The sequence below is a fragment of the Vibrio sp. 1F169 genome (assembly GCF_041439605.1).
GTDB lineage: Bacteria > Pseudomonadota > Gammaproteobacteria > Enterobacterales > Vibrionaceae > Vibrio > Vibrio tasmaniensis_A.
Genome location: NZ_JBGOOI010000009.1, coordinates 1 through 115,343 on the forward strand (window position 1 = coordinate 1; position 115,343 = coordinate 115,343).

General features: G+C 44.1%; 95 protein-coding genes and 1 tRNA gene (1 of these 96 running past the window's edge). 35 read left to right on the top strand and 61 right to left on the bottom strand.

Going from position 1 to position 115,343, the window contains the following annotated elements; translation table 11 throughout:
* Positions 1 to 150 precede the first annotated feature (150 nt).
* The 3 genes from hldE to ACED53_RS05715 form a co-directional block, all read right to left on the bottom strand.
* Positions 151 to 1,581, bottom strand: coding sequence for a bifunctional D-glycero-beta-D-manno-heptose-7-phosphate kinase/D-glycero-beta-D-manno-heptose 1-phosphate adenylyltransferase HldE (gene hldE, locus ACED53_RS05705; protein WP_009848977.1), 1,431 nt, complete (start codon positions 1,579 to 1,581; stop codon positions 151 to 153).
* Between the two features lie 176 nt (positions 1,582 to 1,757).
* A complete protein-coding gene (gene glnE, locus ACED53_RS05710; RefSeq protein ID WP_102579717.1) occupies positions 1,758 to 4,607 on the bottom strand; it encodes a bifunctional [glutamate--ammonia ligase]-adenylyl-L-tyrosine phosphorylase/[glutamate--ammonia-ligase] adenylyltransferase in 2,850 nt (949 codons plus the stop codon).
* 254 nt (positions 4,608 to 4,861) lie between these two features.
* Positions 4,862 to 6,118 (bottom strand): methyl-accepting chemotaxis protein, encoded by a 1,257-nt coding sequence (locus ACED53_RS05715; RefSeq protein ID WP_012603193.1) that lies wholly within the window; start codon positions 6,116 to 6,118, stop codon positions 4,862 to 4,864.
* A 97-nt stretch (positions 6,119 to 6,215) separates the two neighbouring features.
* Here ACED53_RS05715 and ACED53_RS05720 point away from each other — a divergent pair, with 97 nt between their 5' ends.
* A complete protein-coding gene (locus ACED53_RS05720; protein WP_017100419.1) occupies positions 6,216 to 6,965 on the top strand; it encodes a potassium channel family protein in 750 nt (249 codons plus the stop codon).
* Between the two features lie 39 nt (positions 6,966 to 7,004).
* On the opposite strand, the gene ACED53_RS05725 is transcribed toward ACED53_RS05720, so the two are convergent.
* Entirely contained in the window at positions 7,005 to 8,522 is a 1,518-nt protein-coding gene (locus ACED53_RS05725) for an inorganic triphosphatase (protein ID WP_017100420.1), read from the bottom strand.
* A 207-nt stretch (positions 8,523 to 8,729) separates the two neighbouring features.
* Here ACED53_RS05725 and ACED53_RS05730 point away from each other — a divergent pair, with 207 nt between their 5' ends.
* From ACED53_RS05730 to ACED53_RS05740, 3 genes are all read left to right on the top strand, one after another.
* Positions 8,730 to 9,410, top strand: coding sequence for a TIGR00153 family protein (locus ACED53_RS05730; RefSeq protein WP_029223984.1), 681 nt, complete (start codon positions 8,730 to 8,732; stop codon positions 9,408 to 9,410).
* Between the two features lie 128 nt (positions 9,411 to 9,538).
* Positions 9,539 to 10,801: an inorganic phosphate transporter gene (locus ACED53_RS05735; RefSeq protein WP_012603189.1), complete on the top strand. Its 1,263-nt coding sequence runs from the start codon at positions 9,539 to 9,541 to the stop codon at positions 10,799 to 10,801.
* 205 nt (positions 10,802 to 11,006) lie between these two features.
* Positions 11,007 to 11,618: a TIGR04211 family SH3 domain-containing protein gene (locus tag ACED53_RS05740; RefSeq protein WP_017100421.1), complete on the top strand. Its 612-nt coding sequence runs from the start codon at positions 11,007 to 11,009 to the stop codon at positions 11,616 to 11,618.
* A 132-nt stretch (positions 11,619 to 11,750) separates the two neighbouring features.
* Here ACED53_RS05740 and ACED53_RS05745 read toward each other — a convergent pair whose 3' ends face one another.
* A complete protein-coding gene (locus ACED53_RS05745) occupies positions 11,751 to 12,692 on the bottom strand; it encodes a general secretion pathway protein GspB (RefSeq protein ID WP_017100422.1) in 942 nt (313 codons plus the stop codon).
* Positions 12,692 to 14,380, bottom strand: a complete 1,689-nt coding sequence (locus ACED53_RS05750; RefSeq protein WP_017100423.1) for an ExeA family protein — start codon at positions 14,378 to 14,380, stop codon at positions 12,692 to 12,694. Before ACED53_RS05750 ends, ACED53_RS05745 begins: the two co-directional genes overlap by 1 nt.
* A 36-nt stretch (positions 14,381 to 14,416) precedes the next feature.
* Between ACED53_RS05750 and ACED53_RS05755 the strand changes: the two genes are divergently transcribed.
* Positions 14,417 to 15,733 (top strand): multifunctional CCA addition/repair protein, encoded by a 1,317-nt coding sequence (locus ACED53_RS05755; RefSeq protein WP_017100424.1) that lies wholly within the window; start codon positions 14,417 to 14,419, stop codon positions 15,731 to 15,733.
* Positions 15,734 to 15,833: 100 nt separating this feature from the next.
* On the opposite strand, the gene ACED53_RS05760 is transcribed toward ACED53_RS05755, so the two are convergent.
* Genes ACED53_RS05760 through folB form a run of 3 tightly spaced genes read right to left on the bottom strand, consistent with a single transcriptional unit; the run spans position 15,834 to position 17,492 of the window.
* Entirely contained in the window at positions 15,834 to 16,637 is an 804-nt protein-coding gene (locus ACED53_RS05760; protein ID WP_004735967.1) for an undecaprenyl-diphosphate phosphatase, read from the bottom strand.
* A gap of 16 nt (positions 16,638 to 16,653) precedes the next feature.
* Positions 16,654 to 17,136 (bottom strand): 2-amino-4-hydroxy-6-hydroxymethyldihydropteridine diphosphokinase, encoded by a 483-nt coding sequence (folK, locus tag ACED53_RS05765; RefSeq protein WP_012603184.1) that lies wholly within the window; start codon positions 17,134 to 17,136, stop codon positions 16,654 to 16,656.
* Entirely contained in the window at positions 17,133 to 17,492 is a 360-nt protein-coding gene (folB, locus tag ACED53_RS05770) for a dihydroneopterin aldolase (protein WP_017100425.1), read from the bottom strand. Before folB ends, folK begins: the two co-directional genes overlap by 4 nt.
* A 138-nt stretch (positions 17,493 to 17,630) precedes the next feature.
* On the opposite strand from folB, the gene plsY reads away from it, so the two are divergent.
* On the top strand, positions 17,631 to 18,227 hold the full coding sequence (gene plsY / locus ACED53_RS05775) for a glycerol-3-phosphate 1-O-acyltransferase PlsY (RefSeq protein WP_017100426.1): 597 nt from the start codon (positions 17,631 to 17,633) through the stop codon (positions 18,225 to 18,227).
* 91 nt (positions 18,228 to 18,318) lie between these two features.
* On the opposite strand, the gene ACED53_RS05780 is transcribed toward plsY, so the two are convergent.
* Together ACED53_RS05780 and tsaD are read right to left on the bottom strand one after the other, a co-directional pair.
* Complete coding sequence (locus ACED53_RS05780) at positions 18,319 to 19,134, bottom strand: alpha/beta fold hydrolase (RefSeq protein ID WP_017100427.1); 816 nt, start codon at positions 19,132 to 19,134, stop codon at positions 18,319 to 18,321.
* A 178-nt stretch (positions 19,135 to 19,312) separates the two neighbouring features.
* Positions 19,313 to 20,329, bottom strand: coding sequence for a tRNA (adenosine(37)-N6)-threonylcarbamoyltransferase complex transferase subunit TsaD (gene tsaD, locus ACED53_RS05785; RefSeq protein ID WP_004735972.1), 1,017 nt, complete (start codon positions 20,327 to 20,329; stop codon positions 19,313 to 19,315).
* Between the two features lie 258 nt (positions 20,330 to 20,587).
* Here tsaD and rpsU point away from each other — a divergent pair, with 258 nt between their 5' ends.
* The 6 genes from rpsU to ACED53_RS05815 all read left to right on the top strand — a co-directional run bounded on the left by rpsU (position 20,588) and on the right by ACED53_RS05815 (position 26,824).
* The gene (rpsU, locus tag ACED53_RS05790) at positions 20,588 to 20,803 is read left to right on the top strand and encodes a 30S ribosomal protein S21 (RefSeq protein WP_004396009.1); all 216 of its coding nucleotides are present in this window, start codon (positions 20,588 to 20,590) and stop codon (positions 20,801 to 20,803) included.
* 25 nt (positions 20,804 to 20,828) lie between these two features.
* Entirely contained in the window at positions 20,829 to 21,272 is a 444-nt protein-coding gene (locus ACED53_RS05795; RefSeq protein ID WP_017100428.1) for a GatB/YqeY domain-containing protein, read from the top strand.
* A 119-nt stretch (positions 21,273 to 21,391) separates the two neighbouring features.
* Complete coding sequence (gene dnaG, locus ACED53_RS05800) at positions 21,392 to 23,170, top strand: DNA primase (protein WP_017098283.1); 1,779 nt, start codon at positions 21,392 to 21,394, stop codon at positions 23,168 to 23,170.
* A 99-nt stretch (positions 23,171 to 23,269) separates the two neighbouring features.
* Positions 23,270 to 25,114, top strand: coding sequence for an RNA polymerase sigma factor RpoD (gene rpoD, locus ACED53_RS05805; protein ID WP_009847799.1), 1,845 nt, complete (start codon positions 23,270 to 23,272; stop codon positions 25,112 to 25,114).
* Between the two features lie 163 nt (positions 25,115 to 25,277).
* Positions 25,278 to 25,353, top strand: a tRNA-Ile gene (locus ACED53_RS05810).
* 202 nt (positions 25,354 to 25,555) lie between these two features.
* Positions 25,556 to 26,824, top strand: a complete 1,269-nt coding sequence (locus tag ACED53_RS05815; RefSeq protein ID WP_017100429.1) for an O-acetylhomoserine aminocarboxypropyltransferase/cysteine synthase family protein — start codon at positions 25,556 to 25,558, stop codon at positions 26,822 to 26,824.
* A 104-nt stretch (positions 26,825 to 26,928) separates the two neighbouring features.
* Here ACED53_RS05815 and glmS read toward each other — a convergent pair whose 3' ends face one another.
* Together glmS and ACED53_RS05825 are read right to left on the bottom strand one after the other, a co-directional pair.
* Positions 26,929 to 28,761, bottom strand: a complete 1,833-nt coding sequence (gene glmS / locus ACED53_RS05820) for a glutamine--fructose-6-phosphate transaminase (isomerizing) (protein WP_017098929.1) — start codon at positions 28,759 to 28,761, stop codon at positions 26,929 to 26,931.
* A 107-nt stretch (positions 28,762 to 28,868) separates the two neighbouring features.
* Positions 28,869 to 29,639, bottom strand: coding sequence for a DeoR/GlpR family DNA-binding transcription regulator (locus ACED53_RS05825; RefSeq protein ID WP_004736011.1), 771 nt, complete (start codon positions 29,637 to 29,639; stop codon positions 28,869 to 28,871).
* 429 nt (positions 29,640 to 30,068) lie between these two features.
* Between ACED53_RS05825 and pykF the strand changes: the two genes are divergently transcribed.
* Positions 30,069 to 31,481: a pyruvate kinase PykF gene (pykF, locus tag ACED53_RS05830; RefSeq protein WP_012603178.1), complete on the top strand. Its 1,413-nt coding sequence runs from the start codon at positions 30,069 to 30,071 to the stop codon at positions 31,479 to 31,481.
* A 188-nt stretch (positions 31,482 to 31,669) separates the two neighbouring features.
* Positions 31,670 to 32,329: a GntR family transcriptional regulator gene (locus tag ACED53_RS05835; protein ID WP_009847805.1), complete on the top strand. Its 660-nt coding sequence runs from the start codon at positions 31,670 to 31,672 to the stop codon at positions 32,327 to 32,329.
* A 433-nt stretch (positions 32,330 to 32,762) separates the two neighbouring features.
* On the opposite strand, the gene ilvN is transcribed toward ACED53_RS05835, so the two are convergent.
* The 6 genes from ilvN to ACED53_RS05865 all read right to left on the bottom strand — a co-directional run bounded on the left by ilvN (position 32,763) and on the right by ACED53_RS05865 (position 40,468).
* Entirely contained in the window at positions 32,763 to 33,257 is a 495-nt protein-coding gene (ilvN, locus tag ACED53_RS05840) for an acetolactate synthase small subunit (protein WP_004735875.1), read from the bottom strand.
* Position 33,258: 1 nt separating this feature from the next.
* Positions 33,259 to 35,016 carry an acetolactate synthase 3 large subunit gene (locus ACED53_RS05845; RefSeq protein ID WP_009847808.1) on the bottom strand — a complete coding sequence of 586 codons (1,758 nt, stop codon included), beginning with the start codon at positions 35,014 to 35,016 and terminating at the stop codon, positions 33,259 to 33,261.
* A gap of 460 nt (positions 35,017 to 35,476) precedes the next feature.
* Positions 35,477 to 37,285 carry a long-chain fatty acid--CoA ligase gene (locus tag ACED53_RS05850; RefSeq protein WP_017098923.1) on the bottom strand — a complete coding sequence of 603 codons (1,809 nt, stop codon included), beginning with the start codon at positions 37,283 to 37,285 and terminating at the stop codon, positions 35,477 to 35,479.
* 201 nt (positions 37,286 to 37,486) lie between these two features.
* The gene (gene leuO, locus ACED53_RS05855; RefSeq protein WP_017100430.1) at positions 37,487 to 38,446 is read right to left on the bottom strand and encodes a transcriptional regulator LeuO; all 960 of its coding nucleotides are present in this window, start codon (positions 38,444 to 38,446) and stop codon (positions 37,487 to 37,489) included.
* A 347-nt stretch (positions 38,447 to 38,793) separates the two neighbouring features.
* Positions 38,794 to 39,849 (bottom strand): MJ1255/VC2487 family glycosyltransferase, encoded by a 1,056-nt coding sequence (locus tag ACED53_RS05860; protein ID WP_017100431.1) that lies wholly within the window; start codon positions 39,847 to 39,849, stop codon positions 38,794 to 38,796.
* 94 nt (positions 39,850 to 39,943) lie between these two features.
* Positions 39,944 to 40,468 (bottom strand): phosphatase PAP2 family protein, encoded by a 525-nt coding sequence (locus ACED53_RS05865; RefSeq protein ID WP_012603172.1) that lies wholly within the window; start codon positions 40,466 to 40,468, stop codon positions 39,944 to 39,946.
* A gap of 85 nt (positions 40,469 to 40,553) precedes the next feature.
* Here ACED53_RS05865 and ACED53_RS05870 point away from each other — a divergent pair, with 85 nt between their 5' ends.
* The gene (locus tag ACED53_RS05870; RefSeq protein ID WP_017100432.1) at positions 40,554 to 40,730 is read left to right on the top strand and encodes a hypothetical protein; all 177 of its coding nucleotides are present in this window, start codon (positions 40,554 to 40,556) and stop codon (positions 40,728 to 40,730) included.
* A gap of 10 nt (positions 40,731 to 40,740) precedes the next feature.
* Here the strand turns inward: ACED53_RS05870 and ACED53_RS05875 are convergent, their stop codons facing one another.
* The 3 genes from ACED53_RS05875 to ACED53_RS05885 are packed head-to-tail and all read right to left on the bottom strand — an operon-like array spanning position 40,741 to position 45,841.
* Entirely contained in the window at positions 40,741 to 43,848 is a 3,108-nt protein-coding gene (locus tag ACED53_RS05875) for an efflux RND transporter permease subunit (protein ID WP_017100433.1), read from the bottom strand.
* Complete coding sequence (locus ACED53_RS05880; protein ID WP_102579716.1) at positions 43,845 to 45,182, bottom strand: efflux RND transporter periplasmic adaptor subunit; 1,338 nt, start codon at positions 45,180 to 45,182, stop codon at positions 43,845 to 43,847. Before ACED53_RS05880 ends, ACED53_RS05875 begins: the two co-directional genes overlap by 4 nt.
* Positions 45,182 to 45,841, bottom strand: a complete 660-nt coding sequence (locus ACED53_RS05885) for a TetR/AcrR family transcriptional regulator (protein WP_009847815.1) — start codon at positions 45,839 to 45,841, stop codon at positions 45,182 to 45,184. The genes ACED53_RS05880 and ACED53_RS05885 overlap by 1 nt, the downstream gene beginning before the upstream one ends.
* Before the next feature lie 568 nt (positions 45,842 to 46,409).
* On the opposite strand from ACED53_RS05885, the gene leuA reads away from it, so the two are divergent.
* From leuA to ACED53_RS05910, 5 genes are all read left to right on the top strand, one after another.
* Positions 46,410 to 47,957, top strand: a complete 1,548-nt coding sequence (leuA, locus tag ACED53_RS05890) for a 2-isopropylmalate synthase (protein WP_009847816.1) — start codon at positions 46,410 to 46,412, stop codon at positions 47,955 to 47,957.
* A 97-nt stretch (positions 47,958 to 48,054) separates the two neighbouring features.
* Positions 48,055 to 49,146: a 3-isopropylmalate dehydrogenase gene (gene leuB / locus ACED53_RS05895; RefSeq protein ID WP_017102937.1), complete on the top strand. Its 1,092-nt coding sequence runs from the start codon at positions 48,055 to 48,057 to the stop codon at positions 49,144 to 49,146.
* A 117-nt stretch (positions 49,147 to 49,263) separates the two neighbouring features.
* A complete protein-coding gene (leuC, locus tag ACED53_RS05900) occupies positions 49,264 to 50,676 on the top strand; it encodes a 3-isopropylmalate dehydratase large subunit (protein ID WP_371715242.1) in 1,413 nt (470 codons plus the stop codon).
* A 14-nt stretch (positions 50,677 to 50,690) separates the two neighbouring features.
* Entirely contained in the window at positions 50,691 to 51,293 is a 603-nt protein-coding gene (leuD, locus tag ACED53_RS05905) for a 3-isopropylmalate dehydratase small subunit (RefSeq protein WP_102579715.1), read from the top strand.
* Positions 51,294 to 51,468: 175 nt separating this feature from the next.
* On the top strand, positions 51,469 to 52,251 hold the full coding sequence (locus ACED53_RS05910; RefSeq protein WP_102579714.1) for a DUF547 domain-containing protein: 783 nt from the start codon (positions 51,469 to 51,471) through the stop codon (positions 52,249 to 52,251).
* 108 nt (positions 52,252 to 52,359) lie between these two features.
* On the opposite strand, the gene ACED53_RS05915 is transcribed toward ACED53_RS05910, so the two are convergent.
* On the bottom strand, positions 52,360 to 52,905 hold the full coding sequence (locus tag ACED53_RS05915) for a DUF924 family protein (RefSeq protein ID WP_102579713.1): 546 nt from the start codon (positions 52,903 to 52,905) through the stop codon (positions 52,360 to 52,362).
* A 57-nt stretch (positions 52,906 to 52,962) separates the two neighbouring features.
* The gene (gene djlA / locus ACED53_RS05920) at positions 52,963 to 53,817 is read right to left on the bottom strand and encodes a co-chaperone DjlA (RefSeq protein WP_010434455.1); all 855 of its coding nucleotides are present in this window, start codon (positions 53,815 to 53,817) and stop codon (positions 52,963 to 52,965) included.
* Positions 53,818 to 53,966: 149 nt separating this feature from the next.
* Here djlA and lptD point away from each other — a divergent pair, with 149 nt between their 5' ends.
* From lptD to apaH, 6 genes are all read left to right on the top strand, one after another.
* On the top strand, positions 53,967 to 56,315 hold the full coding sequence (gene lptD / locus ACED53_RS05925; protein WP_102579712.1) for an LPS assembly protein LptD: 2,349 nt from the start codon (positions 53,967 to 53,969) through the stop codon (positions 56,313 to 56,315).
* 43 nt (positions 56,316 to 56,358) lie between these two features.
* On the top strand, positions 56,359 to 57,654 hold the full coding sequence (gene surA, locus ACED53_RS05930) for a peptidylprolyl isomerase SurA (RefSeq protein ID WP_102579711.1): 1,296 nt from the start codon (positions 56,359 to 56,361) through the stop codon (positions 57,652 to 57,654).
* The gene (pdxA, locus tag ACED53_RS05935; protein WP_029406209.1) at positions 57,644 to 58,633 is read left to right on the top strand and encodes a 4-hydroxythreonine-4-phosphate dehydrogenase PdxA; all 990 of its coding nucleotides are present in this window, start codon (positions 57,644 to 57,646) and stop codon (positions 58,631 to 58,633) included. Before surA ends, pdxA begins: the two co-directional genes overlap by 11 nt.
* On the top strand, positions 58,630 to 59,445 hold the full coding sequence (rsmA, locus tag ACED53_RS05940) for a 16S rRNA (adenine(1518)-N(6)/adenine(1519)-N(6))-dimethyltransferase RsmA (protein WP_102495644.1): 816 nt from the start codon (positions 58,630 to 58,632) through the stop codon (positions 59,443 to 59,445). The genes pdxA and rsmA overlap by 4 nt, the downstream gene beginning before the upstream one ends.
* A gap of 82 nt (positions 59,446 to 59,527) precedes the next feature.
* Positions 59,528 to 59,908 (top strand): Co2+/Mg2+ efflux protein ApaG, encoded by a 381-nt coding sequence (gene apaG / locus ACED53_RS05945; protein WP_004735899.1) that lies wholly within the window; start codon positions 59,528 to 59,530, stop codon positions 59,906 to 59,908.
* Between the two features lie 29 nt (positions 59,909 to 59,937).
* Positions 59,938 to 60,741: a bis(5'-nucleosyl)-tetraphosphatase (symmetrical) ApaH gene (gene apaH, locus ACED53_RS05950; RefSeq protein WP_102579710.1), complete on the top strand. Its 804-nt coding sequence runs from the start codon at positions 59,938 to 59,940 to the stop codon at positions 60,739 to 60,741.
* Between the two features lie 99 nt (positions 60,742 to 60,840).
* Here the strand turns inward: apaH and folA are convergent, their stop codons facing one another.
* From folA to rplU, 6 genes are all read right to left on the bottom strand, one after another.
* Positions 60,841 to 61,320: a type 3 dihydrofolate reductase gene (folA, locus tag ACED53_RS05955; RefSeq protein WP_102579709.1), complete on the bottom strand. Its 480-nt coding sequence runs from the start codon at positions 61,318 to 61,320 to the stop codon at positions 60,841 to 60,843.
* Between the two features lie 40 nt (positions 61,321 to 61,360).
* Positions 61,361 to 61,834: a threonine/serine exporter family protein gene (locus ACED53_RS05960; protein ID WP_009847830.1), complete on the bottom strand. Its 474-nt coding sequence runs from the start codon at positions 61,832 to 61,834 to the stop codon at positions 61,361 to 61,363.
* Entirely contained in the window at positions 61,834 to 62,601 is a 768-nt protein-coding gene (locus ACED53_RS05965; RefSeq protein ID WP_004735903.1) for a threonine/serine exporter ThrE family protein, read from the bottom strand. The genes ACED53_RS05960 and ACED53_RS05965 overlap by 1 nt, the downstream gene beginning before the upstream one ends.
* Positions 62,602 to 62,770: 169 nt before the next feature.
* Complete coding sequence (gene cgtA / locus ACED53_RS05970) at positions 62,771 to 63,943, bottom strand: Obg family GTPase CgtA (RefSeq protein ID WP_009847831.1); 1,173 nt, start codon at positions 63,941 to 63,943, stop codon at positions 62,771 to 62,773.
* Positions 63,944 to 64,265: 322 nt separating this feature from the next.
* Entirely contained in the window at positions 64,266 to 64,523 is a 258-nt protein-coding gene (rpmA, locus tag ACED53_RS05975; RefSeq protein ID WP_004735905.1) for a 50S ribosomal protein L27, read from the bottom strand.
* Positions 64,524 to 64,542: 19 nt separating this feature from the next.
* Positions 64,543 to 64,854 carry a 50S ribosomal protein L21 gene (rplU, locus tag ACED53_RS05980; RefSeq protein ID WP_004740823.1) on the bottom strand — a complete coding sequence of 104 codons (312 nt, stop codon included), beginning with the start codon at positions 64,852 to 64,854 and terminating at the stop codon, positions 64,543 to 64,545.
* Between the two features lie 268 nt (positions 64,855 to 65,122).
* Between rplU and ispB the strand changes: the two genes are divergently transcribed.
* A complete protein-coding gene (gene ispB, locus ACED53_RS05985) occupies positions 65,123 to 66,094 on the top strand; it encodes an octaprenyl diphosphate synthase (RefSeq protein WP_102579708.1) in 972 nt (323 codons plus the stop codon).
* Between the two features lie 85 nt (positions 66,095 to 66,179).
* Here ispB and ACED53_RS05990 read toward each other — a convergent pair whose 3' ends face one another.
* Positions 66,180 to 66,371, bottom strand: a complete 192-nt coding sequence (locus tag ACED53_RS05990) for a hypothetical protein (RefSeq protein ID WP_009847833.1) — start codon at positions 66,369 to 66,371, stop codon at positions 66,180 to 66,182.
* Positions 66,372 to 66,500: 129 nt separating this feature from the next.
* Positions 66,501 to 67,436, bottom strand: coding sequence for a malate dehydrogenase (gene mdh / locus ACED53_RS05995; RefSeq protein WP_009847834.1), 936 nt, complete (start codon positions 67,434 to 67,436; stop codon positions 66,501 to 66,503).
* 332 nt (positions 67,437 to 67,768) lie between these two features.
* On the opposite strand from mdh, the gene argR reads away from it, so the two are divergent.
* From argR to ACED53_RS06015, 4 genes are all read left to right on the top strand, one after another.
* A complete protein-coding gene (argR, locus tag ACED53_RS06000) occupies positions 67,769 to 68,239 on the top strand; it encodes a transcriptional regulator ArgR (protein WP_004735909.1) in 471 nt (156 codons plus the stop codon).
* A gap of 343 nt (positions 68,240 to 68,582) precedes the next feature.
* On the top strand, positions 68,583 to 69,551 hold the full coding sequence (locus tag ACED53_RS06005) for a TAXI family TRAP transporter solute-binding subunit (RefSeq protein WP_009847835.1): 969 nt from the start codon (positions 68,583 to 68,585) through the stop codon (positions 69,549 to 69,551).
* 255 nt (positions 69,552 to 69,806) lie between these two features.
* Positions 69,807 to 72,386 (top strand): TRAP transporter permease, encoded by a 2,580-nt coding sequence (locus tag ACED53_RS06010; protein ID WP_009847836.1) that lies wholly within the window; start codon positions 69,807 to 69,809, stop codon positions 72,384 to 72,386.
* A gap of 107 nt (positions 72,387 to 72,493) precedes the next feature.
* Positions 72,494 to 72,931 (top strand): universal stress protein, encoded by a 438-nt coding sequence (locus ACED53_RS06015; RefSeq protein ID WP_029222921.1) that lies wholly within the window; start codon positions 72,494 to 72,496, stop codon positions 72,929 to 72,931.
* Positions 72,932 to 73,023: 92 nt separating this feature from the next.
* On the opposite strand, the gene ACED53_RS06020 is transcribed toward ACED53_RS06015, so the two are convergent.
* From ACED53_RS06020 to rapA, 3 genes are all read right to left on the bottom strand, one after another.
* Positions 73,024 to 73,986 (bottom strand): D-2-hydroxyacid dehydrogenase, encoded by a 963-nt coding sequence (locus ACED53_RS06020; protein ID WP_017100847.1) that lies wholly within the window; start codon positions 73,984 to 73,986, stop codon positions 73,024 to 73,026.
* 34 nt (positions 73,987 to 74,020) lie between these two features.
* Positions 74,021 to 74,755 carry a pseudouridine synthase gene (locus ACED53_RS06025; RefSeq protein WP_017100848.1) on the bottom strand — a complete coding sequence of 245 codons (735 nt, stop codon included), beginning with the start codon at positions 74,753 to 74,755 and terminating at the stop codon, positions 74,021 to 74,023.
* A gap of 179 nt (positions 74,756 to 74,934) precedes the next feature.
* Complete coding sequence (gene rapA, locus ACED53_RS06030; RefSeq protein ID WP_017100849.1) at positions 74,935 to 77,844, bottom strand: RNA polymerase-associated protein RapA; 2,910 nt, start codon at positions 77,842 to 77,844, stop codon at positions 74,935 to 74,937.
* 420 nt (positions 77,845 to 78,264) lie between these two features.
* Between rapA and ACED53_RS06035 the strand changes: the two genes are divergently transcribed.
* Positions 78,265 to 79,644 (top strand): PhoH family protein, encoded by a 1,380-nt coding sequence (locus tag ACED53_RS06035; RefSeq protein WP_009847842.1) that lies wholly within the window; start codon positions 78,265 to 78,267, stop codon positions 79,642 to 79,644.
* Between the two features lie 104 nt (positions 79,645 to 79,748).
* On the opposite strand, the gene tldD is transcribed toward ACED53_RS06035, so the two are convergent.
* The 26 genes from tldD to ACED53_RS06165 all read right to left on the bottom strand — a co-directional run bounded on the left by tldD (position 79,749) and on the right by ACED53_RS06165 (position 111,004).
* Positions 79,749 to 81,194, bottom strand: a complete 1,446-nt coding sequence (gene tldD / locus ACED53_RS06040) for a metalloprotease TldD (RefSeq protein ID WP_009847843.1) — start codon at positions 81,192 to 81,194, stop codon at positions 79,749 to 79,751.
* 19 nt (positions 81,195 to 81,213) lie between these two features.
* The gene (locus ACED53_RS06045) at positions 81,214 to 82,026 is read right to left on the bottom strand and encodes a carbon-nitrogen hydrolase family protein (protein WP_017098898.1); all 813 of its coding nucleotides are present in this window, start codon (positions 82,024 to 82,026) and stop codon (positions 81,214 to 81,216) included.
* Between the two features lie 75 nt (positions 82,027 to 82,101).
* On the bottom strand, positions 82,102 to 85,974 hold the full coding sequence (locus ACED53_RS06050) for a YhdP family protein (protein WP_017100578.1): 3,873 nt from the start codon (positions 85,972 to 85,974) through the stop codon (positions 82,102 to 82,104).
* Between the two features lie 10 nt (positions 85,975 to 85,984).
* Complete coding sequence (gene rng, locus ACED53_RS06055) at positions 85,985 to 87,454, bottom strand: ribonuclease G (RefSeq protein ID WP_009847846.1); 1,470 nt, start codon at positions 87,452 to 87,454, stop codon at positions 85,985 to 85,987.
* A 20-nt stretch (positions 87,455 to 87,474) separates the two neighbouring features.
* Positions 87,475 to 88,107: a nucleoside triphosphate pyrophosphatase gene (locus ACED53_RS06060; protein WP_017098896.1), complete on the bottom strand. Its 633-nt coding sequence runs from the start codon at positions 88,105 to 88,107 to the stop codon at positions 87,475 to 87,477.
* A 7-nt stretch (positions 88,108 to 88,114) separates the two neighbouring features.
* A complete protein-coding gene (gene mreD / locus ACED53_RS06065) occupies positions 88,115 to 88,603 on the bottom strand; it encodes a rod shape-determining protein MreD (protein ID WP_009847848.1) in 489 nt (162 codons plus the stop codon).
* The gene (gene mreC, locus ACED53_RS06070; RefSeq protein ID WP_012603147.1) at positions 88,593 to 89,480 is read right to left on the bottom strand and encodes a rod shape-determining protein MreC; all 888 of its coding nucleotides are present in this window, start codon (positions 89,478 to 89,480) and stop codon (positions 88,593 to 88,595) included. The genes mreD and mreC overlap by 11 nt, the downstream gene beginning before the upstream one ends.
* Positions 89,481 to 89,574: 94 nt before the next feature.
* Positions 89,575 to 90,618, bottom strand: coding sequence for a rod shape-determining protein (locus tag ACED53_RS06075; RefSeq protein WP_009847850.1), 1,044 nt, complete (start codon positions 90,616 to 90,618; stop codon positions 89,575 to 89,577).
* Positions 90,619 to 90,766: 148 nt separating this feature from the next.
* Positions 90,767 to 95,122 (bottom strand): DUF6701 domain-containing protein, encoded by a 4,356-nt coding sequence (locus tag ACED53_RS06080; protein WP_241816664.1) that lies wholly within the window; start codon positions 95,120 to 95,122, stop codon positions 90,767 to 90,769.
* Positions 95,123 to 95,560 carry a hypothetical protein gene (locus ACED53_RS06085; RefSeq protein WP_017098893.1) on the bottom strand — a complete coding sequence of 146 codons (438 nt, stop codon included), beginning with the start codon at positions 95,558 to 95,560 and terminating at the stop codon, positions 95,123 to 95,125.
* The gene (locus ACED53_RS06090; RefSeq protein WP_017100580.1) at positions 95,550 to 96,272 is read right to left on the bottom strand and encodes a PilW family protein; all 723 of its coding nucleotides are present in this window, start codon (positions 96,270 to 96,272) and stop codon (positions 95,550 to 95,552) included. Before ACED53_RS06090 ends, ACED53_RS06085 begins: the two co-directional genes overlap by 11 nt.
* Complete coding sequence (locus ACED53_RS06095) at positions 96,272 to 96,823, bottom strand: prepilin-type N-terminal cleavage/methylation domain-containing protein (protein ID WP_017100581.1); 552 nt, start codon at positions 96,821 to 96,823, stop codon at positions 96,272 to 96,274. The genes ACED53_RS06090 and ACED53_RS06095 overlap by 1 nt, the downstream gene beginning before the upstream one ends.
* Positions 96,814 to 97,365, bottom strand: coding sequence for a prepilin-type N-terminal cleavage/methylation domain-containing protein (locus ACED53_RS06100; protein ID WP_017100582.1), 552 nt, complete (start codon positions 97,363 to 97,365; stop codon positions 96,814 to 96,816). Before ACED53_RS06100 ends, ACED53_RS06095 begins: the two co-directional genes overlap by 10 nt.
* Before the next feature lie 137 nt (positions 97,366 to 97,502).
* Entirely contained in the window at positions 97,503 to 97,991 is a 489-nt protein-coding gene (locus ACED53_RS06105; RefSeq protein WP_017101376.1) for a type II secretion system protein, read from the bottom strand.
* A 34-nt stretch (positions 97,992 to 98,025) separates the two neighbouring features.
* A complete protein-coding gene (locus tag ACED53_RS06110; protein WP_009847857.1) occupies positions 98,026 to 98,601 on the bottom strand; it encodes a prepilin-type N-terminal cleavage/methylation domain-containing protein in 576 nt (191 codons plus the stop codon).
* Between the two features lie 79 nt (positions 98,602 to 98,680).
* The gene (locus tag ACED53_RS06115) at positions 98,681 to 99,136 is read right to left on the bottom strand and encodes a hypothetical protein (RefSeq protein WP_017101377.1); all 456 of its coding nucleotides are present in this window, start codon (positions 99,134 to 99,136) and stop codon (positions 98,681 to 98,683) included.
* Between the two features lie 3 nt (positions 99,137 to 99,139).
* On the bottom strand, positions 99,140 to 100,363 hold the full coding sequence (locus ACED53_RS06120; protein WP_017101378.1) for a type II secretion system F family protein: 1,224 nt from the start codon (positions 100,361 to 100,363) through the stop codon (positions 99,140 to 99,142).
* Positions 100,364 to 100,375: 12 nt separating this feature from the next.
* Complete coding sequence (locus tag ACED53_RS06125; RefSeq protein ID WP_017101379.1) at positions 100,376 to 102,100, bottom strand: GspE/PulE family protein; 1,725 nt, start codon at positions 102,098 to 102,100, stop codon at positions 100,376 to 100,378.
* Positions 102,090 to 103,283, bottom strand: coding sequence for a lipopolysaccharide assembly protein LapB (locus ACED53_RS06130; RefSeq protein WP_032499325.1), 1,194 nt, complete (start codon positions 103,281 to 103,283; stop codon positions 102,090 to 102,092). Before ACED53_RS06130 ends, ACED53_RS06125 begins: the two co-directional genes overlap by 11 nt.
* A gap of 2 nt (positions 103,284 to 103,285) precedes the next feature.
* Positions 103,286 to 104,125 carry an ExeA family protein gene (locus ACED53_RS06135; protein WP_017101381.1) on the bottom strand — a complete coding sequence of 280 codons (840 nt, stop codon included), beginning with the start codon at positions 104,123 to 104,125 and terminating at the stop codon, positions 103,286 to 103,288.
* A gap of 56 nt (positions 104,126 to 104,181) precedes the next feature.
* Positions 104,182 to 105,837, bottom strand: coding sequence for a pilus (MSHA type) biogenesis protein MshL (mshL, locus tag ACED53_RS06140; protein ID WP_017101382.1), 1,656 nt, complete (start codon positions 105,835 to 105,837; stop codon positions 104,182 to 104,184).
* A 15-nt stretch (positions 105,838 to 105,852) separates the two neighbouring features.
* Positions 105,853 to 106,185 carry a hypothetical protein gene (locus ACED53_RS06145; RefSeq protein ID WP_017101383.1) on the bottom strand — a complete coding sequence of 111 codons (333 nt, stop codon included), beginning with the start codon at positions 106,183 to 106,185 and terminating at the stop codon, positions 105,853 to 105,855.
* Positions 106,178 to 106,825 carry a type 4a pilus biogenesis protein PilO gene (gene pilO, locus ACED53_RS06150; RefSeq protein WP_009847865.1) on the bottom strand — a complete coding sequence of 216 codons (648 nt, stop codon included), beginning with the start codon at positions 106,823 to 106,825 and terminating at the stop codon, positions 106,178 to 106,180. The genes ACED53_RS06145 and pilO overlap by 8 nt, the downstream gene beginning before the upstream one ends.
* On the bottom strand, positions 106,825 to 108,267 hold the full coding sequence (locus tag ACED53_RS06155; protein ID WP_017101384.1) for an MSHA biogenesis protein MshI: 1,443 nt from the start codon (positions 108,265 to 108,267) through the stop codon (positions 106,825 to 106,827). The genes pilO and ACED53_RS06155 overlap by 1 nt, the downstream gene beginning before the upstream one ends.
* Before the next feature lie 2 nt (positions 108,268 to 108,269).
* Positions 108,270 to 110,285 (bottom strand): RNase E specificity factor CsrD, encoded by a 2,016-nt coding sequence (csrD, locus tag ACED53_RS06160; protein ID WP_017101385.1) that lies wholly within the window; start codon positions 110,283 to 110,285, stop codon positions 108,270 to 108,272.
* A 161-nt stretch (positions 110,286 to 110,446) separates the two neighbouring features.
* Positions 110,447 to 111,004, bottom strand: coding sequence for a single-stranded DNA-binding protein (locus ACED53_RS06165; RefSeq protein WP_009847868.1), 558 nt, complete (start codon positions 111,002 to 111,004; stop codon positions 110,447 to 110,449).
* Positions 111,005 to 111,281: 277 nt separating this feature from the next.
* Between ACED53_RS06165 and ACED53_RS06170 the strand changes: the two genes are divergently transcribed.
* The 3 genes from ACED53_RS06170 to uvrA form a co-directional block, all read left to right on the top strand.
* Complete coding sequence (locus tag ACED53_RS06170; RefSeq protein ID WP_029222919.1) at positions 111,282 to 111,929, top strand: LuxR C-terminal-related transcriptional regulator; 648 nt, start codon at positions 111,282 to 111,284, stop codon at positions 111,927 to 111,929.
* A 154-nt stretch (positions 111,930 to 112,083) separates the two neighbouring features.
* On the top strand, positions 112,084 to 112,956 hold the full coding sequence (gene galU / locus ACED53_RS06175; RefSeq protein ID WP_017101387.1) for a UTP--glucose-1-phosphate uridylyltransferase GalU: 873 nt from the start codon (positions 112,084 to 112,086) through the stop codon (positions 112,954 to 112,956).
* 150 nt (positions 112,957 to 113,106) lie between these two features.
* A protein-coding gene (uvrA, locus tag ACED53_RS06180; protein ID WP_017101388.1) for an excinuclease ABC subunit UvrA crosses the window boundary here: on the top strand, positions 113,107 to 115,343 show its 5' portion. 595 nt of this gene lie beyond the right edge of the window; only the first 2,237 of its 2,832 coding nucleotides appear in the window; its start codon is at positions 113,107 to 113,109; its stop codon lies off the right edge, out of view.

Consider the following 115,343-nt stretch of genomic DNA (forward strand, 5'->3'; position numbering starts at 1 on the left):
TTTTAGTAAGACTCGCTACACTGTGCGATCTAAACACCTTAAATGATAGGTGTTGGCTCAATGAGCGGCATTTTTATTATCTGTTGAAAGCTAATTCTCAGCTTAACCCAAAGGTTAAGCCTTGAGACGAGAAAGCTAGAAGACTAAGAGTTAGCCTCGACCACCTTTAATCGCTTTAATGATTTCAGTCGTAGAGCAACCATCTTCAAAGTTAAGTACTTTAACTTCACCGCCAGCCGCAATCACTTCCGCACCACCAGCAATCTCTTCAGGTTTGTAATCACCACCTTTCACAAGAATGCTTGGCAGAACTTCAGAGATCAAACGTTGCGGTGTATCTTCAGAAAACGGAACAACCCAATCAACCGCACCTAAACCAGCCAGTACCGCCATACGACGATCGGTTGGGTTCACAGGACGACCAGGGCCTTTTAAGCGTTTCACAGATTCATCCGTATTCACAGCAACGATCAAACGATCACCCAACTCAGCAGCATGGTTCATGTAAGAGACATGTCCCGCATGCAGAATATCAAAGCAGCCATTAGTCATAACGACTTTCTCGCCTTTCGCACGAGCACGTTTCACCGCTTCAACTAGGGCAGCTTCAGAGATCACACCGTAGTCAGTATCTTGGCTACCATGAATCGCTTCCGCTAACTCAATCGTAGACAACGTCGATGTACCTAGCTTGCCAACTACCACGCCAGCTGCAGCGTTTGCTAATGCACACGCTTCATCAAGTGGCTTACCTGCAGCAACTGAAGCTGCTAATACTGAAATAACCGTATCACCAGCACCAGTAACGTCATACACTTCTTTCGCTTGGGTCGGTAAGTGGAATGGTTCTACGCCTTTGCGGAGCAATGTCATGCCATGCTCACTGCGAGTCACTAGCAAGGCTTCAAAATCAAACTCTTCAATTAACGCGAGCCCTTTTTCGATCATTTCATCTTCAGACTTAACCTTACCGGCAACCAGCTCAAACTCCGCCATGTTTGGCGTAAGTAATGTCGCACCACGGTAGCGTTCAAAATCTGCACCTTTAGGGTCGATAAACACCGGAACGTTCGCGGCGCGTGCTTTTTGAATAAAGCTCTGCACATGCTCCAAAGCACCTTTCGCATAATCAGATAAGATTACCGAGCGTACATTAGGCAGTGCTTGCTCCATGCGAGATAAAACAAGCTCAGGATCCGTGTTCTCAAATTTGTCTTCAAAATCAAGGCGGATCAACTGCTGTCCACGGCTCATGACACGTAATTTTGTGATGGTTGGGTAGTCGTCCAACTCAACAAAATCACACTTCACCTTCAGTGCACCTAGGGTGTTTTTTAACACCTCAGCAGGCTCATCTTTTCCAGTCAAACCAACGATATGAGCATGACCACCAAGAGAGGCAATATTCATTGCTACGTTGGCAGCACCACCAGGACGCTCTTCGTTATTTTCTACTTTAACAACGGGCACAGGTGCTTCTGGTGAAATACGGCCAGTAGGGCCATACCAGTAACGGTCAAGCATTACATCACCGACAACAAGAACGCCTGATTGGCTGTAGTCAGGTAGAATTGGTTTCATTGTGGATCTCCAAAAATCGAATCTGGCTAGAGTCTAGCACACTGATTACAGTGGCTAAACCATAGAAAAATGAGTGAAAGCCTAACTCGATAGATACTCTAGTAGCTAATAAGCAGCTAAGAAGTCGATAAGCGATCACTAAATGATAATGACGTAACCGTTAAGAAATAGTTCCGTTACGCTTCCATCCATTGCTTCCATGCCTGAACAACATGTTCCCTTTCCATTTTAAATTTATCAATCGTCACGTCCGCATCAAGGTTGAGTAGATTGCGGTGATGGATTTCATCTCTTAATGTTGTATAGGCATTAGTTAATGCCATGCCTTGCTGTTCGTCCATAATCCCTTGTGACAACAGACTTTCAAAGATTCGTACATTGTCACACCAACGAGTCAACTTAGGTTTTTCATTACTGTATCGAAGTACTAAATATTGCGCCAAAAACTCAATATCGGTGATACCACCCGCATCTTGTTTCAGCATGAATCGATCGGCTTTTTTTCCACCGAGGTGCCCGCGCATTTTTTCACGCATATCGACAACGGATTTTTTAAGTACAGCTTCATCTCGAGTCAAACACAAAATCTCATGGCGAGTCTTGTTAAATGCCGAAGCCAATAAGTCATCACCATAAATCATACGAGCGCGAGTCAAAGCTTGGTGCTCCCAAGTCCACGCGTCATTATGCTGATACTCATCAAAGGCATCGGTTGGACTCACTAATAGACCAGAGACACCTAAAGGGCGCAAGCGAGTGTCGACCTCGTACAAAATACCAGAAGCAGTTCTGGTCGAGAAAATATGAATAATGCGCTGCGCCAATCTCAGATAAAATTGGCGTCCGTCGATCTCTTTCTTACCATCAGTATAGATGTGTACCGGGCAATCGTGCATGAATACGATATCGAGATCGGAGTTATAACCAAGCTCCCAACCGCCGACTTTGCCGTAACCAACGACGGCGAAGCCACGACCTTCACGATCTTTAACGTGGGTAGGCTCCCCAAACTTGGCTGTCACTTGTAACCAAGCTTGATTGATGCCGGCCTCAACAATCGCTTCTGCTAAATAGGTAAGGTGATCACTGACCTTCATAACAGGCAAAACGCCCGCAATATCAGCGGCTGCAATTCTCAAGATACAAGTCTGCTTAAACTGACGCAGACCCTCCATCTGTTGTTCCATGTCATCTTCAGGAATACGGGCTAGATAATCACGTAACTCGGTCTTGTAAGACTCTAAAGGCACGGGATTGTAGAGTTGTTGCGGATCAATAAGTTCATCTAACAGGATTGGGTAACGACCCAACTGCTCCGAGATCATCGGGCTCGCTGTACATAAGCGAACGAGTTGAGTGAGGGCTGCAGGGTGCTCATCCAATAGCTCAAGATACGTGGTGCGCGTAACGATTTTTTGTAACAGATGCAGCACTCGAGACAAACCAAATTCAGCATCCTTGGCGGTATAGAGCGCTTGAAACACTTTGGGCATTAATCGATTGAGTACTTCACGTCCACGAGGGCCAAGGGTTTTCTTAGCCAAATCAGCTTTGAATTGGATAATGGTTTTCGCCGCTTGCTGTGGGTTAGCAATCGCGATGTCATGCTCTAGAACCTGCTCAATCACATCTTGCTTATGAGCCATATCCCACAACTCACTAAAGTGACTCGCGATTGGGTTAGCATCATCTTCATCAACCCCAATTAGGTCTTCGAATACTGTGTGAACATTCGCCATATGAGCACGGGTCGCATCAATCAAACCATCCCAATCTGCAAACTGCATGGCGACAGCAAGTTGCAACTGTTCGAAATCGCCATCAGGTAAGGTTTGAGTTTGCTTGTCGGCCATCGCTTGTAATAGGTTCTCAAGGCGGCGTAAAAACAGGTATGCCTCACGTAAGTGACCGACCTCTTCTGCTTCTAATAAATGAAGATATTCAATCGCACTTAACGTCTCCAACAAACCTCGACCACGAAGGCTCGGTTCACGTCCACCACGAATCAGTTGAAAGACTTGAGCAATAAACTCGACTTCACGAATACCACCAGAGCCAAGCTTAATGTTGTTTGATAAGCCACGACGTCGCACTTCGCTACTGATCATCGACTTCATTCGACGCAAAGATTGAATGGCACTGAAGTCAATATAACGACGAAAAACAAACGGACGCAGCATCTGGCGGAGCTCTTGGTATTCAGGGTACATTTCGCTGCCCATCACACGCGCCTTAACCATTGCGTAGCGTTCCCAGTCACGGCCTTGTTCTTGGTAATAGTCTTCAAGAGCAGCATAGCTCATGACCAAAGGGCCGCTCTCCCCGAATGGACGCAAGCGCATGTCGACTCGATAACAGAATCCGTCAAAGGTTTGCTGATCAAGCGCCTTGATAATACGTTGCCCCAAACGCGTGAAGAACTGCGCGTTGGCGATACTTCTTCTTGCTCCTTGGGTTTCACCATTCTCAGGGTAAGTAAAAATTAGATCGATATCGGAAGAGAAATTCAGCTCACCGCCACCTAACTTGCCCATACCTATGATCAACATAGGCTGCGCTTCACCTTGCTCGTTACAAGGTGTGCCCCACTCTTTACAACAAATATCGTACTGCCATTGATAGGTCTCAAAGATCATCGCCTCTGCTAGCATCGACAAATGATTTAAGCTCTGTTCTAGATCCCATGAGCCCATAAAGTCACGCCAAGCAATGTAGGTCATCTCTCGATTGCGGAATTGACGCAGTACACGTTGGCCGCTCATTTCATCAGCACAACCAGAAAGTAACTCGGCCAAACGCTTACGATACCCTTCCGCGCGCTCTTCACATCTCAGCATCTCTGGCAAGGTGCTGGATAAAATCGAGTCACGCTGTAAACAATCACCAACAAAACAGCTCAAGCCTAATACACGCTTGAGCTCGGCAATCAATGACTCAGGCCAAGTGTTAATGGCGTCACTTTGATGCTCTAATAATTGCTCAAAAGCAGACTGGGAATGAGTGACGAGTAGAGAAGGCAATGGCATGTTTCTTCCTTGTGTAAGCTGCGCACCGAACAATTGGCTTGTCGGTTCAGTTCTTCAATAACGAGTTCTAAAAACTAATGATTAGTTATACCAAAGTTCTGCCAATAAAAAACGCCCACATTAGCAATGTGGGCGTTTTATCAGTGAACTTATCAAGCAAAGCCTTTATCTCTAATAACAAGTCTCCGTGGCCAAACCTCTAGGAATAGACCTTTAGATCTTACAAACTAGAGCTCAAGACCGAGAACTGGGGATTAAACCTTAAACTGCTTAATCTTACCGTCTAGCTCTTGTGCGTTGCTTTCCATGATCTCAGAAGTCTCGAGAAGCTCACCCACCACCACTACGGAAGCTTCAACAAGCTCACGAACATTGGTCAGGTTGACACTCATCTCTTCCGCGACACTAGTTTGTTGGCCCGCAGCAGTCGCGATCTGGAAGTTCATATCATTAATCTGGTTTACCTGACTTACGATGCCATCAAGCTCAGAACCAGCGTTAGTCACTAGGTCTACGCCTTCAGCGGCTTCAACAACACTCTTTTCCATCAGCTCTACAGCCGAGTTAGCACTGCTTTGTAGATGGCTAATCATATCTTGAATTTCTACTGTCGCTTGCTGAGTACGTTGCGCAAGGTTACGAACCTCATCGGCAACAACCGCAAAACCACGTCCCGCTTCACCGGCACGCGCGGCTTCAATCGCTGCGTTCAAAGCCAATAGGTTCGTTTGCTCTGAAATGCCTTGGATAGTACCAACCACACTGCCAATCGAGTCTACGCGCTCTTCTACTTGGTTTACCGCTGCTGCAGAGGCTGCGATGTCCGAAGAAAGCTCACTCATCTTAGAAACAGAACCTTGAACGAACTTCTGACCTGTTAGTGCTTGACCTGATGCTTGCTCAGTAAGAGAAGAAGCACTTTGCGCGTGCTCAGCCACAGTTTGCACAGTAGACGTCATCTCGCTCATTGCTGTCGCTAGTTGGTCGATTTCGTTAAATTCTTCCTGAGCTGAATCTTTGGTTTCGGACATGCTGATGGTCATCACTTCCGTCAGGGCAAACAACTCATCAGAAGAGGCCACCTGAGTTTTGATCATGTCATTCAACTGGACTCGAGTTTTTTCGAGTTCTCGTGCCACATCACCGTATTCATCTTTACAATCCATATGAATAGGCACTGATAGGTTCTTATCGGCCATCGTTTTAATGGCGTCATTGAGGTATTGAGTTTGGCGAAGCATAACGCGCGCTGCCGCCAATAGAAGAACCACAAACACAATGATCATCAAGGCTGTTTGCCAAGCCACTTGAACTAGGTAAGTCTCGTAATGCTGCTGTGCAACTTGTGCATTGTTAGTGACTGCAAGTAATGAATCGTAAAACGCACTTGCGTCCCATAGCTGCTTCGAAATAATCAAGATAGTGCTGAAAACCATCAGCATGATCATTTTTGGAACGAGACGGATGTCCGAGATAATCCTTTCCCACGGCTTGAATGACAGTTTAGTCATTGTCAGTTCTCCATTAACTCTTATATATTGATGGCTTCTATATCCGCGAGATGGCTATGTCAGTCAAAGTTCGCGATTTATTTTGAGCCTCGTATGAATGTTAAATAGTATCAAAGACACCACTAAGCCGATGAGCTTATTATCACTGATTCTCTCTTTCTTAGCGTTATTTGTGATCTCAGGCTTATTGTTTGCACCGATTGATAAAGAATCGAAACAAGTTCTTATCGGCCTGGACTTTATAATCTGTAGCGTTTTTCTTTTTCAGCTCACTATTGATCTATTCAGATCACAAAATAAGAAAGAATATCTAAAAGTACACTGGATCGATTTCTTGGCAAGCATCCCTATGGTCGAGCCACTTCGATTCGCTCGCATTTTTCAGATCTTGCGCGTGATTCTCGTTCTTCGGTCAGGAAAACGTGTTTTCAGGGAGCTGTTTAGCAATCGAAAAGAAACGACACTCGCCTCAATTATTTTGCTATTGGTTATTCTCCTGACCATAGGTGCAGGAACAATACTGCTGCTAGAGCACAAGGATCCCAATGCCAACATTACCACTGGCCAAGATGCTTTATGGTGGGCTTTCGTAACGATTAGTACCGTGGGGTACGGCGATCATTATCCAGTGACGAGCTCAGGCAAGTTAGTCGCTTCTCTGGTGATCATTTGTGGTGTGGGTGTTTTTGGTATGATTTCAGGGTTGATTACTTCTTTGATCACCTCTCCAACTCGCCATGACAATCAACGAGCTGAAAACAAAGAGAAGCACCTTGAGAAGATCATTGAGCAACAACAGAAAATTCTCGAACGACTAGAAAAGCTGGAACAACAAACAAAAAAATAGGGCCGAAGCCCTATTTTCAATTTCATGTTGTTATGAAACTCAGTCTTGCCAATACGGCTCAACTTCTACACTTATTTGGCGTGTCTGTTCCATCGCATGCAGAATAGACACCTCTTGACGAGCTAACCAACGCTCTAGCTGAACCTTCTCATCGCCTTCTAACTTCTCAGTCAAAGGCTCTAATGTTTTAAGTGCCAGCAAATCGTCAATACCTTGCACCATATCGGCCCATGGCAAGCGGAAACTGTTTCGTTCATCGTCATCATACAAACTCGCGAAACCAACACCAGAATATAGGTTTCTCATCAAACGATATTGCTGTTCAATATACGCTTGGCTAGTCATCACTCGCTCTGGCGGGAAAGCTTCCATCAAGTCGGCCCATGTGCGATCGAGTTGCTTAACCGAAAACCATTCGATACCACGTGCCATTTGTTCACGTGCTTTTTCGTCTAAGAATGGTTGCCAGCCACGAGACAAGATCCAGCGACTCAGATCTAGCAACAAACCAGTGTAACGAGCAGAGCTCAACAGGGTAAGCAGTTCTTCGCGATCGGGAAGTTGCTCTTGCATCTCTTTAAGTTCAGCGACCAAAAACTTACGCGCATCCAATTTACGCAGTACGTGGCCTTTATCTTCGAGCAAATCTTCGAAGTGGTCATAGCTTTTTAGCCAGTCGAGTTCTTGCTCAAGCCACTTAAGCTCTTGGCGTAAAATAGCACTCGCGCGTCTTGGGACAATGCCACCATAGATGGTGAAGGTTTGACGAATAAAACTCAGCGAGTGACTGATCTCATGTAACGCTTCAATGGATTGGCGCTCGGTGAAGATCTGCTCGTGATAATGCCAATGAGCGAGAGCATGCTCTAAAGATTGAATGAAACACGATTCAACAGTATCACTTTTAGCAGTATCAACTAAGGTCAAAGGAGTGACTTCATCTCCTTGATAACCTTGAGCAAGGCGGTAACCCTTAGCGGCTTTGCTTAGATTACCTAAACGCATGCCACCTTGTTCACAGAATTGACGAGACAGTGTAAACAGAGCATCTGTTTGACCGGACTTAAGTTCCAATTCGACTTCACAAATCGGTTCTTGCAGTTCGCCTGATTCAACAAAACCTTGATCGAATGCGACCTCGACTTGACTGCCATCAGGCATACCAATCAACCACTGCTCACGTGTGAAGTTGGTAGAAAATAGAGGAGTCAGCTCAGCTTGCAGCGTTTCGATGTCTTTACCCGCTGGCCAGATGTCCTCTGGATGTAGGGCTAGCTTAGGTTCATTGCTGTCATGTTCTGCATTGTATTCAGGCCTTTGATGCAGGCCTGCAACCACACGACCAGCCGTCTTTACGGTTTGTACAAATACGTCATCAAAGCGTCGAATGCGCAAGCCAGTATCGTGCTTACGTAACCAGTTATCGGGGGTGTCAAAGTAGATGTTACCTAGCTCACGACAACTGTGCTGAAGTACTTTAGTTTCAGCAATTTTATTGCGTAAAGTCTCTGAAAAATCAGGAGAAACAAAAAACTTCAGTTCTATCTCGGTTTCCATAGTTATACCTTTCTGTGAAGATAGGGACAGGATATTGCCAATTTGAAAACTCAGCAAGTCAGAAATATCGCCCTTATGATGATCTAAAACAGTTTTAATGAGACATTGATTAGGTTAACATGCGCGACTTTGTAGCCATCGCTTAACATTTCACCATGAATATGGTGTATGTTGTTTTAAGGTTATTATTTATTAGGTTGGATGACCATGCCAGTAAATACAATTATGGGGTTATTTGCAAAGTCCCCAATTAAACCTTTGCAGCGTCACGTAGTATGCGTGAACGAATGTTGTTCTCACCTAGTTAATTTCTTTGAAGTTTCTTCAAAAGGTGACTGGGAGAAAGCATCAGAAATTCGAGCTCAAATTTCTCACCTTGAGAAAGAAGCTGACGTACTAAAACGTGAAATTCGCCTTAAACTTCCTCGCGGTTTGTTTATGCCAGTTGATCGCACCGATATGTTGGAGCTATTAACTCAACAAGACAAACTAGCAAACCTAGCGAAAGACATTGCTGGCCGTGTATATGGTCGTCAACTTGTCATTCCTGCTCCTATGCAAGAAAACTTCATCGCTTACGTTAAACGTTGTCTAGATGCAGCGAACCAAGCACAAAACGTAATCAATGAACTAGACGAATTACTTGAAACGGGCTTTAAAGGCCGTGAAGTAACACTCGTTGCTGAAATGATTCATCAATTAGATGTAATTGAAGATGACACGGACGCGATGCAGATCGAACTACGCCAACAACTAATGGCGATTGAAGATGGTCTGAATCCAGTTGATATCATGTTCTTATACAAAATTCTTGAATGGGTTGGTGGTATTGCAGATCAAGCACAGCGTGTAGGCGCTCGTCTTGAAGTAATGCTTTCTCGATCTTAAATCATACGTTAACTATATAACGAAGAGCATTTTTTGAACAAACCACTTATGCGCTGAGTATTTCTCTCGCTGAGCGGTTTTTTGCGTCTAAATTTGTTCCGCTTGTTATCAAACAACTAGGTATTACGATGGATATCCTTGCTAACTACGGCACTGTCCTGATTATTGTTGCAGCAGCTTTCGGTTTCTTGATGGCTATTGGTATTGGTGCAAATGACGTTGCGAACGCAATGGGCACTTCAGTAGGCTCTAAAGCTCTAACCGTTAAACAAGCGATCATTATCGCAATGATCTTTGAATTCGCAGGTGCTTACCTTGCGGGCGGCGAAGTAACAGACACGATCCGTAAAGGTGTTATCGAAACATCTCTGTTTGCAGATCAACCTGACGTACTTGTGTACGGTATGATGTCTGCACTACTAGCTGCTGGTACATGGCTACTTCTAGCTTCATACATGGGTTGGCCAGTATCAACGACTCACTCAATCATCGGTGCAATCATCGGTTTTGCTTGTGTGTCTGTGGGTACTGAAGCTGTAGATTGGAACAGTGTCCAAGGCATTGTGGGAAGTTGGATTGTCACACCATTGATTTCCGGTATCTTCGCCTATCTCATATTTGTCAGTGCCCAGCGACTGATATTCGATACAGAAAACCCGCTATTCAATGCGAAGCGTTTTGTACCGGTATACATGTTCATTACTACAATGGTCATTGCACTTGTAACGATCAAGAAAGGTCTTAAGCACGTAGGCCTTCATCTAACCGGTACTGAAGCATGGTTATGGGCTGCAGGTGTTTCTGCTGTCGTCATGATTGGCGGTTACTTATACATTCAGAAGAAGTTTGCTAACCGCGAAGAAGACCACGGTTTTACTGGCGTAGAAGGTATCTTCAGCGTACTAATGGTTATCACAGCTTGTGCAATGGCATTCGCACACGGTTCAAACGATGTTGCCAACGCAATTGGTCCACTATCAGCGGTTGTTTCAACGGTTGAGCACATGGGCGAAATCTCAGGCAAGAGCACTATCGCATGGTGGATTCTTCCACTAGGTGGTATTGGTATCGTTGTTGGTCTTGCAACAATGGGTCATAAAGTAATGGCAACCGTTGGTACTGGTATTACAGAACTAACTCCTAGCCGTGGCTTTGCAGCTCAACTAGCGACCGCGTGTACGGTTGTACTTGCTTCTGGTACTGGCCTTCCGATTTCAACCACGCAAACATTGGTTGGTGCGGTATTAGGTGTAGGCTTTGCTCGTGGTATCGCAGCTCTAAACCTAGGCGTTGTACGTAACATCGTAGCTTCTTGGATTGTGACGTTACCTGCAGGTGCTCTACTTGCTGTTGTATTCTTCTACGCAATTCAGGCTATGTTTACTATGTAATAGCCCTGACGCTAGTCAATATTAGCGTCAGAAAACGGTGAGCTTCAGTAAAGATATGTAAATACCATGTCATTATTGACTCAAACGCACAGAAAGGGAGGCTTTGCCTCCCTTCTTTGTTGCACCATATAAAAAAACTAAATATTATTTGCTCATTGAGGCTGACTCATACGCCTACCCAATTTGAATCGTTAAAGGATTTACTGTGAAAAAACTGATTAGCTTAGTTTTGTTCGCAATGCTTGCGGCTCCAGCTGCCTTTGCTCAAGACCGTTATATTGCTGACAAACTATTTACTTATATGCACTCTGGCCCAAATAATACTTTCCGTATCATAGGTAGTATTGATGCCGGTGAGAAAATCACCTACCTGCAAACGAACAAGAGCACGGGTTACACTCAGGTTCAAGATAACCGAGGACGCAAAGGTTGGGTTGAGAGTAAGTTCGTAAGCACAAAAGAAAGTATGGCACTACGCATGCCTAAGCTAGAGAAAGAACTCTCTGAAGTAAAAGGCAAGCTGGCAAATGCTCGCCAAAGTGCTGATAGCGAAAAAGCAGGTCTCGCAAGCTCTCTAGACTCTCGTAACAAGCAGATTGCTGAACTAGAGCAGAACTACAGTGAGATTAGCCAACAGCTAACGAGCTCTCAAACAGAGAACCGTGAACTACGCGCTAAGCTAGATACTCAAAAAGATGACTTACTATTGAAGTACTTTATGTACGGTGGTGGTGTTGCTGGTATTGGTCTACTTCTTGGTCTTGTTCTGCCACACATCATGCCTCGTCGTAGAAAGTCACCAAACGGCTGGGCGTAAGCCTCGCATTTGGTGCAGTAGGTTCCGTATCGAATATCAAAAAGGAGCACCGAGGTGCTCCTTTTTATTTGTCTGGATTTATCATTCAAGTCACAGCGCTAACATCAATCACATTAAGTAATATCGATAGTACTAACCTTTCCACTCATACAAAGCTGGGATTTCTATTTTCTGCTGATTGAATTCAATGATTACCGATTGTGGTTTAATCTCAAGCAACTGAACACCTCGCTCGATCCATTCCCCTTGAGCAACTTCATGTCCATTCACTTTTACCCAACGCTTAGTTTCGCTACTCGAGTACATGTGAGTTTGTAAGTCTAACTTAGGTAATACACCAGACAATCTATTGCCATGTGTTTCTAAACCGATGACCTGAGAATCCATATTCCCCACAGGTCTAGAATCCATAGGTTCAGGTGAAACCAACTGCTCTCCCATCATTGATTCAAGCTTCAACGCTAAATCGGGTGGCAACTCGGTGAGGTCTAACCCTTTCAGTAAATCACGGTCCGATTGCAGCGTGGCATTATCATTATTTGTTCCAGGTTGAACTGACGGTTCAATAGATAATGGCTCTAAATTCGTTGCTGCTTGATTACTAGTATCTACATTTGCCAATATCGCTTTTGAGTCACTAGCGATATTGCCGATGTCGGTGCCCATCTTTGCATGTATCTCTTGACGCGGTAGTGCTTTCAAAAGCTGGCTTACCGGTGCCGAGCGAACTGAGAATAATGCTTCATCGTCTGCATCCACTGACACTGCATTCACACTGGCAATGCCAGCACCGGCAATTTGAGGCTCAAGGTCTGATTGAAGCTTTGATTCAGGCAGAACTCCGAAGGCAACGGAGTTAGCCGAGTATTGCTGCTGTTGACTGTACGACTGATAAGCCAGAACGCCGCCCACCAATAAAGAAGGCACCAAGACAAGGATCAGTCCCATTGTTAACGATGAACCTCGTTTGTTGCTAATCCCTCTAACAGAGCTAGGCACGTGATGGTTTTGGTAACCTTTAAAGCTAGGTTTATGATTAGAAGACTGTTTAAGCTCGTGCATAATACGTGACATTAGCTTTCGCCTCCTTCTAATGACATCAACTTAGGCGAGTCGAGTTGAGCTAATCTCTGCAACCTTGCTAAGGTGCGCTTACCTGCGATGCCATCAACAGACATACCCTGCCAAGTTTGAAACGCTTCGATTTTCATTTTCAATTCATAGTCAAATACATCACTGCCCGATACGTCTTCACCCAAGACTTCTGAAAGCAATAGATCAAGTAAAGCAACCGCCTCACCTTGATAACCCTCTTTCAGGGTCTCTCTTAGCGGCTGTTTCCAAATCGCGACATAATCACCTTGCCAAATTTGCTTTAAGGTGCGCTTAGGCATCACCAATAGCTTTTCGTTGACTAGGAGCTCAATAGACTCCTCAGACGCGCCATAAAGTACAGCAAACACAGGTTCTTGACCTAATTCCAGATTAAGAACCACGGGAACTCCAAGTTCAATCAAATATTCTAAATTGGCTTGATGTTGCTCACATACAAATACACTTTGTTGTTCACTCAAACATAGCCAATCACGAAGCGAAGATTCATACCCCCAAAGCGTGTATAGGTCCCTAATTGCAAGCGTTTGATTATTCCCTTGCTTTAAGTGATTCTGAACATCTTGTGGTAGTGCAAACTTCGAAGTCTTGAGATCTTGAACCGGTATAGATTTATCATCCAATATCGGTGTTTCAGCCACAAATGATCGTTGAGTATTCGCCGCTACTTCCGTTTTCACTTCACTGGAAGTATCTGCAGGCATCCATGAACTAATATAGGTTGGGGCGAAGTTAAAGGTCGCGATTGCAAGGCCGACACTTAATGTGGCAATCCCCGCGTATTGGATTAATTTTGGAACTACATGAGTAGCGCGAGTTTTCTCGACGTGATACACATCGGCCTGAAAGGACATGACCTGCTGACAAGCTCGGTTAACCGTTTCATTACTCGGTGATTTATCACCATCATGGAAAGCCAATTGCAGCGCTTTATCACACACCAAGTTAATGAGCCTCGGAATACCATGGGTATATTGGGAGATAAGCTTGATTGAACGATTCGAAAACAACATCTGCTCACCACCAGCCGTTTCCAAACGAAACGCGATGTACTTACCCGTTTCTTCGATATTAAGAGGTAATAAGTGATAACGACCTGTAATCCGCTGCGCGAGTTGACGTAGCTGTGTGGTTTGTAAGTGTTGCTGTAATTCAGGTTGTCCAACCAACAGCACCTTTAATAGCTTACGACTATCGGTTTCTAAATTGGTCAGAAGGCGTAGCTGCTCCAACACATCAGCTGCAAGGTGTTGGGCCTCATCTATCACCAATAAGGTTTGAATGCCTTCAGCATGGCTATCAAGCAGGAAGTGATGAATTGCCTGACTCAGCTGTTTCAACGACGCTTGTTCAGGGTATTCGACCTCAAACTCATCGCAGATAGCTTCAAGTAAATCTGAATTGGAAAACGTAGGGTTGAGTATAAGGCCAGCTTGAGTCTGATGATCGAGTGATGACAACATCGCTTTGGCGACCGTTGTTTTTCCAGTACCCACTTCACCAGTAAGCATCGCAAAGCCCCCACCTTCGCCTAAACCGGCTTGTAGGTTCTGCATCGCTTCTTGATGGCGCTGACTTAAAAACAAATAGCGAGAATTTGGTACAATCGAAAATGGCATCTCAACGAAGCCAAAATATTCCTTATACATGTGCTGCCCTATAATTACGATTAATGGAAAGTACCATTGCTCGCAGTAAAGTCCAGCAGTGATAAAACATTTCGAGGTGATAAGTTGCAAATATACGATAGCCTACCAAAATACAATGGGCTACAGCGCTATCTAGTCGGTGGAGCGGTACGCGATAAGCTGCTCAATATTGATAGTTATGATAGAGATTGGGTCGTGGTAGGAAGTACCCCTCAGGAGATGGAAAGCCTTGGCTTTACTGCTGTCGGGAAAGATTTCCCTGTATTCTTACACCCAAAAACCAAAGAAGAGCACGCACTGGCTCGCACTGAGAAAAAATCCGGTTCGGGTTATACCGGTTTCGAATGTTACTTTGCACCTGATGTGAGTTTGGAAGAAGATCTCATGCGTCGAGATCTAACGATCAACGCCATCGCTCAAGATGACAAAGGCCAACTTTACGATCCTTACCATGGCCAAAAAGATCTCTCTGATCGTATTCTAAGGCACGTCTCGGATGCCTTTGTTGAAGATCCTCTTCGTGTGCTGCGTGTGGCTCGCTTCGCCGCCAAACTCCATCATCTCAACTTCACGGTTGCATCTGAAACCATGGTGATGATGAGTGAGATAGTGCAATCCGGTGAACTGGCACACCTCACTGCAGAGCGAGTTTGGCAAGAGTGGCATAAATCTCTTAGCACTCCCCACCCTGAAGTGTTCCTTTCTGTATTGAAAGAGTGTGGTGCGTTGGCTGTTGTATTGCCTGAAATTGACGCTCTGTTTGGTGTACCTCAACCTGAAAAATGGCACCCTGAGATCGACACGGGCATCCACACTCTGATGGTGGCTCAACAAGCTGCGCTATCAAGTTCATCATTGCCAGTACGTTTTGCAGCTCAAGTGCATGACTTAGGTAAAGGTGTCACGCCAGAAAGCGAGTGGCCAAGCCACAAAATGCATTGCCATACAGGCTTAAAAATCATTAAGAAACTGTGTGAAAGAGTCAGAGTGCCCAATGAATTCAGAGACCTCGCGTTGTTAGTGTGCGAACAGCATTCTAATATCCATCGTGCAGGCGAGCTAAAGCCAACCACCTTCCTCAAGGTTCTCAACAAGTTCGATGTTTGGCGTAAGCCAGATAGACTCGACGATATACTGCTTTGCTGCCAGGCCGATCACGCAGGCCGAAAAGGATTAGAAAATCAGCCGTATCCTCAAAAAACGCGTTTTGAAGTGGCTTACCAAGCAGCACTTCAAGTCGAAGTTAAAGCGATTATTGCCGATGGTTTTCAAGGTAAAGACATTCGGGAAGAACAAGAGAAGCGCAGAGCTGCCGCGATTGAGATTGCCCTATTAGAACTCGCTGATAATTGATCGTAATAACACTGGTTACCATGCATTAAAAAACCCGCGACTAAGCGGGTTTTTCCGTTTCAATCTGTAGGACGAAACATTTGTCTTCGTAAGTCGAGCGCTACTGCATCATCAAGAAAGCAAATAGACCAAAACCTAAAATCAGGCGGTAGATAACAAACGGCGTCATTCCCATACGAGAGATAAGCTTCAAGAAGAAGTGAATACAGATATAAGCACTAATGAAAGAAACCACGATTCCCGTTAGCAAAGTACCAACATGGATTGGATCACCACTGGTCACTAACTTCAGGCCCAAATAGCCACCAGCCAGAGTGATGATTGGGATAGACATCAAGAAAGAGAATCGAGCCGCCGCTTCACGTGTGAAACCAAGGTAAAGTGCTGCGGTGATCGTTGCGCCAGAACGAGACGTACCAGGGATAATAGCCATTGCTTGAGCAAGACCAATAAACAGCGCCTTTTTCCAACCCGCTTGGTATTCGTCATCACGCAGGCTTGAGTTCTTATCCACCCACCATAGCAACAGACCAAAGATAATGGTGGTCGTCGCTATCACCCATGCACTGCGCAAGTAAAGCTCAACAATATCTTTCATCAACAAACCAAAGATACACGCAGGAATCGTCGCGAGAATGATCATCCACGCCAGCTTTGCTTCTTTACTGCGATCGCCTTTAAACACTGAACCAAAAAATGCGCTCAACAGAGAGACCACTTCTTTGCGAAAATAGATAACGACAGCTGCCAAAGTACCGACATGGACCGCCACATCAAAAGCCAAGCCTTGATCTTCCCAACCTAAAACAGCCGAAGGAAGGATTAAGTGTGCAGAACTGGAAATAGGTAAAAACTCAGTAAAGCCTTGCACCAACGCCAACATAAACGCTTCAAAATAACTCATTACTTACCCTAAAAAATTATAGTGTTATATCAACGACAGAGAGCGTATCTAATTGCTGCATCTTCTGCCATATTTCACTGACGGTTCTTCCATCTTGCGGGATCACTCTCGCAGGACAAAGATCATAAAGTGGTTGTGTTACAAAAGGATATTTATAGATATCACTGCGTGGTAATTCTGGATCGCTCTCTGATACCACCTCTCCAAACAGCACAATATCAAGATCGAGCTTTCGATCTTGAAGCTTATGGGCATCTTGAGGGCGACCCCATTTAAACTCAATTTCACGCAGGTGCTGTGAAAATTCAGTCAATGAGAGTGATGTATCGATCTCAACCACAAAGTTATAAAACGAGTGGCTTTTAAACCCCACAGGCTCACAGTGATAGATCTTAGAGCATTTAAGGTTAGTTCCTAATGATTGAAGCTCTGTCCATGCCACCCTTGCATGCTTGTCGCGGTCTATGTTCGTGCCAACACCAACATAGGCTATTGTCATGCTTGGCCTCTTTCGATGATCACACCCACGGCTTTTGCTTGTGGTACTGCGCCAGGCTTCGCTAGACGAATTTTAACCCAAGGCACTGAGAGCTGAGTCATAATCAATTCAGCGACTTCTTCTGCCACACGCTCAACTAATAGGAATCGGCCATTCGCAATGTGGTCAAGCACGGCAGTGCTGACTGTCGAGTAATCCAAAGCATCGACAACATCATCACTCTTACCTGCTGGGCGATTGTCATGAGCCATTTCAATATCAAGCACAAGTTTTTGTTTAATCTCTTGTTCCCAATCGTAAACACCGATCGTTGTAATTACTTCTAGCTGTTCAATGAAAACTTTATCCAGTGCCATGACTTGTCCTTTTAGAGGTCGGATACCCATACCGGGGAAAAAAACGTATTATTTGCGTAATTCCAGATATGATATCAATTACTCTTAGATTGAGCATTATTTTCCCATCGTTAGGCTTATAACTGTTTAAGGAAAAACATGACCCCATTGGCACTCATCATGATTATTGCTGCCTATTTACTAGGTTCAATCTCTAGTGCGGTCTTGATATGCCAAGTCTTAAGACTTCCTGACCCAAGAACTGTGGGGTCCAATAACCCCGGAGCCACCAATGTGCTTCGCGTGGGTGGCAAAGGCGCTGCTGCGGCCGTCTTGCTTTGTGACATGCTTAAAGGCACCATTCCTGTTTGGCTTGGCTACTACCTCAAGATCGATCCCATCATTTTAGGTGTTGTGGCGATCGCAGCCTGTCTTGGTCATATGTATCCAATATTCTTCCACTTTAAAGGTGGTAAAGGCGTGGCAACGGCACTCGGAGCTATCGCTCCAATTGGATTCGATCTAACAGGCATGATCATGGCGACCTGGTTGGTTGTGGCATTTTTGTTTCGTTATTCTTCTTTAGCCGCACTGGTTACTGTATTGCTCGCACCTTTCTACGCTTGGTTAGTCAAACCTCAATACACACTGCCTGTGGCCATGTTGTGTTGTTTGATCGTCCTACGTCACCATCAGAATATCCGCCGCCTTCTCGATGGCAGCGAACCAAAGCTCGGGCAAAAAAAATCGGCTTAAACTGCCATGTCTAAGCCGAACCATTTTTAAACGGAGATACGTTTAAACCAACGTAAATCTTTGTCGAACAATACTATTCAATATTTAAAGCTTACAGCAGATGTTTATCTAAAAACGTCTTCAGCATTGTGTTCACAAACTCTGGTTGCTCTAGCGAACTAATGTGACCAGCACCAGGAATCACCACTAACTCACTGCCCGTAATGCAATCATGCATTAGGTATGACTCCAGTGCCGGACGCGGCTTATCTTCTTGTCCAACCGCAATCAAAACTGGCAGTGCAAAGTTCTCTACCGCTTCAATCATGTCACGACGCCCAAACACCATCCGACCGATTCGCGCGACTTCTTCCGCTTTATCACCTTGCAGTTCAGACAAATGCTGAGTAAAGCTCTCAACCAAAGCTGGTGAGTTTGTTTGAGCATCATTAGCAAAGAACAGTGGAACTACGGCTTCAACAATCGGTTGAGGAACCATTTTGGTTTGAGTAATGGTGTCTAACATACTGAAGTATTTAGCATGAGCAACTTCTGGCTCTAAGCCAACAAAGGTATCCATAAGTACCAAAGACTTGATTCGAGCAGGTGCTAACTCCGCTAACTCAGTTCCCCACATACCGCCAACCGATAAGCCAACCACAGAGAATTCTTCGATCTCTAAATGATCAAGCAGAGCCAAAACGTGCTGAGCGTAATCTTTCAAGTTACGCATCGAAGCTGGTGCAGCTTGTGATTCACCATGAGACCAAAGCTCTGGAACAATACAGCGATACTGAGTTTTTAATGCATCGATCTGCGGCTTCCACATTGCACTGTCCCAAAGGTAGCTGTGGCCTAACACAACAACAGGGCCTTGACCTTCATCTAGGTACGCCATCGACTGATTGTCTACTGTAAACTTGTTCATTTTCTTCCCTAATCTCTATTAGCAATTATTTATCGACACATAGTCGGTAAGCTAGGATATAAAAACGGCCGCACAAGGCGACCGTTTATCGAAACACACTGGTTTATTCTGCGCTTAGCTTTTGTTGATCGACGGTTTCTCGTTGAACGATTGCTACTAGCCAAGCAATTGCTACTAGCTAAGCAATTGGCTCTAGTTGGTCAATTGGCCAACGCGGCGTGGCATGAACAGACAAATCAGCCGTTTCACCATTTTTAAGGCGTTGCATACCCGCATAAGCAATCATCGCACCGTTATCAGTACAGAATTCAGTTCGTGGGTAGTACACCTCTCCACCGATTTTCTTCGCTAGCGCTTCAAGCTCAATACGTAGCTGTTTGTTGGCACTAACACCGCCAGCAATCACGATACGTTTCATGCCCGTCTCTACCAAGGCACGCTTACACTTGATTACCAAGGTCGCACAAACCGCTTCTTGGAACGCATAAGCGATGTCAGCACGAGTTTGGTCATCATTGTCATTAGCACGAATGGTATTTGCCGCGAACGTTTTCAAGCCCGAAAAGCTCATATCTAGACCCGGACGATCGGTCATTGGACGTGGGAACTTAAAACGACCTGGCGTGCCTTTTTCTGCGAGTCGAGATAGCAGTGGACCACCTGGGTAATCTAAGCCCATTAGCTTCGCGGTTTTATCAAACGCTTCACCCGCCGCATCATCAATCGATTCACCAAGAATTCGGTATTCACCAATGCCTTTCACTTCTACCATCATGGTATGACCGCCAGAAACCAGCAGAGCAACAAATGGGAATGGTGGAGGATTATCTTCTAGCATTGGCGCAAGAAGGTGACCTTCCATATGGTGCACTGGCACAGCAGGCACGCCCCACGCATAGGCAATACTGCGACCAATCGTTGCGCCCACAAGCAATGCACCAACCAAACCAGGGCCAGCCGTGTAAGCCACGCCATCAATATCTTTCGACGTTAGGTTCGCTTCTGCCAATGCCGCTTTAATCAGTGGAATGGTTTTTTTTACGTGGTCACGCGACGCTAGCTCAGGTACCACACCACCGTAATCGGCGTGCAGCTTTACTTGGCTGTATAACTGATGAGAAAGCAGCCCTTGCTCATCATCATAAATTGCGATTCCTGTTTCATCACAAGAGGTTTCAATACCAATAATGCGCATAATTTTCTCGGCACGCTTTCGTCTAAAATGGGAAATTAGCGCAATATTACCCTGCCTAAGCTCTTCAAACAAATATTGTACAGACTATAATCGACAAAGTGCTTTACAAAGCCACTGTGATCGGATTAAAATTCCGCACCATTTTTGATCAAGCTGGTTAATGACCAAACGCGAATAGAGAGTTAGCTCGATGGGTAACTTCTCTGATTTGGTACTGAATAACCAGCGATAATGAATAACCCCTGAGGTGAAAGGCATATGCCAATAGTTAAAGTACGTGAAAACGAACCGTTCGACGTTGCACTACGTCGTTTCAAGCGCTCTTGTGAAAAAGCAGGTATCCTTTCTGAAGTGCGTCGTCGTGAGCATTACGAAAAGCCAACTACAGTTCGCAAACGCGCTAAAGCAGCAGCTCAAAAGCGTCACGCTAAAAAGCTAGCTCGCGAAAACGCACGTCGCGTTCGTCTGTACTAATAACTTAATCCATAAGGACTGAGTTATGGCTCTTATTGAACAACTCAAAGAAGAGCAAAAATTAGCGATGAAAGCCAAGGACAAACCGCGCCTTGGCACTATCCGCTTAGCTCTTTCAGCAATTAAGCAACGTGAAGTTGACGAACGGATCACTCTGAACGACGACGACATTGTTGCTATATTAGTTAAAATGGTTAAGCAACGTCGCGATTCTGTTGCTCAATATGAATCGGCAAATCGTCAAGATCTTGCTGACGTGGAAAAAGCAGAAATTACGGTACTTGAAGGCTTTATGCCTCAACCGCTAACTGAAGAAGAAGTTATTGCACTACTTGATAGCGCAATTGCAGAAGCTCAACCTGCGGGCATGCAAGACATGGGTAAAGTAATGGCTATCTTGAAACCACAAATTCAAGGGCGTGCAGATATGGGTAAAGTTAGTGGTTTAGTTCGTTCTAAACTCGCTTAATCCCAAATCAAATTGCAACAAGCCGTGCAATCCTTCGGAACGCACGGCTTGTTTGTATCTGTAACCTATTCAAACTATTATTATCCACACTCTCAGTTAGTGCATTTTTCTAAGGTTTTATGGCAGGACACATCCCGCGTAGTTTCATCGATGATCTCCTAGCGCGTCTCGACATTGTCGATATTGTGGACGCACGCGTGAAACTTAAGAAAAAAGGCAAAAACTATGGTGCTTGTTGCCCATTTCACAACGAAAAGACCCCTTCTTTCAGCGTAAGCCAAGAAAAACAGTTTTATCACTGCTTTGGTTGTGGCGTACACGGCAATGCCATCGACTTCATTATGGAGTTCGAACGTCTCGATTTTGTTGAAGCGATTGAAGAGCTGGCCTCATTTTTAGGACTTGATGTTCCTAGAGAACAGCGCAGCGGTGAAATATCCATGGCGCCAAGAGCCAACAGCGAACAAAAACGTAACCTCTACGATTTGATGGGCGGCATCAGTAATTTTTACCGCTCTCAGCTGAAAATCTCAGCGAACAAACCTGCGATTGATTATCTAAAAAATCGCGGTCTTTCTGGTGAAATCGTACAGAAATTTGGCATTGGCTACGTCGCTGATGAATGGGACTTGGTTCGTAAGAACTTTGGCCAACAGAAAGAAGCCCAAGACATGCTCGTGACTGGCGGCATGCTAATCGAGAACGATAAAGGTAACCGATACGACCGATTCCGTGGACGCGTCATGTTCCCGATTCGTGATCGTCGTGGCCGTGTGATTGGTTTTGGTGGTCGTGTATTAGAAGACGGCACACCCAAATACCTCAACTCACCAGAAACGCCTATCTTCCATAAAGGTAAAGAGCTTTACGGCCTTTATGAAGTGCTGCAAGCCTACCGTGAACCGCCGCAAATACTTGTGGTTGAAGGTTACATGGATGTCGTGGCACTCGCGCAATATGGTGTCGATTACGCGGTTGGTACACTAGGTACGGCAAGCTCTAATGAGCACCTGCAAACCTTATTTAGACAAACTAGTACTGTAATTTGTTCATTTGATGGTGATAACGCAGGCAAGAAAGCTGCTCGCGGCGCAATGGAACATGCCTTAGAGTATTTGAATACTAATAAAACTCTAAAAGTAATGTTCTTACCTGACGGTGAAGATCCTGACTCTTTTGTTAGAACATATGGAAAAGAAAGGCTTGAGATAGAGATGAATAATGCTCTTTCCCTACCTGATTTCTTATTAAAGGACATACTTGAAAGAGTTGTAGATAACAGCAGTCGAGAAGGTAAAAGACATGTAGTTACTCTAGCTGCCCCTCTGCTAGATAAAACCAAAGATCCTTCCCTAAAAGCTTATCTATGGAACGAACTCGCATTAAGAGTAGGCTGGAGTAACGACCAGGTTGATAAATTTCTTTTGGAATTAAAGCGACAAGGGGCTTCTAGTAACAGAGAGCCCGTCAAACCTCAACCGCATAAAGAGCTGAAGCGCACTCCAATGCGTGAAGTTATCGCTTTGCTTATCCAAAATCCGAGCTATGCTGATATGGTACCGGATTTATCAAGTGTCAAAGGCTTACAGTTGCCTGGGCTAAGTTTATTCGTCGAAGTACTTGATAAATGCCATGCGCATCCCCATATCAACACAGGCCAATTATTAGAGCATTGGCGACACAATAAACATGAGGCGCTTCTGTCTCGTCTCGCGAGCTGGGAAATCCCCCTCGACGAAGACAATCAAGAAGACATATTTTTAGACTCATTGGACAATATCCTTGCCCAGTGCGTTGAAAAACAAATTGAAAACCTGCAGGCCAAAGCAAGAAGTGTCGGTTTATCAGCCGAAGAAAAAAGGGAGCTACTAGCTTTAATGCTAGATCTAAAAGCGTAACCCTGTTTGATTAGTCAGCATTTAATAAATTTGTTAACATAATTGGTTTGCATTTGAGAATGCAACGTCCTTCACCAGACCTGAAGTTGGATATCATCTATGGATCAAAATCCGCAGTCACAGCTTAAATTACTTGTTATTAAAGGCAAGGAACAAGGCTATCTGACCTACGCCGAAGTAAACGACCACCTACCTGCAGAAATCGTGGATTCTGAACAGGTAGAAGACATCATTCAAATGATCAACGACATGGGTATCAAGGTAGTAGAAACTGCACCTGACGCTGATGATCTAGCACTTAATGATGACGATGCCAATATAGATGAAGATGCAGCTGAAGCTGCTGCTGCTGCGCTTTCAAGCGTAGAAAGCGAGATTGGCCGTACAACTGACCCAGTTCGTATGTACATGCGTGAAATGGGTACAGTTGAACTACTGACTCGTGAAGGCGAAATCGACATTGCGAAGCGTATTGAAGATGGTATCAATACCGTTCAATTATCTGTCGCTGAGTACCCAGGCACGATTCCATACATCTTGGAACAGTTTGACCGCGTACTCGCTGAAGAGATTCGCTTAACAGATCTAATCAATGGCTTTGTTGACCCAGACGACGATGGCACAGCTGCGCCAACGGCGACTCACATCGGTTCAGAACTTGCTAAAACTGATCTAGAAGACGAAGACAAAGAAGAAGCAGAAGACGACGAGGAAGAAGAAGAGGAAGATACAGGTATTGATCCTGAGCTTGCTCTTGAGAAGTTCACAGCACTTCGCACTAGCTACCAAAACCGTCAACTAGCAATCAATGAATACGGCCATGAAAGTCCGAAAGCCACACTTGCAACGACAATGATGCAAGACGTATTCAAAGAGTTCCGTCTAACGCCAAAACAGTTCGATTACCTAGTAAACGAACTGCGTACTTCAATGGATCGCGTACGTACTCAAGAACGCCTAATCATGCGTCAAACGGTTGAGTACGGCAAAATGCCGAAGAAATCTTTCATTGCTCTATTTACTGGTAATGAATCTAGCGAAGCATGGTTGGACGAAGTTCTTGCTTCAGACAAACCATACGCTGAAAAGATCAAACGTAACGAACACGACATCCGTCGTTCTATCCAAAAGCTGGATATAATCGAACGTGAAACGTCTCTTACTGTTCAAAGCATTAAAGATATCAGCCGTCGTATGTCTATCGGTGAAGCGAAAGCTCGTCGTGCGAAGAAAGAGATGGTTGAAGCGAACTTACGTCTAGTAATCTCGATTGCTAAGAAGTACACAAACCGTGGTCTACAATTCCTGGATCTAATCCAAGAAGGTAACATCGGTCTGATGAAAGCAGTAGATAAGTTTGAATACCGTCGTGGTTACAAGTTCTCTACTTACGCTACGTGGTGGATCCGTCAAGCAATCACTCGTTCGATTGCCGACCAAGCTCGTACTATCCGTATTCCGGTTCACATGATCGAAACGATCAACAAACTAAACCGTATCTCTCGTCAAATGCTACAAGAGATGGGTCGTGAACCACTTCCGGAAGAGTTGGCTGAGCGCATGCAAATGCCTGAAGACAAGATCCGTAAAGTACTGAAAATCGCTAAAGAGCCTATCTCAATGGAGACACCAATCGGTGACGACGAAGATTCGCACCTAGGTGATTTCATCGAGGATACAACGCTAGAACTGCCTTTAGACTCTGCAACGGCAACAAGCCTGCGCGGCGCAACTAAAGACGTTCTTGCAGGCCTAACTCCTCGTGAAGCGAAAGTACTGCGTATGCGTTTCGGTATCGACATGAACACTGACCACACTCTAGAAGAAGTGGGTAAGCAGTTCGACGTTACTCGTGAACGTATCCGTCAGATCGAAGCAAAAGCACTGCGAAAACTTCGTCACCCAAGCCGCTCAGAAACTCTGCGTAGCTTCCTAGACGAGTAATTACACGCTTTAGTGTGGTTAGCTTTTAAGCATAAAATAAAAAAGGTGAGCGTTGGCTCACCTTTTTTGTACCTGTATGATTTAAGTGGCTAAGATGTAAGCGGAATTGCCCCTCATAGTGTCTAGACACCAATGAATGCTTCCCCTATAATCTATGCCCTACGGCCCCTTAGCTCAGTGGTTAGAGCGCACGACTCATAATCGTTCGGTCCCCAGTTCAAATCTGGGAGGGGCCACCAAATTAGAAAAGCCAGAACAGTTCACACTGCTCTGGCTTTTTGCTTTTCTGAAGCTGTACAACTCACCGCTGTATTTCCTACAAATAACGAATTGTCCCACACGCAATTCCAATTCCCTCTCTGTGACTAAATATACTTTTCTTTTATAAAAAAATCGGCAATATGAGAGTACATAGATAATTCAATCGTTCAGGGAAGAAACATGAAAGACGAAACGCTCTCGATTCACTTCGGCTACGAAACTGATCCAACAACCAAATCAGTTGCGACCCCTATTTACCAAACCGTTGCTTACGAATTCGATGACGCACAACACGGTGCAGACCTGTTTAATCTTGCGGTGCCAGGTAATATCTACACTCGTATAATGAACCCAACCAATGATGTGTTGGAAAAGCGCATGGCAGCCTTAGAAGGTGGTATTGCAGGCTTAGTGGTGAGTGCAGGCAGCGCGGCGATCAACTACGCGATTCAAACGTTGGCACAAATCGGTGACAACATCGTTTCAACACCTCAGCTTTACGGCGGTACTTACACCCTATTTGCTCATATGCTACCAAACCAAGGGATCGAAGTTCGCTTTGCCAAAGACGACAAACCAGAAAGCTTAGCGGCACTGATCGATGAAAAAACCAAGGCGGTTTACTGCGAAAGTATCGGTAACCCAGCAGGCAATATTATCGACTTAGAACGTGTTGCTGAGCTTGCTCACGCACAAGGTGTACCTGTGATTGTCGATAACACGGTGGCGACACCTGTGTTGTGTAAACCTATCGATTTTGGTGCTGATATTGTGGTGCACTCACTCACCAAATACGTTGGTGGTCACGGAACAACATTGGGTGGCGTGATTGTCGACTCAGGCAAATTCCCATGGGCAGAGCACAAAGATCGCTTCCCAGTATTTAATCAGCCAGAACCTTCTTACCACGGTGTGGTGTATACCGAAGCCTTTGGCGAAGCCGCGTTTATTGGCCGCGCTCGAACGGTTCCACTACGTAATACAGGTGCAGCATTGTCACCAATGAATGCCTTCATGCTAATGCAAGGTCTAGAAACTTTATCGCTACGCATGGAGCGACACACAGAGAATGCACTGAAAGTAGCTAAGTACCTTCAGCAACATGAGAAAGTGAGTTGGGTGAACTACGCTGGTTTACCAACGTCTGAGTTCTATCCGCTGGCTGAGAAATACATGCAAGGTAAGCCGTCTGCCATTTTATCTTTTGGCTTGAAAGATGGTTATGAAGCCGGTGTTCGTTTCTATGATGCACTGCAAATATTCAAACGCTTGGTGAACATTGGCGATGCAAAATCTCTCGCTTGTCACCCTGCTTCTACAACACACCGTCAATTAAGCGAAGCGGAACAAAAGCAAGCAGGAGTGTCACCAGAGATGATTCGCCTCTCAGTAGGTATTGAACACATTGACGATATCTTGGCTGACCTAGAGCAAGCACTTAATGCTTAATGCCGTTAAAGCTAGATCTAACGCTAATCGTTAGCTAACAGACACAAAAAAGCCCATCACAGGATGGGCTTCTTATTATCTAATTTTCTTAGATAGGATGGCGATTACTCAACCGTAACCGCTTTCGCTAAGTTACGCGGTTGGTCAACGTCAGTACCTTTGATTAGCGCTACGTGGTAAGACAACAACTGCATCGGTACTGTGTAGTAGATAGGTGCTGTTACTTCACTTACGTGAGGCATCTTGATGATCTTCATGTTCTCATCGCTTTCAAAGCCTGCATCTTCATCTGCGAATACGTAAAGTAGACCGCCACGAGCACGTACTTCTTCAACGTTTGATTTCAGTTTCTCTAGCAAGTCGTTGCTTGGTGCAATAACGACGACTGGCATATCTGCATCGATAAGAGCCAAAGGACCGTGCTTAAGCTCACCAGCCGCGTATGCTTCTGCGTGGATGTAAGAGATCTCTTTCAGTTTAAGAGACGCTTCCATCGCGATTGGGTAGAACTCACCACGACCCAAGAATAGTGTGTGGTGCTTATCTGCAAAATCAGGTGCTAGCGCTTCGATCTCTTTATCAAACGCTAATGCTTTTTCAATATCAGCAGGCAGTTGATGCAGTGCTTGAACGATCTCAGCTTCTTTCTCTTCATTGATGCGACCTTGTAGACGACCAATTGACGTTACCATCATCAGCATAGCCGCTAGCTGTGTCGTGAAGGCTTTAGTTGAAGCAACGCCGATCTCAGTTCCTGCGCGAGTCATGAAGGCAAAATCAGATTCACGAACTAGCGAAGAACCCGCAACGTTACAGATAGTCATTGCCGACATGTAACCTTTTTCTTTTGCAAGACGAAGTGCAGCAAGCGTATCCGCCGTTTCACCAGACTGAGACAGAGTCACCAATAGGCTGTTCGGGCGAACAACGAAATCACGGTAACGGAATTCAGAGGCAATCTCTACGTCACAGCTTACGCCTGCTAGAGACTCAAACCAGTAACGAGCTGCCATGCCTGAGTTGTAAGACGTACCACATGCGATGATCTGCACGTGTTCTACCTTGCTTAGGATCTCTTCCGCTTTAACACCGATTGCATTAGTGATTACAGAAGTGTCAGAGATACGACCTTCCATTGTGTTGATCAGCGCTGTTGGCTGCTCAAAGATCTCTTTCTGCATGAAGTGACGGTATTGACCTTTATCACCTGCATCGTGTTCTGCGTTTGATTCAACGATTTCACGCTCTACACGCTCGCCCGCTACATCAAATACTGTTACATCACGACGAGTCACCTCAGCAACATCACCCTCTTCTAAGTACATGAAGCGACGAGTTACGCTTAATAGCGCTAGTTGGTCAGAAGCAAGGAAGTTCTCGCCCACACCAAAACCGATAACGATTGGGCTACCAGAACGAGCAACAACGATACGGCTAGGATCTTTACGATCAACCGCCACTGTGCCGTATGCACCGTCTAATTGTTTTGCTGTTTTTTGCAGAGCTTCAACCAAAGAAGCTGACGTGCGAAGTTCCCACTCAACAAGATGAGCGATAACTTCAGTATCCGTTTGTGAAGTAAACACATAACCACGCTCTTGAAGAAGAGCACGCAGTGCTTCGTGGTTTTCGATAATACCATTGTGTACAACAGCAATATCACCAGACATGTGTGGGTGTGCGTTTGCTTCAGAAGGCTCACCGTGTGTCGCCCAACGTGTATGAGCTATACCAGTACCGCCAATAACATGTTGTTGATCGACTGCGTCTGCTAGCTCTTGTACTTTACCAAGGCGGCGTACACGAGTTAGGTTAGATTCGCTATCAACTACAGCGACACCCGCTGAATCGTAGCCTCGGTATTCTAGGCGGCGAAGGCCTTCTACTAAAATTTCGGCTACATCACGCTGTGCTACTGCACCAACAATTCCACACATAGTTTCACTCCATCAATTTCGTTTTATTCCTATTGGCAGCAAGCAAAGGCCAGATCTTTATCAAGATCAATTATAGGAAGGTAAATGCATAATACTTAAATTTGTTTTTACGCTGGATCAGTCAAGATCACACGAACATCATGTGATTCGATACTTGCTTTGGATTCTTCGCCTAAGTCTGTATCGGTAATTAAGATGTCAATGTGCTCCCATGCCAGCTCTAAGTTCGGGATCTTTCGTCCCACCTTTTCCGACTCAACCATCACGATCACTTCTCGTGACACTTCAGCCATTACTTTACTTAGACCAACCAATTCATTGAACGTGGTCGTGCCTCTATCAAGGTCGATACCATCAGCCCCAATAAATAGTTGATCAAAATCGTAAGCACGAAGTACTGACTCTGCGACTTTGCCTTGGAAAGAATCCGAATGGGTATCCCAAGTGCCGCCGGTCATTAGCAGTGTTGGTTCGCTTTCCAACTCATTAAGTGCATTAGCAACGTGCAACGAGTTGGTCATCACAACCAAACCACGCTTGCTATTGAGCTGCTGAATTAGCGCCCCTGTCGTGCTACCGCTATCGATCACAATGCGATTATGGTCGCGAATTAAATCTGCCGCGGCTTTCGCTAATGAAATCTTTCGAGTCGAAACTTGTGGACCCAGCTCTTCGTTCACAACCTCTTTCGGTAATGAAATCGCACCACCATAACGGCGCAAAAGCTGACCGTTTTTCTCTAAAGACGCCAAGTCCTTTCTAATCGTGACCTCTGAGGTTTCGAACTTAGCGGATAATTCATCAACACTAACCTCCCCTTTTTCATTCACTAGGTTAGAAATTGCATGTCTTCTGAGCTGGGTGTTTCGTTTCGACATTTAAAAAAGGCCATTAAGTTTCGATGTGAAACATATTATAGTTACAACGAAACTATTTAGTCCATTTATTTTGATCCAAAAAATTAATAAATAGCGATAAAACCTTGTCCTAAGACAATTGTTAAGCAGTGATATTGAACTCATTAGGTGGTAGAATCCGCACCCGAAAAGAAAAAAAATTACAAAACTGACTGTTATTTTTTTGCAACTTACCGCCTATATAGTGGGGTAAGTCACAGAAAACCGATATTGAATCAAAATCTTTTGGTCATAAAATGACTAAAATTGATGAAAGACTTACAACTCTGAAGGACATATTGGAAGTCCCGCGCTTTTACACAACAGGCACAAAATGTTGATGTAGCGGACCAATCTTCAGAACTTAAATAAATTTCAAATTGTAACAATACTTACCGGAGAGTACCTTCCATGAAAAAGACCAAAATCGTATGTACGATTGGCCCTAAAACTGAATCTGTAGAGAAGCTAACTGAACTAGTAGATGCTGGCATGAACGTTATGCGTCTTAACTTCTCTCACGGTGATTTCGCAGAGCACGGCACTCGTATCGCGAACTTCCGTAAAGTAATGGAAAACAATGGTGAGCAACTTGCGATCCTTCTAGATACTAAAGGTCCAGAAATCCGTACTATCAAACTTGAAGATGGTAACGACGTAGATCTAGTAGCTGGTCAAGAGTTCACTTTCACAACTGACGCAACAGTTGTTGGTAACAAAGATGTAGTAGCAGTAACTTACCTAGGTTTCGCTAAGGACCTAACAGCAGGTAACACTATCCTTGTTGATGATGGCCTAATCGAAATGGAAGTTATCGCAACAACAGAAACTGAAGTTAAGTGTAAAGTTCTTAACAACGGTGCTCTAGGCGAAAACAAAGGTGTTAACCTTCCTGGCGTTTCTGTTCAACTTCCAGCTCTTTCTGAGAAAGACAAAGCTGACCTTAAGTTTGGTTGCGAGCAAGGCGTTGATTTCGTAGCTGCTTCTTTCATTCGTAAAGAAGAAGACGTTAAAGAAATCCGTGAGCTTCTAAACGCTAACGGCGGCGAGAACATCCACATCATTTCTAAGATTGAAAACCAAGAAGGTGTAGATAACTTCGATTCAATCCTTGAAGCTTCTGACGGCATCATGGTTGCTCGTGGTGACCTAGGTGTTGAAATCCCAGCTGAAGAAGTAATCTTCGCTCAGAAGATGATGATCGAGAAGTGTAACCGCGCACGTAAGATGGTTATCACTGCAACTCAAATGCTTGACTCTATGATCAGCAACCCACGTCCAACTCGTGCAGAAGCGGGTGACGTTGCGAACGCAATCATGGATGGTACTGATGCAGTAATGCTTTCTGGTGAAACTGCTAAAGGTAAGTACCCAGTTGAAGCTGTTACTATCATGGCTCAAATCGCGAACCGTACTGATTCAGCTCTTAAAGCTGAGCTAGGTTCTCGTCTAGACAGCCCACGTCTACGCATCACTGAAGCAGTATGTAAAGGCGCTGTAGACACAGCAGAGAAGCTAGCTGCTCCTCTAATCGTTGTTGCAACTGAAGGCGGTAAGTCTGCACGTTCAGTACGTAAGTACTTCCCAACTGCAAACATCCTTGCTTTAACAACTAACGAAAAGACAGCTGCACAGCTAGTTCTTACTAAAGGTGTTAAGCCAGTTCTTGTTGACTCTATCGAGAACACAGACGCGTTCTACATCAACGGTAAAGAAATCGCTCTACAATCTGGCCTAGGTAACAAAGGCGACATCGTAGTTATGGTTTCTGGTGCTCTAGTCGCTTCTGGTACTACAAACACAGCATCTGTTCACGTTCTATAAGAATGAACCGATTCGCATAAAATATAAAAGAGGGCTTCGGCCCTCTTTTTTTATGAAACAAAATCTTGCCTAACTTTTCAGTACGCTGTATTATCAATCACATTAGAACTACGTACTGTTAAACTCCAATAAACTCTTCCTAAGAAACGGATTAGCAGACTAGAAATCAAATATACGTGAGGTTTGTAATGTCTAGTCCTACGCTTACTGACAAAGTATCAAAGATGATTCGCCAAGATATTCTCAATGGTGAATTAACCCCAGGTAAAAAACTCGTTGTCGCTGATCTCAAAGCACGATACAACGTCGGCGCATCTCCAATTCGCGAAGCCTTAGTGCAGCTATCTTGGAGTAAATACGTAAAGCTAGAGCCACAAAAAGGCTGCTGGGTATCACCGGTATCAAAGAAAGAACTCAATGACCTATATGAAAGCCTTCGTGTTGTCTCTTCTGTTCTGCTTAAAAAGGCAATTTCAGCAGGCGATGAAAGCTGGGAACTGGAAGTATTAACCTCCTACCACAAGCTATCACGCATACAATATGTCTCAGAAGAGTTTGATTGTGTTGAGTGGGAAGAACGTCACCAGCAGTTTCATGCAGCGTTACTTGAAGGCGCAGACTCAGAGAACATGTTTAAGTTCTTTGATGATCTTATCAATCAAGTAAAACGCTACCGCTTCCTAGCGATGTCAGCGAAAAGCGCATCTGATGATCTGTTCAATATTGATGAGCATGAAATGATCATGAAGCTGGTACTTGCTAAAAATGTCGATCAAGCGACAGAACTATTGGATCAACACCTGTTAAGTTCAATGAAGCGAATTGAAGAAGTTATCGAAGCCGCATAATGTCAAGATAGATTCTAACCACATAAAAACGGAGCCTAATAGCTCCGTTTTTTATTTCCAGCATTACGGCTGAACTACCACCCAAAAAATTCTTTGTGATGAGTATTGAGTAGCACAACCATAGGTAAAAAATACAATGCACTCAGTTGAAAGCCAAGAACGGCTAATGTACCTATGGTTAACCTCACTAAAAAATCGACAAACATACCACGCCTCTTTCAATCAGACTGTATGGTTATCGTTCAGTTTAGTTCAAATCATCGAGAGCATTAGACTTTAGTCTAATCATATAAACTTTGTGGATAAACGATAGCGACTTCCAGAAAGCAAAAACGGCCCAAATTAAGGGCCGTTCGTATCAGTAAAATCGCTATCTTTTTCAAACGATTAAATGATCAATTTTAGCTTAAAAGCAGCTTTAAATCTTTCTTCGTTAGGCTTTCAACGCTCGTTCACCACGTGCGATGCCAACAACCCCACTTCGAGCCACTTCAAGTACTTCCGTTACTTCAGACAATGCCTGAATGAAAGCATCCAGTTTCTCGCTCGTACCCGCCATTTGAACCGTATATTGAGAAGCCGTCACATCAACAATCTGACCACGGAATATATCCGCTGTGCGTTTCACTTCAGCGCGAGCAAAGCCGCTAGCGCGTACTTTTACCATCAGAAGTTCACGCTCGATATGCTCAAGCTCAGACACTTCTTGTACCTTAAGTACGTCGATTAACTTGTGTAGCTGTTTTTGGATCTGCTCAAGCTGCATTTCGCTCGAGTTAGTGGTGACATTCAGACGAGAAAGCGTTGGATCATCCGTAGGGGATACATTCAAAGACTCGATGTTGTAGCCACGCTGAGAAAACAAGCCAACCACACGAGATAGTGCACCTGGTTGGTTTTCCATTAATAGTGAAAGGATGTGTCTCATATTATGTTCTCTCCGTTTTGCTTAGCCACATGTTATCCATACCCTCGCCTTTGATCTGCATTGGGTATACGTGCTCGGTGTCATCCACACTAATATCGACAAATACCAAACGGTCTTTCATCGCCAGTGCTTTTTCCAAACCTGATTCCAATTCATCCGGAGATGAAATACGCATGCCAACGTGGCCATAAGCCTCAGCGATAGCAGCAAAATCAGGAACAGAGTCCATATATGAATTAGAGTAACGACCTTGATAAACAATGTCTTGCCACTGTTTTACCATGCCTAAGAAACGGTTGTTAAGATTAATAATCTTAACGGGGATATTGTATTGCAGCGCAGTCGACAGCTCTTGGATATTCATTTGAATACTGCCGTCACCAGTAACAATCACAACTTCTTCATCAGGTTTCGCAAACTTAACGCCCATACCAGCTGGTAAGCCAAAGCCCATCGTACCTAGACCACCAGAGTTAATCCAACGGCGTGGCTTGTCAAACGGGTAGTACAAAGCAGCAAACATTTGGTGCTGACCAACATCCGAAGCAACATAGGCATCACCATTGGTTACTTTATGCAGTGTTTCAATAACTTGTTGTGGCTTAATTCGACCCGACGTTTTGTCATACGCTAAGCAGTCACGTTCTTGCCACTGTTTAATTTCACTCCACCAGCTTTCCATCGCTTCTGCATCGTTAGTTCCACCTTGCTCAATAAGCAGGTTAACCATGCTTTCTAGTACTTTTTCCGCTGAACCTACAATCGGAAGATCCACTTTAACGTTCTTAGAGATAGAAGATGGATCGATATCAATGTGCATGATCTTCGCATCAGGACAGTATTTATCTAGGTTATTGGTCGTTCGATCATCGAAACGTACGCCAATACCAAAGATCAAGTCCGCATTGTGCATCGCCATATTGGCTTCATACAAACCATGCATGCCCAACATACCCAAAGAGTTCTTATGAGTACCAGGGAAAGCGCCAAGCCCCATTAGGGTACTTACCACGGGTAAATTCAGTGCCTCTGCTAATTTTAACAGCGGCTTATCTGCCTCAGAAATAACCGCACCACCACCGACATAAAGTACCGGTTTCTTCGCTTCAAGAAGGGCTTTTAGCGCCTTTTTGATCTGACCTTTATGACCCGTAACCGTTGGGTTATATGAACGCATTTTGATCGTTTCTGGGTATTCATAAGGAAGCTTAATTTGTGGGTTTAAAATGTCTTTTGGCAGGTCAATAACCACAGGACCTGGACGTCCTGTCGTTGAAATATAGAATGCTTTTTTAACGACTTCAGGGATATCTTCCGCTTTCTTAACGAGGAAGCTGTGTTTAACGATCGGGCGTGATACACCAACGATGTCACACTCTTGGAAGGCGTCGTTACCAATAAGGTTATTTGGTACGTTACCAGAAATAACAATCATTGGGATTGAGTCCATGTAGGCTGTTGCAATACCAGTAACGGTATTGGTCGCACCTGGACCAGAACACACAAGTACTACACCCGGCTTACCGGTAGAACGAGTATAGCCATCTGCCATGTGGGTAGCGGCTTGTTCGTGTCGTACTAATACGTGTTTAATTTCAGCAGTTTTAGCATGCAGCGCATCGTAGATATCAAGTACAGAACCACCTGGATAACCAAAGATTTGTTCTACACCCTCTTCAATTAGAGACTGCACCACCATCTCAGCGCCGGATAACATTTCAGCGCCGGATGACATAGCTGTTTCAGGTTTTGTTGTCATATTGCTCTCCTCACCAGTTTCCAATCACATTTGGTGAACATGTTGGGCTGGTTTTTCATAGTCTAGGGCTTATTCGTAGCCTAATTCGAAATACTTCCACTTTTTCGGCTATGGCTGTCTGTAGTGATAACAACAAACAGTAATACGAAACAACTTTAACGCTTTATTATCATCTGGTCTAACGCCTGTTATTCGGCAACTGTGCCAAAAAACCAACTATTAGCTCAAAGCATCAAATAAAACCCAATACAGGCTTTTGCACTAGGCTTAAACACTGCTTACTTGATAAAAAAAAGCACTTAATATTTCAACAGATCGCTATTTATCGATAAACAGCGAGCTTGTTGGTGTGCGCTTTCGCACATTGTGCTGTGTCATTAGATACAAAAAATCCCCCTAAAAATGCAATCACATTCGTAGGGGGATTTTTAAACAACTGAAAATTTATCTAAACAGAAAACTACTTATCTTTAGGTTTTTCGTTGTACATTTCTTCGATTTCGTCTTGATACTTATCGTTAATAACCTTACGACGCAGTTTCTGGGTCGGTGTTAGCTCACCATCATCCATAGAAAATGCTTTTGGCAGCAACTTAAACTTCTTCACTTGCTCAAACTTCGCTAGCTCTTGTTGTAAGTCATTCACACGCTTCTCTAGCATCTCTACTATTTGGTGATTTTTAACAAGTTCCACACGGTCATGATATTTGATATTAAGCTCTTTGGCATACTCTTCTAGCGAGTCATAACAAGGAACAATCAGTGCAGAAACGAATTTGCGCGTATCAGCGATAACAGCAATCTGCTCGATAAAGTGATCTTTACCAATTGCGCCTTCAACCACTTGCGGTGCAATGTACTTACCGCCAGAAGTCTTCATTAATTCTTTGATGCGATCAGTAATGAATAGATTACCATTTTCATCAAAATGACCCGCATCACCCGTTTTCAGGAAACCATGCTCGTCAAATGTCTTAGCTGTCTCTTCTGGCATCTTGTAGTAGCCACGCATCACCATTGGGCCACGAACAAGGATCTCATCCTTAGCGCCAATTTTCACTTCAGCGCCCGGCATCGACATACCGATCGAATCAGGGTTAAAACAACGGTCATCCCAGCACGATACTGTTGCCGTGGTTTCTGTCATGCCGTAGCCAAGTTTTACATTGATACCAATCGCGTGGAAGAAGCGACCAATGGTTTCATCAAGCTTCGCGCCACCACATGGCATGAAGTTGATGTTACCACCTAACAGAGCTCGCAGTTTAGATAACACAAGCTTGTCAGCAAGCGCATGGCTCTTCTTCAGCATGAATGATGGTGTACGACCTTCTTGATGACAAACAGAAAGCTTCGCGCCCATGTTCACCGCCCAAGTAAAGAGTACTTTACGAATAAACGGTGCTTTAGATACTTTCTCGTGAATCGCTGAGAAAATCTTCTCGTAGAAGCGAGGAACAGCAGACATAACCGTTGGTTTAACACCACTCAATGCATCACGAACTTGCATGGTGTCTTGCAAATAGCAGTTGGTTGCGCCTTTATAAAGGACATAGAAAGTCCAAGCGCGCTCAAATACATGTGATAGAGGTAAGAAACACAATGAGACGTCGTCTTTGCTTAAGCTGAGACGCTCATCATGGCCTTTTAGTTGATAGCCAACATTAGTGTAATCAAGCATTACACCTTTAGGCTGGCCCGTTGTACCAGAGGTATAGATAAGCGTCAGTAAGTCATCCATGCTGGCATCCGCAAGACGAACATCAAGCTCAGCTCGCTGCTCTTCAACACCACGAGCCATGAACTCTTTCCAAGAGACGGCAAAGCGATGTCCTTGCAGATCGATATCATCAGACATCGCCACAACAACTTCTAGCTGTTCACACTCTTCAAAAAGGCTAACCGCCGCATCAAATTGAGCTTGCTCACCAACGAATAAGATCTTCACATCCGCATTTTGGATAATGTAAGAAGACTGTGCCGCTGTGTTGGTTGGGTAGATTGGTACCGTTACAAGACGCGCTTGTAAGGATGCGAAGTCAGCCACAGTCCACTGAGGCATATTGTTCGAGAAGATACCGATCTTATCCTGAACTCTCAATCCTTGAGCCAATAGCGCTAATGAAAGCGTATCGATTTGTTGTCCAAATTGTTCCCAGCTAATACCTTGCCATACATTGCCTACTTTGTGCTTCAAAGCTGTACGGTTGCCACCTTGGGCAATTTGGTCACGAAGTCTTTTTACGATATGAAAATCTAAATTGGCCATCTCTTTACCTTTGGCTTACACCTGTAAGCTTTTTTGAGCGCACAAGTGTACCTCTGATCATGGAAAAGGCAACTGATGAAGCTCAAAGTTATAAGTAATAGTACGTCTCACGCTAAGTTTTCTATCAACAAAAATAGCAGGTACAAAAAAACCCTAAGCTAGACTCCTAGCTTAGGGCTTATAAATCATAGGAATTAGTGTCTAGTTAAGCGCCACTACTTCGCCACAGATCATCATTAACTGATCTCGTAACCAGATGTGTCCTTTGTCCTTTTCACTTGATTCGTGCCAGCTAAGGAAGCCAGAAATCGCCGCATTATCGAATGGGAAATCTAGAATCTGAAGCTGATCTTTGTTTGCTGCATGTTCTACCATCCAACGAGGAGCTATCGTCACAAGTTCAGATTGACCAACAACGTAAAGTACGTTGCTTAAGCTCGTACCTTCGTAGAAAGGTGTGCAATCGAGGTCACGGTAAGCTTGCTCAGAGAAGCTACGTTGACCATGGATGCGAGACAGTTTAGCGTGCTTTTCGTTAAGCAACTCTGCCGCTGAAACTTCACCGTTGATGCGTGGGTGAGAAGCAGAAGCGACCACAACCAATTCATCTTGGAAGATTTCAGTGCTTGAGAAACCTTGCTCATCAAAACGCGAGTAATCAATAACGAAGTCAATTTCTTGGTAACGCATGCGCTCAGAAAGTTGACGGTCAAATTCCGCATCCATGTGCAGATTAACGCTAGGTGCTTGGTCGTTGATTGTCGACATAATCTTAGGTGCAAAACGCATGTCGCAAGGGCTACAAATTGCAAGTTTGAACAGACGAGAAGACGACTCTGGAGAGAATACAGAACTTGGTAATTCGTTGCGTACTAACTGCAGCGCTTGGCGGATTGGGCCAAACAACTGACGAGCACGTTGAGTCGGTTGAATACCACGACCTTGACGCATGAATAGCTCGTCGTTGAACATTACTTTCAAACGAGCAACAGCATTACTTACCGCTGGTTGAGACATGCCCAGATTATGAGCTGCACGTGTAATATTTTGCTCTTGCATAACTGCATCAAATACAGTCAAAAGATTTAAGTCGACTCCACGAAGTGTGCTTTCCATTCTGTAGCTTGCAATTGCACTCATTGCGTCTTTTTTCTCTAACATTCAAGTTGCCTCTTGTCGGTTCGACAGGGTTAAATTGGTAATGGTGTGGGAATAGATAACCACTAATTCTTATATTTATCAGACCGATGTTTTTCGGATTGCCATTACTATTAACCAATAAATCTCGAGCTACCAACAAGATTGATAAAGAATAATTTAATTTTACCTTAATGATTAAACAACACCTAAAAATCAGTTGCTTATGGAGTTATAAAAAAACATAAAATGCGTCACTTATGAGTTTCATTTCGACTTATTTAGCCGTCCTATCGTTTTGGTTACATTTGTTACAAATTATTGAACTCGTGAATCGTTCAGCTAGGCAATTCAGAAATAACAATTATGGGTTAAGTGAGTGATGCATAACTAGGAAAATCTACCTTGTCCCAAAGTTGCTTTCTCAAGTCATCTTGGTTGGACCATTTGCCCGCCAAAATCCACTCAACAAGTGCACTTGCCACGTCAGGGTAAGTGACCCTTTCTGCCTGCTTTTCACCGAGCCAACTACGCAAGATAGCCGCGTCTAAAAAACTCATGGTTTGAGCCAACCCGAGCGCTTCAAGCGTCGCCACATTACTTTGTTGTTCGAACTGTCCCTCAAGAGGCTTAAGAAGCAACTTCTTACCTAAAGTTAAGGCTTCAGATGGCAATTCAAAACCGCCGTTGGCCACCACACCAGAGCACTGATTGAGATCGAATTGGAAGCCTGCATGACTGAGTGGTTTGAACTCAATATTTTCGACTCGGCTATACTCAATCACATTCGGGTGATAACAGACAAAGTGATGAGAAACAAACTTCATCAACAACTCAGAGATCGCATCAAGATCCTCAAATGGTAGATAAACCAAGGTGAAGTCTTGTGTTGCTTTCGCTCGCTCATCACACGCTGGCGTGTGAACGATAGGTGGCAATATTGGCTGTTCAAAGTGATACCAGTGCAAACCAATAGAGTGCTCAGTTGGGGCGAAATGTTGAATCACGGAATGTTCAATCCAGTTGCCCCCTTCTTTAGGTACATCATAGCGGAACGCATTCTGGTGGCTTATACCAATACATGGCACACCTTGCCTCTTAGCCGCCCATGCCGTCACAGGTTCAAAATCATTAAGCACTAAGTCATAAGGCGCAAGATCGATCTGGTTAACCTCGCGGAGAAATCGCCAGATGTTGTTCTTGATGAATGTCTTGCCGTATTTAACCTTCCCTTGCTCGCTGTAAAAAGTTAAACCGCTGCGGGTCTGATAGTTGCCAAACGCTTCCATCGAAAAGAATTTACTCTCGTCTCGCCCAGAGAACAGAAAGTCGACATCAATATTTTGCTGACGAAAAGCGACGGCCATTGCTCTCGCTCTAGCGATGTGCCCATTTCCTGTGCCCTGTACGCCATATAAAATTTTCATTCAGGTTCCTTGAAGATTAATAATTCGAGCTCTGCTGTCTTTGCCTGTGTCTTTTTAATATGAACAACAGAACAAACAGCCATACGACTAAGCGCTATAAAATGAAGTAAATGGCTAGGCTTGTGCACGCTATACCTAGCGCTGCGCCAATCAGTACGTCCGTTAAAAAGTGCACACCGAGTAGGATTCGAGAGCCTGCAATCGCTGTCGCCCAAATCAAGCTAAAGAGATAGAGACTTGGATAAAAATGTCCGATTAGAGTCGCCATAACAAATGCAGCAGCGGAGTGCCCAGATGGCAGGCTGTATTTATCTGATGGCACAATGTGAGAGTGAAGCAATGAAGAGAATTCAGCGGGTCTGCGGCGCTTTAGGGTGTTTTTGGCTAACCAATAAATCGGTAGCTCTATCGCAAAAGCGGCTAGACCAACCATTAAAAATTCACGACCTGTGTAGCCATCAGCTAACAGCGCAATCAGAGCGATCAACACATATAGATGACCATCCCCGGTATGAGACACCGCTTTACTCAATGTTGCATGTTGCCCGCTATAACGGTTCTTCAAACAGAAAACAGAAAATGCCACATCCCAGCGGACAATCGGTTCGATAGTACGCATACGATCTCCTTAACAATCCTTATTCAGTTAAGGCTCAAGGTATGCCCCTGAAATGACAGTTAGGTGACGTTTTGAATGAACTAAAATGAATTTTGAAGCGAATAAACCGCTTTCACTAAGCAAGCTGATGGGAGCCAAGAAGCTGCCGATAAAAATAAAGCGACCCAAGGCCGCTTTATTCTTCTATGTTTTTGCTTCTTTATATAAGCAAACAAACGCTACTTCTAGCGTGCTAAAAGTTATAGAGCTTGCAAATAATTAAGTGCTAAAGACTATAGCGCTAATGGCTCATGTTTTTTCACCAAACCAAAATCCGCCAATATCGCGTAGGCGGCAGGGATCATAAACAACACCAGTAAGGTTGAAGCAAATATGCCAAACACAATTGAAATAACCAATGGCTGGATAACCTGAGCTTGCAAGCTGGTTTCCGTCAACAGCGGTAGCAAACCAGCTGCGGTCGTCATTGAGGTTAAGAATACCGCTCGGAAACGCTCGCGACTGGCTTTAACCACCGAGTCATGCACGCTATCTCCCTCATCAACATGGTGACGAATGTATTGCACCAACAAGATAGAATCATTGACCACGATCCCGGCAAGCGACACAAAGCCCATCATGCTCGGCATACTTAACGCATGCCCTAACAACCAATGACCAACAACTACCCCAATGAAGGCGAGTGGAATCGCTAACATTACGACCACAGGCTCTAAGTAGCTTCTGAACTGATAACTCAGAATCGCAAACACACCGAATAAGCCCAATAGGAAGCCTTTACCCATTGAGGCTCCGGTCTTCGCCGCATCTTTGGCTTCCCCTTCAAAATCAAAGCGTAAGCCCGGATACTTTTGAATAAGCTTGGCTGCTTCATCTTTTTGGAACTGAGCCAAAATTGCTGAAGAGCTCGCTTTCTTATTATCAATATCACCAAAGATACTGATGGTTCTCAGCCCATCGATACGTTGGATTCGTACGTAGTTACGTTGGAAATCTAGCGTTGCCAATGTCGCTAGCGGAATCTGGCTGCCATCTGCAGTGATGATTGGGAAGTTAGCTAGTTGCTGCAAATCCCCTGCCTGTTCTTTATCAAGGCGTACCTCAATCGAAATGTTCTCGACCCCAATTTGGATTTCATCCGCAGTATGACCAAAGAAGGCCGCACGCAATTGGGAAGCAATCATCTGCCCATTAACATTGTAGGTTTCAGCACCTGGGCGCAGTTTAACTAAGATCTCTTCCTTACCCATGCGCATGTCATCAAGCACGCCGTGCACACCATCAAACTGATTGAGGTACTCTTGAATATCTAAAGAAGCCGATTTCAACGCGGCAAGATCATCATGTTTGGCGCGGATCTCGATAGCACGACCGCCCGGCCCCATCGTCGGTTGTTTGAAAACTAGCGAGATAGGATCAGCCAAATCGCCGATGTCTTCCCGCCATGCATCAATAAAATCATCGATCACCGTGTTGCGACTCTCTGCACCACGCAAGTCTAAGCGCACAGTGGCTAAGTGTGGGCCTGATTCATTGGCATCCGCGTTTGCATTGAATTGGCTGGTGATATGCTCAACCAATCTATTACCGTCTTCGACGTCTTCACTCCACTGCTCATTCAAACGTTCAGCAGATGCGACTATTTTATGGACCACTTTCTCGGTTTGAGACAGTGATGCGCCCGGTGGAAGAATGATGCGAGCCTCGGCAATATCACCATCCAACTCAGGAAATGGTTGGAATTTGACAACACCACCAGCAATCAAGGAGATAGATAGAAGTAATAAGGTTATCACTCCACCCATAAAGGCGTAGCGGAACGTCACGACCTTCTCGACCATGTTCATCAAAGTTGTATTGCGAAAGTTCTCAAACTTCTCTAACAACACGCCTTTAAAGCGCAGCGCTGGCTTGTCATTTTTTTCTTTGTGTAATGAATGAGATAAGTGATTCGGTAGAATGAGAAACGCTTCGATTAAGCTCAGCGACAACACCAAGATAAGTACCTGAGGCACCGCTTTAAGCACCGCGCCCATTTCCCCATCAAGGAATAGTAAGCTACCGAAAATACACACAGTGGTTAGGAAAGAAGATAGAACTCCGGGAAGCACTTTCTTTACGCCGTTGTACACCGCATCATCGACGCTTTGTCCCCTATCTAAGTGGGAGGCTATCGATTCAGCTATCACTATGGCGTCATCCATCATGATACCAATCGCCATTAATAAACCGACCAGTGACATAATGTTGATCGACAAGCCAAGGTTGGCCATCAAGAACAAACCACCAAGGAAGGCTACCGGCAGACCAGCAGCTACCCAGAATGAATATCGCAAACTGAAGAACAACCACATGGTGGCAAACACCAACACAATACCTTGCCAGCCGTTGCGCACCATCATGGTCAGACGATCCCAAAGTACAGAGGAGAGATCATTGGTCATTTGCAGTGTCACACCATCGGGGGCAATCGCGCTTTGATCCTCAACGAATCGCGTCACGTTCTCTTTGATTCGTAACGCATCATCTTCTTTATTCTTACTGATCTTCAAGAGAGCAGATGGCTTACCATCAAACAAAACCTTCTGCTCATCCAACTCAAAGCGATCGGTTATCTTGGCAATATCTCTCAAACGAATCACCGAGCCATTAGGCGCAGATCCAACCACGATGCTTTCCAGCTCAACAGGCGTAATTCGTCTCTCGTCGAAACGAATCAGAAAGTTTTTGTCTGGTGTTTCAACGTTACCACTCGGCAGTTTTACATTTTGACGGCCAATCTGGTCTGCGATATCACCGACACTCAAACCCAACTGGCGAATGGCTTGGGTATCCAGTTCGACTCGATATTGGTGATCGGAAAAACCACTGACTTCGACTAAAGAAACGTCGTAATCGAGCTTCATAGTGCGTTTGAGGTCTTCGGCGTAAGCTTTGAGTTCAGGCCATGAGGTTTCGGCTGTAATCGCTATATCAACTACCGGTTCATTCCAATCCAACTCTTGAACAACCGGAGATTCAATCTCGCTCGGGAAATCATTGATCGAGTTGATCTGAGTTTGAACGTCCACCAGCATTCGGCCAATATCCGCTTTCTCATTGAGTTTTAGAATAAGACGAGCACTGCCTTCTATCGCCTCACATTGAGTTTCTTCAATGTTGGCCAGACCATCGACGGCATCTTCCATTCGTACACACAAGCTCTCTTCCACTTCTTGTGGTGATGCACCGGGATAAACGATCGCCGCCATAATGTAAGGTGGATCATAGGCAGGAAAGGTTTCACGTTTGATGGTTGATAGTGAGCTTATACCCAAAATCAACAACCCAAGCATCAACAAGTTTGCAGCCGTCGGGTGTCGGGAGAAGAACCGAATCATGACGCATTCTCCTGAGTATCTGATTCAAGCTCAGCCTCTTCAGAGTTCGACTCTTTCAGTAACATGCCTTCGATTGCTGGCAGGACATCATTGAGAACTAGTTTATCTCCCGTTTGTAGCTCACCACTCACAACCACTTGATTGTCTCTGCGATAAAGCACTTCAACATTCACCACTTGCAAACGCTGATTGTCGTCCATCAGGTAAACCTTATCACCATGCAGTGCTCGCTCAGGCACAACCCAACTCAGATTCGCGACACCTTCAATCTCCGCTTTAACAAACATACCATTGACCAACGGAGGAGCGCTGTCTGGTTGCAGTTGTGAGTAGTCTTGAGCGATTTCAAGAATGATCCCTGCTGTCGCTTGGTTCTCATCAACCGTCTCACTGATTCTCGCCACCTTTGCAGGCCAATTGAGGTTAAGGCTGCCACTGTTTAGCTGAATACTTGCTTTGATCGGCGCTTCATAAGGGTTTGGTATGCCTGCGGCATCACGAGGGAATTGAGTAAAGCTTGAGGCTAAAGTTTGCATATCGTGAATAGAGAGTTGCGCCTCAACTTCCATAACTTTAATCCCGTGAGCAACAAACATCTCTTGCTGAAGATTAACCACTTGGTTCTGTTCAATATCGACCTGAGCTATTCGCATCGCTCTAGGTAAAGTAATGGTCGTTTTATCTAAAGAGCGTTGCGCCTCTTTTACTTTAGAGACATTCACCTTAATCACGGCTTCCGCAACACGCTTTTCATCTGGCATCAATGCAATTTGGTTATCAATATCCAATACAAGCTTCTGTTGAGACAGTGCACTTTGTTGTTGCAGGTCGACATCCGATTGAGAAGTCAGCCCTTTCTTACGCAGATCTTGTTTACGTTGTAGCTCTTTGTTGCTGATCACTAAGCGGTTCTTTTCGATCTTAAGAGTCTGATTCAGGTTGTCTTCTTCTTGATTCAATTTAGCTAATGAGGTCTGGCTTGATTTAAGATCCGCTTCAGCTTGTACCAACTTCAACTCGTAATCCAAGGGATCGATCTTAAGTACCTCAGTACCCGCTGGAATGATCTGCCCTTTTTCTAGGTCTGGATGTCGATAAACAATCTGCCCTGTCACCTCGGCAATGGCTTTCCATTCAACTTTAGGGACTACTTTGCCAAAGCCCACTGCCAACGGCGCGATCATTTGTTGTTCTAAACTGACGGTTTCGACTAGACGAGCCCTATCTCCCGCGGGCTTAGTCGGCAGATCCGGCTTTAAGCTAATAGCAGTCACAAGGCCGATGACACCAACCGCAAGTGCTGGAAAGAAGAGTAGTTTTTTATTTATTTTCATTATCTTTTGTCCTGCACTGCAGAAGGGCTCGGTGCGTTGATAAAGCCTTCGGTCATCAATTGAATGTTGTGTTCGATTAAACGGTTAAGAAATTCTTCATTAATCTCAATACCATGGATTGCTAATAGAGGGGGCGGAGCAATGAATGGAAACACCATCAAGCTTATATACGAAACTCGACACAATTTTGGATCCATGTTCTGTTTTAAGATGCCTTGTTCAACCAGCTTTTCAAAAATGACATCTTGGGCTGGCTTGGCGACATCGAGAAAAACCTTTTCGAGCAACTCTCTTTGCACTTCAGAGGGAGGCATATTCATCACTTGAGCAATCAAGCGAGGAAACTTGGGCACCTTGACCATCTCTTTATAGTAAGTCCGCATTAAATCAAGAAAGTTCTCATGGCTGCTTTCTTCAACCAATCTCTGCATTTGCAATTGCATCGGTCGTAGCGTTTCACGCAGCATCGCCTCAAATAATCCAGCCTTACTGCCAAAGTAATAACGGATCATCGCAATGTTCACACCCGCACGATCAGCAATCAGGCGTGTCGAGACCTTGTCGTATGACTGAACGACAAACAGATCACGAGCATGCTCAATCAATAGTTGTCGAACATCTAAGTTCTGTTGAGGTCGCCCCGCTTTTCGTGCTGTCATGGCATCAACCTATCTCTATAATTAATCATTCGATTAATTATAGAGATAAACAGGCATAACAGTAGAAGATTAATTACTCACTATTTAATCAATTGATTAATTACTTTAGTCACGCTTGTGATTTTTTTGGTGAATCGTTCCATTAAAAATATTTACTACAAAGTTTTAACCTACACATCAGCCAAACGATAAACTAACCCGCCAATACAAAACCACCATTTAGTTGATATCGCTAACAATTAAACAAAAAACAGCACAAACAAAACCAAAACACTGCCAATGCACGCTGATATTGGATTTTCTTGTTTGACGCTCAGAATAAATTACGGTAAATATGGTGTTAACAGTTTATTTACGGATATTTGTGTAATGATTTTTTCTTCTTCTCTACTGCTGAAACTTCTCCTTATCGTGAACCAATCGCGCGGGTAAGTTGTGGGTCAAGAACTACACAAATATTAAAACCCGCACTGAGCGGGTTTTTTTGTAACTGGCACTTTTAAAAGAACATCATTCTTAATAATAATTTGGATAGCAATCGATTCATTATCGATATAAGGAAGCACCCATGAACGATCAAGTAATAATTTTTGATACTACCTTACGTGACGGCGAGCAAGCATTGGCTGCAAGCCTTACGGTAAAAGAGAAGTTACAGATCGCTTATGCTCTTGAGAGACTGGGTGTAGATGTTATCGAAGCTGGCTTCCCTATTTCTTCTCCGGGTGATTTTGAGTCAGTACAAACCATCGCTAAACACATCAAAGACAGCCGTATTTGTGCGCTTTCTCGTGCCGTAGCGAAAGATATCGATGCCGCTGCCGAAGCGCTTAAAGTTGCTGACCAGTTCCGTATTCATACCTTCATCTCAACATCAACGGTTCACGTACAAGACAAATTACGCCGCAGCTACGATGACGTAGTAGAGATGGCAGTGAAAGCAGTCAAGCACGCTCGTAACTATACCGATGATGTTGAATTCTCTTGTGAAGATGCCGGCCGTACCCCTATCGACAACCTATGTCGCATGGTTGAAGCCGCGATTAACGCAGGCGCGAAAACCATCAACATTCCAGACACAGTGGGCTACACAGTACCAAATGAGTTTGGTGGCATTATCAAGACGCTATTCGATCGCGTACCCAACATCGACCAAGCGATCATCTCTGTTCACTGTCACGATGACTTAGGTATGTCGGTTGCAAACTCAATTGCTGCTGTGCAAGCGGGCGCTCGTCAAATTGAAGGCACAATCAATGGTATTGGCGAACGTGCTGGTAACTGTTCTCTAGAAGAAATCGCAATGATCATCAAAACTCGTCAAGAGCTTTTGGGTGTTCATACTGGCTTGGATCACAAGGAGATCCACCGTACCAGTAAGTTGGTAAGTCAGCTTTGCCATATGCCAATTCAAGACAACAAAGCAATCGTCGGTGCTAACGCATTCAGCCACTCTTCAGGTATTCACCAAGATGGCATGCTAAAGAACAAGAACACTTACGAGATCATGACGCCTGAGTCTATTGGCTTGAAAAACAAAGCCTTGAACCTAACAAGCCGTAGTGGCCGAGCCGCTGTTAAGAGCCACATGGACGCTATGGGTTATAAAGATAATGAGTACAACCTAGATTCATTGTACGAAGACTTCTTGAAGCTTGCTGACCGTAAAGGCCAAGTGTTCGATTACGACCTAGAAGCATTGATGCACTTCGCGAATCTACGTGATGAAGATGACTTCTATAAACTTAACTACCTAAGCGTACAATCTGGTAGTGTTATGTCTACCACCAGCATCAAGCTGCAATGTGGCGATGAAGAGAAATGCGAAGCGGCTGTCGGTAACGGCCCTGTAGATGCTTTATACCAATGTATCTACCGCTTAACTGGTTACGAAATTGCATTGGATAAATTCGACCTGACCGCGAAAGGCGAAGGCGAAGATGGCTTAGGTCAAGCCGATATTATTGCGAACTATAAAGGCCGTAAGTACCACGGTACGGGCGTTTCAACCGATATCGTTGAAGCTTCTGGTCAAGCGTTGCTACACGTTATCAATAGCATTCAACGCGCAGACACTATTGCTGAAATGAAGCAGCAAAAATTCGCGACAGTTTAAGACCCCAATAACAGAGCCCTAGAGCCGATGTTGTTGGCTTTAGGGACAAAATTTAAAACGAGCCAAAAAGCTCAGTAACAAGAATTAAAGGATTAACATGACAGATAAATCATACAAGATTGCCGTACTACCTGGTGATGGCATTGGCCCAGAAGTAATGCAGCAAGCACATAAAGTGCTAGACGCGATTGAAAAGAAGCACGCGATTAGCTTTTCTCGCGAAGAGTATGATGTTGGTGGTATCGCAATTGATAATCACGGCTGTCCACTTCCAGAAGCGACAGTAACGGGCTGTGAAGAATCTGACGCAGTACTATTTGGCTCGGTTGGCGGACCTAAGTGGGAACATCTCCCACCAAACGATCAGCCAGAGCGTGGTGCCCTACTTCCTCTACGTAAACACTTCCAACTGTTCTGTAACCTACGTCCTGCACAAATCCACAAAGGTCTAGAGTCTTTCTCTCCTTTGCGTGCTGACATCTCAGGTAACGGCTTCGATATCGTTGTAGTTCGTGAACTAACAGGCGGCATCTACTTCGGCCAACCTAAAGGTCGTGAAGGCGAAGGCGCAACTGAGAAAGCTTTTGATACAGAGGTTTATCACCGTTACGAGATCGAACGTATTGCAAAGATTGCGTTTGAATCTGCACGTCTACGTAACAAAAACGTTTACTCAATCGACAAAGCAAACGTTCTGCAGAGCTCTATCTTATGGCGTGAAGTGGTTGAAGAAATCGCAAAAGATTACCCAGATGTCACGCTAAACCACATGTACATCGACAACGCGACCATGCAGCTAATCAAAGACCCATCTCAGTTTGACGTAATGCTATGTTCAAACATCTTTGGTGACATCATCTCTGATGAGTGCGCAATGATCACAGGCTCCATGGGTATGCTTCCTTCTGCAAGCTTAAACGAAAGCAACTTCGGCCTATACGAACCAGCAGGTGGCAGCGCACCAGATATCGCAGGTAAGAACATTGCGAACCCAGTCGCGCAAATTCTTTCTGCAGCGCTAATGCTTCGTTACAGCCTAGGCGAAGAAGCGGCAGCACAAGACATCGAATCAGCGGTATCTAAAGCACTTTCTGCAGGTGAGCTAACGGCAGACCTTGCAGGTAAGAACCAAGCACTGACTACCTCTGAAATGGGTGACAAGATCGCTGAGTACATCTTAGCTTCATAAGCTAAATGCTCCGATTAGAAGCAAGTACATAAGAATAATATCAAGCCAAGTCATCGTAAACCGCATGACTTGGCTCGAAACAAACACTGGGACTGATGATCCCAAGGAAGAAAAGCTATGTCGACAAACCAGCAAGCAAAAACCTTATACGAAAAAGTTTATGACGCTCACGTTGCAGTTGCAGCAAAGGGCGAAACGCCAATTCTTTATATCGATCGCCACTTAGTCCACGAAGTAACATCACCACAAGCCTTTGATGGCCTGCGTGAAAAAGGTCGTAAAGTTCGCCAAGTAGGCAAAACTTTTGCGACTATGGACCATAACGTATCGACACAAACTAAAGACATCAACGCTTCTGGCGAGATGGCTCGTATCCAAATGGAAACGCTATCGAAAAACTGTGAAGAGTTTGGTGTCACGCTTTACGACCTAAACCACAAATACCAAGGTATTGTGCACGTAATGGGCCCTGAGCTAGGTATTACGCTACCGGGAATGACCATCGTATGTGGTGACTCACACACGGCTACACACGGTGCATTTGGCTCACTAGCATTCGGTATCGGTACTTCAGAAGTTGAGCACGTTCTAGCTACGCAAACACTAAAACAAACTCGTGCTAAAACGATGAAGATCGAAGTAAAAGGCAAGGTTGCTCCAGGCATCACTGCAAAAGATATCGTGTTAGCGATCATCGGTAAAACTACAGCTGCAGGCGGTACTGGCTACGTTGTGGAATTCTGTGGTGAGGCAATTACAGACCTTACGATGGAAGGTCGTATGACGGTATGTAACATGGCTATCGAGCTTGGCGCTAAAGCAGGTCTAATTGCCCCTGATGCAACGACATACGAGTACATCAAAGGTCGTAAGTTCTCTCCACAAGGCCAAGACTTAGAAGCGGCAATCGAATACTGGGACACATTGAAAACCGATGCTGACGCTGAATTCGATGCAGTTGTTACATTAGAAGCAGCAGACATTAAACCACAAGTTACTTGGGGTACTAACCCAGGTCAGGTTATCTCGGTAGACACGCCAATCCCTGCACCAGAAAGCTTCGCTGACCCTGTTGAAAAAGCATCTGCAGAAAAAGCTCTGGCTTACATGGGCCTTGAAGCCGGTAAATCTCTATCTGATTACAACGTAGATAAAGTGTTCGTGGGTTCTTGTACTAACTCGCGTATCGAAGACATGCGTGCAGCAGCAGCGGTAGCGAAAGGCCGTCAAGTAGCGAAACATGTTCAAGCGCTTATCGTTCCGGGTTCAGAGCAAGTTAAAGCACAAGCTGAAGCTGAAGGCCTAGATAAGATCTTCATCGAAGCAGGCTTTGAATGGCGTTTACCAGGCTGTTCTATGTGTCTTGCTATGAACAACGACCGTCTAGGTCCACAAGAGCGCTGTGCTTCTACATCAAACCGTAACTTTGAAGGTCGCCAAGGCCGTGATGGTCGTACGCACCTAGTTAGCCCAGCAATGGCAGCCGCAGCGGCAATCGCTGGTCACTTTGTCGATATTCGTGAACTTTAATTAGAGGATTTAACATGTCAGGTTTTCAACAACACACCGGATTAGTCGTTCCTCTAGATACGGCCAACATCGATACTGATGCGATCATTCCAAAGCAGTTTCTACAGAAAGTAAACCGCATCGGTTTTGGTAAACACTTGTTCCACGATTGGCGCTTCCTAGATGACGCAGGCCAACAACCAAACCCTGAGTTTGTAATGAACGAAGCTCGCTACCAAGGCGCTTCAATTCTTCTAGCTCGTGAAAACTTCGGTTGTGGCTCATCTCGTGAACACGCACCTTGGGCGCTTGCCGATTATGGTATCCAAGTAATGATCGCACCAAGCTTTGCCGACATTTTCTACGGAAACTCAATCAACAACCAGATGGTGCCTGTTCGTCTTTCAGAGCAGGAAGTCGATGAACTATTCCAGTTCGTTGAAGCAAACGAAGGCGCAGAGCTCGACGTTGATTTAGAAGCAATGAAAGTCAGAGCGAACGGTAAAGAGTACTCGTTTGAAATTGATGAGTTCCGTCGTCACTGTTTGCTGAATGGTTTAGATAATATCGGCCTTACACTTCAACATGCCGATAAGATCTCTGAGTTTGAAGCTAAGATTCCTAGCTTCCTGAAATAAAGAAGTCATGAAGTAGAATCACACAGTTTTGTGTTCATATAAAAGGTTGGCTTAGCGCCAACCTTTTTTATTTGGCTAAGCTTTTAACTTAACTTCATATGTTTATTTAAATGAAGAGCATTGAAAGAAAATGGTAAGCCTTAAGGTCTTAGTAGTCAGTCATCAGGAGAATGCCATGAAACAACTACTTTTTATTGTCAGCCTACTTTTCTCAACCTTAGCTTGGTCTGCGCCTAAATCCGAGCTTTGGCCATACTGGAACCAAAGCGACGAAACCAATCTAGAACAGGTATCTCACCAAGATTGGCAGCAATTTCTCGATAACTACTTAGTTCAACAAGGGCAAAATACCCTAGTTCGCTATAAAGCAGTGAACACTGCCGATAAGACAAAACTCAATCAATACATCAAGCAACTCGAACAGGTTAATCCGCTCGACTATTCAAAAGCGGAGCAGTATGCCTATTGGGTTAATCTATATAACGCCGTGACTGTCGATTTGATTCTTGATGCCTACCCGATCAAATCCATCACTAAACTTGGCGGACTATTTAGTTTTGGGCCGTGGGGAGATGATGTGGTAATCGTTAACGGAAAATCACTGACACTCAACGATATTGAACACCGAATCCTAAGACCGATTTGGCAAGATCCGCGCACACATTACGCGGTGAATTGTGCGAGTTTGGGTTGCCCTAACTTACAACTTCAAGCATTTACGACTGACAACACCGAGACTCTACTAGAACAAGCAGCCTCTGAGTTTGTTAATAGTGACAAAGGTGTGTGGGTTAAAGGTAATAAGCTCCAACTATCATCGATTTACGAATGGTTTGCCGTGGATTTTGGTACAGAGAAACAGCTCATTCAGCACTTAGACCAATATCGAACTCAACCTATCACGAATACTCACAAAATCAGCTATGACTATAATTGGTCACTTAACCAAGCGAACTAGTTTTAACGTTAAAGCTCATGAATTAAGCTAAACAAAAAAGAGGCGAGAGGTTTTTATTAACCTCTCGCCTCGAGTCTCTTTTTTATCTATTGAACCGTATTTCTACAATTAAAAGCTTGAGCCCGGTTGCTGCAAGAACTCAATCTCTTCAGGAGTCGAAGTTCTCCCTAACACCTCATTCCGGTGAGGGTAACGACCAAAGCGCTCAATAATGACCTTATGCTTAAACTCAAAATCCAAGTTATTCTCTAAGCCTGTCTGAGAAAAAAGCATCACAGCCTGTTCATGCATCAGCAAAGACTCACTGTGCATATAAGGCATATACAGGAAGCTTTTTTGTTGCTCGTTAAGCTGGTGATCAAAACCACCCGATACCGCCTCTTGGGCTAGAGCCAACGCCATTGGGTCAGCCGAAAAAGCTGTCGGACTGTTTCTGCCAAGATTTCTAGAAAACTGATCCAGCACGATAATCTCTGCCAAGCGCCCTTGTGCGTTTTGTCGCCATTCAAATAGCTCACCTTGGATAACTGCTTTGTGCAGTTCAGCAAAACGAGATTCTATTAAAGCATCAATTTCTTCGCCGCCAGCAAACCAGTCTTTTGGCGTCAATTCATCGAACCAAAACTCTAGAACATCCTGATACGTTACCGTCATATAATTCCCTTTAATAAAAAACCGAGTAACTTTGTTATTACTCGGTTTAGTGTTCGATTACTTAAAACCTTTGACCTTCTTTATCAGGTCATAAGCATTTTGAATTTCTTGCGATTTCTCTTTCGCAACATTCATCATCTCCGGCGGTAAGCCCTTCGCCATCAGTTTATCTGGGTGATGCTCATTCATCAGCTTGCGGTAGGCTTTCTTCACCTCTTTACCGTCAGCACTTTCACTCACACCAAGAACCTTATATGCGTCGCCTAGCTGGTTCTGTTGTGAAGCCTGTTGCCAACCTGATGATTGCCCATGGCCTTGATGGCCACCAAAGCTTCCACCTTGCTGTTGGAAACGAAACGCTGCTTCTTGCATCTGCAAACGACGCTCTAGTTGCTCTGCTGAAAAGCCAAGGCCTTGCGCTATCTTATGCAAAACCTGACGTTCACTAGGGTGCAAACTTCCATCAGCAAATGCAGCAGATACTTGTAGCTCTAAAAAAAACTGCAGGAGATCAAAACGGCCACCCGATGAGATCTTCACACGCTCAAGCACATCGCTTAACGGGAAGTCACTCTCCTTGCCGTCACGGAAAGCATCTTGAGCCGCTTTACGTTGTTCGCCATGCAGGTTCATACGCTCCATCATTGTAGAAGCGAGCTGAATCTCTTCTGGTGTAACCTGCCCCTTAGCTTTAGCAACGTGTCCCATAACCGCAAAAGCAGATTTGAAAAACTCGTTTTGTCTTTCAGCTTGGCTTGGACCTCGGCCAAAACCAGAGCTATTGAAGCCCGATTGGTTCAATCGGCGAGCTTTATCGAACTGGTGCCCTAAAAATAGGCCAAAAACTAAACCGAGCGGCCCCCCAAATAAAAAACCAAAAAAAGCGCCCAAAATTTTGCCAAATATTTGCATTATGTGTTCTCTATCTATGAATTTTGTCTGAGTAATGCTGTCTGATGATGCTGAATGCTAATATTTCCTTTATCATAAGGAAAATGCTTTATTAATTGGATTGATACTAGATCAACCCTTCATCTAGTGACACAGGATAGTTCAACTTCATGCAATCTTTTTCCCGCACCTTGTTAGCCGCGTCTATAAGTACGGCATTATACGTATCGACAACTCAAGCTGAAACAATCACAGATAGTAGTGTGCAGGAAATGCCCTCTATAGATCAATGCTTGATCGAGCCCGCTGCAGAAAACGAGACACAACTTCCCGCTCATGTTGAGTCCGATCGCTTAGAGGCTATCAATGGTGACAAGGCAATCTACTCAGGTGATGTAAGAGTTACCCAAGGAAACAAAACCATCCTTGCCGACAATGTAACGCTTCACCAACAAGAAAATATCGTTGTAGCTGAAGGCAACGTAAACTTTAGCGATGGTCAAATAAAGTCAGTGGCAGACAGAGCCACTAACAATCTGACCACCGATGAAATGACGCTCGAAAATACCGATTATGAGTTCCTCTGTGAGCAAGGGCGAGGAGATGCGGTTTACATCGCAAAAACCGGAAAAGCGGTTTATGAGATTGAAGATGGCTCAATCACCTCTTGCCCTATCGGCGACAATGCATGGCGACTAAGAGCGTCAAGTATCGATGTCGACCAAAATGAAGAAGAGGCTACGTTCTACAACCCAAGGTTTGAAATTCAGAGCGTCCCTGTTTTTTATCTGCCGTACTTAACCGTTCCGATTGGTGATACGCGTAAAACAGGCTTCTTATATCCAACGGTATCATATGGCTCAAGTGATGGTTTTGAATTTGAGATCCCTGTTTATTGGAATTTGGCACCAGAGTATGACCTCAAAACCACTTTTAAGCACATGAAAGAGCGTGGTACTCAGCTTAACAGTGAATTTAGATATTTAAGCGATTTTGGTTCCGGGATGATTAAGTCTGAATACTTGCCTGATGACAAAAAATACCCAGAGAAAGGCAAACGTTGGGGGGCTCAACTTAATCACTCAGGAATATTCCAAGAATCTTGGTTGTTTGAAATTGATTACTCAAAAGTTGGCGATATCGAGTACTTCACAGATGTCAACGGAAGCGGCATTGGTAACCGTGAAGATGGCCAGCTTCTTCAAGAAGGGCAGGCTACATACCGTTCTCAAAATTGGGATGCGTCTGTACTTGTGCGAGATTTTCAGGTCCTCACAAATACGACAAACAACCTTCCATACCGCCTGCTCCCACAGCTGGAATATAACTATTATGCCCCGGAGGTAATGGAGTATTTAGATTTCGACTTGGTCAGCCATGTGTCTCTGTTTGATACAGATGCAAAAGGGAAACCATCGGCAACTCGTATTCACGTTGAGCCGGGAATTACAATTCCAGTAGGCAACACTTGGGGTACTTGGACCACAGAAGCCCGACTTCTTGGTACTTACTACCAACAAGATCTTGATGGTGTTGATACCACAAGTGACAAATATAAAGATTTAGAAAAGTCAGTAAGTCGAGTTGTCCCAGAATTTAGGAGTCATGCTGGTATCGTTTTAGAAAGAGATACCAAGGTTATTGGTAACTACACTCAAACTCTAGAACCCCAAGTTCAATACCTGTATGTACCAAAAGAAGATCAAAACAACATTGGTCTTTACGATACGACACTTCTGCAGACTGATTATTATGGCCTGTTTAGAAGCCGTAAATACAGTGGTGTAGACCGTATCGCTGCAGCTAACCAAGTAAGCTACGGTGCATCATCTCGTTTCTTTGATGATGAGTATAAAGAGCGACTCAATGTGTCGTTTGGACAGATCTTTTATATCGACAAAGATACAAAACAACATCTAACACTTGATACTAAAGATAAGAACTCGAATTACTCATCTTGGGCTGTAGAAGTCGACTTTAATTACGACGACTACCTGTTTTATCATGGTGGTGTACAGTACGACATCGATACCACAGCAATGCAACTAGCCAACAGCACCATTGAGTACCGTTTTTCTGGTGGTTATATCCAAACCAACTACCGCTACGTAACCAAAGAGTATATCGAAGACACTGTTGATTTTAATGTTGGATCGATTACTAAAGATGGTATATCTCAAGCAGGATTACTCGGCTCTTATAAGATTTCGCGTAAATGGAGTGCCAGCGCTCAGTATTTCTATGATTTAACAACCGAAGAGAACCTTGAGTGGTTAGCTAAACTCAATTACAAGTCAGATTGTTGGTATATCGGCTTCACCTATAGTAACCAATTGCGTAGATGGGAAGGTGATTACATCAACACATCGAATGCGACACCAGTATACGAGAAAAACTTTGGCTTTAACTTCGGTATTGTTGGCTTTGGCACCAACATAGGCTCTGATTCAAGCGAAGTAAGTGAAACAAGCTCAAGTAACGCACTCAGCTACGGTCGCCCATTCTTCTTAAACAACTAACTTTCTTTACTGATAACACATCAGTAAATATAAAGGATTACACATGACATTGTGGAAACGCACATTAATTGCTATCGCAGCGACTTGTACTGTCTCAATAAGCTATGCAGCATCGGTTGAACTCGATAGTGTAAAAGTGATCGTCAACGAAGGCGTGATCTTACAAAGTGACATTGATACTTCAATGAAAACACTGCGCGCAAACGCGAAGAAAAGCGGACAAACATTACCATCACAAGATGTACTGAATGAGCAAGTTCTAGAAAAGCTGATCATTGATACGATTCAAACTCAAGAAGCGGAACGTATCGGTGTTCGTATTGATGATGCTCGACTGGATCAAGCGATTGAAGGCATTGCAAAAGATAACAACCAAACAGTACAACAACTTACTGCATCGGTTGCTGAAGAAGGCCTTAGCTACAACGCATTTCGTGAGCAAGTAAGAAAAGAGATTGCAGCAAGTGAAGCTCGTAATGCCTTGGTTCGCCGCCGTATTAATATCCTTCCTGCAGAAGTAGACAACCTAGCGGACATCTTAGCGCAAGAAACCAATGCGACGGTTCAATACAAAATTGGCCACATCCAACTTCGATTCAATGATGACCAAACCAAAGAAGAATTAGAAGCACAAGCGACTGATTTAGTGGAAGAGCTAAACAACGGCAAAGACTTTAGCACCATGGCATATACATACTCTAAAGGCCCTAAAGCGTTACAAGGTGGTGATTGGGGTTGGATGCGTAAAGAAGAGATGCCTACGATTTTTGCAGACCAAATCAAAATGCAGAATAAAGGCAGCATCATCGGTCCTTTCCGAAGTGGTGTTGGCTTCCATATTCTAAAAATTGAAGACGTAAAAGGTTTGGAAACCGTTGCAGTTACCGAAGTTAATGCACGTCATATTTTGATTAAGCCAACGGTTATCTTGAGTGATGACGGTGCGAAAGAGCAGCTTGAAGAAATCACTCGTCGTGTAAACGCAGGTGAAGCGAGCTTTGGTGATCTTGCACAGCAATACAGCCAAGATCCAGGTTCAGCAGTACAAGATGGTGAGTTAGGCTACCAAACTCCAGATTTATACGTTCCTGAGTTCAAACACCAAGTAGAAACGCTACCTGAAGGTAAGATCAGTGCGCCATTCAAAACCGTGCACGGTTGGCACATTGTTGAAGTACTAGACCGTCGCGAAGTCGACCGTACCGATTCAGCATTGAAAAACAAAGCTTATCAAATTCTATTTAACCGTAAGTTCAACGAAGAAGCTGGTGCTTGGCTGCAAGAAGTAAGAGCAAGTGCCTTTGTTGAAATGGTTGAGGATGACCAAGATGACAACTAAACGTATTGTCATAACCGCAGGTGAACCCGCAGGGATAGGTCCAGATTTAACTCTGGCTCTATCTCAAGAAAGTTGGCCTCATCAACTTGTAGTCTGTGCCGACAAAACCCTACTAGCCGAGCGAGCCAAAACCCTTGGTATCGAAGTTGAGCTACTGGATTACGACGCAAACGCAGCTAAGCAATCCCAACGAGCTGGCACACTTGTCGTGAAACACGTTCCACTGGCTGAAACTGCCGTAGCTGGCCAACTCAATGAAGCGAACGGTCATTACGTATTAAATACTTTAGAAACCGCAGCAATTGGCTGTATGAATGATGAATTTGATGCTATTGTCACCGGCCCTGTTCACAAGGGTGTAATTAACCGAGCTGGCGTTGCTTTTAGCGGCCATACCGAGTTCTTTGCAGAGAAGTCCAATACACCACTGGTGGTGATGATGTTGGCAACAGAAGGGCTGCGTGTTGCGCTAGTAACAACGCACATCCCACTAGCTTATGTATCTCAAGCAGTAACCGAAGACAGATTAGAGCAAATTATTGCAATTCTGAATAAAGATTTGGTTGAAAAATTTGCTATTGAGAAACCAACTATCTACGTGTGTGGCTTGAATCCACATGCTGGTGAAGATGGTTGCTTGGGACGTGAAGAGATAGAAACCATCACCCCGACGCTAGAAAAAATTCGCCAAAAAGATGGCATCAATTTAGTTGGCCCATTGCCAGCAGATACCATCTTTAATGAAAAATATTTGCAAGATGCAGATGCTGTTTTAGGTATGTATCACGACCAAGTACTCCCGGTATTGAAATACAAAGGGTTTGGTCGCTCAGTGAACATCACGCTTGGCTTACCGTTTATTCGCACATCAGTCGACCACGGTACCGCCTTAGACTTGGCAGGGAAAGGCCAAGCCGATACAGGGAGCTTTAGAACAGCGCTCACGCACGCCATTGAATTAGTAGAGAAAAAGCAATGAGAAATGATGTCCACTTAGGGCACAAAGCGCGTAAACGTTTTGGTCAAAACTTCCTTAACGATCCATACATTATTGATGGCATCGTATCGAGCATTAACCCACTACCAGGTCAAAACTTGGTAGAGATCGGTCCTGGTCTAGGTGCAATTACTGAGCCAGTGGGTAAGCTTGTCGATAAATTTACCGTTATCGAATTGGATAGAGATCTGGCTGAACGTCTTCGCAACCATCCTGATCTGGCTGATAAGCTAACGATCTATGAAGGCGATGCAATGAAGTTCGATTTCGAACAACTTGTTAAGCCAAACAACAAGCTACGTATTTTCGGTAACTTGCCATACAACATCTCGACACCATTGATGTTCCACCTTTTTGAATTCCATAAAGACGTGCAAGACATGCACTTCATGCTTCAAAAAGAAGTGGTTAACCGATTAGCGGCCGGCCCAGGTACTAAAGCTTACGGTCGTCTTACGGTAATGGCTCAATACTACTGTAAAGTGACGCCTGTGCTAGAAGTGCCACCAACGGCCTTCGTTCCGCCACCAAAAGTTGATTCTGCAGTAGTACGCCTACAGCCATACGAAGTGCTACCTTACCCGGCAAAAGATCTGAAATGGCTAGATCGTGTATGTCGTGAAGGCTTTAACCAGCGTCGTAAAACGGTTCGTAACTGCTACAAGAGCCTAATCGACAAGGAAATACTTGAAGAGTTGGGTGTTAACCCAGGCATGCGTCCTGAGAATTTAACGCTCGAGCAGTTTGTCGACATGGCCAACTGGTTGTACGACACTCACAGCGCTGACAAATAATTCTAAAAGGCTCCTACACTTCGGTGAGGAGCCTGTTTTTTATGTAATACTTTAAAGCATACCAACAACAAAAGGTGCGAATATGGATATATCTACGCCTTGTATCAAATGTCAGGTTCACTCTAAATACATAGAGGAACAATCTGAACCAACGAAGAACCGCTACGTCTTCGCCTACATTATTACCATCAAAAACCTCAGCAAAACAACGGTTCAACTCATGTCTCGCCGCTGGCTGATTACCGACTCCAACGGCAAACAACTCACCATAGAAGGTGATGGCGTAGTTGGGCAACAACCCGTGATTGAGGCCAACGACGAATACACTTACACCAGTGGTACCGTCATCGAAACTCCTGTGGGTGTTATGCAAGGTCATTATGTGATGACTGATAACAAAGGCATCGACTTCATAACTGAAGTGGATCCATTTAGACTCGCGATCCCTAATATTCTTAATTAGCCGTACATCTGTATCTACAGGAAATTATTGTGTCGAATTATATTGTCGGAGACATCCAAGGATGCTTCGACGAACTTCAATTACTGCTTGAAACCGTCAACTTTGATAAACAACAAGATACTTTATGGGTCACCGGAGACTTAGTTGCTCGTGGCCCTAAATCCTTAGAGACGTTACGTTTTGTTCGTAGCCTTGGCAGTTCAGCGAAGGTGGTATTGGGTAACCATGATTTACATCTACTTGCGGTATCCTTAGGCCTCTTTTCAGCCAAACCAAAAGACAAGACTCAACCAATTCTTGATGCTGAAGACCGTGACCAATTGCTGGAATGGTTAAGACAACAACCCTTGATGCAAGAACACCCTGAGTTTGTCATGACACATGCAGGCATCTCACCTCAATGGAGCTTGGAACAAGCACGTACAGAGAATCGAGAGATAACGTCATTATTGAAATCGGACCGTTGGCAGTGGCTTATTGAGAACATGTACAGCAACACGCCAGATATCTGGAACAACGAGTTGCAAGGCATAGAGCGCTATCGCTATGCGATCAATAGCCTGACAAGAATGCGCTTCTGTTTTGAAGATAGCCGACTCGACATGGCATGTAAGCTACCACCGAATGAAATTACCGATGAACCACTAGTGCCATGGTTTGACCTTCCGCAACGCATAAAGCTCGATAAAACCGTTGTTTTTGGACACTGGGCTGCGCTTGAAGGCTATAACGGAAAAGATGTAATTGGACTTGATACTGGATGCGTCTGGGGAGGAGAATTGACGATACTTCGCTGGGAAGATAAGAAGTTTTTCACTCAAGATGCGCTATAGAGATACGAGATACGAGATACGAGATACGAGATACGAGATACGAGATACGAGAAGTTTGCGTTACTGTTACAGTAACGCAAACGATTTTAACTTCAGAGCTTAACGCTCGAGAATCACAAACTCCATGTTGTGTTTATTCTTCTCATCGGCTTGATAAGTTTCACTAAAGCTCTGCTTCCAACCTTCTCCCCAACTAGGGAACTGCGTGTCGCCATCCACATCAAAATCAATATAAGTCAGATAGAGCTTGTTCGCTTTAGGTAAGCAGCTTTCATAGATCGAACCGCCACCGATGATCATCACTTCATCAACATCGCTTACTAGCTCTAATGCTTGATCAATTGACGTTACCGTCGTCACACCTTCGATTTCTAAACTCTCGTCGCGGCTAATTACGACATTCAATCGACCTGGTAGAGGGCGTCCAATTGAATCATAGGTCTTACGTCCCATCACGACAGGTTTGCCCATAGTTGAGCGTTTAAACCATGCGAAATCTGCAGGTAAATGCCAAGGCATCTGATTGTCTTTACCAATTACACGGTTGTTCGCCATTGCCGCTATCATGCTGATGATCATAAATCGAAAGTCCTGTCCTTACTTGAAAATGAAGTTGAAGCTAGACGATAGGTCTACGACGGTAGAATAACAGCCCAGGCACTGCTAAGCCAACCGCAAGCCCTGCGATAATGAACATCGATTTCAAAAAGTTCTCCATCAACAATGCCAATAGTTCTGGGTTGTATCCTGCTCGGTTAATCTCAACCATGGCAATCATCGCCTTAAAGGCAAACACGCCAGGGACCATCGGAATCAAGGCTGCAACCGTAAATACTTTCGGGTGTGCTAACAATTTATGCGACCAATGCACCCCTATCATGCCGACCAATGTAGCAGCAAAGAACGTCGCCCATTCAATGGGAATGCCGAAATGCATCATTAAGTAACGGCTACCGTGGCCAATGGATCCTCCGAGAGCACAATAGATCAACGCTCGTTGCGGGACGTTAAACACCAATGCAAAACCAACCGCAGGAATCGCAGCAAAAAACATGTCGTTGAGTAACCCAACAAAAAGTTCAAAAATAGTCATTAGTTCACCCACCCCCATACGTCAGATAGGCTCATCGCTGCGACAATACCTAAGCTTGTAGCCAACGTTAATAAACTGGCCATGGTGAAGCGTGCGAGACCCATATTAATGTGGCCTTTAAGCATATCTGCTACGGAGTTAATCAAAGGAAAACCGGGCACTAGCATCAATACTGACGAAGCCATCACGATAGTGGGTTGACCACCAATATTGTAGAGCACTGCCTGAGCTGAAATGGTGGTGGTGACAAAAGCGGTAATAGCGAAATTTAATAACGGATTGAAATGGCGATGACCAATCTCTTGTCTCACGATCATACCGCAAGCCGAAGCTATAAACGTCATCATAAAGACATGCCAATCTCCGCCAGCAAGACGGCTAAAAGAAGCACACGATAGCCCTATCATTACGACAACTAACCAACGGTTGTAGCGTTCGGGACTGATCCCTTGGATCTTCTTATAAGCTAAATCATAATCAAGAATCCCTTTCTCCATCATGATACACACGCGTTGAATCTCGGTGATAACCTGCATATTAATGCCACGATCAGCACAACTTCGAGTCGTCGTTATGCAATGATCATCCATTACCGTTGTCACAACCAACGCATTGGCTGACAGTGCAACTTCAACTTCATTCACCCCACAAGCAATACCGATACGGCGCATAATGTCACCGACCAATGTGCTCTCGGCGCCATGAGCTAATAACATTTGTCCTGATTGAGCGACTAACCTTGAGATCGCTCTTTGCTTTGATGCCATGATTTCCTTCCCATAGGCGTTAATTATCTAAAGATAAATTTTGCATAAAAAACAGCAAGACGTCATGATTTAGATACAAAAAAACCGCAATTTTCATTGCGGTTTAATAAAACTATCAGCGTATCTTAGAAAAAGCGACCAAAGTGCTTATAAGAAACTACGAGGATTATTAATCACGAACATAGATAACATGACCGTCATCTTCTTCGTCATCCCAATCATCCCAGTCGTCGTCATCTTCAGTCACGACATTCTTACCGGCCATCGCATCTTTATGGTAGTCATCCCACATAAAGTTAACTTTTTCTTCTTCTTCAATTGCTTCAACTTCACGAGGTAGGTTCTCCATGAACTCACCCAGTTTAAAGCAAAGATCTTTGGTACCGATCTTGTTTACAGCAGAGATCTTGAAGTACTCGCCTTCCCAACCTAAAGCTTCGACGATTTCTTGAATCTTTTCGTCAGCTTCTTCTTCAGGCATTAGGTCAACTTTATTGAACACTAACCAACGAGGTTTCTGTGCAACTTTCTCACTGTATTGCTCAAGCTCATCGATGATCGTCAGTGCATTCTGAATAGGATCAGAACCATCGATCGGCAAAATATCGATCATATGCAGAAGAACGCGACAACGCTCAAGGTGCTTCAAGAAACGAATACCAAGACCAGCGCCATCAGCTGCGCCTTCGATCAAGCCAGGGATATCGGCAACGACGAAACTCTTCTCAGGGACAACACTTACCACACCTAAGCTAGGGATTAGCGTGGTAAACGGGTAATCAGCCACTTTTGGTTTCGCAGCAGATACTGAGCGAATAAAAGTAGATTTACCAGCGTTTGGCAAGCCAAGCATACCAACATCCGCTAATAGAAGAAGCTCTAAACGCAGTTCGCGAACTTCACCTTTAGTACCCATTGTCTTTTGACGAGGAGCACGGTTAACCGACGACTTAAAACGCGTGTTACCAAGACCGTGCCAACCACCTTTACCAACCATTACTTTTTTGCCATGTTCAGCAACTTCAGCAACGATTTCATTAGTGTGGATATCAACAGCACGAGTACCTACAGGTACTTTCATGGTCATATCTTTACCACGTTTACCCGTACAGTTACCACCGCGGCCATTTTCGCCACGCTCTGCATTGTAAAAACGTTGGAAACGGTAATCGATCAGTGTGTTTAAGTTCTCATCCGCTTGGATGTAAACATCACCGCCATCACCGCCATCACCGCCGTCAGGACCACCTTTAGCGACGAATTTTTCGCGCCAAAAGCTTACTGTACCATTACCGCCATCACCGGCTTCTATTTTTACTGATGCTTCATCAACGAATTTCATTTTTTAACTCCGCACTTACGTTGCGTTACCACTCATCAAGGAGTGATATAAATTCTAGCAGATCCGTGTTTAGATCGATCACCTAAGATCTAGATCGATCTGCAACCAAGGAACAAATAAGGAGAGGTTCTTTGCTTTCTGTTTCTTAAAAAACAAACGGCTTCTCAAAACTAAACTGCTTATCAAACACCAAATTGCTTCTCAAACTAAAGCCAGAGCGTCTACTTTTTTATTCTCGCTATAAATAAAAAACCCTGCCGAATCGGCAGGGCTTTTGAATTCAGCTTGAAAGCTAGTATAAATAATCTAATAAAAGATTAAATTACTCAGCTTCGATGCTTACAAACTTACGGTTTTTAGGACCTTTTACTGCAAATTTCACTTTACCTTCAGTAAGAGCGAAAAGAGTATGGTCTTTACCGATGCCAACGTTTGTGCCAGCGTGGAACTTAGTACCACGTTGACGAACGATGATGTTACCTGCAAGAACAGATTCACCACCAAAACGCTTAACACCAAGACGTTTGCTTTCTGAATCGCGGCCGTTATTAGTAGAACCGCCAGCTTTTTTATGTGCCATTGTTAAACTCTCCTAATACTTAAGCGTTAATGCCAGTGATTTTCACTTCTGTGAACCACTGACGGTGACCAGCTTGCTTACGCGAGTGCTTACGACGACGGAACTTAACGATTTTTACTTTATCGCCACGACCGTGTTGTACTACTTCTGCAGTAACCTTGCCACCTTCAACAAGAGGTGCACCAACAGCGATTTCTTCGCCGTTAGCAACAAGAAGAACTTTATCAAATTCTACAGTTGCACCAGTTTCAACGTCTAATTTCTCTAAACGAAGTGTTTGACCTTCGCTTACTCGGTGTTGTTTGCCACCAGATTGGAAAACAGCGTACATATTTTACTCCGCTTTTTCCGCACAGCCTATGGTTGTTAATTCTACAACTCGGGTGTGCGCTAAACTAATCAATAGGGCGCAGATTCTACGGGAATCATGCCGCTATGACAAGCCATATTTTTAAAATATTGGCGAAAACATGTTCGCCAAAGAAAAGTGCGGCAATGATGCCTTTAAGTGATGTATTAATCAACGTTTTTTAGTGTATTATTCAACAATTAAATACAACGTATAAGCCTTACAGGGTCTAACTTCAGCCGGATGAACAATGGATTTTAAAGCTATCCAAACGCTTACTGCCAATGATATGGCAAAAGTGAATGAAACAATTCAAGCCCAACTTAATTCTGACGTAAGTTTAATCAACCAGCTTGGTTTTTATATCGTTAGCGGTGGTGGCAAACGCCTACGCCCTTTGCTTGCTCTTTTATCAGCTCGTGCACTTGGTTACCAAGGTGAAGCTCACATCACCTCAGCCGCTTTTATTGAGTTTATCCACACAGCAACACTGCTTCATGACGATGTTGTCGACGAATCAGACATGCGACGTGGCAAAGCTACAGCGAATGCGGCTTTTGGTAATGCAGCTAGCGTTTTGGTTGGTGATTTTATTTACACCCGCTCATTCCAGATGATGACGACGCTTGGATCTTTAAGGATCCTTGAGCTAATGAGCGAATCAGTAAATGTGATTGCCGAGGGTGAAGTTCAACAATTGATGAACTGTAATAACCCAGACACCACAGAAGAAAGCTACATGCAGGTGATCTATTCAAAGACCGCTCGTTTGTTTGAAGCCGCAACCCAAATCGGCGCAATTCTTACAGAGTCTTCACCTGAGATCGAAACTGCGATACAAAACTACGGTAAGTACCTAGGAACAGCATTCCAGCTTATTGATGATGTGATGGACTACACCGCTGATGGTAAAGAGATGGGTAAAAATGTTGGTGATGACTTAGCAGAAGGCAAACCGACGTTACCATTACTTTACGCTATGCATAATGGCTCGCCAGACCAAGCGAGCATGATTCGTGAAGCGATTGAAAAAGCCAATGGTATGGAACGTCTCGACGACATCATGTCTGTCATGAAAGAGACAGGCTCGTTAGAGTACACGACCAATAAAGCCTATGAAGAAGCTGATAAAGCTATTGCTGAGCTTTCTATTCTTCCTGAGTCAGAATACAAGCAGGCTTTAACTACGCTAGCTCACCTTGCAGTAAAACGTAGCAAGTAAATAGAGGCTAAGCAGTAAGTAGACAGCTATGCAAAAAAGAGCCTGTTGGCTCTTTTTTTGATCCTGCTAGATAATACTCTGGGTCTCAATAACGACTCGATTCTAACGATAGAGGTAATTGCGCTTCGATCTCTTCCAGTTCTTCCAATGGAACCGCATATTGTTTATGACTATTGTAAGACTCAAACAACGCGAACTGCTCTTGCTCATCGATAACCAATATCTTGCCCAAGCGACCTAGGTAGTTAACATTCATTCCTTTTTGTACTCTAGTCATAGTTCAATACCCTAATTCTTCGTGGTTAGAAAAAGATTACGAGTGGGTTGAATACAAGGATCAAAAAAGCCGATCGCAATGATCGGCTTTCGTTAACTGTCGTTTTAGCAGAGTTCAGTTATCTATCGCTTATTTAGCGAATTCAACACCAATCTCAATATCGCCATTTAGCGTTTCTAGCATGCTGTCTAGTGCATTGCGTTCGAAGTCGCTCAGTTCACCGTAGCTAAGAATCGCTTCAGCGCCTTCTTTGCCAAGTTTAACTGGTTGTGCGAAGAATGGTGCGTGCTCGCCTTCACCTTCAACGTAGGCACACTCAATCACGTTCTCTTCGCCTTGAAGTGCTTTCACTAGAGCAAGACCGAAGCGACAAGCCGCTTGACCCATAGATAGAGTCGCACTACCGCCACCCGCTTTAGCTTCTACTACTTCAGTACCCGCGTTTTGGATGCGAGTTGTTAGCGCTGCGATTTCTTCGTCAGTAAACTCAACACCTTCAACTTGAGAAAGCAGAGGAAGGATCGTTACACCTGAGTGACCACCGATAACAGGAACACGAATGTCGCCTGGATCTTTATCTTTCAGTTCAGCAACGAACGTTTCAGAACGAATGACATCAAGAGTAGTAATACCGAATAAACGACGCTTGTCGTAAACGCCCGCTTTCTTAAGTACTTCAGCAGCGATTGGCACTGTTGTATTTACTGGGTTAGTAATGATACCAACACAAGCAGTAGGACAAGTAACGGCAATTTTTTCAGCTAGAGACTTAACAATGCCAGCGTTCACATTGAAAAGATCCGCACGATCCATACCAGGTTTACGAGCAACACCCGCAGAAATAAGCACAACATCCGCACCTTCAAGTGCTGGAGTTGGATCTTCACCCGCGTAACCTTTGATCGAAACAGGCGTTGGGATATGGCTAAGATCGGCAGCAACCCCCGGGGTTACCGGAGCGATGTCGTAAAGTGCAAGATCTGAACCAGCAGGCAGGCGGTTCTTTAGTAGTAGGGCTAGGGCTTGACCGATGCCACCAGCGGCACCAATAACAGCTACTTTCATTGTTATTCTCCTTGAGAGCTTTCTCTTATAGATTCTTTGTAGGGTAATTCTTGAGCTAAATTTAAGTTAAAAAACTATATTAATCACAAAGTGATTACAATCAATTAACGCTAGCTTTGCGACTTCGCGCAAGTCAATAAAACCGTGCTACACAGCAAGTTCGCATTATGGCGATAATCATTTGAAATGACAAAACAACTCGTCTTAAATAACACATTATCCTATTAAATTTTTACAGTGATATGACTAACAAATTACCGTGATATTTTGGCGAGAACTGAATATGTATGCGAGAATATGCAAACATCTTTGTTAATGAATAAGAATGACATATGCGCAATACAGAAAAACAAGACAACTTAGTTCGAGCTTTTAAATCACTACTAAAAGAAGAACGTTTTGGTTCGCAAGGCGAGATTGTCGATGCCCTGAAGCATGAAGGCTTTGAAAGTATCAACCAATCTAAAGTTTCGCGTATGTTAACTAAGTTTGGCGCCGTGCGAACACGCAATGCAAAAATGGAGATGGTTTATTGTCTTCCTGCTGAACTTGGTGTTCCGACGGTTTCGAGCTCTTTAAGAGAGTTAGTGTTAGATATTGATCACAACAATGCATTGGTTGTGATACACACTGGCCCTGGTGCCGCGCAGCTTATTGCTCGCTTATTAGATTCATTAGGTAAGTCAGAAGGCATACTGGGGGTAGTTGCTGGAGATGATACTATCTTCATTACTCCAACCTTATCAGTTACCACTAAGCAACTGTTCGATTCTGTATGCGAACTGTTTGAATACGCAGGATAATTGCTCACAGTTTCATAACTATCAGCCATTACTATTGGATCACAAACACCTATTTAGTTCGTGATCCAAATCACATCCTAAGATATCTATCCCGCCTCTCCCAAAAATCACTAACTCATTGATTTTAAAAAACTCAATAGCAAATAAAACACGAGATCCAACCGTCATTTGTTAGATTTTTTCGCTATATCTTTTAACATTTGAGTAATTTTCTGCCAATTTTTGATATTATTCAGCCACTTTTTCATCACATGGATTGAAAAAGGTGCCGTTTCCAAATAGGAAACTCCAGAAACGACTACACTTGTTTCAGGGTTAATAATGAATAAAGGAAGGGAAATTCATGGCATTTACCAAACTGATTAAAGTTGGGGCTATTGCAGCTGCTGTAATGGGCGCTGGCGCAGTTAACGCTCAAGAGTTCATCACAATTGGTACTGGTTCAGTAACGGGTGTTTATTACCCGACTGGTGGTGCAATTTGTAAGCTAGTGAACAAAGGCCGTAAAGACCACAACATTCGTTGTTCTGTCGAGTCTACTGGCGGTTCAATCTACAACGTTAATACCATCCGTGCTGGTGAACTAGATTTCGGTGTTGTTCAATCGGACTGGCAATACCACGGCTACAACGGTACAAGTAAGTTCAAAGACCAAGGCGAATACAAGAAACTTCGTGCTATGTTCTCTCTACATACAGAACCGTTCAACATCATCGCTCGCACCGATGCTGGTATTAACAATGTTTCAGACCTAGCTGGTAAGCGTGTCAACATTGGTAACCCTGGTTCTGGCGATCGTGCAACGATGGGTGTTGTAATGGACTCTATGGGCTGGACTAACGATAGCTTCAAGCTTGCTTCTGAACTGAAAGGTTCTGAGCGTTCACAAGCACTTTGTGATAACAAGATTGATGCATTCATCTACATGGTTGGTCACCCGAACGGATCAATTAAAGAAGCGACAACGTCTTGTGATGCAAAACTGGTTTCTGCAACAGGTCCACAGATCGACAAGATCGTAGCTGAAAACCCATACTACGCATACAGCACAGTACCTGCTGGTATGTACCGCGGTACAGATGCTGACGTAAATAGCTTCGGTGTTGCTGCAACTATGGTAACAACTTCAGACGTTTCGGATGAAGTAGCATACAACGTTGCTAAAGCAGTATTTGAAAACTTCGCAACATTCAAACGTCTGCACCCAGCATTTGCTAACCTGAAAAAAGAAGACATGGTTAAAGCGGGTATCTCTATCCCTCTTCACCCAGGTGCCGCAAAATACTACAAAGAAGTAGGTCTTCTAAAGTAACTCTACTTTAAGCCTACTAAACCAATAAGGAGGCTAGTCCTCCTTATTGGCTTTTCACGTTTTATAAAAATAATTTAAGTGAAAAGAACAACCCTTTAAGTTTCTCCAATTTGGAGGACTTACCTTCGTATCAAGCCTAAGACAAAGACGAACAAAGAACGCATTTCTCTATCCATTCACTACACTAGATAGGAAAGAAATCACGTTTAGTTGTTCGTAACAAAAGGCAGACCATCAATAATAAGGATAAAGTACATGACGCAGACAACATCACCGTCTCCAGATGTGCAAGAAATGGTGGCACAATCAGATACTGGTGCGCGTAGCCCTCGTGGTATCCAAGGCCGTATTTTATGGTTTGTGCCTCTATGTTGGTCACTGTTCCAACTTTGGTATGCATCTCCGCTGCCATTCATTTTTAACTTCGCAATTTTAAACGACACTGAAGCTCGAGCAATTCACCTTACGTTTGCTATTTTCCTAGCCTTTACCGCTTATCCAGCCATGAAGAATTCGCCTAGGGATCGCATCCCAGCTGTCGACTGGATACTAGCGCTTGTAGGTAGCTTTTCAGCTTCTTATATCTATATTTTCTATACTCAACTCGCTGAACGCTCGGGTGCACCAACAACATTCGATATTGTTGCGGCCGTATTCGGTATGGTTCTACTGCTTGAGGCAACACGACGCGCTTTAGGTCCACCTCTTATGGTTGTGGCAGCCGTCTTCCTACTTTACACCTTTGGCGGTCCACACATGCCAGACGTTATCGCCCACAAAGGTGCGAGCCTGAACAAGGCAATGTCGCATCTGTGGTTAACAACAGAAGGTGTGTTCGGTGTTGCTCTTGGCGTATCAACGTCATTTGTATTCTTGTTTGTACTGTTTGGTGCAATGCTTGAGCGCGCGGGTGCAGGTGCTTACTTCATCAAAGTGGCATTCTCTCTGCTTGGCCACATGAAGGGCGGCCCAGCGAAAGCAGCCGTTGTAGCATCTGGTTTATCTGGTCTGGTATCAGGTTCTTCGATTGCTAACGTAGTTACCACAGGTACCTTTACTATCCCGCTAATGAAGCGTGTTGGTTTCCCGGGAACAAAAGCGGGTGCAGTAGAAGTCGCAGCTTCAACCAATGGTCAATTAACACCACCGATCATGGGTGCAGCAGCATTCTTGATGGTTGAGTATGTGGGCATCTCTTACGTAGAAGTAATCAAAGCAGCACTACTGCCCGCTCTGATCTCTTACATCGCCCTGATTTACATTGTTCACTTAGAGGCATGTAAAGCAGGTATGACGGGCTTACCTCGTCGTCACACACCAACTATCGTACAAAGCCTACTGTCTTTTACGGGTACCATTTTAGGTCTGTGTGTTATCAGCGCTGCGGTTTACTACGGTGTCGGCTGGACAAAAGATGTCTTTGGTGCTGCGGCCACACCAATTGTGACTGTTGCTCTATTAGTCTCTTATGTCGCTCTGGTTCGTGTTTCTGCTAAATACGCAGCTGAAGGTGGCATGGAAATCGACGAGAACCTAACAGAAGTACCCGATCCAGGCCCAACGATTAAGTCTGGCCTTCACTTCCTACTGCCTATCGTAGTTCTAGTTTGGTGTTTAACGGTTGAACGTTTCTCTCCAGGTCTGTCGGCATTCTGGGCGACTGTGTTCATGATCTTCATTCTGATCACTCAGCGTCCTTTGATGACTCTGATGAACAAATCAGACGATCTTGCAGAGCAAACTAAAGCAGGTTTCGTTGACCTAGCAGAGAGCTTAGTTTCAGGCGCACGTAACATGATCGGTATCGGTGTAGCGACAGCTGCAGCAGGTACGGTTGTAGGCGTGGTAACACTGACAGGTATCGGCCTTGTAATGACCGATTTTGTTGAGTTCATCTCAGGCGGTAGCATCATTCTAATGTTGTTATTCACTGCGGTAATCAGCTTGATCTTAGGTATGGGCTTGCCAACAACGGCGAACTACATCGTTGTATCAACATTGATGGCACCAGTAATTGTTACCTTAGGTGCAGCGCACGGCTTGATCATTCCACTGATTGCGGTTCACTTATTCGTGTTCTACTTCGGTATTCTTGCGGACGATACACCTCCGGTAGGTTTGGCTGCATTTGCGGCCGCTGCGATTGCTAAATCAGACCCGATTCGTACCGGTATTCAAGGTTTTACCTACGATATCCGGACCGCGATATTGCCGTTCATGTTCATCTTCAACACCCAACTACTGTTGATGGGCATTGATTCTTGGTGGCACTTAGCACTGACGATTTTCTCTTCGGTTACTGCGGTACTTATCTTTGCAGCAGCGACACAAGGTTGGTGGTTCACTAAGAACAAGTGGTGGGAAACTATACTGCTTATCGTTCTGACCTTCTCTTTCTTCCGCCCTGGCTTCTGGTGGGACATGATTTATCCAGAGAAAGTTCTTTCACCTGGAGTTGAGATTGCTCAAATCACAGAAAATCTATCTGTGGGACAATCGCTTGAATTGAGAGTCGGTGGCGAAAACTTAGAAGGTAACTATTCTGAGAAAACAGTTCGCCTTCCGTTTGAAGATTCTGCGACAACAAGTGAAGACCGCATTGCTTCAATGGGCCTAATGCTGACCCAAGCTGACGACAAGATGATTGTTGATATGGTTGAGTTTGGTAGCCCTGCTGAAGCCGCTGGCATTGACTTTGATTGGGAAATTAAATCCGTTATCCAAGATGCAGAACGACCAATGAAAGAGTGGGTATTCTTACCTGCCCTATTAATTTTGATTGGTTTAGCGATGAACCAAAGAAGGCGTGCTCGTAAGGATGAGATTAGCGCGTAATGGATAGAGCCAAATAGCGCTCTACTCTATTTGGCTTTTTTACTACATGGAAAAGATAATTACAGCGCTTGGTATGTACTCGGCGCTGATCAAAAAGAGACGAATACATGTATAGACAAATCCTTGTTCCCGTTGATCTGAACGACAAAGGCTTTTCTGATAAAGCGGTCGAGCTAGCGGTATGGCACGCGAAACACAGTAATGCTGAGATCCACATTCTGAACGTATTACCGGGCATCCACATGTCGATGGTAGCGTCTTACTTCCCGAAAGATGCAGCAAACCAAATGAAGCTTGATGTTAAAAATCAGCTGAAAGAATTTGCTGATAAGCATATCGACGATGATGTGATCTATAAAGTTCACGTTGCCGAAGGCAAGACCTACACAACGATTCTTGATTGCGCAGAGAAACTAGGGGCAGATCTTATCGTGATGCCTAGTCATAAGCGTTCAAAAATCGACAAGGTTGTACTTGGTTCTGTTGCAAGCAAAGTGGTTCAGAACTCACCAATCAATGTATTGGTAGTTAAGCCGCAAGGCTAAATCACTTAATCGACACAACGATCTAAATCTAAAAAGGTTGGCCTAATAGCCAACCTTTTTAGATTTTGTGATTGCACCATTCAATTCTTCAATCAACTCACTAAGTTCTGCGGATTACCTGCAACAAACCCATCAATATTATCGATTAAGATATCAGACAGTTTTTGAATTGAACTGTCGCTGCCCCACGCCACATGTGGTGTTAGCAGTAAATTAGGTAAGTGACTGTTAGCCAATAGTGGATTCGAATTATCTGCAGGTTCTTGTGTAAACACATCCATGCCCGCACCTGCAATCTCATTACTTTTCAAAGCTTCAACTAAGGCCTGCTCATCGACAAGTCCACCACGGCCAGCATTAATTAATACCGCACTTGATTTCATCATGGTTAGCTCTCGCTCTGAAATCAGATTTCGAGTCGCTTCAGTCAATGGACAATGTAAGCTGATCGCATCCGCTTGCTGTAACACCGTATCAAAAGGTAGATACCCTTCTCGACAAGAATCAGCCCCTTTACGCTCAGTAAAGATGACATTCATACCAATCGCTTTTGCTAATATCGCGGTCGCTTGCCCTAAGCTACCACTCCCGATTAAGCCCAATGTACTGCCTGCAACATCTTGAATCGGATGAGTAAAGAAACAGAATTGTTTGTCCTTTTGCCACTCGCCAGCCTCGATATCTTGATGATAACCAACGAGGTTTCGCTTAAGCGTAAACAGCATCGCGATAACATGTTCAGGTACCGATTGAGTCGCATAGCCCTGTACGTTAGCCACTGCGATATTGTTACCCTTGCAGTACTCTACATCGACATTGTTCATACCCGTTGCTGAAACAGCTATTAGCTTAAGTTGTTGTGCTTGAGCTAAATTCGATTCGTTGAGCACAACCTTATTGGTAATAACCACATCAGCGTCTTCAACTCGTTCAGACACTTGCTCCGGCGAAGTTAAATCATACTCAACCCATTGATGTTCAAAGCTAAGATGTTTTAAATGTATTTGAGATGGGATGGTCGCTCGGTCGAGAAAGACCACTTTCAACTGCGGCATTGTACGTCCTTGAATTTATGTCAATTGAGTCATTCTAAGCTTTTAGCTTACTGTAGTCTGGAAGCTCTGGCGCAATTTCAAAGTGCTGTTCGATTTGTGGTGAAGCTTGAGGATAAAAATCACATGGCACGAAGGCTTTGAAAAGCTGATTATTAGCCGGGTGATAAAAACTGAGTTCACACGCGTGCAGAGCCAACCTATCGCTATAGTTAAAAGCATCTGGCGTTGCATAAAACTCATCACCCACAATCGGATTCCCCATCTCCATGCAGTGCACTCGCAACTGATGGGAACGTCCCGTGATAGGCAGTAGCTTCAACAATGTCGTTTGAGCCTCTTCTTGCTCTACCATATAGCGAGTCTGAGATGATTTACCATCGTCGAAACACACTTTCTGTCTAGGGCGATTCGTCCAATCGCAAATAAGAGGAAGGTCAATCAAACCTGCCTTGTCTTCCATTGAACCCCACACTCGTGCGTAATAAAGTTTGTGTGTCAGTCGATATTGAAATTGCTTCTTCAAATGCCGCTCAGCCTGTTTATGCTTAGCCAATAGCATCAAGCCTGATGTAGACATATCCAACCGATGCACAACTTGAATCTCCGGAAATTCGACAACCAACCGACTCCACATACTGTCGTAGTGCTCCGGCAGTCTCCCCGGCACCGAAAGCAGGCCTGCTGGCTTGTTCACCACAAGAATATCATCATCTTGATAGACAATATCAGTCCACGGTTCTCGTGGTGGTGTGTACTGTTCTAACGCCATTAGAGCCTCTAACTACTAAGGAAGTTTTGATTTTTTACTTCATTTCGCGATTGATCACTCGATAGGAATATAGTCGAGCGCTAAGCTTTAACCAAGCTACAGTTTAACCAAACTACAGATACAAATAAGGCCTTCATGATGAAGGCCTTATTTCGTTAAAGCATTTAGCTAATTCAAAACTAGTTGTGAGAAACCACAATCAAACGTAGCGAATCAAGCTGAACCTGAGCCTTGCTGATGTAACCTGTCAGTTCATTGATTTGAGCTTCGATAACCTCCAGTTCTTCATCACGAATGTTAGGATTAACCGCTTTAAGCGCTTGTAGGCGTTCTAGCTCACCGTTCAAGTTAGTTTGCATATCTTTCTGAGCTTGTTGACGAACTTCTTCAACCTTCGGCAGTACATGCGTCTCACCTGCTTCGATTAGCTTGTGAATCTCACCTTGTACCGAGTTCACTAGCTTGCTCGCTAAATGACGGTTTACCGGGCTTAGTTGACGGTTAAAGCTATCGAATTCAACCTGAGCAGATAAATCGTTACCACGACCATCCATCATCAAGCGAATCGGCGTCTTAGGTAGGAACTGGCTGATACCGCTGCGCTTTGGCGCTTGTGCATCAACAAGGTAAACCAACTCAAGTAGAATCGTACCCACTGGCAGCGCTTTGTTCTTCAGTAGAGATACCGCAGACGCACCCACACCTTCACTCAATAGCAGATCAATACCGCCCTGAATCATTGGGTGTTCCCAGCTAATGAAGTTCATGTCTTCACGAGAAAGCGCTGTTTCACGGTCAAACGTAATCGTTGCACCTTCATAAGGTAAGCCTGGGTAGCTTGGCACCATCATGTGTTCAGAAGGTGTCACGACTAACGCATTTTCACCCTTGTCATCTTGGTTCAGACCAATGGTATCAAACAGGCTCAGAGCGAAAGAAACTAGGTTAGTATCACCATCGGTAGAAGCAATTTTCTCTGCAATCTCATGGGCTTTATCACCACCATTTGAATGCATCTCTAGTAGGCGATCTCGGCCTTTTTCTAGATCCGATTTCAGGCTTTGATTGAGCTTCGCTGATTCTTCAATGACTTCATCAAGCTGCTCGGTGTTACCAGAAGCCAGCATTTCGATCAGTACATCAGAATACTTATCGTAAACTGTGCGACCAGTAGGACAAGTCTCTGCGAATGCATTCAGACCTTCATCGAACCAACGCGCTAGAATCGCTTGCGATGTGCCTTTTAGGTAAGGAACATGAATGTCGATATCACGCAGCTGTCCGATACGGTCCAAACGACCAATACGTTGCTCAAGCAAGTCTGGGTTGAACGGTAGATCAAACATCACTAATTGGTTAGCAAACTGGAAGTTACGACCTTCAGAGCCGATTTCGCTACAGATAAGCACCTGAGCACCGCCCTCTTCTTGAGCAAAGTAAGCCGCAGCTTTATCACGCTCTAGAATCGACATGCCTTCGTGGAATACCGTTGCACGCACGCCTTCACGCTCACGCAGTGCTTGCTCTAATTGCAAAGCAGTACTCGCACGCGACGCGATCACTAGGATCTTCTCGCTGCGCTTGTCTTGAATCTTTTCAATCAACCAGTTCACACGTGAATCGAACTGCCACCAGCTTGAGTCTTCACCTTCAAATTCTTGGAAGATCTCTTCTGGGTACAGCATCTTCATTGCACGAGCTTCTGGTGCCATCTTGCCACCGATCATGCCCGATACACGCATCGAGGTTGTGTACTGCGTTGGAATATCCATCGGCAGTAGGTTTACATTACGCTTAGGGAAGCCTTTGATTGCAGCACGTGTGTTTCTGAAAAGAACACGGCCAGTACCATGGCGATCCATAAGGTTATCAATCAGTTCTTGGCGAGCTAAGGCTTGCTCTTCTTCGCTGCTATCGCCTTCAATCACGCGGAATAGAGGCTCAACATCTTGCTCAGACAGAAGCTCTGTGATCTGGTTCTTCGCGCTATTTTCAAGCTTCACGCCAGAGAACAATGCCGTTACGGCATCAGCAACAGGAGCGTATTGGTCTTCTTCTTCAACGAAAGCTTCGTAATCGTAAAAACGATCAGGATCAAGCAGACGCAGACGCGCAAAGTGACTCTCACGACCAAGCTGTTCAGGGGTCGCTGTCAGTAGCAATACACCAGACGTGTTTTCAGCTAATCCTTCAACCACTTGGTATTCGCGGCTCGGTTTGTCTTGGCTCCACTCAAGGTGGTGTGCTTCATCGACAACCAACAAATCCCACTCACCTTCAAGTGCTTGCTCGTAGCGCTTACGGCTCTTGCGTAGGAAATCCAAAGAACACAGAACGTATTGCTGTGTATCGAATGGATTATCTGATTCTGCGAAAGATTCTATGCAACGCTCTTCATCAAAGATAGAGAAGTGCAGGTTGAAACGGCGCATCATCTCTACTAACCACTGGTGTTGTAGAGTTTCAGGAACCACAATCAGAATACGTTCAGCACGGCCAGACAACACCTGTTGGTGGATGATCATGCCCGCTTCTATGGTTTTACCTAGGCCAACTTCATCAGCCAGCAAAACGCGCGGAGCGTGACGACGACCCACTTCATGAGCGATGTATAACTGGTGAGGGATCAAGCCAGCACGCATACCACACAAGCCACGCATAGGGCTCTTGTGTTGTTGGTACTGGTTGCTCAGCGCGCGGTAACGCAACACAAAGTTATCCATACGGTCGATTTGACCTGCGTACAGCTTGTCTTGTGGCTTGTTAAAGCGGATCTGGTTGCTTAAGAAGATTTCACGCAGAGTGACTTCTGTTTCTTGGGTATCTTCGCGAGCACCTAAGTAAGTCAGCAGACCTTTGTCTTCGATAACTTCCTCGACAGACAGAGACCAACCTTCTTGGCATTCGATGACATCGCCTACATTAAACGTTACTCGGGTTACGGGAGCATCAGTACGTGCATAAACACGGTTTTCTTCTGACGCTGCAAACATTAGTGTCACTGTGCGAGCATCCATTGCTACAACGGTACCTAAACCTAAATCGCTCTCCGTATCGCTTATCCAGCGTTGCCCCAAAGCAAATGTCATGAATCGACTACCTCAATCTTATAGTTGGAATTTGGTCTTCTTAACTGCAGTTTCAAACAAGAACGTTATCCGCTCCTGAACTAAAAATATAGCCAAAAATGTCTAGTTTGCAGCCACTTTTTAAGTGCGCTCTTAATAATAAATATCTTGAGAAAATGGTGCAGAAAAAGGTCGCTAATCTTACTCGATGCTGTGATTTAGGTCACGCCTAAAGGAGACGATTTCATACTTTTTTTCTGTTTTCATAAGTGCAATCAAACTGTCAAAAAATCATGGTTATTCTATGGAGAGCAGAATGCAGCTCTCAAATGAAGTTTAGGTGAGTTGTTGACTATCACTAGAATCAGATACTAACCTTTATATGAGCTTAATCTACGTTCAATGAATGCAAGGCAAGCCGCACGTCGGCAAGGAGATGCTATGGGCGAGACCAACCGGAAGCTATTTGTTTTAGACACCAATATCCTACTTCACGAACCCTTCGCTATATTTTCTTTCCAAGAGCACGATGTCGTTATCCCAATGACAGTGCTAGAAGAACTCGACAGAATCAAAGACAGTAAAAGAGATGTTGCTCGAGATGCGAGAATTGCGATTCGAACGCTCGAAGACTTATTCAGGGAAGCCACACCAGACCAAATATCGGAAGGCATCCCTTTTTCTAAAGACATAAACGCATCTGGCAGTATTTCAATACTCGCTGACTACGAACTTCAAGAAAGCATCAAAGCCTTCGCCGATGACAAAGCTGGCGATAACCGAATCCTCAACGCAGTCCTCTATCTTCAAAATAAACGCGCGCCACGCGAAGTGGTTCTTATCACCAAAGACATCAACATGCGTTTACGAGCCAAAGGCGCCGGTGTCCGTTTTGTTGAAGACTATCAAACCGACCAATTGATTGATGATATCCAATACCTCACAAAAGGCTTCCAACAACTGGAAGGCTCATTTTGGGACGGTATCGATAATGTCGAGAGCAGAAGTTTAGGCGGAAAGACGCTGCACACCTTAGCAAGAGCGCCGTTCGAGCCAACCTTTCTCAACCAGTATGTGATTGACGAAGAAAGTGACTTTGCCGCTCGAGTCGAAGAGATTGAAACTGAAAGTATTACACTAAGAGACCTCAGTCGCGAAAGACTAATGAATCGCAGAGCATGGGACATCACACCCAAAAACGTTTATCAAGGCATGGCGATCGATGCCCTGCTCGACCCTGATATTGATCTGGTGATTCTCACTGGCGCTGCTGGTAGTGGTAAGACACTGTTAGCCATGGCTGCTGCACTTGAACAAACCATTGAGCGTAAGCAGTTCGATAAGATCATCGTAACCCGAAACACACCTGATATAGGTGAGTCGATAGGGTTTCTTCCGGGTACAGAGGAAGAGAAGATGTTACCTTGGTTAGCTGCAGTGACCGATACACTGGAAGCGCTGCACAAGAATGATCACTGCACAGAGGGCTCGATGAAGTACATCTGTGATAAAGCCAACATCCAGTTCAAATCGATTAACTTTATGCGTGGTCGTTCAATTCAGAATGCGTTTGTGCTTTTGGATGAGTGTCAGAACCTGACCGCTTCACAAATCAAAACCATCATCACCCGTTGTGGTGAAGGGACCAAGATCGTCTGCTCAGGAAACCTAGCGCAGATAGATTCTTCCTACCTAACTCCTGTGACCTCGGGGCTCACCTACATGGTCGAGCGTTTTAAAAACTTCGAAGGCAGTGCCAACATCCACCTCAATGGTGTGGTGCGTAGCCGACTGGCTGAGTTCGCGGAAGAAAACATGTAGACTCTGCGCGCTCACAGAACCAGTAACCTATAAACAAAAAGCGCCTCACAATAGAGGCGCTTTTCAATTTATCTTTATAGTGATTTTTCAGAGGCTAATCTGCTTTACTCAGTACCACCGACGGTTAGCGAGTCTAGCTTCAACGTTGGCTGACCAACACCCACTGGCACACTTTGACCAGCCTTACCACACACACCAACACCACGGTCAATGCTTAGGTCATTACCGACCATAGACACCTGCTGCATTGCTTCGATACCAGAACCGATCAGCGTCGCGCCCTTCACTGGGTGAGTGATCTTGCCGTTTTCAATCATGTACGCTTCAGAAGCTGAGAACACAAACTTACCTGATGTGATATCAACCTGACCGCCACCGAAGTTCGGTGCGTAGATGCCTTTCTCAACCGTTGCAATGATCTCTTCCGGTGTGTGTTCGCCCGGCAGCATGTATGTATTCGTCATACGTGGCATTGGAAGATGCGCGTAAGACTCACGACGACCATTACCTGTCGGCGCTACACCCATTAGACGAGCGTTTAGCTTATCTTGCATGTAACCTTTTAGGATGCCGTTTTCGATTAGCGTATTGTACTGACCATTAACACCCTCATCATCAACGTTCAATGAACCGCGTAGATCCGTTAATGTGCCGTCATCAACAATCGTACATAGGCTTGATGTAACTTGCTCACCGATTTTGCCAGAAAATACTGAAGACTCTTTACGGTTGAAATCACCTTCTAAACCGTGGCCTACCGCTTCATGCAGTAGAACACCCGGCCAACCAGAACCAAGAACCACAGGCATTGCACCAGCAGGCGCAGCAACCGCTTCAAGGTTAACTAATGCTTGGCGAATGGCTTCATCAGCGAATTGGTAAGCAACTTGAGAACCGTTAGCATCACTTAAGAAGAAATCGTAACCAAAACGACCACCGCCACCGGCACTGCCACGTTCACGACGATCGCCTTTCTGTGCAAGTACGCTAATTGATAGACGAACCAACGGGCGAATATCACCAGCGAAAGTACCATCAGTTGCCGCAACGAGCATCTGTTCATGTACACCACTTAGGCTCACCGATACTTCAGTTACCATCGGTTCTTTAGTGCGAATGTAAGCATCAAGCGCTTTAAGTAATTCTGTCTTTTGCTGCTTTTCCCAGCTTGCTAGCGGGTTAACTGCATCATAGTAAGCTTGGTTAGAGTTACGTTTGAAAGCTTGTACCTTACCGTTTTGCCCTTGCTTAGCGATACCGCGAGCCGCGATTGCACTCTGTTTAAGGCCATCCAATTGGATTTGGTCAGAGTAAGCAAAACCGGTTTTTTCACCAGATACCGCTCGTACACCAAGACCACAATCGATATTGAAAGAGCCGTCTTTAATAATGCTGTCTTCTAGCACTAAAGATTCATGCCAGCTTGACTGAAAGTAGATATCAGCATAATCAATTTGGCGGGTAGCAATGCTCGCCAATGTATCTGCGATATTTTGCTCCGTCAGCCCTGTTGGGTTCAGTAGCGCTTCTTCAATTTGATTGATGCTCATAAATGGCTCTTATTTGTAATTAAAATTGATTGGTAAATCGAGAATGCTGCGCGATTGGCATATTTTGCCTGATTGATTCGCAACTGGATGTGTCTATCTCAACCACCATACTTTTAGGATCTTGGTCTAGCTGTGCAACCACTCGCCCCCATGGATCAACCACCATTGAGTGTCCCCATGTTTCTCTTTGGCAAGGGTGATTTCCGCCTTGCCCTACCGCGATAATCCACGATTGCGTTTCGATCGCGCGGCATCTTAATAATGCTTCCCAGTGAGCTTGCCCTGTTACTGCGGTAAAAGCTGCCGGTACCACTATGATTTGTGCACCTTGCTTGCGTAACTCTGAATACAAGTGCGGAAAGCGCACATCATAACAAATACTCAAACCTAAGCGACCAAAAGGCGTTTCCGTTGTTACCACTCGGTCACCGGGCGTGAAAATATCCGATTCTCGATAGCACTTATGTGCATCAGCAACATCCACATCAAACATGTGTAACTTATCGTAATGGGCCACTAGACAACCAAAATCATCAATCACCAAGGTTGTGGTAGTCACGCCTTTAGCTGTGCTTATCGGCATACTGCCAATAACAATCCAAATTCGGTAAAGCTTTGCTAGCTCAGAGACTTTCTTTTGCAGTGGGCCATCATTTAGAGGCTCAGCATACTGGTGATAGTCGGCTTTACTGCCAAAGACTAACGCGTTTTCAGGGCACACAACCCACTTAGCCCCCAACTCTTTGCACTTTGCTACTTCTTGAGCAAGATAATCAAAGTTCAAGTCAGGGCGAGGGCCTGATGTCATTTGAATCAACCCAACACAATCCATGTGTATCGCTCCTCCATTCATTATGATTCAGAAATCAGCATTTGACCGTATATTAACCGACTGGCTTGTTATCAACTACTCAGCTAATTTTCTCAATTTTTCGGGTAGCTGGAACTCGCCAGAACTACGAGAAAGCTCACTCACCGTAGGTGAATCCAATGGGCCTTTTACCGAGTAATTCACTTGAGTAAAGACTTCAACCACCGGCGATATAACCGTAGTCACCGCCAATACATACAGCGCCGTTTGAGGCGTTACCGCAAAGGCCGTTAATACTGGAATACCCGAGGTAATATCAGGGGTAAAGTTCACCTCAGCATCGACCAGGCGCGTGTTGAGGTTAGCGATTCCTTTGATCTTCATCTCACCCGCGACCGCATCCATGTTCAGATCGTTCGTTAGGAAGATACCATTTTGAATCTTGCCGGTTCCTGTGATGCTATTGAATGCCATGCCATTATCAAATACGTCCGAGAAGTCGAGCTGCATCTTACGGATAATCGAATCTAGGCTAAACAGCCCCAGTAATCGAGCTGCGCCACTCACATCCGAGATAATACCTTTACCAAATTGGGTTTTAACGTTGCCATCAAGGGTATCCATTTTGATCCCCCAAGGCGAACCATCCCAATTCAATTGACCTTCTAACTCAAAGGGCGCTTTTTGAATCCCGGAAGTAATACCGAAGCGTTCCATTAACTCGCTGTTGTTTTCACCTTCAACATCAAGAGTTAACGATGAGTGACTCTTATCACCTTGCAGTTCCCACCAGCCACTGATATCCGCTTTATTTCCGCCGCTTCGAACCTGAATCTTATTCCACTCAATGCGATCTTCCTGCCTAGTCATCTCAACATCAACCTTACCAACTTTATACCCTTGCAGCCAAAAGTCGTTCAGGGTCAGCGTCAAATTCGGCATCGCATCATGGAGCTTTCTATCCAACTCAGAGATCAACGGTGCTTCTTGCGCCTTACGCTGTAGCAGTTGGTCTTGGTTTTTCTTGTCACTCCACTCAGGAACAAACAGATGCAGGCGATCCAATGAAACAGTCAAATCATAAGGAGGCAAGTAATTGACATCACCTTCTAACTCTTGACTAGAGACTTCCATTTGCCATGCTTGCTTATTTTTTCGAGCGCTAAAATCAACATCATTCCAAGAAATACCACCTAAGATCAGCTCTTTGCTCTCGAAGGTGATGCGACGTGGCGCTGGAATGGTTGGCGTGTTCATCTGGCTAAGGACAGCATCCGATGGTTGCACTGGCTCCATGACTACTGACAGCCAGTCATCGGCATTGAACTTATCGGTACGAATCAAGGCATGGTGCCCTACCACGGGGCTAATTTTATAGCCACCACGACCAAGGACTAAATTGGTCGCCGTTAATTCAGGAACATCGCCGGAAATATCAATCTCAGCTTGGTATTTAGTGCTCGGCAATTGCAGACGCGCGGTAATCGATTCTTGATTGCCCGAGGCTTGTAGCCTTGCAGAACCACTTTCTAATGACTTTTTGGCTAATGGGTATGGGTAATCACTCGCTAAGTATTTGAGGTCTGACTGTAAGTCGAGTTGGTAAGTAAAACCAATATCATTAAGTTGAATATCGATCTGGCTTTGCCATTGTGCATGACCCGACAAACGGCTTAACCACTGCTCTCCGACATACGGCTTTAGAGGATTGACGTCCCAATCACCTAACACATCAAGATCCACTGCATAGCCAGGTCCATCATTAAGACCTTTAAAGTCAACCGAGATACCTTGATTAAGCAAATCAGCGGCAAGACCACTTGCTGTCACGACATCATTATCAAATTCAATACGACCAGTGGTGTTCTCTAGCACCATTGGTGGAGCTTCAATCTCAACATGATTACCACTCAGATCTGCATATCCCCACGCTCTAGGTTCTTGTTCAGAATCAAACGGAATATTAAGCTGGAACTCAGAAGAGACATCACCACTCACTTTAAGCGCAGTTAACGCAGCACCCACAGAATCTACGAGTGGCGAAGCAGTCATGTAATTTCGAACTGCATTACCAGACGCCGTTGCTTTAGCTTCAATTTCGATATGACCGCCTTCCCCTAAATAAGGAATACGACCAGTGATTCGATCTGCCGCCACATCCATCAATTGAGCGGAGCGAGAGTCTAAATACATCGCATCATTTTCAAATAACAGGTCAAGTTGAAGGTCGGTTATCAATGGCCACGCGGTATCGAAGCTGAACTTAGCGTCTTCTAAGCCAACCCAAACTTGGAAAATACCATCATGATTGGTGTACGGGTATTGGGCTAATTCACCATGCCAAAGTAATTTAACGGTGTCGGCCTTACCCGCTTGAATCGCTGTTGAAAGGTAATCGGTTAAGTCTTGGCCAAGTGCCAATGTCGGCAAATAGCGCCATGTCTCACCGACGTTGTAAGCGTCCGCTTCACCATAAAAAGAAAGGTAAGGGCTAGCGTTATCTGGAAAGTCCAAGCGAAATGCGCCTAGTACTTGTAAATCTGGCGTGGCTGCAGTGATTTTGTCCGACCACAGTTTCCAGCCGTTTTCATCTTGCTGCCAAACAATATCAACCTGACCTTGTTTGATATTCAGAGGCGCTTGGAAAACATCACCATAAGGAAACACATCATCAATAACATATAAGCTGGCTTTCGCTTCCGAAGCCGAGCCAAACACATGCCCTGATACTTGGCTAAAGCCAGGGACTAACTCCCATTGTTCGATCGCCAAATCGGAAAAGTTCGCAGAGTAACGCAAGCTTTCAATTCCAGAGCCCATCGCAACGCGAATGTCTGAAACGATACCGCCCGGAGCCAATGCATTGATCATTTGGGTAGATTGCGAAGAATCTGGCATCAACTTGATCAACGGGGTAATGGTTTCAACATCAAGTTCAGAAACATTAAGTTCCCACGGGCCTTTATTCCACTTGAAAGCGACATCAAGCTCAGGCCAAGGCCTGTCATCCGTTCTTAGATTTAGTGAGTGACCATTTACCTGCCATCCACCATCAATTGGTGATAATTTAAAAACACCCGACTCAAGCATCAAGTCATGTTGACCACCTTCATTCCAAGTCAGTTCTGAAGGTAATACCTCAACATAAGCGCTAACTGGCTTGCTATTTCGTAGCGTTAGCCAGCTATTCAAGCTCACCGTGCCCGTCTCAATGCCGGATTCTGCCTGCATATAACGAGTTAACCAAGGCATTACTGAGATACTATCCGCGCTGACATAAAACTCGCCCGTCATATCAGTTAAAGAACCACCATCAACAAAGTTAGCACTTACTGACAAAGAGTTGAGGTTAGCGTCTTTAATACTTACTACACCCTCCGCAAGGTGATGTTTACCTGAGTTTTGCCATTTTAAAGTTTCGAGATCAAGCTGACGTTCTTCACCAGAGATAGTTCGATATAGAAGAGAGGAATCTTTAGCGGTCACATCCACCAAAGTTTTTAAAAGTAAATTGTCCAGCTCCTGCATCACTCGCTTGGAAGAGCCGGGGTCTTTAGGTACATCTTTACCGTTTTGCCCGGCAAATAGATCAATTGAGCGGATGTCGAGGTACATTTGATTCATGACCAAATCGGCCACGACAGGACGCATCTGCACGACCGATTGAATCAAGTCAAACTCAACTTCAACACGCTCAACAGAGAAAGCTACATCTTCTGCGTTGGGAAGGCTAGCCTTAACACCTTGCAGAGCAATAGAGGGATGAGTGTTACGCCAAAAACCACCCACATCTTGAATAGAAAACTCAAAACCGGAATGTTGGTTTACCCAAAGCTCAATTTCAGATTGATACTTATTTAAATTGGGTAAGGCTACACGCAGTGTAGTGACAGCAATGGCTAGTGTTACTAAGAGAGTAACCACTAACCATAAACATGTACGAAGAATCAGAGTAACGCTTGAACTCACAAAATATCCATTACATCATAACAACATCAAACTGCTCTTGTATGTACAGAGGCTCAGCCTGGATTTTAACTTGCTTACCAATAAACACTTCAAGCTCAGCAAGCGCGTGAGATTCCTCGCCTTCTAACGCCTCGGCAACGGCAGCCGCCGCATAAACAACAAACTTATCGGCGTCATACGCGCGATTCACTCGTGTGATCTCTCGAAGAATTTCATAACAAACGGTTTCAACTGTCTTCACGCTACCGCGACCTTCACAAGCAGGGCAGCTAGAACACAGAATATGCTCAATACTTTCACGAGTACGTTTACGAGTCATCTCAACCAAACCAAGCTGTGTGAAGCCATTAATGTTGGTTTTCACACGGTCTTTGTCTAATGCAGCTTCTAAAGAAGTTAGTACTCGCTTACGGTGTTCTTCAGACAGCATATCAATAAAATCGATAATGATGATGCCGCCTAAGTTACGAAGGCGAAGTTGACGAGCAATAGCTTGTGTCGCTTCGACGTTAGTATTGAAAATCGTCTCTTCTAGATTACGACGACCAACAAAGGCACCAGTATTGATGTCGACGGTTGTCATCGCTTCTGTTTGGTCGATAATCAGATACCCACCAGACTTCAATTCGACTTTGCGATCCAATGAACGTTGAATTTCGTTCTCGGTATCGTACATATCAAAGATAGGCTTATCACCTTCATACAACTCAAGCTTGTCTGTTAGCTCAGGCACGTATTCAGAAGTAAACTCTTTTAGATTTTCATATTCTAGACGAGAATCGACCTGAATCTTGCTCAGCTCAGTACCGACAAAATCACGTAAGATACGTTGGCTTAAGCACAACTCACCATACAAGCGAGTACGAGCTTTGTGCTTACCACGACGTTCTAACACCTTTAGCCATAATCGCTTCAAGAATGCGGCATCTTGCGCCAACTCATTTGAATCTGCGCCTTCTGCTGCCGTGCGGATGATAAAGCCACCGTGCTCGTCACAGTAACGAGACACGACTTTTTTTAGGCGGTTGCGTTCTGACTCACTATCAATTCTCTGAGAAACACCAACGTGGCTTGCGCCCGGCATGAATACCAGATAACGAGATGGCAAAGTAATGTCTGTGGTTAGACGGGCACCTTTGGTACCAAGAGGATCTTTGACCACTTGAACGACAATATCTTGCCCTTGGCGAACAAGCTCTGAAATATCACGAACCTGAAATTGCTTCTTTTCATTCTCAGCAACACATTCAGTGTGGGGGACAATATCAGAGGCGTGCAAAAAAGCTGCTTTATCAAGGCCAATATCCACAAATGCCGCCTGCATTCCAGGCAAAACACGGCTTACACGTCCTTTGTAGATATTTCCTACGATCCCGCGTCGAGCATCTCGTTCGACATGGATCTCTTGAAGAGCTCCCCCTTCAATCATGGCCACACGAGTCTCACTCGGGGTCACGTTCAGCAACAATTCAGCACTCATGGTGCACCTCAGATTAGTAATTATAAGAATTCTTGCAGTAGCTGGTCCGTTTCAAATAAAGGTAAGCCGACAACGGCGTAATAACTACCTTCGATTCGGGTAACAAAGCGTCCGCCCAAACCTTGGATCCCATAGCTACCAGCTTTATCGCATGGCTCCCCTGTTTGCCAGTATTGTTCTATTTCTTTTTCACTGAGGGGTTTAAACCATACGTCGGTAATAATGATTTCTGTCTTTTGTTTTTCTTCCGATACAACAGAAACTGCCGTCATCACTTGGTGACGATCATTCGCTAACTGAGTAAGCATACGCTTAGAGTCAGCAAGGTCTATTGGCTTCTCGAGCACTTGCCCTTGGCTTACGACGACTGTGTCAGAGCCCAGAACCACTGTTTCAGAATCAAGAGAACTAGCAACTACAGTATCAGAACCAGAAGCAACATGCTGTTTTTCAGAAGGGTTACCTTTCAATAAAGACAACGCAGCTAAGGCTTTATCTAAAGATAGTCGCTTAACGTACTCTTCGGCGGTTTCTTGAGCGTGTTTACACTCTTCGACATCAGTTACAAGGACAGAAAACTCATAACCGAGTTGAGATAACAATTCTTTGCGGCGTGGAGAGCCGGATGCCAAAACTAAATGTTTCTTTTCCATCGTCACTCTACCTTACATGCCAATGGCGACGTACACGTCTCATTAATAAAAACATCCAAGGCCAAAGTATACAGTTTATCAATGCGCTCCATAGCGATAACGGATTGAAAACGACATCTTGGATCAAATATTCACCAAAGAATATCAGCACTTCAAACAACACTGTTAAGGCTGCAATGATTATCGCTTGCTGCCATAGCGCCATATTTCGAATCACGAGGAAGTTCATTGCAATAATGTACATTACTATTGCCATCATCATGCCTCTAATACCGAGAGTCGAACCGATCAAAAGGTCCCACAATAAGCCCAGTACTAGAGCACTACCAACGTTAACTCTGTAAGGTAACGCTAAAACCCAATAGCAGGTAACCAGTAATAACCAAGATGGCCTGAATAGGTCTAAACTACCCGGCCAAGGGATCGTTTGTAGAATAAGTGCTATCAAAAATGAGCAGCCAATTACGACTTTGCTTCTTAAAACGCTATTGGCCATTTTCACCTTCTAACAATGCTTGTTCGATACTGGATTGTTCTGCTTGCATCTGTTTATTTTCATCAGGCCACACAAGCAACAAGTATCTGAGCTTATCAAACTCAACTACAGGTTCTGCTTTAATAACGGCGAACTCACGCTTCGGATCATAATCAACGGCAGTCACATAAGCGACTGGGTAACCCTCTGGATATACACCACCAAGTCCAGATGTCACCAGCAGATCTTCTTCTTGGATATCTGTACTGGTTGGAATGTGCTCTAACTGGATCTCATCAATCATGCCATTACCAGAAGCAATAACACGTATATCGTTACGAATAACCTGAACAGGAATTGCGTTATTTGCATCAGTCAGTAGCAAAACACGACTATTATGAGCAGCAACAAAAGTGACTTGACCAACAATGCCTTTTTCATTGATCACAGGCTGACCTTCGTACACTCCATCAATCTGACCTTTGTCGATCACGACTTGATGTCGGTATGGTGAAGTATCCACCGCCATAACCTCTGTGACGACCTTCTTCTCATCACGAATAAACGGAGAGCCTAATAGCTTGCGAAGGCGCTTGTTTTCTTCTTGATATTGCTCAAGCAGAATCAACTCGCTCTTCAGTCGCAAGACTTCTCGTTTAATATTATGGTTGGATTCAATGAGCCCTTTACGAGTACTAAAACGGTCGTATACGCCATCAAACATGGTGCGAGGCAAATTAGCGGCATACTGAATTGGCGCAACCATGCTGTTTAATAGATAGCGGACATTTGAGAATGCATCTAAACGACTATCAGCCAGCATAAGGCTGGCTGATAATGTTACAGCAAAAAACAGGCGCAATTGTAGAGAGGGACCTCTACCAAAAATTGGCTTCATTCTATATTTGGTCCTAGAGCGACATTTGATCCTATAGACAAGGTGTTAGGCTCTTTACATAAAACTAGATAAGAAAAGAGCCTAACACTAGATACTATTCTTCGCTGAAAAGATCACCGCCGTGCATGTCGATCATCTCTAGAGCTTTACCACCGCCTAGAGCAACACACGTTAATGGCTCTTCCGCCACAACAACAGGGATACCCGTTTCTTCAGTTAGCAGGCGATCAAGGTCTTTAAGCAGTGCACCACCACCTGTCAGTACCATACCGTTTTCTGAGATATCAGAAGCAAGCTCTGGTGGACACTGTTCAAGTGCAACCATGACTGCAGATACGATGCCAGATAAAGGTTCTTGAAGCGCTTCAAGGATTTCATTTGAGTTCAGGCTAAAGCTACGAGGAACACCTTCAGCAAGGTTACGACCACGTACTTCAATCTCATCGACTTCATCGCCTGGGTAAGCAGAACCGATTTCGTGTTTGATCTTTTCGGCTGTTGCTTCACCGATCAAGCTGCCGTAGTTACGACGAACGTAGTTGATGATAGCTTCATCAAAACGGTCACCACCGATACGTACAGAAGACGAGTAAACCACGCCGTTTAGTGAGATAACGGCAACTTCAGTCGTACCACCACCGATATCAACCACCATTGAACCTGTTGGCTCAGATACACGTAGGCCTGCACCAATCGCAGCAGCCATAGGCTCATCGATTAGGTAAACCTCACGAGCACCAGCACCCAGTGCTGATTCACGGATTGCACGGCGCTCAACTTGCGTTGAACCACAAGGAACACAAACCAATACGCGAGGGCTTGGTTTAAGAACACTGTTATCATGCACTTGCTTAATGAAGTGCTGAAGCATTTTTTCCGTTACGTAAAAGTCAGCAATTACGCCGTCTTTCATTGGACGGATTGCTGAGATATTACCAGGCGTACGGCCAAGCATTTGCTTAGCAGCGTGACCAACCGCAGCGACACTCTTTGCAGAACCCGCACGATCTTGGCGGATAGCTACAACTGAAGGCTCATCAAGAACAATGCCTTGGCCTTTTACATATATAAGGGTATTGGCAGTACCTAAATCAATCGATAGGTCGTTTGAAAACATGCCACGAAGCTTTTTAAACATATTCTTCGCTCATCCTGCAAGAATTAGAAGACAAAAATTGCACTAAATGTACCAATGCCTTGCTGTCACGGCAAGGCATTGAAGTATAAACATGGACTGAAACCCACAATTTCTTACAGATTCCTAACTTAACAGCCAAAAAATCATATTATTGCTGACCTATTAAGCCACTTTCACCTCGGTAGATCACACGATCGTTCCCGCGATGGATACCAAAGGTGACTACTGTTGATGGATCTTCTTCACCGTCAACTTCAACTCGATTCGCATCTTGCCAACGATAACGAAGCCAAGGAGCAACATTTCCACCACGATTCAGCTCTAACCAAAGTTGAGTTTGCTGTCGGATCGGATTTGACTGAGCCACCTGTATTGAATTAGATATACCATTCACAACACCACCACCCCCTGAAAAATTTACATCAGCGGCCGTAGCTCCCGTTTCAACCCAAATATCTCGGTTGTCACCTTCCGTATTTATACCGGCTAAATTAGTCGAGTTATCACCTTCATGAGTGACAAAACTTGTTCCATCCCAATGCTCAATACGAAGCGGAATATTCATACCACCTCCAGCGACACTACCAACACTATCCATGACCGCACGACCAAAGCGAATAGTAGGCTGAACCGTTAGTAATCGAGGAGTACCATTATAGTGATAGCTAATAGGATCGACGTTGTTCCCCACAGCATCAATTGAAATCGTCGAGGTTGCACTTACCGCGGTATTGAATGGTCCATCCTCATAGCCATCAACCGATGATGCTTTAGCCCAACACAACTCGCTAGCACAGTTAGTAGAAGCCGAATTCTCATGTAGCGTAAATGTGCCAATACTCTTATCCGAGGCGGAAGCCCACGACTTACTCGGAGTCCCAGAATGAAAACGACTGACAAAAACAGGGTTAGCCTCATACAAAGCAAAGTTAGCGGTAATTGTTGGATTAAAATATCCATAGTTCTTCACCGCAGTGAGTTGTAGACTCAGTGCTTCCACATCAAATGTAACGCCGTCAAAAGGCTGATTCATGTATGCATATGATTGATTTCCCGGGTAATCCCACACCGCATTGTTCACCACTTGAAAATATTTAGGATAAAAACGACCAGCGGTTGTTTTATAACCTGGCACCGTCATCCCATTCAGGTAGTCCGGTTTGTCTGCCCATAGTTTAATGCTACCTACTTCAGACCAAGCTAAGCTCTTATACGCGTAGCCATTCAACCACATATCAGCAGGGATAGGTTGCGGTGACAATTCATCACCACTGTTTTTATTACCAACGCTTAATACGCCATTATGGCCATTACTCGGGCTTTCAAGAGCATAATTGACATACACAACTTCATCATCAAAGCCAGATACTGAAAGAGCCCTACATAAATCCCCCGAAAATGAACTGTCAATGAGACCGTCATTATTACGATCAGCACTAGGCTCCCAAGCTATCGCACTAACCGCTAAGTAAGCAGTATTACCTGCGGCGATAAATGAAGCTCCTCCTGTTGAGCTACCGGAAGGGAATGGGGCATTTGGTACACCGGAGTTATCTTGGCAACTCACCAAAGCAAATGGCCTAACATACACATCAATAGAACTCTGTAAGCCTTTCCAATTGGGTATAGATTGATTCGAGGGCTGCCAGTCAGCATCTGCCAAATGAAGTTTTATATGACCAGCCGACCAGTATTGAGAAGTCAGTTTTGCAACACCATTTTTAAAGGCAATATTGTTCACTTTGGTTCCATTTAAAGGTGAACTACCGACCTTGATGCTATACGAATTGAGAAATAGCTCATTATTCCAACCACTATTGCCTTGAGTTATCTGCTCATAGGAAGCATAAAGCGATTTAGCTCCATCATAATCCGATATTTTCTGACACGCCCTTGGGTTAGCCGCTCCTGATGCCACTGCGGTAACTTCGGTCTCAAATGTTCGGAAAGCAACCTGCCCCTTACCTCCATCAACCCTTTGTTTATCTTCAATTTTAAATCCATAAGGTACAAATTGATAAGGTCCACCTGTTGCACTTATGTTACTTTGCCCTCGAATCGAAGCAGAAATTGAAACCGGAGATAGACCAATACTTGACAGGGATTTGGTGTAAGTAGCCATCTGCCCTGCGACGAAATCATGAGTCAATGACGTAGAGCAGGAGTTATCAGAATTTAACCAACACGCATCACCCGAGCTGTTATTTGGAATAGTAACATCAAGCGTCCCAGTGTAATTATTGACAGGTTGCTTGGTTATTTTATCGACCAACTTAAAGTTTATAGGAATACCGGTACAAGCTAACCCAGAGCTAGAGCCTGGAGTAATAACCAACTCTGGCTCAGAAAAACATTGGCTTTCCCCGGTAATCTGAGATGCTCCACTCATATGAAGGTCACGAACGGTAACCGCACCGTACACATGTGATCCATTAGATAACCGAACCTCCCCCTCGCTGTAAATCAATGCTTTGATTTGTGATTGACTGGATAAATCCATTTCACAACCATATGCAGGGCACGTTTGTCCAGATGAACCTTTAGTAGGGTCATACCCAACTATTACAAGGTTATCTGCATTACCTGAATTATTAATCCTTGAATTATTCGATAAATTTAAGTATCGAGTATGAATAATCACCTTCCCTTGAATATTCAAGGAAGAGTGGGTATTGATATTCAAAGAATTAAAATAGTAGTCGCCAGCAGTCAGTGTCACGGTTGACTGACCAATTGATAAGCTCTTTTGAGATAAAGGTGTTAACGTTTTTGTTGTATTCCAGATATCACTACCTGAATTTGTTATCAGGAAATCATCCAGTTTAGATTGTACAATTTGCTTTGTGGGATCGTTAGTACACGATATCCCATCACATTTCACTGCATTCCCAAATTGAGCACTTCCAAACCCGACCTTTCTTTGGCCAGCCTCCAATAACGCATTGGTAATTTTAGATTGGTTCCACATCTCAATACTGCTACCTGACGAGTTTCTCCAACCTTGAACTGCAGAAGGAAAAGCCGAACAGTAGTTTTTCGTAAACTTAGGGAGCTTATTGACTTGAAAAGCAAAGTACCCGATCTTTTCGTCAGTATGAGACCTCCATCCTTTTGAACCACTCAGAGACAGATCTTCATCAACAACAAGTCCTACTTGATAGTCATTATCGTCACTGCCGTTATGCTTCACGCTACAAAGTCTCAACCAACCACCTTGACCTCCTTTACGGGTGACTTTACTTGCGACAATTCCAGGTAGGGACTGATATTCGTTTTCAAGATCATGCATATCATTACAAGATTTAAGGATAGGTTTTGAGGATCCGCTGTCATCATCAAGAGAAATGCGGCCAAACTCATAATTAATTCCGTTTGACGTGCCATCATGTTCATCTGAAATTAAAAACGCTATTTTTTCTGGCTGAGAAGGCGGGTTATTTGTATCCACACGAGTCAGCTCTAAATAGAATTTGGCACTCGTTTGATTTACGTCATCAATGCCGGCAGTTAACCATCGGTTCGTCGAGCTATTAATCTGAGCAAATACAACGGGATCATCATCCCCTATTCGATGTGAGCTAAACCTTGAATAAGGGACTGACTCCCACTTAGGATCGCTTTTTTTTCCATGCGCTTGATACGCTTTGGTATCGAGGTAACCTGCAATTGCCTTATGTCCATCACTGAATGTTATAGTGCCGGGTTCAACCACAAGGTAACTAATCGAAGACATTGGTTTTGAAGCAAGATTGTAATTCCAGTGTTGAGGAGCAACTTCTTGGTGGAATGTCGCTTGCGTTGAACTGATGTTTTTTATAGAAAGTGTTGCAGGCGCATCACTATCAGGATTAACAGGATCAATCGTTGGCATAAGAAATACCAATGGAGTCGTTCTATAGGTTTTATTGAAGGTGATCGTGCAATCGCTAGCTTTACAGTTGGCTGAGTCCAAACGACCGAACTCAAAGCGAGCATCATCAAATTTTGTTACGGGTGGAGGAGGTAATGCTCCACAGCTACCACTACTAATACAATATTTATCGCTATCGTAAAATTGTGTTCCTTTTAAGTTCAATCTCAAATATGGGTAAAATTTATCAACACCTGTTTTTTGAGACAAATTGATCGCAAAAGGAGAACCTTTTACTACTCCATCAACAGAGTAGGTAATTATGCCTTTAATATGCCTAGCATTATAATTTGAAGTTCGTGTAAATTTAACTTGGAAAGTTCTTTGTTTTCTTTCTGATACATAGTCTCTTTCATAAACATTAGAGCTATAACCTTGATAAACAGTATCATCGGTCCAAATTGGGAAATAGTAAGTTCCTTCCAAACGAGCACGATTTTTTCCATCAGAATCAATTTGAAAAGTGAAACAAAAACCATTTCGAGCATCTACCCATGCCCCTTTAGATAAACACTGATTAGCCAATGCATTAGTTTGAAACAACACACTAAAAAGAATAAAAAATACGAGGCTAACTCTACTAAGTAGGCGCATTTATATTACTCCCCTCACCCACACATCTTGACTACGTTGCATTAAATTCACACCCGTTCCGCACATTGCGACCGCTCTTACTGTGTATAACTGAGAACTATCGACAAGTTGACCACCTGTTGGTGAGCACGTTATTTGAACATCTGCACATGTAATTGTCGTTGCGAAGTTCATTGCTGTTCCATTCAAGTTTGTACACTCTGCAGCCACATCAAATGAAACCGTTGTGTTGGCTCTAGGTGGATATATCTGCATTAAGGCTCGCTCTATTGCCGAATGAGCTAAAAGATGGGCTTGAGTACCAATCACATCTTTTGTATGTGCGTCATTATTGGACCACTCTATGCGGCTTAAGGTTGTAGCAAGAAACCCCATCACCACCAAGACAAAGATGACGACAATATACAGGCTTCCGACTTGTCTTTTTTTAAGGAACATTGATCACCTGTATGTCTTGCTGGAAATTGGTCAGTTCATCCCCGACTTGGTTTCTAAATTCAAACTCAAGATGGACGATACCATTACGCTGAACATTTGCGGGTTGATAGTCTAAATCCCCAGTCACTCCCGTATCCGAAATTGGGATTAGCGCGCCATTACCTTCACTTCTCCATACTCGGCCATTCACAATGCAATAGGTGACGCGGCCATTAGGATTGTAAATATAATGTCGATTTGAAACCGAATTACCCACAAGGTTTACAGACTCATTAGCAAGCAAGAAAGTATTATTGGTTGCAGTTACAGTAGCTAAGGGGAAAATATTATTGGTCGGCGCCGCCTCTGTAGGGTTTATCACTAAAGATAATGGGATTAGCGCAGCTGTCGTCAGTGTATTATCAGCCGTAACGAATTGAATATCATCGCCCGACACCGCATAAATCCCAGAGGTAACGATAGGGAAAAATGAAACACAGCGAGCTCCCGGGACGACAGCATTCTGATTGAACATATTCGGTACAGCATGACGCACTTCACGAGTGATTTTTTCCAAGACAAACTTGGCTTGAGTTTGTAAACGCTGCCTATCTACGGTGTCCGCATAGCCACGCGCACCCAATTCAACAAACCCAGCAATGCCTACAACTAAAATGCTACCAACAATCATGGTGATAATCATTTCAATAAGAGTGAAACCTTGCCTTCTCATTAGTAATTCCCTCGATAGGCATCCAGCACGATAGGAGGATAATTTGAGGCCGAGATCGTTAGGTTGATTCTTTTCATTTGATCGACCATTTGGTACGTCACATCAACATCTAGGCGGTAGTTTCTGTAGGTTGTTGCGCCATTTTCATCCAGTAATAGATTAAGGTCTCGACACCCGTTAGTTGCACCGGGTTCCCAACACCCATCATAGTCATCGACATCATTGTATAGAGCAATGTCAGCCTCTTCTGGGCCAAAGTTAGCCTCAGCAGTGCAATTCACACCAGACGCCCCCTCACCGCATCTAAATTCCCCACCATCAAAATCACTATTCTCGTCGAACCCTCGAGCAAGAATCATCGACATCACGCTTTGCCCTAGCGCGGCTGAACGAGTCTGATAATGAGGATCACCAGATCGACTAACCTGAGGCGCTAAAAAGTTTATGATGGTCATCATCGCGAGCCCCATAACCACAATCACAATCACACTTTCAATTAATGTAAAACCACGTTCTTTTACAGGTGATTTATGAATACTATTCATGAGCACACCCCATTTTCGACATAACCTTGCGCGTTAATTTCCACACGGCAGGTATTCACATTTGAAGTAATCGTAATCACCACACCAGCGGCGATGTTCACTTCTACCCCGGCAGGTGTTTCACCTGTTGTAGGGTTGCCTAATAAATCAAAGTTAACTAGAGATAGAGGAATGGCTGGAGTGGTATCAGATGCAGCCGTTAAGTTAACTCCGTTGAGCATAACCCAATCACTCCGCGCTTGGCTTCGCGCGGTACAGCTCACTTCCGAGCCGATACAATTCCCAACGATAGCGAGAATAAAATTGCTCTCTCCAACGACGGCCCCAAGGTCCACATTGGACTGCATACGATTCACTTGAACTTGGCGGACAACAGAAGTTACTTGCTCTTGAGCTGCAAAGGCAGAAAAACTATCCCTTCCAGAAAGACGGCTAGCAGCGTAGGCAGAGACAATCGCGATCAACAAGATCACAATGATTAACTCGACTAAAGTAAAACCTTGTTGCTGAAATCCGATGTTTCTGTATGTTCTATTGAATTGATTCACCGAAATCCAATCCGCTAAATATTTGATAGTTTGAAGATTAAGTGTAACTCAGGGAAAGGAAGTTGTCTTTGTCGCTTACCTAAATTTCAGATAGAAAAAAGGCCAGCAATGCTGGCCTTGATAATGCGAATAAACGACTAACAACCGTTGTTATTAACTGTCACTGTCGGTGGTACTGAGTTTGTACCAGCTTCATTAAGAAGGTAGCTAACAAAACAAGTTGTAGGAGCTGCAATTAAAGCTGTACCTGTTTGGAAAGTTGCAAACAAAGTATCATTTGCTGCATCTTCAAATACAGCCCAATCACCTGTAGTTGTAACGTCAAGGCCATCAACAACAGCTACGATACCAGCAGATGTCGCAGCAGGGTATCCTAGATGCAGAGTTGTGCCATCAGCCAAAGCTGCATTATTAGCCGCTGTTATATTTTCAACACCTTCAATAGCAGCCCTTCCAAAGACAATACCTGACGCACCGGCCATTGCACCTCTTAAACCTTGTAAAGATGCTTCACGAGCATCACCTTGTAAGTTTAGAAAACGAGGTGCTGCAGTAACTGCAAGAATACCTAGAATAACAATTACCACCACTAGTTCTATTAGGGTGAAACCGCTTTGTTTTTTCATAGTCTTTTCTCTCTATGTATATTTAAACGCAGGTTTACTGCAGTGTTACGGTCACACGACCAGTTCTAATCTCGTAAACGAATTGATGCTGAGTACCGCCTTCCAATTGAATGTAAGTGCAGTAGTCATTGCTATTATCCGCTTGCGCTGAATATTTGTAATTCGAACCATTAGCCACATTGGTTAATGTTCCAACTTTAGGAGGATTCTGAAGTAGATTTTCCATTAAATCGACACACGAAGCATCAGTCACATCATTAGACGGAGCTGAAGCTGAATTTGTGTTTATAGACCATGGGTAGCCGTCTCTAAAATTAGTGCTTCCATTGCTACTTGTTGATCTGGTTAGCCAAAAATCAACACCATCGTAATTTACAGTATTGTATGTTTCAACACCAATTCTTTCTGATGGACGAGCTTCTGCTTCCCATTGCGCTCTTGCTGAAAGTACGCCTGTCGCAAAACCACCCGCGACACCTTCAATACTGGCTTTCTTGGCTTCGTCTGTCACATCCAAGAAACGGGGTAAAGCTGCAACAGCTAATAAACCCACAACAACAATCACTATGACTAACTCGACTAGGGAGAAACCCTTTTGATTTTTAAGCACTTTCTACCTACTCATCTAATTGCTAATGCGCATTATACATTTGACCATGCATAAAACCATAAAAACAGCGCCAATACGTTCACAAGGCCAATATATTGACTTTGACACTAAATCTTTCTTTTTTAAGTAATATATCTATCTGATACTTATCACTATAATGATAACGACAATGAAAGTGTATGTTATCACTTTTGTCTTCAATATTTGGAGAGCTTAGACCTAAAATACGCCCCTTTGGATACAATTGCTCCAACCAATAACCGCAATTTCGAGCCGAGTCTTGAATTGGCATAACCCACCCCGTTCTGCTGTAAGTCTTTGGCGGTTTCGCATCATTCTTTTGCTCCACACCAGATAACAAATACTGCTGTTTGAACAAATTCGCTTGCTCAAGAATTCGCTTGCTCGCAACGATTAATGCCGTGTTCGTTGCTTCTTCTTCTACTGTTTTCCATACAGAAAGCAATCCCATAACGAGAAAAAGAATAACCGCAACCCAAATAACAAAACGTGAGCGCTGTAGGTTATTCAGCATCCCCTAACCTTTGATTGCATCCAGCATTCCCCACATTGGCAAGAAAATACCCAGAGCTAAAACCAGCACCATTCCCGCAACGATGGTCAACAGAATAGGTTCAATTCTAGCGGTTAACGTTTTTAGATCGTAATCAACCTCTCGGTCGTAAAAATCCGCGACTTCGAGCAGCAATTCATCAATACGACCCGTTTCTTCACCCACAGAAATCATTTGTATCACGAGTGGTGTGAAAATTTCGCTGTTAATCGCGGTAGAAGAAACGGTACTTCCCGCTTCTATTGCCGATTTCATACCTTGAACACGAAGTTCTAAAAAACGATTGTCCAAAGCTTCAGCCGATAGCGATAACGATTGGTTAAGCGGTACACCTGCTTTTAGCATCAAAGCAAAAGTACGTGAGAAGCGCGACAATAGAGCTCGATTGACCACCCCACCAATCACTGGCATTTTTAAGCGCAGCCGATCCCACTTTTCCCACCCTTTATCTGTCTTTACCCATGCTTTAAAAGCAAAAACAAGACCAAAGATTAATCCAAGCATTAACCCCCAGTAATTAACAAAGAACTCAGACATCCCCATTAAAATACGAGTTGGAAGTGGTAAGTCGACCCCAAAACGCGCGAACATACTCGAAAACTGAGGAATCACGAATATATTCAAGACAAACATAGCGATTGTAATAAAAGTAATCACGAACGTTGGGTAACGCATTGCCGTTTTGATTCGCTTTCGAGTTTCAACCTCTTGTTCGTAGTATCCAGCCAGTTGTAACAATGCCTGATCTAAACGACCTGTATTCTCACCAACACTGATCATCGATACAAACAATGAACTAAATACCTTAGGGTGTATTTGCATCGATGCCGCTAATCCACGACCATTTGTAAGTTCAGCGACCACTTCTTCAAGTGCTACTTTCAGTTGCTTATTTTCACAATGTTGAGTTAACCCTTTCATCGATCTTAATAGCGGAACGCCCGCCTTAGTTAAACTATACAACTGTCGGCAAAACAGAACCAACACCTCTAAAGGCACATTCGGGGAGAACAGACTGGATACATCCATATCCAGGATTGAACCGCCACTTTTTCCAAGTTTAATCGAAGTTGGAATGATCCCTTTACTCATCAAACTGTCAGCAGCAAGATCTTCGTTATTTGCATCCAACTGGCCTGTCACTTGACTGCCATCAGAACTGCGACCTACATAACGATAAGTTGGCATATCACTCTACCCCTACAGATAAATTGGATCAGTGGCACCAGAAGCATCGCCTTCGCCAAGGTTCATTACCTCATCAAAGCTCACAACCCCCTGTATGGCCAATTCCATCGCAGAAGCTAACAGCGGTTTGTAATTTTCAGACTGCCTTGCCGTTTGAGCAAAACCAACGGCATCATTGGCTCTAAGCGCATCCATCATAGGCTGATCGAGCTCCAACATTTCAAACACACCAATACGACCACTGTAGCCTGTCAAATTACAATTTTGACAACCACGCCCTTTCATAAATGGCGTACCTCGCTGGTTTGGGAAACGAACACTCAACCATTGCTCACGCGCTTCATCCAGCTCATCATCAACCTTGCAATCAGCACATACCTTACGAACTAACCGCTGTGCGACCACGGCTCGAACAGCACTTGCTACCAGATAACCCGGAGCCCCCATGTCCATCATACGCAGTGCACTGTCTACTGCATCGTTGGTATGCAGAGTACTTAACACTAAGTGACCAGTAAGTGCCGCTCTCAAACCAATTTCAACGGTTTCATGATCTCGCATCTCACCAATCAGAATGATATCCGGGTCCTGACGTAGGAATGTTCTCAAAATCGTTGAGAAATTGAGGTTAATCTTAGGGTTTACCTGAACCTGATTCACACGAGGAAGACGGTATTCTACAGGGTCTTCAGCGGTAATGATCTTTTTACCCGGTTCGTTTAATTCACTTAACGCACCGTATAGAGTCGTTGTTTTACCTGAGCCCGTAGGCCCGGTTACGAGAATCATGCCATGTGGGCGGCGTAATTGATGACGAAGACGAACGAGCAAATCACTCGGAATGCCTGACAACTCCAATTTACGTAGGCCAGCCGATTGATTAAGCAAACGCATAACCACTGACTCACCGTGCTGTACTGGCATAGTCGACATACGAATATCGACCGATTGACCTTTAACGCGAATATTAAAGCGACCATCTTGAGGCAGTCGTTTCTCTGAAATGTCGAGGTTAGCCATCAGCTTCAAACGCAAAACCAGTGCAGAAGCAATATTCACTTCATTCAACAACGTTTCATGCAGGACACCATCAATACGCTGACGTAAACGTAATACGTTTGAATCTGGTTCAATATGAATATCAGACGCACCAACTTGAATAGCATCTTCAAACAGCGAGTTTACTAGCTTAACGACCGTAACTTCGTCGCTGTCTTCTTCAGCGATATCAAAGTCAAAGGCTTCATTAACTTTATGCTCAGCATGAAGCTGCTCAGCAAATGAGGCAATCTCTTTGGTTCTTCGGTAATAACGGTCGAAACCATCAACCAATTGTCTCTCTTGTGCGACGACAAATTCGAGTGCGTAGTCGCCTAGTTGGCTAAGCAATGATTCTTGGGCAAACAGATCGGCAGGATCACTCATTGCAACACGCAATGTGTCACCTTGACGCCCAATGACCAAAGCACGAAGACGGCGAGCATGAACCTCAGGTAAAAGCTGCACAGCTTCGACGTCAACATTAGCTCGGCTAATATCAATAAGAGGAATAGCAAGCTGTTGCGACAAGAAACTGAGCATTTGCTGCTCTGATAAAAAGCCAAGCTCGATCAGTGCATCACCAAGCTTACGGCCTGTCCTTTTTTGAGCAGCCAGAGCTTGTTCAACTTGATCTTCAGTAATGATGCCCTCTTCTACGAGCAAATCACCGAGCCTTTTTCTTAATCTAATTTGCATCGCTACTCTCCTCTAAAGCATTGATTATCTTTAAGCGATCACGAACAAAGCCTTGCGACTGAGATGAGATCCCAACTCTAACCAATGCTCCTTGATATGATTGCTTTGCAGCCATGAAATCAAGCTGACGTTCTTGCTGAATCGCTAAACCTAACCACCAGCGAGCATTATCTGAATCGACCTCAGTCAATTTTTGGTAGCTCTCTAGCGCAATATCTTCTTGCTGAGACTTTTGACTTAATGCAGCACGCATTGCTAAGTAGTCTTGAGTTGGACTAGGCGGTAAGTGTATTAATGGGCTCAAAGCAGCTTCCGCTTGATTGGCTTTCACAAGTAGCTTCGATAAACCTAGGCGCAGTTTTTCACTGTTGATATTGAGTTTGATACCCGACTGAAATAACTCATACGCTTTGCGAGTATCACCTTTACCAAAATAGAGAATTGCTAGTTTCTGACGGACATCTTCATTTCTTGGATCATAACGGAGCGCTTCGTTATAACCTTTCAACGCTCCAGAAAGATCGTTGGCATCAAGAGCCTTCTTAGCTCGGCCTTGAGCATTAATAGAAAGTTGTTCAGGCGTTAGTTCCACCTGCTCAATCAACATTCCATTGCTTTCTGAATCGCCAGACGTTTCAGGTTGATTTGATACTGGTGTGGGATCTTTTTTAGCCACGCTAGCAACAAGCATTGGCTTTGCTATTTTTTCTTTAGGTATACTTTGAGCTTTAGGTGCGCTTTGAGATTTAGGTATAGCTTGAGATTCAGGGTTTACTTTAGGCTTTGTAACTGACTGAGTTGATACAGCAATGACTGAATCCGATTTAGATTGAGTACTTTTTAGTATTGCCGTGTTGTGAGCCGAAAGGTTCGCTGAATCTAGCGTCACTAACTTCTTAGTCGGCGAGGATACAGGTTGAGTAATGGCCGCTTCAGGACTACCCTCTGAATTGCCTTCTGAAGTATCAATAACGGAAACTTGTATATCTCGAGTTGATATTGAGTTATCGACAGCAGGGCCTTGTGATATAGCCCAGCCCCCCATGGCCAAGCTAAGGGTAAAACCTGCGACCACCCAAACCAATGGAGAGCGTGTTTTTACTTTAGGTACCACCGCAGCTTCAATCGATGCTGTTGACTCTTTTTTTGCCAATTCAGACAAGGCGTTATTAATGACGCTCATAATTAGTTCCACCCCCACAGCATTGGCGTTTTAAATTTAGGTTTACACACATCGTATGTTTCATGCATTGCAGCAAAGAGATGTTGGTTTTCTATATTTTTCTTATCTTCACTAAAAGCAAGCAACAAAGCTTTATGACACAACTGGTTAATCAACCTTGGGATCCCCAAAGAAGAGCGCCAGATCGCTTTTTTATGGCTCAGGCTAAAGGGAGCATATTTGCCACCAGATTTAGCGATCCGGTTATCAATGTAAGCTACCGTTTCATCGAGAGTCAGTGGCCTCAGTGTCGAACTAAATGTGATTCTTTGACGAAATTGCCTTAAATGATAAGCCTCTAATCGAACATCCAATTCCGGCTGCCCTAATAGAACAATTTGCAGCAGCTTTTTATCTTCAGTTTCTAAGTTACCAAACAACCTTAAGGTCTCTAGAGCTTCATCTGACAACGCCTGAGCCTCATCAAGAATCGCAACCACTCGTAAGCCTGAGTTGTGCAATTCAATAAGTTTATGTTGAATGTTATCCACTAAGGTGGCTTCATTATCGGTAATCAAACCAAGCTCTTTAGCCACGGCTTGTCGTAAGTCAGCCCCAGATAGCACTGGGTTAGGCAGGTAAATTAAAGCAGTACAATCATTGAGATGATTGACCAACATTCGGCACACCATGGTTTTGCCTGTGCCGACCTCCCCTGTAACCTTAACTACCCCCTCGCCCATTTCTAACGCCGAAATGACCGTTTGAATTGCCTCAAAATGAGGTGCTAAACCATAAAAAAAATCGGTATTCGGCGTTAACGTAAATGGTAACTGTTCAAAATCAAAATGAACTTGATACATAAGACGACCTAGCTTAGTAATTCACTACCAATCTGCATTGATAAAGTGAGTGGTTACTATTCATCAGGGAACCATTCTTGTAAAAGATCTCGAGAACGCTCCATTTCTGATTGCCAAGTATTTACACCTACAACCGTTGGCTTTAATAGAATAACGAGTTCAGTTTTTTGAGTAAGTTGACTGGTATTACGGAACAAATGACCGAGTGCAGGGATATCACCAAGAAATGGAACTTTTGAAGTCATGTCACTGGTGTTTGATTTCATCAATCCGCCAATAACAACCACATCACCATCTTGCGCTCGAATCACGGAGTCAGACTCACGAATAGAGCTTTTAGCCAGCGGCAGCGTCACAACACCAGTTGTTGAGCCAAGATTAAGCTCTTTCACTTCCTCTTCCACCTCAATCACTGCGGGGTGAACATGTAGGAACACATTTCCTTTATCATCGATCTGCGGCGTCACATCCAAAGAAATACCGGAGAAGAACGGGGTTAGCTCAACTTCAGGGGCAACATTCGCGTTATCACCACTACCGACCGAACTTGATAAATTCGTCACGAAATATTTATCTATACCCACTTTTATAACCGCTTTCTGGTTATTAGCTGCTGTCACTCTTGGGCTAGATAACACATTCAAGTCACCCTGCGTATCCATGAAACTCAAGACGGCTTCAAAACTACCTCCAGAAACAACGAGGTTAGATTGACCACCTAAAGCGGTACCGATTGGGTCCATGCCTGGTAGTTTGCCTGGGATGATCGTACCAGCTGCATTTTTAACGATAGAACCCATACCTAGCGTGTAGTTAGTACCGTTCGACGAAAACATCTTGGTCCAGTTAATGCCTTGTTGATAGCCGTCACTAAGTGTCACTTCCATAATTTTGGCTTCCAAGATAACTTGGCGCTGCAGACGTTTCTGAGAAATCCCAAGGAACTCACGAACCTCTCGGATTTCATCGGGGTAAGCACGTACCGTAATCACACTCGCTTGTGGCGTAACCACAACGCTTTGCCCATCACCAGAACCAATTAAGTGAGCGACTGCCGCTTCAAGCTGCGGCCAAAAATCACTTTCAGATATCGTTTCAATCTCCGTACCACCGTTAGATGTGGAGCTAGACGAATTGGAGTTCGAGTTTGATGAGTTTGAATTCGAGTTAGATGAGTTCGAGTTAGAGTCTGAAGTGGAAATTGTTCCAGTAGTAATCGTCGTTAAAGAACGACCAGAACGCTTTACTTGCAAGTAATCCACTGGAATCGTGACTGTGCGCAAACCGGCCGGATAAATTTGAATCACTTTGCCACGTTTTTCAATATCGTAACCATACATATCCTGAGCAACAGCCAGAACTTCATCTAAGGTCACGTCTGTTAGATTTAGAGTAAGTTTTCCAGCAACGCTTGGATGAATCGCGGCACTGTACTCTGTACCTTTCACTAGGCTTGCAAAAAAGGTTCTCGCTTCAACGCCTTTTGCTTGAATACGAAAGCGCTTGACGGTTTCCACATTCGGAGACATAGAGTCCGAACTTAGCTGAGGCATAAGGTCATCTTGTACCGACGAAGGTAAGTTATGAAGTGCTTTGCTATTCGCTTCATTAATAGATTCGTTTAAAGACTCTTTTATCTCAACAGGGTCTCTATGCCCCATCGAACAGCCGACTAAAGATGACACTAGAATTGCTACTACAAGTTTACGCATGTCTTCACTCTAACCTTAATTATTCTTAACATCTAAAGAGAACATCTCTAATTTCCACTGCTTAGAGCTTCTCTGCAGAGTGACGTACTCTGGATCAATGTTCTTAACTCGGTACCCTCTGATCGTTTCTCCTTGTTCGAGAATCAGACCATTCATAATCGCATAACAAGGTGTATCGCCCTTGCAAACAATGCTCTCTAGAGACGGTAAACGATATTGAACTGGCGCCTTTTTAGCTGATGCTGATTTCTGCAGGGGCGAAAGCCAACCTAATGGCGCAGTTGGGTCTTGTTCTGCCCATACCACTGAACTACCAAACAGCAAAGATAACACTAGAGTTCTAACCACCGATAAACTCCTGTCTGGTACCTAGGGTGTAAACCTCGAACACAAGTCGAGCTTTGGGATATTCTTCTACTGAATACTCAAACGTGCGCCAATAATAGCTCACAGGAAGTGACTCAAGTGCTTGAAGATAAATTGAAATATCGAAGTAGCTACCCGTCAACTCCATTCTAACAGGATGGAGAAAGTACTTTGAATTGTCACTGTTCTCTTGATTGTCCGAAATAGCTTCTGGTTGTAACGATTCTAAAGACTCAAGCTTCAGTCCATTACCTGCATTAAGAACGCTCTCTAATAACTGCGCCATTTGAGAAGGCGTAACCAACCTATCAACGATTTCAGCGAGCTCAAATGATAGCTCTTGGCTCTCAACCAATAGTTTTTTTAACTCAAGATCAATTTCTTTATCTGGGTCTTTGTTCAACTTGGCTTGTAGAACAAGTAATTCACCTTGTTGTTTCTGATTTGACTGCGTAAGGCTCATCGACTTCACATTCTTTTCTTGTAAATCAAGATATGCAGGTTCAATCAATAAGGTAAATACAAGCATGGATAAGCCCACTAGACCACACACGAAAAGTAGCCATTTCTCTCTCAGGCTTAATGCAAGGAACTTATCGCTAAGCTGGTTCCACAGTTGCATTATTCACTCTCCCTATGAGTACTTAACTCAAACGTCACCACATCTTGCTCATTACGACCTATCTTTATCTTTTCAAAGGTGCGCCCGACTAAATTAAGTTCATTTTTAAACTGACCAATCCAGTTTGGAACAACATTAGCGTCACGAGCCAAACCGCGAAGCTCTAGGGTCTCGTGAGTCATGTAGATATGCGAAAGCGAAATATCATTTCGCCCTAATTTAGCGAAGGAATTCATAACACCAGAATACCCGACTTGCTGGGATTCATCGTATTGACCGACCGCCTTCAAAGCCTCTTTATTCGCTTGTATCTCACTAGTGAGACGAGCAACCGCAGCTACTTTCACTGGAGACGGTTTATGTTGAACCAACTTACTATTTAATTGGTTAACTTCTTGGTTAAGCTGATTCAAGTCATATTGTAAAGCTGCTAGCTCTTCATCCAAACTCGATGCTTGATACTGCATTACACAATAACTGCCAAGCAACAAGGTACACACAAGCCCCCAAACCATAACCACATTCACTAGAGTGAAATACTCTTTTTTAGGCTTAAGGTGCTCTGGGTAGAGATTAACGTTAAAAACATTCTTTTCAGCCGCGAGCGTAACTAACCATTTCTCTGAATTTTCGCGCTCACCTTCAACAAGTAAAGAAACGGTCGAACTCAATGTGCTATTTAACACGCTCTGCAATTCAGCTTCATCTTCCTCATCACAGCATATTTTTAACTGATGAAGTTGGGTGCCTTTAATTTGAGAAGAAAGGTAATCAATCGACCTTTGGAGCTCTAAAGCTAGACCATCCAACTGCAATGCACTTGATGCGGTACCAGTTAAGGGGGGGACAACACTGCGGATTGTTCTTTGGAAGCAAACCGTGTTTTCAACAAATGCACCAAGCTTAAAATGTGAGTTAGGGCTGCGTTGTAAAAGAATGAAATTAGAGAGCTCACCAGCACTGTAGCCCCAAACTTCATCTTCGGGAGCAATACCTTTAAGATCAACTTGTGCTGAATTAGTAATACTTACAAGCTTGTCCAATAGCTTTTTAGGCAAAACATACACTTGTAGCTTATTCGAGGTCGGTAGCGCTACCGCACTCGCTGTAATATCAGTCACCCTTTCAGAGATCAGATCTTTCAATAGAAAAGGCAATGCCACCGACCATTCACTCTGTGGAATGTCCGGTTTATCAATTTGATAGGTTTGGTAGTAGTTCGCACATACAATTAGCTGAAGGCTATCACTAGTAAGCGACTCACTGCTCAACAATTTTTTCAGCGCACTTTCCCAGTCACCGTTAACCACAGGGAAACTGGTGACTTGAGGTTCTGACTCAGCCGATGAAATATAAACGGTATCATTGCCCAAAAGGACAATTTGAGAACTACCGTTATTATTCGTTGGCTTTATTTTGTCTAAAATCGCTTTAAAATTCATGCTTAACTATTACTCTTACGCCATCGATTTCTTCGACCGATTTTTACAACGGATTCAGCTTTCACTGTCTTCTCCCCTTGAGTAGGCAAGGGAATTATTTGTTGTTCTTCGTCGAAATATCTCCCTTGATAACCGTTAATGCCTAACTCTATCAAGGTATTCTTTTCTTGCTTTGTCTCAACTCCGACCGCGATCACTTCAGTTGGAGAATCACCGCATGCTCCAATCAGACTTCGAACAAACAGTTGGTTTTCATGCCGTTTATCGATTTTCTTTACCAAACTTCGATGAAGCTTAATATAGTCAACCTTCAAATCCTTTATATAATGAGTGCTAACAATGGTTCGCCCAGCTTGGCCAACCACCACTTTACACCCTAACCCTCGTAACACCTTCGCCACTGGTCGCATATAATCAAGGTGAGTAATTAGATGGCCTTCTGAAAACTCAAAAGCAAGCTGAGAACGATGCTGAGCAGAGAGCTGTAACAACTCACTTCTGAACCATTTAAAATGTGATTTATTTGCAAACGGAGTGACACTCAAGTTCACCGAATAATTGACAGGCTGTGTTGATACTTTCAGCGACTTAAACAAAACCGTCAAAACCGATTGATCCATTTGAGCTTGATAACCGACTTGTTCTACCGCAGACATAAAACGAGAAGATTTCAATAGACCTTTGTCTGGATCTTGAATTCTAATAAATATTTCTTTATGCAATTCATTAACTTGACCGGAATCCGGCATAAGATAACACCGCTGAGCAAAGATTACTAAATTTTCAGGTAGTAGGGCTTTATCAAGTAATGTTCTCCAGCGAACACTGCCTCTGTCTATCTCACTTTTATTTTCTTTTGGGTAACGGCTCCAGTTATTAATGCGCTCTAACTGAGCGCTCTTTAACGCTGTTTCCGTTTCATCCATGATTTGGCTATGGCGTTCACCTTCGACATACATTGTCACGCCAATATGGCACCAGTTATCTGACTCCAAAGGCTCCGGCGGAGTCAATTTATCTAATTGCCTTAAACATTGAGCAGCCAACGTCGCAATATCCTTTGTTCCTTGATGCGGAATAAACACGGCAAAGTCTGCTTCGTAATAGCGAGAAAAAATGACATCGGGATAACGCTGAACAATATTCGACAATACTTCACCAACTTCAATAATAAATCCGTCGGTGAGCTGCTTGTCATTGGCATCTCGAACTTGTTCCCACTCGTCGATACGTATCAGTAAAACGCCTCCACGAGCGCCACTTTCATGCAGTACAGATTCAAGTTTGTTATCAAATAGTACTCGGTTGGCTGTACCAGTGAGCTTATCTAGAAAAGTATGGGTGCGGATAAAAGTATCAAAGCGACTTCGCTCTTGGCGTGCATCTTTCAACTCTTCAATCAGTACATCAAGCGCTTCACTTGCCGTATATGGCCATTCTCGCTCGTCCCCTTTTGAATGAGCCTCTACCTGCCCAGCAAGGATCATTCTCCCTCGCTCTTCCAAAATCTCTGAGCCCATTAACTGTTCTTTTAACCAACGAACACCACGGGCCAAACAAAAAAGGATCAATGCCACCGCCAAAGTAATCGACCACATAGCTTCAATCGAGTAGTTGTAACCAATATAAGGGGGGAGTGCTTTAAATTCGATTTGATAGCCTTCATTTCGATCTAAAATGAAGCTTCTTTCATAGAGACGGTTTGGATCAATTTGTGGGGAGGTATCTTTAAATCGGTAAACGATACCGGTTTTGTTTGAAAGCTTCATCTCAACGATATTGCTTGCCTGCAACATCTTCGGCATCCAACGTTGCATTGAATACGCAGCATCTGGATCTTCCATCTCTTTATCTACGACGTCAACAATGCCAACCAAATAATGATCTAAATATTCCTGTCCTATACGCTTAAAGGAGAGTGTGCCACCAATAAAAAGGATGAACATCGCACTGATCACTATCACGGTGACAAATGCGACCAATCGAGTGCTCAATTTTAGTGTCGGGGTATATCTCATGAATAACGAAATCCTTTTCAACTCACATTATACCGTATTGCTACTTATACTATAAATTGACGTTGTAAATAAAGCGTTAAGAATTGTAGGTAACAAAAAGCCGCGACGAACGCGGCTTCTTCCAATTTAATACTGCTTTTATAATATATTAAAAACAGTCCTCAAAATGGGATGTCATCATCAAAATCCATCGGCGGCTCATTATATTGAGGTTGAGCCTGCTGAGGAGCTTGTTGAGGTGCTTTCGGCTGCTGTTGAGCTGGCGCACTGTATTGTTGCTGCTGTTGTTGTGGCTGCTGTGGCTGACCCCAACTACCTTGCTGTTGGTTGTTACCCATACCACCTTGGGCAGGAGCACCGCCTTGAGCACGACCGCCAAGCATTTGCATTACACCGTTGAAGCCTTGAACAACGACTTCTGTTGTGTAGCGATCTTGACCGCTTTGATCTTGCCATTTACGCGTTTGAAGTTGACCTTCAATGTAAACTTGGGAACCTTTACGTAGGTACTCACCAGCAACTTCCGCCAGCTTGCCAAACAGAGCAACACGGTGCCATTCTGTTTTTTCGCGCTGTTCGCCAGTTGCTTTGTCACGCCATGACTCTGACGTTGCAATGGTAATGTTCGCTACTGCACCGCCATTTGGCATGTAACGAATTTCAGGGTCATTACCTAGGTTACCCACTAATATAACTTTGTTAACTCCACGGCTAGCCATGATTTGCTCCGTCTAAATTCATAGTCTCAGAAAATTTTAGCGCACAAGAATAGCATGCTTTTCTGCTGTGATAAATCGCTTCCTATTCTCACTCCACCACAAAGAATAAAAACGTAACAAATCATGATATTCAGAGCGATGTTGCTTTTTTCTCCACTTACAAACCACTCATTTACTTTGATAATTGATATTCAACGCAAGTCACTATCAAGGCGCTAGAGAAGCGAAAGCCTGCATGACAACGTGGAATCTAATCCCACTCAAACAGGACGTTTCAATGAGAAAATCAAGATACGCTCGCACTTTACACTTTCTGTGCATCGACCCAAACGATACCTATCTACATGTAAAGGAGATAGAAAAGCACTTATCTATTATTCTCTACAAAATGACACCCGACGAATTAATGTTAGTTGATAGAAAGCAGAGTAACCGGATCTTGCTCGTCGATTATAGAGAGGTACCACAACTACTGGTTATTTGTCCTAACCTGACTGTTATGTGGAAAAATCACGAAATCATTTTATTCAATGTCCCCCAGCAACTTCCAACCTCAGAGCTTCTTACCTATGGGGTACTAAAAGGACTCTTTTACAACACTGAACAAAAGGACAAGATTGCTCGTGGTCTTCAAGAAGTGATCGATGGTGACAACTGGCTACCTAGGAAGGTGACTAATCAACTTCTGTTTTATTATCGTAATATGGTCAATACCAATACGACCCCAACCAATGTTGATTTAACTATTCGTGAAATCCAAGTCATTCGCTGCCTTCAATCAGGATCATCAAATACTCAAATAGCCGATGACCTTTTCATTAGCGAATTCACGGTCAAATCCCACCTCTATCAAATATTCCGTAAGTTAGCGGTGAAAAATAGAGTCCAAGCTATTGCATGGGCAAACCAAAACTTGCTTGCATAACCACTCCGCCTCTAATCTGACAATAATTTTGAGGGAAGCTCGAGTAATCATTGGTATTGTTGCTGAAATTTCGACATAACATATGCTAGAGTTGCCCTCAGAAATATCAACAAATCAGTTGAATCAATAATTATTATAGATAAAGGGTCTTATCATGATCAAAAAGTGCCTTTTCCCGGCAGCAGGCTACGGTACACGTTTTTTACCAGCAACTAAGTCAATGCCGAAAGAAATGATGCCTGTAGTAAACAAACCTCTGATTGAATACGGTGTAGAGGAAGCTATCGAAGCCGGTATGGATGGAATGTGCATCGTTACTGGCCGTGGTAAACATTCACTGATGGATCACTTTGATAAGAACTACGAGCTAGAGCACCAAATTAGCGGTACCAATAAAGAAGACTTGCTGATCAATATTCGTGAGACGATTGAAGCAGCAAACTTTACCTACATTCGTCAACGCGAAATGAAAGGTCTAGGCCATGCTATCTTGACTGGTCGTGAACTTGTGGGTGATGAGCCTTTCGCCGTTGTGCTTGCTGATGACCTTTGTGTGAACGAGCAGCAAGGCGTTCTGGCTCAAATGGTTGCGCTATACAAGCAGTTCCGTTGCTCAATCGTTGCAGTACAAGAAGTGCCTGAAAACGAAACTCATAAATACGGTGTTATCTCGGGCGAGATGATCAAAGACGATCTTTTCCGTGTCGATGACATGGTAGAAAAGCCAGAACCAGGTACTGCACCAAGCAACCTAGCGATCATTGGCCGCTACATTCTGACTCCAGATATCTTTGAACTGATCGAGCAGACTGAACCAGGCAAAGGCGGCGAAATCCAAATCACTGATGCATTGCTAAAACAAGCAAGAGCAGGCTGTGTGTTGGCTTACAAATTTAAAGGCCAACGTTTTGATTGCGGTAGTGTTGAAGGTTATATCGAAGCAACAAACTACTGCTTTGAAAATCTATACAAAAAAGACCAAAAGCAAATCGAACTAGGTAAGCACTCGACAAAGAAAGAAGCGTGACAACGGGTTAATAATCAACGTTTAAATTGGTAGAAAGGGTGGCTCTTTGAGTCACCCTTTTTTGTTTACTGTTTTTTTATCCAGTAAAACTTTGCACAAATCTCACTCTATGTAATACTTTAGCCACTTAAAATTACATGGTCTGTTGAGATGGATAAAATAGAAATTAGAGGCGCTCGTACGCATAACCTCAAAGACATTAACCTAACCATACCCCGTGATAAGCTAACGGTTATCACTGGATTATCAGGTTCAGGAAAGTCGTCACTTGCGTTTGATACCCTCTACGCAGAAGGTCAACGTCGTTATGTTGAGTCTCTGTCGGCCTATGCTCGTCAATTTCTATCTCTCATGGAAAAGCCTGATGTCGACCACATCGAAGGTTTATCTCCAGCCATCTCGATAGAACAGAAATCAACTTCTCACAATCCTCGTTCAACGGTTGGCACCATCACTGAAGTCTATGATTACCTAAGACTGCTTTACGCGCGAGTCGGTGAACCACGCTGTCCTGATCACAATACCCCTCTTGCAGCACAAACCATCAGTCAAATGGTCGATAAAGTCTTAGAACTGCCTGCTGGTTCAAAGATGATGCTTTTGGCTCCGATAGTCAAAGAACGTAAAGGTGAGCACGTTAAAACGCTTGAGAACCTAGCGGCTCAAGGCTTTATCCGTGCCCGTATTGATGGCGAGACCTGTGATTTGTCCGATCCACCAACATTGGAACTGCACAAGAAGCACACCATTGAAGTTGTCGTTGATCGCTTTAAGGTTCGCCCAGATCTTCAACAGCGTTTAGCTGAATCGTTTGAGACAACATTAGAGCTCTCTGGCGGTATCGCTGTAGTCGGTTGGATGGATGATAAAGAACAAGAAGAGATCGTGTTCTCGGCTAATTTTGCTTGTCCAAAGTGTGGCTACAGCATGCAAGAACTTGAGCCTCGCCTATTCTCATTCAACAATCCTGCTGGTGCATGTGGTACGTGTGATGGACTTGGTGTTCAACAATATTTTGACCCAACTCGAGTAATTTTAGATGAGAACCTAAGCATTGCAGAAGGTGCGATAAAAGGCTGGGATCAGAAAAATTATTACTATTTCCAAATGCTGACATCGCTATCAGACCATTATGGTTTTGACCTTTATGCTCCGTTCAACTCTTTACCAAAGAAAACTCAAGAGATCATCCTCAAGGGCTCTGGTAGAACTGAAGTTGAATTCAAATACATCAATGATCGTGGTGATATCCGAGTCAAGCGTCACCCCTTTGAAGGTATTTTAAATACGCTGGAACGCCGTTACCGCGACACTGAATCTAGCGCGGTGCGTGAAGATCTTGCCAAGTACATATCAACGAAATCATGCTCTAGCTGTGATGGTACACGCTTAAGATTAGAAGCTCGAAATGTCTTTATTGGCGATACCACACTGCCAGAAATCGTTCAGCTCAGTATTGCTGACGCACTACAATTTTTCCAAGAGTTGAAGTTAGACGGCCAGCGTGGACAAATTGCTGATAAAGTGATGAAAGAGATCAATGATCGTCTGCATTTTTTGGTGAACGTTGGTTTGAATTACCTGAACCTATCACGCAGTGCAGAAACACTGTCAGGTGGTGAAGCGCAAAGAATTCGTCTAGCAAGTCAAATTGGAGCCGGTTTAGTGGGTGTTATGTATGTGCTGGATGAACCATCGATTGGCCTCCACCAGCGTGATAATGAACGTCTACTACAAACTCTGGTTCACCTAAGAGACTTAGGAAATACCGTACTTGTTGTTGAGCATGACGAAGATGCGATTCGTTGCGCTGACCATGTTATCGATATAGGTCCAGGCGCAGGTGTTCATGGTGGTCACGTGGTGGCAGAAGGTACCATGCAAGACATCATCGAAAATCCGAACTCTTTAACAGGGCAATACCTGAGCGGCGCCAAAGAAATTGCGGTACCAAAACAAAGAACGCCTATCAACAAGAAAAAGGTCGTCGAGATCGTTGGCGCGAAAGGAAACAACCTAAAGAATGTCACTGCGACAATCCCTGTAGGCTTGTTCAGCTGTATTACGGGGGTATCGGGGTCAGGAAAATCAACACTAATCAATGACACCTTCTTTAAAGTTGCTCACACTCAATTAAACGGTGCAACCACTGCGGTTCCGGCACAGCACAAAAAGATAAAAGGCTTAGAGCATTTCGACAAAGTGATCGATATTGATCAAAGCCCTATCGGTCGCACCCCTAGATCAAACCCTGCAACCTACACTGGTATTTTCACGCCAATTCGTGAGTTATTTGCAGGTACCCAAGAATCACGATCTCGTGGCTACAAGCCAGGTCGATTCAGTTTTAACGTTCGTGGTGGTCGCTGTGAAGCGTGTCAGGGAGA

Bases quoted from the DNA above. Each gene is read 5' to 3' on its own strand.
- hldE (WP_009848977.1), bottom strand. From the start codon at position 1,581: ATGAAACCAATTCTACCTGACTACAGCCAATCAGGCGTTCTTGTTGTC.
- glnE (WP_102579717.1), bottom strand. From the start codon at position 4,607: ATGCCATTGCCTTCTCTACTCGTCACTCATTCCCAGTCTGCTTTTGAG.
- ACED53_RS05715 (WP_012603193.1), bottom strand. From the start codon at position 6,118: ATGACTAAACTGTCATTCAAGCCGTGGGAAAGGATTATCTCGGACATC.
- ACED53_RS05720 (WP_017100419.1), top strand. From the start codon at position 6,216: ATGTTAAATAGTATCAAAGACACCACTAAGCCGATGAGCTTATTATCA.
- ACED53_RS05725 (WP_017100420.1), bottom strand. From the start codon at position 8,522: ATGGAAACCGAGATAGAACTGAAGTTTTTTGTTTCTCCTGATTTTTCA.
- ACED53_RS05730 (WP_029223984.1), top strand. From the start codon at position 8,730: ATGCCAGTAAATACAATTATGGGGTTATTTGCAAAGTCCCCAATTAAA.
- ACED53_RS05735 (WP_012603189.1), top strand. From the start codon at position 9,539: ATGGATATCCTTGCTAACTACGGCACTGTCCTGATTATTGTTGCAGCA.
- ACED53_RS05745 (WP_017100422.1), bottom strand. From the start codon at position 12,692: ATGTCACGTATTATGCACGAGCTTAAACAGTCTTCTAATCATAAACCT.
- ACED53_RS05750 (WP_017100423.1), bottom strand. From the start codon at position 14,380: ATGTATAAGGAATATTTTGGCTTCGTTGAGATGCCATTTTCGATTGTA.
- ACED53_RS05760 (WP_004735967.1), bottom strand. From the start codon at position 16,637: ATGAGTTATTTTGAAGCGTTTATGTTGGCGTTGGTGCAAGGCTTTACT.
- folK (WP_012603184.1), bottom strand. From the start codon at position 17,136: ATGACAATAGCCTATGTTGGTGTTGGCACGAACATAGACCGCGACAAG.
- folB (WP_017100425.1), bottom strand. From the start codon at position 17,492: ATGGCACTGGATAAAGTTTTCATTGAACAGCTAGAAGTAATTACAACG.
- plsY (WP_017100426.1), top strand. From the start codon at position 17,631: ATGACCCCATTGGCACTCATCATGATTATTGCTGCCTATTTACTAGGT.
- ACED53_RS05780 (WP_017100427.1), bottom strand. From the start codon at position 19,134: ATGAACAAGTTTACAGTAGACAATCAGTCGATGGCGTACCTAGATGAA.
- tsaD (WP_004735972.1), bottom strand. From the start codon at position 20,329: ATGCGCATTATTGGTATTGAAACCTCTTGTGATGAAACAGGAATCGCA.
- rpsU (WP_004396009.1), top strand. From the start codon at position 20,588: ATGCCAATAGTTAAAGTACGTGAAAACGAACCGTTCGACGTTGCACTA.
- ACED53_RS05795 (WP_017100428.1), top strand. From the start codon at position 20,829: ATGGCTCTTATTGAACAACTCAAAGAAGAGCAAAAATTAGCGATGAAA.
- dnaG (WP_017098283.1), top strand. From the start codon at position 21,392: ATGGCAGGACACATCCCGCGTAGTTTCATCGATGATCTCCTAGCGCGT.
- rpoD (WP_009847799.1), top strand. From the start codon at position 23,270: ATGGATCAAAATCCGCAGTCACAGCTTAAATTACTTGTTATTAAAGGC.
- ACED53_RS05815 (WP_017100429.1), top strand. From the start codon at position 25,556: ATGAAAGACGAAACGCTCTCGATTCACTTCGGCTACGAAACTGATCCA.
- glmS (WP_017098929.1), bottom strand. From the start codon at position 28,761: ATGTGTGGAATTGTTGGTGCAGTAGCACAGCGTGATGTAGCCGAAATT.
- ACED53_RS05825 (WP_004736011.1), bottom strand. From the start codon at position 29,639: ATGTCGAAACGAAACACCCAGCTCAGAAGACATGCAATTTCTAACCTA.
- pykF (WP_012603178.1), top strand. From the start codon at position 30,069: ATGAAAAAGACCAAAATCGTATGTACGATTGGCCCTAAAACTGAATCT.
- ACED53_RS05835 (WP_009847805.1), top strand. From the start codon at position 31,670: ATGTCTAGTCCTACGCTTACTGACAAAGTATCAAAGATGATTCGCCAA.
- ilvN (WP_004735875.1), bottom strand. From the start codon at position 33,257: ATGAGACACATCCTTTCACTATTAATGGAAAACCAACCAGGTGCACTA.
- ACED53_RS05845 (WP_009847808.1), bottom strand. From the start codon at position 35,016: ATGACAACAAAACCTGAAACAGCTATGTCATCCGGCGCTGAAATGTTA.
- ACED53_RS05850 (WP_017098923.1), bottom strand. From the start codon at position 37,285: ATGGCCAATTTAGATTTTCATATCGTAAAAAGACTTCGTGACCAAATT.
- leuO (WP_017100430.1), bottom strand. From the start codon at position 38,446: ATGTTAGAGAAAAAAGACGCAATGAGTGCAATTGCAAGCTACAGAATG.
- ACED53_RS05860 (WP_017100431.1), bottom strand. From the start codon at position 39,849: ATGAAAATTTTATATGGCGTACAGGGCACAGGAAATGGGCACATCGCT.
- ACED53_RS05865 (WP_012603172.1), bottom strand. From the start codon at position 40,468: ATGCGTACTATCGAACCGATTGTCCGCTGGGATGTGGCATTTTCTGTT.
- ACED53_RS05870 (WP_017100432.1), top strand. From the start codon at position 40,554: ATGAATTTTGAAGCGAATAAACCGCTTTCACTAAGCAAGCTGATGGGA.
- ACED53_RS05875 (WP_017100433.1), bottom strand. From the start codon at position 43,848: ATGATTCGGTTCTTCTCCCGACACCCGACGGCTGCAAACTTGTTGATG.
- ACED53_RS05880 (WP_102579716.1), bottom strand. From the start codon at position 45,182: ATGAAAATAAATAAAAAACTACTCTTCTTTCCAGCACTTGCGGTTGGT.
- ACED53_RS05885 (WP_009847815.1), bottom strand. From the start codon at position 45,841: ATGACAGCACGAAAAGCGGGGCGACCTCAACAGAACTTAGATGTTCGA.
- leuA (WP_009847816.1), top strand. From the start codon at position 46,410: ATGAACGATCAAGTAATAATTTTTGATACTACCTTACGTGACGGCGAG.
- leuB (WP_017102937.1), top strand. From the start codon at position 48,055: ATGACAGATAAATCATACAAGATTGCCGTACTACCTGGTGATGGCATT.
- leuC (WP_371715242.1), top strand. From the start codon at position 49,264: ATGTCGACAAACCAGCAAGCAAAAACCTTATACGAAAAAGTTTATGAC.
- leuD (WP_102579715.1), top strand. From the start codon at position 50,691: ATGTCAGGTTTTCAACAACACACCGGATTAGTCGTTCCTCTAGATACG.
- ACED53_RS05910 (WP_102579714.1), top strand. From the start codon at position 51,469: ATGAAACAACTACTTTTTATTGTCAGCCTACTTTTCTCAACCTTAGCT.
- ACED53_RS05915 (WP_102579713.1), bottom strand. From the start codon at position 52,905: ATGACGGTAACGTATCAGGATGTTCTAGAGTTTTGGTTCGATGAATTG.
- djlA (WP_010434455.1), bottom strand. From the start codon at position 53,817: ATGCAAATATTTGGCAAAATTTTGGGCGCTTTTTTTGGTTTTTTATTT.
- lptD (WP_102579712.1), top strand. From the start codon at position 53,967: ATGCAATCTTTTTCCCGCACCTTGTTAGCCGCGTCTATAAGTACGGCA.
- surA (WP_102579711.1), top strand. From the start codon at position 56,359: ATGACATTGTGGAAACGCACATTAATTGCTATCGCAGCGACTTGTACT.
- pdxA (WP_029406209.1), top strand. From the start codon at position 57,644: ATGACAACTAAACGTATTGTCATAACCGCAGGTGAACCCGCAGGGATA.
- rsmA (WP_102495644.1), top strand. From the start codon at position 58,630: ATGAGAAATGATGTCCACTTAGGGCACAAAGCGCGTAAACGTTTTGGT.
- apaG (WP_004735899.1), top strand. From the start codon at position 59,528: ATGGATATATCTACGCCTTGTATCAAATGTCAGGTTCACTCTAAATAC.
- folA (WP_102579709.1), bottom strand. From the start codon at position 61,320: ATGATCATCAGCATGATAGCGGCAATGGCGAACAACCGTGTAATTGGT.
- ACED53_RS05960 (WP_009847830.1), bottom strand. From the start codon at position 61,834: ATGACTATTTTTGAACTTTTTGTTGGGTTACTCAACGACATGTTTTTT.
- ACED53_RS05965 (WP_004735903.1), bottom strand. From the start codon at position 62,601: ATGGCATCAAAGCAAAGAGCGATCTCAAGGTTAGTCGCTCAATCAGGA.
- cgtA (WP_009847831.1), bottom strand. From the start codon at position 63,943: ATGAAATTCGTTGATGAAGCATCAGTAAAAATAGAAGCCGGTGATGGC.
- rpmA (WP_004735905.1), bottom strand. From the start codon at position 64,523: ATGGCACATAAAAAAGCTGGCGGTTCTACTAATAACGGCCGCGATTCA.
- rplU (WP_004740823.1), bottom strand. From the start codon at position 64,854: ATGTACGCTGTTTTCCAATCTGGTGGCAAACAACACCGAGTAAGCGAA.
- ispB (WP_102579708.1), top strand. From the start codon at position 65,123: ATGGATTTTAAAGCTATCCAAACGCTTACTGCCAATGATATGGCAAAA.
- ACED53_RS05990 (WP_009847833.1), bottom strand. From the start codon at position 66,371: ATGACTAGAGTACAAAAAGGAATGAATGTTAACTACCTAGGTCGCTTG.
- mdh (WP_009847834.1), bottom strand. From the start codon at position 67,436: ATGAAAGTAGCTGTTATTGGTGCCGCTGGTGGCATCGGTCAAGCCCTA.
- argR (WP_004735909.1), top strand. From the start codon at position 67,769: ATGCGCAATACAGAAAAACAAGACAACTTAGTTCGAGCTTTTAAATCA.
- ACED53_RS06005 (WP_009847835.1), top strand. From the start codon at position 68,583: ATGGCATTTACCAAACTGATTAAAGTTGGGGCTATTGCAGCTGCTGTA.
- ACED53_RS06010 (WP_009847836.1), top strand. From the start codon at position 69,807: ATGACGCAGACAACATCACCGTCTCCAGATGTGCAAGAAATGGTGGCA.
- ACED53_RS06015 (WP_029222921.1), top strand. From the start codon at position 72,494: ATGTATAGACAAATCCTTGTTCCCGTTGATCTGAACGACAAAGGCTTT.
- ACED53_RS06020 (WP_017100847.1), bottom strand. From the start codon at position 73,986: ATGCCGCAGTTGAAAGTGGTCTTTCTCGACCGAGCGACCATCCCATCT.
- ACED53_RS06025 (WP_017100848.1), bottom strand. From the start codon at position 74,755: ATGGCGTTAGAACAGTACACACCACCACGAGAACCGTGGACTGATATT.
- rapA (WP_017100849.1), bottom strand. From the start codon at position 77,844: ATGACATTTGCTTTGGGGCAACGCTGGATAAGCGATACGGAGAGCGAT.
- ACED53_RS06035 (WP_009847842.1), top strand. From the start codon at position 78,265: ATGGGCGAGACCAACCGGAAGCTATTTGTTTTAGACACCAATATCCTA.
- tldD (WP_009847843.1), bottom strand. From the start codon at position 81,194: ATGAGCATCAATCAAATTGAAGAAGCGCTACTGAACCCAACAGGGCTG.
- ACED53_RS06045 (WP_017098898.1), bottom strand. From the start codon at position 82,026: ATGGATTGTGTTGGGTTGATTCAAATGACATCAGGCCCTCGCCCTGAC.
- rng (WP_009847846.1), bottom strand. From the start codon at position 87,454: ATGAGTGCTGAATTGTTGCTGAACGTGACCCCGAGTGAGACTCGTGTG.
- ACED53_RS06060 (WP_017098896.1), bottom strand. From the start codon at position 88,107: ATGGAAAAGAAACATTTAGTTTTGGCATCCGGCTCTCCACGCCGCAAA.
- mreD (WP_009847848.1), bottom strand. From the start codon at position 88,603: ATGGCCAATAGCGTTTTAAGAAGCAAAGTCGTAATTGGCTGCTCATTT.
- mreC (WP_012603147.1), bottom strand. From the start codon at position 89,480: ATGAAGCCAATTTTTGGTAGAGGTCCCTCTCTACAATTGCGCCTGTTT.
- ACED53_RS06075 (WP_009847850.1), bottom strand. From the start codon at position 90,618: ATGTTTAAAAAGCTTCGTGGCATGTTTTCAAACGACCTATCGATTGAT.
- ACED53_RS06080 (WP_241816664.1), bottom strand. From the start codon at position 95,122: ATGCGCCTACTTAGTAGAGTTAGCCTCGTATTTTTTATTCTTTTTAGT.
- ACED53_RS06085 (WP_017098893.1), bottom strand. From the start codon at position 95,560: ATGTTCCTTAAAAAAAGACAAGTCGGAAGCCTGTATATTGTCGTCATC.
- ACED53_RS06090 (WP_017100580.1), bottom strand. From the start codon at position 96,272: ATGAGAAGGCAAGGTTTCACTCTTATTGAAATGATTATCACCATGATT.
- ACED53_RS06105 (WP_017101376.1), bottom strand. From the start codon at position 97,991: ATGAAAAAACAAAGCGGTTTCACCCTAATAGAACTAGTGGTGGTAATT.
- ACED53_RS06115 (WP_017101377.1), bottom strand. From the start codon at position 99,136: ATGCTGAATAACCTACAGCGCTCACGTTTTGTTATTTGGGTTGCGGTT.
- ACED53_RS06120 (WP_017101378.1), bottom strand. From the start codon at position 100,363: ATGCCAACTTATCGTTATGTAGGTCGCAGTTCTGATGGCAGTCAAGTG.
- ACED53_RS06125 (WP_017101379.1), bottom strand. From the start codon at position 102,100: ATGCAAATTAGATTAAGAAAAAGGCTCGGTGATTTGCTCGTAGAAGAG.
- ACED53_RS06130 (WP_032499325.1), bottom strand. From the start codon at position 103,283: ATGAGCGTCATTAATAACGCCTTGTCTGAATTGGCAAAAAAAGAGTCA.
- ACED53_RS06135 (WP_017101381.1), bottom strand. From the start codon at position 104,125: ATGTATCAAGTTCATTTTGATTTTGAACAGTTACCATTTACGTTAACG.
- mshL (WP_017101382.1), bottom strand. From the start codon at position 105,837: ATGCGTAAACTTGTAGTAGCAATTCTAGTGTCATCTTTAGTCGGCTGT.
- pilO (WP_009847865.1), bottom strand. From the start codon at position 106,825: ATGCAACTGTGGAACCAGCTTAGCGATAAGTTCCTTGCATTAAGCCTG.
- ACED53_RS06155 (WP_017101384.1), bottom strand. From the start codon at position 108,267: ATGAATTTTAAAGCGATTTTAGACAAAATAAAGCCAACGAATAATAAC.
- csrD (WP_017101385.1), bottom strand. From the start codon at position 110,285: ATGAGATATACCCCGACACTAAAATTGAGCACTCGATTGGTCGCATTT.
- ACED53_RS06165 (WP_009847868.1), bottom strand. From the start codon at position 111,004: ATGGCTAGCCGTGGAGTTAACAAAGTTATATTAGTGGGTAACCTAGGT.
- ACED53_RS06170 (WP_029222919.1), top strand. From the start codon at position 111,282: ATGAGAAAATCAAGATACGCTCGCACTTTACACTTTCTGTGCATCGAC.
- galU (WP_017101387.1), top strand. From the start codon at position 112,084: ATGATCAAAAAGTGCCTTTTCCCGGCAGCAGGCTACGGTACACGTTTT.